This window comes from Streptomyces sp. NRRL F-6676 (genome assembly GCF_000725625.1).
In the GTDB taxonomy this organism is placed as follows: Bacteria; Actinomycetota; Actinomycetes; order Streptomycetales; family Streptomycetaceae; genus Streptomyces.
Genome location: NZ_JOHS01000006.1, coordinates 115,344 through 228,828, shown reverse-complemented (window position 1 = coordinate 228,828; position 113,485 = coordinate 115,344). Strand labels below are relative to the sequence as shown.

Annotated in this window: 106 protein-coding genes, 5 tRNA genes, 1 other RNA gene and 2 pseudogenes (2 of these 114 only partly in view); 65 read left to right on the top strand and 49 right to left on the bottom strand. The window is 72.7% G+C overall.

What is annotated here, in order from left to right:
- The 6 genes from IO29_RS05180 to ffs all read right to left on the bottom strand — a co-directional run.
- Positions 1–735, bottom strand: the 5' portion of a protein-coding gene (locus IO29_RS05180; protein WP_030380694.1) for a phosphoribosylaminoimidazolesuccinocarboxamide synthase. The gene continues 165 nt to the left of window position 1, outside the view; only the first 735 of its 900 coding nucleotides appear in the window; the start codon lies at positions 733–735; the stop codon falls past the left edge of the window.
- Positions 736–861: 126 nt separating this feature from the next.
- Positions 862–2,406 (bottom strand): N,N-dimethylformamidase beta subunit family domain-containing protein, encoded by a 1,545-nt coding sequence (locus tag IO29_RS05175; RefSeq protein ID WP_030380695.1) that lies wholly within the window; start codon positions 2,404–2,406, stop codon positions 862–864.
- 218 nt (positions 2,407–2,624) lie between these two features.
- Positions 2,625–4,658, bottom strand: a complete 2,034-nt coding sequence (locus tag IO29_RS05170) for a membrane protein (protein ID WP_030380696.1) — start codon at positions 4,656–4,658, stop codon at positions 2,625–2,627.
- Positions 4,659–5,098: 440 nt separating this feature from the next.
- Positions 5,099–6,355, bottom strand: coding sequence for a phosphoribosylamine--glycine ligase (gene purD, locus IO29_RS05165; RefSeq protein WP_030380697.1), 1,257 nt, complete (start codon positions 6,353–6,355; stop codon positions 5,099–5,101).
- Positions 6,356–6,625: 270 nt separating this feature from the next.
- Complete coding sequence (locus tag IO29_RS05160) at positions 6,626–9,115, bottom strand: DNA polymerase III subunit gamma and tau (protein WP_030380698.1); 2,490 nt, start codon at positions 9,113–9,115, stop codon at positions 6,626–6,628.
- Between the two features lie 103 nt (positions 9,116–9,218).
- Positions 9,219–9,315: signal recognition particle sRNA small type (gene ffs / locus IO29_RS35880), an RNA gene on the bottom strand.
- Positions 9,316–9,388: 73 nt separating this feature from the next.
- Here ffs and IO29_RS05155 point away from each other — a divergent pair.
- Positions 9,389–9,476, top strand: a tRNA-Ser gene (locus IO29_RS05155).
- 222 nt (positions 9,477–9,698) lie between these two features.
- The gene (locus IO29_RS05150) at positions 9,699–10,430 is read left to right on the top strand and encodes an SDR family oxidoreductase (RefSeq protein WP_030380699.1); all 732 of its coding nucleotides are present in this window, start codon (positions 9,699–9,701) and stop codon (positions 10,428–10,430) included.
- A 59-nt stretch (positions 10,431–10,489) separates the two neighbouring features.
- On the opposite strand, the gene IO29_RS05145 is transcribed toward IO29_RS05150, so the two are convergent.
- A complete protein-coding gene (locus tag IO29_RS05145) occupies positions 10,490–11,164 on the bottom strand; it encodes a DUF4232 domain-containing protein (protein ID WP_030380700.1) in 675 nt (224 codons plus the stop codon).
- A 324-nt stretch (positions 11,165–11,488) separates the two neighbouring features.
- Positions 11,489–11,824: a winged helix-turn-helix transcriptional regulator gene (locus IO29_RS05140; RefSeq protein ID WP_078618349.1), complete on the bottom strand. Its 336-nt coding sequence runs from the start codon at positions 11,822–11,824 to the stop codon at positions 11,489–11,491.
- A gap of 87 nt (positions 11,825–11,911) precedes the next feature.
- Here IO29_RS05140 and IO29_RS05135 point away from each other — a divergent pair, with 87 nt between their 5' ends.
- Positions 11,912–12,283 carry a RidA family protein gene (locus IO29_RS05135; RefSeq protein WP_037840519.1) on the top strand — a complete coding sequence of 124 codons (372 nt, stop codon included), beginning with the start codon at positions 11,912–11,914 and terminating at the stop codon, positions 12,281–12,283.
- A 166-nt stretch (positions 12,284–12,449) separates the two neighbouring features.
- On the opposite strand, the gene IO29_RS05130 is transcribed toward IO29_RS05135, so the two are convergent.
- The 3 genes from IO29_RS05130 to IO29_RS05120 are packed head-to-tail and all read right to left on the bottom strand — an operon-like array spanning position 12,450 to position 16,026.
- Positions 12,450–15,008: an ABC transporter permease gene (locus tag IO29_RS05130; RefSeq protein WP_030383391.1), complete on the bottom strand. Its 2,559-nt coding sequence runs from the start codon at positions 15,006–15,008 to the stop codon at positions 12,450–12,452.
- Positions 15,009–15,010: 2 nt separating this feature from the next.
- Positions 15,011–15,784 (bottom strand): ABC transporter ATP-binding protein, encoded by a 774-nt coding sequence (locus IO29_RS05125; RefSeq protein ID WP_030383390.1) that lies wholly within the window; start codon positions 15,782–15,784, stop codon positions 15,011–15,013.
- Positions 15,781–16,026, bottom strand: a complete 246-nt coding sequence (locus IO29_RS05120; RefSeq protein ID WP_030383389.1) for a hypothetical protein — start codon at positions 16,024–16,026, stop codon at positions 15,781–15,783. Before IO29_RS05120 ends, IO29_RS05125 begins: the two co-directional genes overlap by 4 nt.
- Positions 16,027–16,663: 637 nt before the next feature.
- On the opposite strand from IO29_RS05120, the gene IO29_RS05115 reads away from it, so the two are divergent.
- From IO29_RS05115 to IO29_RS05105, 3 genes are all read left to right on the top strand, one after another.
- Positions 16,664–17,857, top strand: a complete 1,194-nt coding sequence (locus tag IO29_RS05115) for a sensor histidine kinase (RefSeq protein ID WP_051707402.1) — start codon at positions 16,664–16,666, stop codon at positions 17,855–17,857.
- Positions 17,845–18,504 carry a response regulator transcription factor gene (locus tag IO29_RS05110; protein ID WP_030383387.1) on the top strand — a complete coding sequence of 220 codons (660 nt, stop codon included), beginning with the start codon at positions 17,845–17,847 and terminating at the stop codon, positions 18,502–18,504. Before IO29_RS05115 ends, IO29_RS05110 begins: the two co-directional genes overlap by 13 nt.
- Positions 18,505–18,657: 153 nt before the next feature.
- Complete coding sequence (locus IO29_RS05105) at positions 18,658–19,587, top strand: DUF72 domain-containing protein (protein ID WP_078618590.1); 930 nt, start codon at positions 18,658–18,660, stop codon at positions 19,585–19,587.
- 65 nt (positions 19,588–19,652) lie between these two features.
- On the opposite strand, the gene IO29_RS05100 is transcribed toward IO29_RS05105, so the two are convergent.
- Complete coding sequence (locus IO29_RS05100) at positions 19,653–21,593, bottom strand: copper resistance CopC/CopD family protein (protein WP_063738140.1); 1,941 nt, start codon at positions 21,591–21,593, stop codon at positions 19,653–19,655.
- 201 nt (positions 21,594–21,794) lie between these two features.
- Here IO29_RS05100 and IO29_RS05095 point away from each other — a divergent pair, with 201 nt between their 5' ends.
- The 4 genes from IO29_RS05095 to IO29_RS05080 all read left to right on the top strand — a co-directional run bounded on the left by IO29_RS05095 (position 21,795) and on the right by IO29_RS05080 (position 25,048).
- Positions 21,795–23,024 (top strand): MFS transporter, encoded by a 1,230-nt coding sequence (locus tag IO29_RS05095; protein ID WP_030377071.1) that lies wholly within the window; start codon positions 21,795–21,797, stop codon positions 23,022–23,024.
- A gap of 119 nt (positions 23,025–23,143) precedes the next feature.
- Entirely contained in the window at positions 23,144–23,770 is a 627-nt protein-coding gene (locus IO29_RS05090; RefSeq protein ID WP_030377070.1) for an HhH-GPD-type base excision DNA repair protein, read from the top strand.
- A gap of 228 nt (positions 23,771–23,998) precedes the next feature.
- Positions 23,999–24,295, top strand: a complete 297-nt coding sequence (locus IO29_RS05085) for a type II toxin-antitoxin system VapB family antitoxin (RefSeq protein WP_004929488.1) — start codon at positions 23,999–24,001, stop codon at positions 24,293–24,295.
- Positions 24,296–24,397: 102 nt separating this feature from the next.
- On the top strand, positions 24,398–25,048 hold the full coding sequence (locus IO29_RS05080) for a LytR C-terminal domain-containing protein (protein ID WP_234307338.1): 651 nt from the start codon (positions 24,398–24,400) through the stop codon (positions 25,046–25,048).
- Positions 25,049–25,186: 138 nt separating this feature from the next.
- On the opposite strand, the gene upp is transcribed toward IO29_RS05080, so the two are convergent.
- Positions 25,187–25,822, bottom strand: coding sequence for a uracil phosphoribosyltransferase (gene upp / locus IO29_RS05075; RefSeq protein WP_030377068.1), 636 nt, complete (start codon positions 25,820–25,822; stop codon positions 25,187–25,189).
- A gap of 136 nt (positions 25,823–25,958) precedes the next feature.
- Here upp and IO29_RS05070 point away from each other — a divergent pair, with 136 nt between their 5' ends.
- The 7 genes and pseudogenes from IO29_RS05070 to IO29_RS05040 form a co-directional block, all read left to right on the top strand.
- Positions 25,959–26,174 (top strand): hypothetical protein, encoded by a 216-nt coding sequence (locus tag IO29_RS05070; protein ID WP_030377067.1) that lies wholly within the window; start codon positions 25,959–25,961, stop codon positions 26,172–26,174.
- 321 nt (positions 26,175–26,495) lie between these two features.
- Entirely contained in the window at positions 26,496–27,029 is a 534-nt protein-coding gene (locus IO29_RS05065) for a tRNA adenosine deaminase-associated protein (RefSeq protein WP_030377066.1), read from the top strand.
- A gap of 68 nt (positions 27,030–27,097) precedes the next feature.
- On the top strand, positions 27,098–27,550 hold the full coding sequence (gene tadA / locus IO29_RS05060; RefSeq protein ID WP_033224854.1) for a tRNA adenosine(34) deaminase TadA: 453 nt from the start codon (positions 27,098–27,100) through the stop codon (positions 27,548–27,550).
- 31 nt (positions 27,551–27,581) lie between these two features.
- Positions 27,582–27,669 (top strand) — tRNA-Ser (locus IO29_RS05055).
- 165 nt (positions 27,670–27,834) lie between these two features.
- Complete coding sequence (locus IO29_RS05050) at positions 27,835–28,014, top strand: hypothetical protein (protein ID WP_030377064.1); 180 nt, start codon at positions 27,835–27,837, stop codon at positions 28,012–28,014.
- A gap of 195 nt (positions 28,015–28,209) precedes the next feature.
- A complete protein-coding gene (locus IO29_RS05045) occupies positions 28,210–29,142 on the top strand; it encodes an RNA polymerase sigma factor SigF (RefSeq protein WP_030377063.1) in 933 nt (310 codons plus the stop codon).
- A gap of 289 nt (positions 29,143–29,431) precedes the next feature.
- Positions 29,432–30,220 (top strand): annotated as a pseudogene (locus IO29_RS05040) (RNA polymerase sigma factor SigF); the annotation flags it as partial.
- Positions 30,221–30,343: 123 nt separating this feature from the next.
- On the opposite strand, the gene IO29_RS36260 reads toward IO29_RS05040, so the two are convergent.
- Complete coding sequence (locus IO29_RS36260) at positions 30,344–30,541, bottom strand: hypothetical protein (protein WP_030377061.1); 198 nt, start codon at positions 30,539–30,541, stop codon at positions 30,344–30,346.
- A gap of 333 nt (positions 30,542–30,874) precedes the next feature.
- Between IO29_RS36260 and IO29_RS05035 the strand changes: the two genes are divergently transcribed.
- The 3 genes from IO29_RS05035 to IO29_RS05025 all read left to right on the top strand — a co-directional run bounded on the left by IO29_RS05035 (position 30,875) and on the right by IO29_RS05025 (position 34,975).
- On the top strand, positions 30,875–31,372 hold the full coding sequence (locus IO29_RS05035) for a MarR family winged helix-turn-helix transcriptional regulator (protein ID WP_030377060.1): 498 nt from the start codon (positions 30,875–30,877) through the stop codon (positions 31,370–31,372).
- Positions 31,373–31,405: 33 nt separating this feature from the next.
- Positions 31,406–33,979, top strand: coding sequence for an MFS transporter (locus tag IO29_RS05030; RefSeq protein WP_030377059.1), 2,574 nt, complete (start codon positions 31,406–31,408; stop codon positions 33,977–33,979).
- Positions 33,980–34,153: 174 nt separating this feature from the next.
- On the top strand, positions 34,154–34,975 hold the full coding sequence (locus tag IO29_RS05025) for a YceI family protein (RefSeq protein WP_030377058.1): 822 nt from the start codon (positions 34,154–34,156) through the stop codon (positions 34,973–34,975).
- 232 nt (positions 34,976–35,207) lie between these two features.
- Here the strand turns inward: IO29_RS05025 and IO29_RS05020 are convergent, their stop codons facing one another.
- Positions 35,208–35,900 carry a GAF and ANTAR domain-containing protein gene (locus IO29_RS05020; RefSeq protein ID WP_420705347.1) on the bottom strand — a complete coding sequence of 231 codons (693 nt, stop codon included), beginning with the start codon at positions 35,898–35,900 and terminating at the stop codon, positions 35,208–35,210.
- 263 nt (positions 35,901–36,163) lie between these two features.
- Between IO29_RS05020 and IO29_RS40180 the strand changes: the two genes are divergently transcribed.
- Positions 36,164–36,598, top strand: coding sequence for an STAS domain-containing protein (locus tag IO29_RS40180; RefSeq protein WP_106969724.1), 435 nt, complete (start codon positions 36,164–36,166; stop codon positions 36,596–36,598).
- A gap of 100 nt (positions 36,599–36,698) precedes the next feature.
- Positions 36,699–37,178: a PPOX class F420-dependent oxidoreductase gene (locus IO29_RS05010; RefSeq protein ID WP_030377055.1), complete on the top strand. Its 480-nt coding sequence runs from the start codon at positions 36,699–36,701 to the stop codon at positions 37,176–37,178.
- Positions 37,179–37,206: 28 nt separating this feature from the next.
- On the opposite strand, the gene IO29_RS05005 is transcribed toward IO29_RS05010, so the two are convergent.
- From IO29_RS05005 to IO29_RS04980, 6 genes are all read right to left on the bottom strand, one after another.
- Positions 37,207–38,100 carry a TetR/AcrR family transcriptional regulator gene (locus tag IO29_RS05005; protein WP_030377054.1) on the bottom strand — a complete coding sequence of 298 codons (894 nt, stop codon included), beginning with the start codon at positions 38,098–38,100 and terminating at the stop codon, positions 37,207–37,209.
- A 169-nt stretch (positions 38,101–38,269) separates the two neighbouring features.
- On the bottom strand, positions 38,270–40,537 hold the full coding sequence (locus IO29_RS05000) for a mannosyltransferase YkcB-related protein (RefSeq protein WP_030377053.1): 2,268 nt from the start codon (positions 40,535–40,537) through the stop codon (positions 38,270–38,272).
- Complete coding sequence (locus IO29_RS04995) at positions 40,534–42,111, bottom strand: bifunctional glycosyltransferase family 2/GtrA family protein (RefSeq protein WP_030377052.1); 1,578 nt, start codon at positions 42,109–42,111, stop codon at positions 40,534–40,536. The genes IO29_RS05000 and IO29_RS04995 overlap by 4 nt, the downstream gene beginning before the upstream one ends.
- Before the next feature lie 14 nt (positions 42,112–42,125).
- The gene (locus IO29_RS04990; RefSeq protein WP_030377051.1) at positions 42,126–43,895 is read right to left on the bottom strand and encodes an ATP-binding protein; all 1,770 of its coding nucleotides are present in this window, start codon (positions 43,893–43,895) and stop codon (positions 42,126–42,128) included.
- Positions 43,892–44,632 carry a response regulator transcription factor gene (locus tag IO29_RS04985; protein ID WP_030377050.1) on the bottom strand — a complete coding sequence of 247 codons (741 nt, stop codon included), beginning with the start codon at positions 44,630–44,632 and terminating at the stop codon, positions 43,892–43,894. Before IO29_RS04985 ends, IO29_RS04990 begins: the two co-directional genes overlap by 4 nt.
- 156 nt (positions 44,633–44,788) lie before the next feature.
- A complete protein-coding gene (locus IO29_RS04980) occupies positions 44,789–45,550 on the bottom strand; it encodes an aminoglycoside 3'-phosphotransferase (RefSeq protein WP_030377049.1) in 762 nt (253 codons plus the stop codon).
- 188 nt (positions 45,551–45,738) lie between these two features.
- Here IO29_RS04980 and IO29_RS04975 point away from each other — a divergent pair, with 188 nt between their 5' ends.
- The 3 genes from IO29_RS04975 to IO29_RS04965 are packed head-to-tail and all read left to right on the top strand — an operon-like array spanning position 45,739 to position 47,651.
- Positions 45,739–46,005: a hypothetical protein gene (locus tag IO29_RS04975; RefSeq protein ID WP_234307337.1), complete on the top strand. Its 267-nt coding sequence runs from the start codon at positions 45,739–45,741 to the stop codon at positions 46,003–46,005.
- Positions 46,002–47,027 (top strand): DUF2637 domain-containing protein, encoded by a 1,026-nt coding sequence (locus IO29_RS04970; RefSeq protein ID WP_051707394.1) that lies wholly within the window; start codon positions 46,002–46,004, stop codon positions 47,025–47,027. The genes IO29_RS04975 and IO29_RS04970 overlap by 4 nt, the downstream gene beginning before the upstream one ends.
- A gap of 57 nt (positions 47,028–47,084) precedes the next feature.
- Positions 47,085–47,651, top strand: a complete 567-nt coding sequence (locus tag IO29_RS04965; protein ID WP_051707393.1) for an MOSC domain-containing protein — start codon at positions 47,085–47,087, stop codon at positions 47,649–47,651.
- A 162-nt stretch (positions 47,652–47,813) separates the two neighbouring features.
- Here IO29_RS04965 and IO29_RS04960 read toward each other — a convergent pair whose 3' ends face one another.
- Positions 47,814–48,482 (bottom strand): DUF4232 domain-containing protein, encoded by a 669-nt coding sequence (locus tag IO29_RS04960; protein ID WP_030377045.1) that lies wholly within the window; start codon positions 48,480–48,482, stop codon positions 47,814–47,816.
- Between the two features lie 233 nt (positions 48,483–48,715).
- Between IO29_RS04960 and IO29_RS04955 the strand changes: the two genes are divergently transcribed.
- On the top strand, positions 48,716–49,048 hold the full coding sequence (locus IO29_RS04955; RefSeq protein WP_030377044.1) for a DUF952 domain-containing protein: 333 nt from the start codon (positions 48,716–48,718) through the stop codon (positions 49,046–49,048).
- A gap of 101 nt (positions 49,049–49,149) precedes the next feature.
- Here IO29_RS04955 and IO29_RS04950 read toward each other — a convergent pair whose 3' ends face one another.
- Positions 49,150–49,449 (bottom strand): hypothetical protein, encoded by a 300-nt coding sequence (locus IO29_RS04950; RefSeq protein ID WP_030377043.1) that lies wholly within the window; start codon positions 49,447–49,449, stop codon positions 49,150–49,152.
- A 422-nt stretch (positions 49,450–49,871) separates the two neighbouring features.
- Between IO29_RS04950 and IO29_RS36250 the strand changes: the two genes are divergently transcribed.
- From IO29_RS36250 to IO29_RS38390, 20 genes and pseudogenes are all read left to right on the top strand, one after another.
- A complete protein-coding gene (locus IO29_RS36250) occupies positions 49,872–51,056 on the top strand; it encodes a DNA cytosine methyltransferase (protein ID WP_078618017.1) in 1,185 nt (394 codons plus the stop codon).
- Positions 51,057–51,214: 158 nt separating this feature from the next.
- On the top strand, positions 51,215–52,393 hold the full coding sequence (locus IO29_RS36245; RefSeq protein WP_158709296.1) for a Shedu anti-phage system protein SduA domain-containing protein: 1,179 nt from the start codon (positions 51,215–51,217) through the stop codon (positions 52,391–52,393).
- Between the two features lie 96 nt (positions 52,394–52,489).
- On the top strand, positions 52,490–53,359 hold the full coding sequence (locus IO29_RS36240; RefSeq protein ID WP_078618015.1) for a S1 family peptidase: 870 nt from the start codon (positions 52,490–52,492) through the stop codon (positions 53,357–53,359).
- A gap of 36 nt (positions 53,360–53,395) precedes the next feature.
- Positions 53,396–54,225, top strand: a protein-coding gene (locus IO29_RS36235) for an IS5 family transposase (protein ID WP_234307344.1) whose coding sequence is annotated in 2 segments (ribosomal slippage) — positions 53,396–53,708 and positions 53,708–54,225 — 831 coding nt in all. Because the reading frame shifts where the segments join, the coding sequence is not laid out codon by codon here.
- A 71-nt stretch (positions 54,226–54,296) separates the two neighbouring features.
- Positions 54,297–54,554 (top strand): DUF6221 family protein, encoded by a 258-nt coding sequence (locus tag IO29_RS04935; RefSeq protein WP_030377040.1) that lies wholly within the window; start codon positions 54,297–54,299, stop codon positions 54,552–54,554.
- Between the two features lie 483 nt (positions 54,555–55,037).
- The gene (locus IO29_RS04930; RefSeq protein WP_078618014.1) at positions 55,038–55,889 is read left to right on the top strand and encodes a helix-turn-helix domain-containing protein; all 852 of its coding nucleotides are present in this window, start codon (positions 55,038–55,040) and stop codon (positions 55,887–55,889) included.
- A 97-nt stretch (positions 55,890–55,986) separates the two neighbouring features.
- A complete protein-coding gene (locus IO29_RS04925) occupies positions 55,987–56,376 on the top strand; it encodes an ATP-binding protein (protein WP_030377038.1) in 390 nt (129 codons plus the stop codon).
- 175 nt (positions 56,377–56,551) lie between these two features.
- Entirely contained in the window at positions 56,552–57,403 is an 852-nt protein-coding gene (locus IO29_RS04920; protein ID WP_030377037.1) for a sigma factor-like helix-turn-helix DNA-binding protein, read from the top strand.
- Positions 57,400–58,221, top strand: coding sequence for a hypothetical protein (locus IO29_RS04915; RefSeq protein ID WP_030377036.1), 822 nt, complete (start codon positions 57,400–57,402; stop codon positions 58,219–58,221). The genes IO29_RS04920 and IO29_RS04915 overlap by 4 nt, the downstream gene beginning before the upstream one ends.
- A 160-nt stretch (positions 58,222–58,381) precedes the next feature.
- Complete coding sequence (locus tag IO29_RS04910) at positions 58,382–58,729, top strand: SCO3933 family regulatory protein (RefSeq protein ID WP_006138367.1); 348 nt, start codon at positions 58,382–58,384, stop codon at positions 58,727–58,729.
- Between the two features lie 5 nt (positions 58,730–58,734).
- Positions 58,735–60,102: an FtsK/SpoIIIE domain-containing protein gene (locus IO29_RS04905; RefSeq protein WP_030377035.1), complete on the top strand. Its 1,368-nt coding sequence runs from the start codon at positions 58,735–58,737 to the stop codon at positions 60,100–60,102.
- 85 nt (positions 60,103–60,187) lie between these two features.
- Positions 60,188–60,913, top strand: coding sequence for a DUF2637 domain-containing protein (locus IO29_RS04900; RefSeq protein ID WP_030377034.1), 726 nt, complete (start codon positions 60,188–60,190; stop codon positions 60,911–60,913).
- 13 nt (positions 60,914–60,926) lie between these two features.
- A complete protein-coding gene (locus IO29_RS04895) occupies positions 60,927–61,106 on the top strand; it encodes a mobile element transfer protein (RefSeq protein ID WP_006138371.1) in 180 nt (59 codons plus the stop codon).
- A gap of 15 nt (positions 61,107–61,121) precedes the next feature.
- Positions 61,122–61,277 carry a hypothetical protein gene (locus IO29_RS37575; protein WP_106969723.1) on the top strand — a complete coding sequence of 52 codons (156 nt, stop codon included), beginning with the start codon at positions 61,122–61,124 and terminating at the stop codon, positions 61,275–61,277.
- A gap of 19 nt (positions 61,278–61,296) precedes the next feature.
- Positions 61,297–61,608: a hypothetical protein gene (locus tag IO29_RS04890; protein WP_030377033.1), complete on the top strand. Its 312-nt coding sequence runs from the start codon at positions 61,297–61,299 to the stop codon at positions 61,606–61,608.
- A gap of 112 nt (positions 61,609–61,720) precedes the next feature.
- Positions 61,721–62,062: pseudogene (locus IO29_RS40330) on the top strand (replication initiator); the annotation flags it as partial.
- Complete coding sequence (locus IO29_RS04885; RefSeq protein WP_420709706.1) at positions 61,960–62,964, top strand: replication initiator; 1,005 nt, start codon at positions 61,960–61,962, stop codon at positions 62,962–62,964. The pseudogene IO29_RS40330 and the gene IO29_RS04885, both read left to right, overlap by 103 nt.
- Entirely contained in the window at positions 62,961–63,167 is a 207-nt protein-coding gene (locus tag IO29_RS04880) for a helix-turn-helix domain-containing protein (protein WP_030377032.1), read from the top strand. Before IO29_RS04885 ends, IO29_RS04880 begins: the two co-directional genes overlap by 4 nt.
- On the top strand, positions 63,155–64,390 hold the full coding sequence (locus IO29_RS04875) for a site-specific integrase (protein WP_199806827.1): 1,236 nt from the start codon (positions 63,155–63,157) through the stop codon (positions 64,388–64,390). Before IO29_RS04880 ends, IO29_RS04875 begins: the two co-directional genes overlap by 13 nt.
- Positions 64,391–64,622: 232 nt before the next feature.
- Positions 64,623–64,766, top strand: coding sequence for a hypothetical protein (locus tag IO29_RS38390; protein ID WP_158709295.1), 144 nt, complete (start codon positions 64,623–64,625; stop codon positions 64,764–64,766).
- A gap of 109 nt (positions 64,767–64,875) precedes the next feature.
- Here IO29_RS38390 and IO29_RS04870 read toward each other — a convergent pair.
- Both IO29_RS04870 and IO29_RS04865 read right to left on the bottom strand, forming a co-directional pair.
- Positions 64,876–64,948: transfer RNA gene (locus IO29_RS04870), tRNA-Arg, on the bottom strand.
- Positions 64,949–65,153: 205 nt separating this feature from the next.
- A tRNA-Ser gene (locus IO29_RS04865) sits at positions 65,154–65,244 on the bottom strand.
- Between the two features lie 233 nt (positions 65,245–65,477).
- Here IO29_RS04865 and IO29_RS04860 point away from each other — a divergent pair.
- Both IO29_RS04860 and IO29_RS04855 read left to right on the top strand, forming a co-directional pair.
- Positions 65,478–65,933 carry an SSI family serine proteinase inhibitor gene (locus IO29_RS04860; RefSeq protein ID WP_030377030.1) on the top strand — a complete coding sequence of 152 codons (456 nt, stop codon included), beginning with the start codon at positions 65,478–65,480 and terminating at the stop codon, positions 65,931–65,933.
- Between the two features lie 228 nt (positions 65,934–66,161).
- On the top strand, positions 66,162–71,246 hold the full coding sequence (locus IO29_RS04855; RefSeq protein WP_078618013.1) for a PAS domain-containing protein: 5,085 nt from the start codon (positions 66,162–66,164) through the stop codon (positions 71,244–71,246).
- Between the two features lie 84 nt (positions 71,247–71,330).
- Here IO29_RS04855 and IO29_RS04850 read toward each other — a convergent pair whose 3' ends face one another.
- From IO29_RS04850 to IO29_RS04835, 4 genes are all read right to left on the bottom strand, one after another.
- Complete coding sequence (locus tag IO29_RS04850) at positions 71,331–72,974, bottom strand: long-chain fatty acid--CoA ligase (protein ID WP_033224848.1); 1,644 nt, start codon at positions 72,972–72,974, stop codon at positions 71,331–71,333.
- A 468-nt stretch (positions 72,975–73,442) separates the two neighbouring features.
- Positions 73,443–74,006, bottom strand: a complete 564-nt coding sequence (locus tag IO29_RS04845) for a SigE family RNA polymerase sigma factor (protein WP_030377027.1) — start codon at positions 74,004–74,006, stop codon at positions 73,443–73,445.
- 258 nt (positions 74,007–74,264) lie between these two features.
- Positions 74,265–75,032: a DUF1906 domain-containing protein gene (locus IO29_RS04840; RefSeq protein ID WP_234307336.1), complete on the bottom strand. Its 768-nt coding sequence runs from the start codon at positions 75,030–75,032 to the stop codon at positions 74,265–74,267.
- Positions 75,033–75,494: 462 nt separating this feature from the next.
- The gene (locus IO29_RS04835; protein WP_030377025.1) at positions 75,495–75,806 is read right to left on the bottom strand and encodes a hypothetical protein; all 312 of its coding nucleotides are present in this window, start codon (positions 75,804–75,806) and stop codon (positions 75,495–75,497) included.
- Positions 75,807–76,211: 405 nt separating this feature from the next.
- Between IO29_RS04835 and IO29_RS04830 the strand changes: the two genes are divergently transcribed.
- Complete coding sequence (locus tag IO29_RS04830; RefSeq protein WP_030377024.1) at positions 76,212–77,141, top strand: bifunctional DNA primase/polymerase; 930 nt, start codon at positions 76,212–76,214, stop codon at positions 77,139–77,141.
- 105 nt (positions 77,142–77,246) lie between these two features.
- Here the strand turns inward: IO29_RS04830 and IO29_RS04825 are convergent.
- A tRNA-Ser gene (locus IO29_RS04825) sits at positions 77,247–77,333 on the bottom strand.
- Positions 77,334–77,401: 68 nt separating this feature from the next.
- Entirely contained in the window at positions 77,402–78,874 is a 1,473-nt protein-coding gene (locus IO29_RS04820; RefSeq protein ID WP_030377023.1) for a S1C family serine protease, read from the bottom strand.
- A 318-nt stretch (positions 78,875–79,192) separates the two neighbouring features.
- Between IO29_RS04820 and IO29_RS04815 the strand changes: the two genes are divergently transcribed.
- From IO29_RS04815 to IO29_RS04805, 3 genes are all read left to right on the top strand, one after another.
- Positions 79,193–80,023: a glycerophosphodiester phosphodiesterase gene (locus IO29_RS04815; protein ID WP_030377022.1), complete on the top strand. Its 831-nt coding sequence runs from the start codon at positions 79,193–79,195 to the stop codon at positions 80,021–80,023.
- A gap of 132 nt (positions 80,024–80,155) precedes the next feature.
- Entirely contained in the window at positions 80,156–80,749 is a 594-nt protein-coding gene (locus IO29_RS04810; protein ID WP_078618012.1) for an ATP-binding protein, read from the top strand.
- 100 nt (positions 80,750–80,849) lie between these two features.
- Positions 80,850–81,830, top strand: a complete 981-nt coding sequence (locus IO29_RS04805; protein WP_030377020.1) for a DUF5926 family protein — start codon at positions 80,850–80,852, stop codon at positions 81,828–81,830.
- 360 nt (positions 81,831–82,190) lie between these two features.
- Here the strand turns inward: IO29_RS04805 and IO29_RS40175 are convergent, their stop codons facing one another.
- Positions 82,191–83,066 (bottom strand): hypothetical protein, encoded by an 876-nt coding sequence (locus IO29_RS40175; RefSeq protein WP_324608144.1) that lies wholly within the window; start codon positions 83,064–83,066, stop codon positions 82,191–82,193.
- Positions 83,067–83,122: 56 nt separating this feature from the next.
- Positions 83,123–83,788 carry a bifunctional DNA primase/polymerase gene (locus tag IO29_RS04790; RefSeq protein WP_030377017.1) on the bottom strand — a complete coding sequence of 222 codons (666 nt, stop codon included), beginning with the start codon at positions 83,786–83,788 and terminating at the stop codon, positions 83,123–83,125.
- A gap of 588 nt (positions 83,789–84,376) precedes the next feature.
- On the opposite strand from IO29_RS04790, the gene IO29_RS04785 reads away from it, so the two are divergent.
- Both IO29_RS04785 and IO29_RS04780 read left to right on the top strand, forming a co-directional pair.
- Complete coding sequence (locus tag IO29_RS04785; RefSeq protein WP_030377016.1) at positions 84,377–85,912, top strand: PP2C family protein-serine/threonine phosphatase; 1,536 nt, start codon at positions 84,377–84,379, stop codon at positions 85,910–85,912.
- Positions 85,913–86,167: 255 nt separating this feature from the next.
- Positions 86,168–87,658 carry an aminopeptidase P family protein gene (locus IO29_RS04780; RefSeq protein ID WP_030377015.1) on the top strand — a complete coding sequence of 497 codons (1,491 nt, stop codon included), beginning with the start codon at positions 86,168–86,170 and terminating at the stop codon, positions 87,656–87,658.
- An 83-nt stretch (positions 87,659–87,741) separates the two neighbouring features.
- Here the strand turns inward: IO29_RS04780 and IO29_RS04775 are convergent, their stop codons facing one another.
- Entirely contained in the window at positions 87,742–88,197 is a 456-nt protein-coding gene (locus IO29_RS04775; protein ID WP_030377014.1) for an ATP-binding protein, read from the bottom strand.
- Positions 88,198–88,394: 197 nt separating this feature from the next.
- Between IO29_RS04775 and IO29_RS04770 the strand changes: the two genes are divergently transcribed.
- From IO29_RS04770 to IO29_RS04730, 9 genes are all read left to right on the top strand, one after another.
- The gene (locus IO29_RS04770; protein ID WP_030377013.1) at positions 88,395–89,315 is read left to right on the top strand and encodes a TrbL/VirB6 family protein; all 921 of its coding nucleotides are present in this window, start codon (positions 88,395–88,397) and stop codon (positions 89,313–89,315) included.
- 226 nt (positions 89,316–89,541) lie between these two features.
- Positions 89,542–90,333 (top strand): YcnI family copper-binding membrane protein, encoded by a 792-nt coding sequence (locus IO29_RS04765; RefSeq protein ID WP_078618011.1) that lies wholly within the window; start codon positions 89,542–89,544, stop codon positions 90,331–90,333.
- A gap of 96 nt (positions 90,334–90,429) precedes the next feature.
- Positions 90,430–91,086: an SCO family protein gene (locus IO29_RS04760; RefSeq protein WP_030377011.1), complete on the top strand. Its 657-nt coding sequence runs from the start codon at positions 90,430–90,432 to the stop codon at positions 91,084–91,086.
- A 32-nt stretch (positions 91,087–91,118) separates the two neighbouring features.
- The gene (locus tag IO29_RS04755; protein WP_030377010.1) at positions 91,119–91,577 is read left to right on the top strand and encodes a copper chaperone PCu(A)C; all 459 of its coding nucleotides are present in this window, start codon (positions 91,119–91,121) and stop codon (positions 91,575–91,577) included.
- A 165-nt stretch (positions 91,578–91,742) separates the two neighbouring features.
- Positions 91,743–93,824, top strand: coding sequence for a copper resistance CopC/CopD family protein (locus IO29_RS04750; RefSeq protein WP_030377009.1), 2,082 nt, complete (start codon positions 91,743–91,745; stop codon positions 93,822–93,824).
- 8 nt (positions 93,825–93,832) lie between these two features.
- A complete protein-coding gene (gene efeB / locus IO29_RS04745) occupies positions 93,833–95,125 on the top strand; it encodes an iron uptake transporter deferrochelatase/peroxidase subunit (RefSeq protein ID WP_030377008.1) in 1,293 nt (430 codons plus the stop codon).
- A gap of 74 nt (positions 95,126–95,199) precedes the next feature.
- A complete protein-coding gene (gene pheA, locus IO29_RS04740) occupies positions 95,200–96,135 on the top strand; it encodes a prephenate dehydratase (protein ID WP_030377007.1) in 936 nt (311 codons plus the stop codon).
- Between the two features lie 481 nt (positions 96,136–96,616).
- Positions 96,617–97,894, top strand: coding sequence for a serine--tRNA ligase (gene serS, locus IO29_RS04735; RefSeq protein ID WP_030377006.1), 1,278 nt, complete (start codon positions 96,617–96,619; stop codon positions 97,892–97,894).
- Positions 97,891–98,721: an HAD family hydrolase gene (locus tag IO29_RS04730; protein ID WP_030377005.1), complete on the top strand. Its 831-nt coding sequence runs from the start codon at positions 97,891–97,893 to the stop codon at positions 98,719–98,721. Before serS ends, IO29_RS04730 begins: the two co-directional genes overlap by 4 nt.
- A gap of 385 nt (positions 98,722–99,106) precedes the next feature.
- On the opposite strand, the gene IO29_RS04725 is transcribed toward IO29_RS04730, so the two are convergent.
- From IO29_RS04725 to IO29_RS04705, 5 genes are all read right to left on the bottom strand, one after another.
- A complete protein-coding gene (locus IO29_RS04725) occupies positions 99,107–99,343 on the bottom strand; it encodes an SGM_3592 family protein (protein WP_030377004.1) in 237 nt (78 codons plus the stop codon).
- Between the two features lie 93 nt (positions 99,344–99,436).
- Complete coding sequence (locus IO29_RS04720) at positions 99,437–100,156, bottom strand: ABC transporter permease (RefSeq protein ID WP_030377003.1); 720 nt, start codon at positions 100,154–100,156, stop codon at positions 99,437–99,439.
- Positions 100,157–100,166: 10 nt separating this feature from the next.
- Positions 100,167–101,078, bottom strand: a complete 912-nt coding sequence (locus IO29_RS04715; RefSeq protein WP_030377002.1) for an ABC transporter ATP-binding protein — start codon at positions 101,076–101,078, stop codon at positions 100,167–100,169.
- Positions 101,075–101,980 carry an ABC transporter permease gene (locus IO29_RS04710; protein ID WP_030377001.1) on the bottom strand — a complete coding sequence of 302 codons (906 nt, stop codon included), beginning with the start codon at positions 101,978–101,980 and terminating at the stop codon, positions 101,075–101,077. Before IO29_RS04710 ends, IO29_RS04715 begins: the two co-directional genes overlap by 4 nt.
- Positions 101,970–102,995, bottom strand: coding sequence for an ABC transporter ATP-binding protein (locus tag IO29_RS04705; RefSeq protein WP_078618028.1), 1,026 nt, complete (start codon positions 102,993–102,995; stop codon positions 101,970–101,972). The genes IO29_RS04710 and IO29_RS04705 overlap by 11 nt, the downstream gene beginning before the upstream one ends.
- Positions 102,996–103,125: 130 nt before the next feature.
- On the opposite strand from IO29_RS04705, the gene IO29_RS04700 reads away from it, so the two are divergent.
- Both IO29_RS04700 and IO29_RS04695 read left to right on the top strand, forming a co-directional pair.
- Positions 103,126–104,886: an SDR family oxidoreductase gene (locus IO29_RS04700; protein ID WP_030376999.1), complete on the top strand. Its 1,761-nt coding sequence runs from the start codon at positions 103,126–103,128 to the stop codon at positions 104,884–104,886.
- 256 nt (positions 104,887–105,142) lie between these two features.
- Positions 105,143–105,694 carry an RNA 2'-phosphotransferase gene (locus IO29_RS04695; RefSeq protein ID WP_030376998.1) on the top strand — a complete coding sequence of 184 codons (552 nt, stop codon included), beginning with the start codon at positions 105,143–105,145 and terminating at the stop codon, positions 105,692–105,694.
- A 54-nt stretch (positions 105,695–105,748) separates the two neighbouring features.
- On the opposite strand, the gene IO29_RS04690 is transcribed toward IO29_RS04695, so the two are convergent.
- The 10 genes from IO29_RS04690 to IO29_RS04645 form a co-directional block, all read right to left on the bottom strand.
- Complete coding sequence (locus IO29_RS04690; protein WP_030376997.1) at positions 105,749–106,651, bottom strand: LLM class flavin-dependent oxidoreductase; 903 nt, start codon at positions 106,649–106,651, stop codon at positions 105,749–105,751.
- An 80-nt stretch (positions 106,652–106,731) separates the two neighbouring features.
- Complete coding sequence (locus tag IO29_RS04685) at positions 106,732–107,409, bottom strand: response regulator (RefSeq protein WP_030376996.1); 678 nt, start codon at positions 107,407–107,409, stop codon at positions 106,732–106,734.
- A gap of 47 nt (positions 107,410–107,456) precedes the next feature.
- Positions 107,457–108,857, bottom strand: a complete 1,401-nt coding sequence (mslH, locus tag IO29_RS04680) for a lasso peptide C-terminal Trp epimerase (protein WP_051707390.1) — start codon at positions 108,855–108,857, stop codon at positions 107,457–107,459.
- A complete protein-coding gene (locus tag IO29_RS04675) occupies positions 108,854–109,777 on the bottom strand; it encodes a DsbA family protein (RefSeq protein ID WP_051707389.1) in 924 nt (307 codons plus the stop codon). Before IO29_RS04675 ends, mslH begins: the two co-directional genes overlap by 4 nt.
- A 2-nt stretch (positions 109,778–109,779) precedes the next feature.
- A complete protein-coding gene (locus tag IO29_RS04670) occupies positions 109,780–110,313 on the bottom strand; it encodes a MauE/DoxX family redox-associated membrane protein (RefSeq protein WP_078618009.1) in 534 nt (177 codons plus the stop codon).
- Positions 110,310–111,221, bottom strand: a complete 912-nt coding sequence (locus IO29_RS04665; protein WP_030376992.1) for an ABC transporter permease — start codon at positions 111,219–111,221, stop codon at positions 110,310–110,312. The genes IO29_RS04670 and IO29_RS04665 overlap by 4 nt, the downstream gene beginning before the upstream one ends.
- Positions 111,218–112,183 (bottom strand): ATP-binding cassette domain-containing protein, encoded by a 966-nt coding sequence (locus IO29_RS04660; RefSeq protein ID WP_033224782.1) that lies wholly within the window; start codon positions 112,181–112,183, stop codon positions 111,218–111,220. Before IO29_RS04660 ends, IO29_RS04665 begins: the two co-directional genes overlap by 4 nt.
- On the bottom strand, positions 112,180–112,791 hold the full coding sequence (locus tag IO29_RS39270; protein WP_063738050.1) for a lasso peptide biosynthesis B2 protein: 612 nt from the start codon (positions 112,789–112,791) through the stop codon (positions 112,180–112,182). The genes IO29_RS04660 and IO29_RS39270 overlap by 4 nt, the downstream gene beginning before the upstream one ends.
- Complete coding sequence (locus tag IO29_RS04650) at positions 112,788–113,051, bottom strand: lasso peptide biosynthesis PqqD family chaperone (protein WP_030376989.1); 264 nt, start codon at positions 113,049–113,051, stop codon at positions 112,788–112,790. Before IO29_RS04650 ends, IO29_RS39270 begins: the two co-directional genes overlap by 4 nt.
- Positions 113,048–113,485, bottom strand: partial view of a lasso peptide isopeptide bond-forming cyclase gene (locus IO29_RS04645; RefSeq protein WP_030376988.1) — the 3' end only. Its footprint extends 1,404 nt past the window's final position; the window shows 438 of its 1,842 coding nt (coding positions 1,405–1,842); its start codon lies beyond the right edge, outside the window — the gene reads right to left on this strand; the stop codon is at positions 113,048–113,050. The genes IO29_RS04650 and IO29_RS04645 overlap by 4 nt, the downstream gene beginning before the upstream one ends.

Below are 113,485 nucleotides of genomic sequence, written 5' to 3'. Positions count from 1 at the left end.
GGGCTGGGCACGGCCCGGCTGCCACTCGTCGGCGGGCCAGAAGCGGGAGGAGTCCGGGGTGAGGACCTCGTCGGCGAGGACGAGCTCGTCGCCGTCGAAGCCGAACTCGAACTTGGTGTCGGCCAGCAGAATGCCGCGGTCGCGGGCGATGTCGCGGCCCCGGGAGTACACGGCGAGGGTGGCCTGCCGCAGCTGGGCGGCGGTGTCGGCGCCGACCTGGCGGGCGACCTCCTCGTAGGAGACGTTCTCGTCGTGGTCGCCGACCTCGGCCTTGGTGGCCGGGGTGAAGATCGGCGCGGGCAGTTCGGAGCCGTCGACCAGGCCTTCGGGGAGGGCGAGGCCGCAGACGGTGCGGGAGTCGTCGTACTCGACCAGGCCGGAACCGGTCAGATAGCCGCGGGCCACGCATTCCACCGGCACCATGCGCAGCGACTTGCAGACCAGGGTGCGGCCGCGCCAGTCGGCGGGAGCGCCGGCCGGCAGTTCGGTGCTCAGGACATGGCCCGGGACCAGGTCGGCGAGCTGGTCGAACCACCACAGGGAGAGCTGGGTGAGGATGCGGCCCTTGTCGGGGATCTCCGTGGGCAGCACCCAGTCGTACGCGGAGATGCGGTCGCTGGCGACCATCACCAGGTCGCCCGCCTCGTTCTGGTACAGCTCGCGCACCTTGCCGGTGTGCAGGTGCACCAGACCCGGCACCTGGACGGGCTCGGGCTTTTCCACGAATCCGGACACGGTTCCTCCCCGGTTCTGTCCTATGGCTCGATTCTCCCGTATGCGGAACGCGGGCTTCGGCCAGGGTGGACCGGCGGGGGCCGGCGCGCGACCCGTGCCCGGCGCGCGGCACGGCCCGCGAAACGTTCACTCACGTTTGCAGATGCGGTCCAGGAGGTTGGCGGTGGCGCGCTGGATGCGGGCGTCGACATGGCCGGGGCGGTCCAGGGCCGGGGACCAGGCGAAGGTTCCGGAAGCGAACACCAGCGCGCCGGAGGGGTCCCGGTACAGGGAGGTCTCCTGGTGACGCAGGACACCCTCGGCGTCCCGGTAGGGGGAGTGGGCGAGCAGGATGCGGTCCTGGTGGTCGGGGAGCGGGGTGCGCGGGAAGTAGCGGTCGGCCTCGCCCGCGACCATGCCCGCCAGTTCCTCGCCCTCCCGGGCCCCGGCGCCCTCCCACAGCCAGTGGCCCGCGTTGCGCACGACCAGCGGGCTCGGTTCGGGGACGCGGCCCTGGTACTGGATGCCCAGCAGTTGCTGCTCGGGCCGGTCGATCTCCCGCCACAGCACCGGCCGGCCGGGGCCCTGGCGTTTGCGGCAGGTCAGCAGCCGGTCGGGGGTGCCGGACGGCGACGGGCCGAGCTCGACCTGCCAGTACATGGTGTTGGAGGAGAGGAAGACCAGCGAGGTGCCGCATTCCCGGGCCAGCTCGACGGCCCGGCGCATGTTGGCCGACCAGTACTCGTCGTGCCCGGGGAAGACCAGGCCCCGGTAGCGGGTGACGTCGACGCGTCCGGCGTGCAGGTCGCGGGCGTCGGCGTAGGCGAGGTCGTAGCCGTAGCGCTCGGCCCAGCGGATCACGTCGTAGGCGTGGCCGACGTGCAGCGGGAGGCCCGCGCCCGCGTAGGGGCGGTCGAAGGAGACGGTGGTGGCGGCCTCGGACTCGCCGAGCAGCCGGCCCCGCTCGTCCCAGGCGTGGTAGAGGCTGGCGCCGGTGCGGCCGTCCTCCGGGTAGAGGTTGTACGCCTGCCAGGTGATGTCGGGCAGCAGGAGCAGCAGATCGGCCGGGCGGGTGTCGCGCACGGTGAACGGCACGTGGGAGCGGTGACCGTCGGCGGTGGTCAGGACGGCCACGTAGGCGCCGGTGGTCCAGTCCCCGGGGATCTGAAGCCGCCAGGACAGCCACCAGTGGTGGCAGGAGACGGTGCGTTCGGCGGTGAGCGGCGGGGGCTGGACTATGCCGGACAGGCGGGGGCTGCTCGTCATCTTGTGGGCGCCCTCGCCGCCGTAGTGGCCGATCCGGTAGATGTCGACGCCGAACTCCTGGGGCGGGTCGACGCTGATGTGGAAGTCGACGGCCTCGCCGGGCGAGACCGCGCCGGTGGAGGCGAAGCCCTTGATCTGCCCGCGCACGTCGTCCGCCGACCGCGGACCGGAGGTGCGGGTGCGGCGGCCGGAGGGGTGGCGGGGGGCGGGGACGGCCGCCGTCCGGGTGGAGCCGTGCGGCCCGCCGGCGGCCCGGAACTCCGCCTCCTCGGCGGCAGGGTCGACGTACCAGGGGACGACCTGGCCCGTGTCGCCGAAGTAGTACTCCTCGCCCCGGAGCCAGGGCAGAGGGCCCTGGCCGAAAGGGTCCGTGACGGCGTGCGCGAGGGCGCCCGACTCCCAGCGACGGATCCGCTCCGAGTCCATACGCCGCCCCTCCCCTATGCCCTTGTTGCCTCTGCCGGCGGTCCCGGCGTTGTTATGCCAGTGTCAGCTGACGCGTGCCCATGCCGCCCACGCGTTCGGAGCCAGCACATCACAATATGCACGCACACCGTCACCGTTCGTCGTGAATTGACGTGAAGCGAAGGAGAGGTGTCCGACGGGAACGGGTCGGCCGCGGCGGGCCCCGCGATCCGTGCGGATCAGACCAGCCGTACCGGCTTCTCCGCGCGTACCCCCGACCGGCCGAGCCAGTCCCGCAGGGGGCCCGGGTCCCCGGTGTCCACCAGCGTCCGCACCCGCGGCGGCAGATCCGCCGCCCGCTCCCCCCGGAGGAGCAGTGCGGGACCGTCGAGCCAGTCGAGCCCCGGGACGGCGCCGGCGGTGTCCATGGCCGCGCAGCACACCATGGCGATGACGTGGTCGGCGAGGAGTTCACGCCCGGTGCGCGGGGGCTGGAGCGGGAAGAGCGGGAGCATGCCGTCGTCCAGCAGGCCGCGGTCGGGGCCCGCCTGCTGTCCCGCCGCCGGTGCCAGACCGGGCCCGGCGGCCGCCTCCTCCCGCGCCACCTCGGCGGTGAGCACGGCGGCGAGCGCGGCGGCGGGCCCACTGCCGCCGTCGGTTTCGTCCTCCTCGTCCAGGAGGCCCGTGACGTCCGTGTCCGCGTCCGTGACGTCCGTGTCCGCGTCCGTGACGTCCGTGTCCGTGTCCGTGACGTCGGCGTCCCTGGTGTCGGCGTCCGTGACCTCGGCGTCCCTGGTGTCGGCGTCCGCGCCGGGGGAGCCGTCCCCCGTGTGTTCGGCGCCCGGCACCGTCAGGTGGTCCAGGACCCGGGCCAGTGTCGGCCCCTGGGCGCCCGGGCGGGAGGCATCGGGGCAGTGCCGCACGCCGAGCGTGTCCAGGACGCGGTGCAGCCGGGCCGCGTCCGTCCGCCACTTGCGGTCGACGATCTCCTCCGGGTACTCGTGCCAGCCGACCGGCGCCCAGTCGGGACCGGACTCCGCGGGGCCGCCGTGGAAGAGACGGGCGGCGAGGAGCGAGGCCGCCTCGTCCACCGTGCCCGGCTCCTCCAGCAGATCGCAGGCGGGCCGCTCGCCCAGCCGGGAGGTGAACCCCTCGGCCAGCCGGTCCCGGCGCGACAGTTCGGTGAGCGCCGCGACGACGCCCGCGTCCAGCCGTGACGGCCAGCGGCCCATCCGCCAGGCGGGCAGCGCCACCCGGGTCAGCAGCCGGTCCCAGCCCGCGTACGCCAGCCCCACCTGCTCCTGGGCGACGATCCGCAGCCCGTAGTCCACGGCCTGCGCCCGCTCGGCCGCCGCGGCGGCCACCCCGCGCTCCATCTCCGCCGCGTGCCCCCGGCAGCCGCGCAGCAGCAGCCGGGCGACCCAGCCGGCCCCGGCCCCCGCCGTCCGCACCAGCGGACCGCGCCCAGGGTCGGAGGTCGCGGCCACGGCCGCGTCCAGCCCTCGTACGAAGCGCCGGGCCGCCGCTATGTCCGGGTGCGCGGAGGGGCCCGTACCGGCGACGACCGGGGCGAGGACCGCCCGCAGCTCGCCGACCCGCATCCACCACAGGAAAGGCGAGCCGATCACGAGCACCGGCGCGGCCTGCCCGCGATGGAGTCCGCCGCCCGGACCTCCCGTGCCGGACCCGCCGGACCCGCCGGATCCGCCGGGCGAGCCGGGTATGCCGAGGCGGGTACGCAGGCGGTCGCGTATGCCCCGTCCCCGCGGGCCGCGTATCGCCTCGCCGGTGCTGGCGTCGGCGTCGGCGTCGGCGTCGGCGTCGGCGTCGGTCGAGCCGGGGGGTGTGCCGTCGGCGCGGTGGGTGCGCTGGGCGCGGTGGGTGCGGTCCTCCAGCCAGCTGTCGCAGTCCGGGGTGAGGGCTATCGCCGAGGGCACGGGTACGTCCAGGCGGTCGGCGAGGTCGCGCACCATCCGGTACAGGTCGGGGGCCGCCTTCTCGCCGACCGGGACCGTGGGGCTCACGGCCGGGCGGGCGCGGGCGACGAGCAGCGCGATGCCCGCGCCGCACAGCAGGACGACGACGGCGACGGCCGTCACCACACCGCGCGCCGCGGACCAGCCGGCGCCGCTGAGACGGCCGGTGGCGCCGCCCACAAGAAGGACGACGGCGACGGCGGCGGGCAGCAGGGCGACGGCCACCGCCCGGCTGCGGATCCGCAGCACGGCCAGTGCCCTGGAGCGCGCGGCGTGCGCGCCCGCCTCCATACCCATACCGGTCACGACCGGACGTCACCCCCTGCCTGTCGGCGTGCGTTGCTCACTCCCCCACTGTGGCACCCGCCACTGACATCGCAATGCCGGTGGGCCAAGTGCCGGAACGCTTGCGCGGCACCCTAGTTGGGGCCTCCGGCCCCGTCATCCGGATGGGGGACCGGTCACTCGATGGAATGGCTTTGGGGAGAGGTGGGTGACCTGAGCGTGCATCGCGACGCGGTTTCCGGTAAAGGGCTTCCCGTCGTGGCGGGACGGGCCGCCGGGCATGGGCATGGGCAGGGCCCCGGTCCTGGGCAGGAACCGGGGCCCTGGAAGTCCGACCGGTCTCACCGGTCACCGTCCGACCGATCTCACGGGTCATCGTCCGACCGGTCTCGCCGGTCACCGTCCGACCGGTCTCGCCAGCCTCCGTTCGACCGGTCTCGCCGGCCTTCTCGTCACCGCTCGCCCGTGGCCGCCTTCAGCGCGATGTCGGTGCGGTGGTGGGCGCCGTCGAGCTGGATGCGGGCGACGGCGGTGTAGGCGCGGTCGCGGGCCTGGGTGAGGTCCTCGCCCGTGGCCGTCACGGACAGCACCCGGCCACCGGCGCTCACGACCGTGTCCCCGTCGCGGCGGGTGCCGGCGTGCAGGACGTAGGCGTGCGGGGCGTCCTGGGCCTCGACGTCGTCGAGACCGGTGATGGGGTCGCCGGTGCGCGGGGTGCCGGGGTAGTTGTGCGAGGCGAGGACGACGGTGACGGCCGCGTCGTCGCTCCAGCGCAGCGGCTCGAGGTCGGCGAGCGTGCCGTTGGCCGACGCCAGCAGCACCCCGGCGAGCGGGGTCTTGAGCCGGGCGAGGACCACCTGGGTCTCGGGGTCGCCGAAGCGCGCGTTGAATTCGATCACGCGTACGCCCCGGGAGGTGATCGCCAGGCCGGCGTAGAGCAGGCCGGAGAACGGGGTGCCGCGGCGGCGCATCTCGTCCACGGTCGGTTGCAGCACCGTCGTCAGCACCTCCTCGACCAGCTTGGGCTCGGCCCACGGCAGCGGCGAGTACGCCCCCATGCCGCCGGTGTTCGGGCCCTCGTCGCCGTTCAGGGCACGCTTGAAGTCCTGGGCGGGCTGGAGCGGGAGGACGGTCTCGCCGTCGGTGATCGCGAACAGCGACACCTCGGGTCCGTCGAGGAACTCCTCGACGACCACGCGCTCGCAGGCGGCAGCGTGCGCCTTGGCGGCGTCGAGGTCGTCGGTGACGACGACGCCCTTGCCGGCCGCGAGCCCGTCGTCCTTGACGACGTACGGCGCTCCGAAGGCGTCGAGGGCGGTCTCGGCCTCCTCGGCGGTCGTGCACACGTACGAACGGGCGGTGGGGACCCCGGCGGCGGCCATCACGTCCTTGGCGAACGCCTTGGAACCCTCCAGCCGCGCGGCCTGTCCGGAGGGGCCGAAGCAGGGGATGCCGGCCTCGCGCACGGCGTCGGCGACGCCCGCGACGAGCGGGGCCTCCGGGCCGACGACGACCAGCCCGGCCCCGAGCTCCTCGGCGAGCGCGGCCACGGCCTTGCCGTCGAGCGCGTCGACCGGGTGCAGCTCGGCCACTTCGGCGATGCCGGCGTTGCCGGGGGCGCAGTACAGCGCCGTGACGTGGGGGTCGAGGGACAGAGCACGGCACAGGGCGTGTTCGCGGGCACCGCTACCGATGACGAGGACCTTCACGGGGTCAGCCTAACGGGCGCGGGCCGCCGGCCTTGTGGCGGGCGACGACGGGCGGGAGGGCCGGGGTTCGTACGTTCATCCGAACCGGGGCGACGCCGGGTGCGGCGCGACCGGCACCGGGTACGGGGCAGCCGGCGCCGGGTGCAGCGCGACCGGCGCCGGGGGCCGGGCGGCCCCTCTCTCGCTCACCTCACTCGACGCACCGGTCCCGGCGGTAACCCGGCTCACCGGTCCCGCTCGTCCCCCTTCCCTCCCCACTCGTCCACTCGTTCACTCGTTCGAGAACTCCTCCATCACCGTCGCGCCCAGTTCGCGGACGATCAGTTCGTGGCCGGAGAGGGCGGACTCGTCGAGGTCGGGGTCGTCCTCCTCCGCCATGTCGTCCTCGGGGGCGACGGGGGGCCGGCGCGGGGCGGTGTCGGCGGCCGGTGCCGGACCTGCCGACGGGGCCGGTCGCGAGGCGGGCGCGGACGCGGTGGCCGGTCCGGCGGACGGCCGTGGTGCGGGGGGCGCGGCCTGTGCGGGGGCGGGGCGCGCGGTGGCGAGGGCGCCGCCCTGGCCACCCGCGCCGCCGGAGCCGTACCCGTCCGAGCCGTAGCCGCCGGACTGGGCCGACGGAGCGCCGGGGGCCGCCGGGAAACCGGACCCGCCGCCGCTGCCTCCGCTTCCCCCACCGTTGTACCCGGACCCGCCGCCGAACCCGGAGCCGCCTCCGGTGGCAGCTGCCGCGCCGCCCGGGCCGCTCCCCGGTCCGAAGCCCGGCCCACCGCCGCCCGGTCCCCCGGGACCACCGGAACCGCCCGGGCCGTCGACCACCGCGTCGATCTTCCACTGCACGTTGAACTGCTCGGACAACGCCTGCCGCAGCACGTCCTCGCTGCCGCTGCCGGCGAAGTTGTCGCGCGCGCCCGCGTTGACGAAGCCGATCTGCAAGGTGGTGCCGTCGAACGCCGTGACCTGGGCGTTCTGGCTCAGCAGGATCCAGGTGAAGCGGCGACGGTTCTTGACCGCCTCCAGGATGTTGGGCCAGAGCACCCGGGGGTCGAGCCCGCCGGGGCCGGGGGCCGAGGGCGCCGGTGCGGCCGGGGCCGCCGTCGGCGTGCGCGGGGCGGGGGCCGCCGCGGGGCCGCCCGTCTGCTGTCCGCCGCCACCCGTGGGCGCGGCGGTGGGCCAGCCGCCGGGGCGCCGGCCGCCGCCGGTGGGCGCGGCCGTGGGCCAGGCGCCGGGCGCGGCACCGCCGCCGGGACCGTCCTGCGCCACGGGGGCCGGCCCGGGCTGCGATGGCGCGCCGGCACCCACGGGCGGAGCCTCACCGACGGGACCGGGACCATTTGCGGAACCCGGGCCGGGGGCGCCCTGCGGCCCCGTACCTCCGTTCCGTGCCGCCGCCCGGGTCGCCTCGGCACCGCCGCCGGGCGGGACCGGTGCGGCACCCGGGCCCCCTTGCGGCGGACCGCCCTGCTGCACCATCCCCGGACCACTCGCACCGCCCTGGCCACCCGCGCCGTACCCCGCCTGCGCGCCGTCGGCCGTCGCTCCGCCGTGGGTTCCGGGCCCCGGGACGTACCCCATGGCGGGTCCGGCACCGGCCGCGGCGAAGCCGACGCCGCGCTCCAGCCGGTCCATGCGGGCCATGACGGACCGCTCGTCGCCGTAGGCGGCGGGCAGCAGGACGCGTGCGCAGATGAGTTCGAGCTGGAGCCGGGGCGAGGTCGCCCCGCGCATCTCGGTCAACCCCTGGTTGACGAGGTCGGCGGCGCGGCTCAGCTCGGCGGCGCCGAACACGCCCGCCTGGGCCTGCATGCGTTCCACGACGTCGGCGGGGGCGTCGATGAGCCCCTTCTCGGCGGCGTCGGGGACGGCCGCGAGGATGACGAGGTCACGCAGCCGCTCCAGCAGGTCGGTGACGAACCGCCGAGGGTCGTTGCCGCCCTCGATGACACGGTCGACGACCTCGAACGCCGCCGCCCCGTCTCCGGAGGCGAACGCCTCCACCACGGAGTCGAGCAGCGACCTGTCCGTGTAACCGAGCAGCGCGGTGGCCATGGCGTACGTCACGCCGTCGTCCCCGGCACCGGCGAGGAGCTGGTCCATCACGGACATGGAGTCACGCACGGACCCCGCGCCCGCGCGCACGACGAGCGGCAGCACGCCCTCCTCGACCGGGATGTCCTCCTTGGCGCACACCTCGCCCAGGTAGTCCCGCAGCGTGCCCGGCGGCACGAGCCGGAACGGGTAGTGGTGGGTACGGGAGCGGATCGTCCCGATGACCTTCTCGGGCTCGGTGGTGGCGAAGACGAACTTCAGGTGCTCCGGAGGCTCCTCGACGACCTTGAGCAACGCGTTGAAGCCGGCCGGCGTGACCATGTGGGCCTCGTCGATGATGTAGATCTTGTACCGGCTGCTCGCGGGCCCGAAGAAGGCCTTCTCCCGCAGGTCACGGGCGTCGTCCACACCACCGTGCGAGGCGGCGTCGATCTCGATGACGTCGAGCGAGCCGGGGCCGTTGCGCGCGAGGTCGCGGCAGGACTGGCACTCGCCGCACGGCGTCGGCGTGGGCCCCTGCTCGCAGTTCAGACAGCGGGCCAGGATCCGGGCGCTGGTGGTCTTCCCGCAGCCGCGCGGACCGCTGAACAGGTACGCGTGATTGACCCGGTTGTTCCGCAGCGCCTGCTGCAGCGGGTCGGTGACGTGTTCCTGCCCGATGACCTCGGCGAACGACTCCGGGCGGTAACGGCGGTACAGCGCGAGAGAGGACACGCATACGAGGTTATAGGCGCCCACCGACAACGGACCCCGCCGCCGAGGAGACCCCGGCCACGCCGGGACCCACGCGAACCAGGGCCCGCAAAGAAAGGGGGAGAACAAAGACCCCCCACGCACCCGCCAGAGCCAACCTACCCTTGCTGCCTTCCGGCCCTGGGGGAGTTCAGTCAGATAGCGCCGCGTGAGGGGCTGAGCCCCAGCCTACCCGATCGCCCACCCCCCGATCGAGTTCGCAACCACTCCCCACCGTCATGTAATGTTCCCGGCGGAGGATTCGCCTAGAGGCCTAGGGCGCACGCTTGGAAAGCGTGTTGGGGGCAACCCCTCACGAGTTCGAATCTCGTATCCTCCGCCAGTGCCTCACCGGGCACGATGTCGAAGGGCCCCACCGTTCGCGGTGGGGCCCTTCGTCGTTGTCCGTTTCAGGTTTTGTCTTCCGGTTTCGTCTCCGGGACAGTCCTGCTGGGCAACGCGCGCGCTGCCCCCGCGGGTGCGGTGAATTCCCCGATGGGCACCGTGTTCTCCCGATCCATCCGGACTTGAACCTCACGCCCGCGTGAAGTTCTAGCCTGCGTCCATGGACATCAACGGAGCCACAGCGCTCGTCACCGGAGCCAATCGCGGTATCGGCCGTCAGCTCGCGGCCCAGCTCGTCGAGCGGGGTGCGAAGGTCTACGCGACCGCGCGTCGGCCGGAGTCCGTCGACCTCGACGGTGTGGAGGTTCTCGCTCTCGACGTCACCGATTCCGGTTCCGTGGCGGCGGCTGCCGAGGCGGCCGGCGACGTGGATCTGCTCGTCAACAATGCGGATATAACCGGCGGCCTCCTGCTCGGCGATCTCGATGCCGTGCGCGACACGATGGAGGTCAACTTCTTCGGGACGCTGTCCATGGTCCGCGCCTTCGCCCCGGTCCTGGCGAGGAACGGCGGTGGCGCCATCCTGAACATGGTCTCCTCGGCCTCCTGGTTCGTCTTCCCCGGCAGCAGCGCCTACGCGGTGTCCAAGGCCGCCCTGTGGAGCATGGGCAACGCGCTGCGCCAGGAGCTGGCCGGGCAGGGAACCCTTATCACCTCGGTGCATCTCGGGGCGGCCGACACCGACATGATGAAGGGCTTCGACGTGCCCAAGTCGCCCCCGGCCGACGTCGCGCGGGCCGCCCTCGACGGTGTCGAGTCCGGTGCGTACGAGGTCGTCGTCGACGAGTTCACCGCGATGGTCAAGGCCTCGCTGAGCAGGGACCCCAGCGAGTTCGAGAGCCGGTTCCGGGAGCTGGGCCGCACCTCGCGCACGGACGGCACACCTTCCTGACCGGCCGAAGGGCCCCACCGTTCACGGTGGGGCCCTTCCGGTAGTGCCGAAAAGTCGGGTCAGCCGCCCTGGCCGGCGCTGCCGATGGGGCCGACCTTGACCGGGGCGGCGTCGTCGGAGGCGGGGAGGGAGCCGGCGCCCGGCCAGGTGAGGGTGACCGACTTGGTCTCGTTGGGCGGGGTCACCACGAGCCCGGTGATGCGGACGCCGGAGCCGCCCGTGTCGTTGGCCGGGTAGGAGATGTAGAAGGACACCGACTTGCCGTTCTTGAGGACGGTCGCGTCGGCCGGATCGCCCTCGCGCTGCGCGGAGATCGTCCCCGCGTTGGTCTTCAGGTCCACACCCGCGAAACCGCTGAGCGAGCAGTCGTGGCCGCCGACGTTCATGAACGTCACCGCGACGGTCCTCGGGTCTTCGCCGGTGATGGTGGTGTCCTGCGCGGTGATGTCCAGGTTGCCGGTGCGGCACTTCTCGGTGCCGTTGTTCGTGTCGGAGCCGGTTCCCTCGCTGCCGCCCTGCCCGTCCGCCTTCGTGCCGCCGGATCCCTTGGCGGAACCCTGGGCCGCCTTGTCGCCCGAGCCCGAACCCGAACCCGAGCCGCCGGTCGAGGAGGACGAGGAGGACCCGGTGGCCGACGTGTCCTGCCCCATGGCGGCGTCGTCGTTCTGGCAGGCCGTGAGCGCGAGGCCCGCGGCGAGGGCCAGGGCGGCAATGGTGAGCTTCTGAGCGCGCATGGTGTCTTCCTCGGTGTCGGTCGGGGTGCCTGCCCGTCGGTACGAGCGAGCGTTTCTGATCACCTAGAGCGGCTCCGGCCGCCGCGCCGTTCCTCCGGGCCACCCGCTACTACGTCCCTGTTACAGGAGACATCGAGGAGGAATCGCCGAACCACGCGGGCCGGCGCCGGGCGCACCCCGCCGGCCCTGGCGGAACGCGGCTCGGACAGGGGTTCCCGTCGCCGTTCCGCCTCCGTGCGCGGCCGGCGTCCGGCCGGGACAGTTCCGTGACCCGGGCGGCACTCGACCGCGATCGTGCCCCGTCCCCACCGGTCCGTATGCGCTTCAGGCCGGGCGGGCCGCGTCGAAGCGGTGGGGGGCCGTCTCGATGGCGCGCAGATGGCGCCGGGTCCAGTCGCACATGGCGTCGACCGTCGCGCGCAGGGCCTGGCCCGGCTCCGTGAGCGTGTACTCGACGCGCGGCGGCACGGTGGGGTACACCGTGCGCTCGACCAGGCCGTCGCGCTCCAGCAGGCGCAGGTTCTGGGTCAGCATCTTGTGACTGATGCCGTCGACCTCGCTGTGCAGTTCGGTGAAGCCCTCGCCGTCGCGCCCCTCACCGTCTCGTTCTTCACCGTCGCGTCCGTGACCTGCTTGCTCACCATGAGGTTCCCCAGTCACCGAAAAGTGCGTTCTTCCACGTCAGCGGTCACTTTCCTATGGTTCCTGAGTAACCACAGGAGAGCACGCATCAGGAGGCGTACCACCATGGCCATCACCCTGCTGAACCCCGACGGGCTGCCCGAGATCGACGTCTACCGGCAGGTGGCGGTCGCCTCCGGCGCCCGGACCGTCTTCGTCGCCGGGCAGGTTTCCTGGGACGCCGCCGGGGTCACCGTCGGCGTGGGCGATCTGGCCGCGCAGGTGGAGCAGTGCTACCGCAACGTCGCCACCGCGCTGGCCGCGGCCGGTGCCTCGTTCGACGACGTCGCGAAGCTGACCGTCCATGTGGCGGGGTCCCCCGGGGCGCCCGCTGGGCGGGGGCCGCCCCCCGCCGCGCCCGCCACGCTGCTCGGCGTGGCCGCGCTGGACGTGCCCGAGCATCTGGTCGAGGTGGAGGCCGTCGCCGTACTCGACTGACCGGAAAGCCCAGCCGCCCAACCGCCCAACCGCCCAGCCGCCCGGCCGGCCGCCCCCGCCGCGCCCCGCACACCCCGCCGTCGGCCGACCGCTCTACCCCCGCGCCCCGCACACCCCGCCGTCGCCCCCCCCGATCTACCCCCGCACACCCCGCCATCGCCCCGCTCTACCCCCGCGCCCCCAGCGTCGCCGCCGGCGGTGTGCGCAGGGCGTGGCGAGTGGGGAGTTGGAGGGAGAGGTAGGCCACCGTCGCGATCGTCACCGCCGTGGCGGGGACGAGCCAGATGGGCCCCGACGGCCAGGGGTGGTGCAGGAAGGCCGTGCCCAGCAGGGCCAGCGGGACCACCGTCAGGGCCATGCCCGCGACCAGCGCGCCCGCGGTGATCAGGACCGCCTCGCGGCGCATCATCGCCCGGATCTGGGCGGGAGTCGTGCCGTTCAGGCGGAGCGTGGCCAGCTCCTCGCGGCGCTGGGAGGTGGTCGCCACCAGCTTGTTGGCGATGCTCAGCAGCAGGTAGGCGAGGAGGACGGCGATGGTGGCCAGGTTGATCCAGACCTCCGCCGGCGCGTCCGACAGGCCGCCGTCGCTCTCGTCGGCGGTGTCGCCCACGCTCACGCCGGGCGTCTTCGCTGCCAGGGCCGCGAGGGCGTGCGCCGCCGCGGGGGTGCCGTCGGTGCGGACGAGGGCGCTCTGGTCGAGGCCGGTCGTGGTGTGCGGGACCGCGAGGTCGTGGGAGAGGGCGAACGGGCCGAAGCCGAGGCCGCGGGTGTAGACGGCGACGACGCGGGGACGGACTTCGGTGCCGTCGCCCAGGGTCAGTTCGATCCGGTCGCCGACCTCCGCGTCCAGCGAGCGGGCCGTCTCCTCGCTGAGCGCGACCGTGGCGCCGCGGAGCCGGGTCAGGCTGCCGGAGCGGACGCCGAGGTCCAGGACGCGCGGCGCGTCGGGGGTGAGGATCAGCGCGGAGGCCGACTCGGTCGTGACGTCACCCAGCTCACGGTAGGAGTAGACGACGTCGGTGGAGCCGACGGGTGCCACCGCCTTCACGCCCGGGGTGCGTCGTACGTCCTCGAGCAGGCCGGTGGGCAGTCCGCCCAGACCCGGCGCGGTGATCCGGTGCTCGGCGAGGGTGCCGGTGCGGGTGTCCTGCGCGGTGGCCTCGGCCACGGTGGTCAGGGTGAGGGTGTACGTCAGGACGAACGCGACCGCCATGGCGAGGGTGCTGACCACCCCCGCGACGCGCAGCGCGTAGCCGCGGACGTTGGCCACCGCGAGCCAGGTCGGGGCCGCGGTGCCGGGGCGCAGCCGCCGGCCGAGTGCGCCGCCCGCCCAGCGGGTCAGCGCCGGGCCCGCCATGGCGAGGCCGATCGCGCCGACGATGCCGGCCATCTGGGTCGCCGCCGCGCCGATCGGCGTGCGCGACAGCAGCGGGGCGACGGACAGCGTCGTCGCGGCGACGATCACCAGCAGGCCGCCGTACGTCCGCATCCGGGCGGGCTCGCGGGGTTCGGTGCGGGACTCCGCGACCGCCTCGGTGGCCGGCCGCGTCGAGGTGCGCCAGGCCGCGCCCCGCGCCGCGAGCTGTACGGCTCCGGCCAGCAGCAGGGCGGTGGCGAGCGCGGGCAGCGGGCTGACGGTGAGCGGCAGCGCGGCCGGGACCGCGCCGCGGTCCACCAGCAACTGCCGCAGTTGACCGGCGAGTACGTAGCCGAGGGCCGCGCCCGGTACGTACGCCACCGCGGCGACGACCATGGCCTGCGCGGCGGCGAGCCGGCGGATCTGCTTCGGGGTGGCGCCGACGGCCCGCATCAGGGCCAGGTCGCGCCGCTGCCCGTTGACCGCGACGGTGAGCGCGCCCGCCACCACGAAGCCGGTGATGAGGACGACCACGCCGGCGAGGGAGGAGGAGAGGAGCACCAGCAGCGAGCGGGCGGCGCCGTCGCCGGGCGAGACGGCGTCGCCGCGGTCGCTGCCGGTGAGGACCTTGAGGTGCCGCGCGGTGGCGCCGGAGTGCGCGAGCCGGTCGCGGACGGCGGCGGCGACCTCGTCGGTGTGCCCGGGGGCGGCCCGCAGCCCGATCAGGTCGACGGTGCCGGCGCGCGGGCCGCTCGTCCGGCCGGCCAGTCCGGTGGCGGCGGAGTCGGCGAAGAGGAGCCCGGCGCCGGGGGCGTCGACGATCGCGGAGACGCGGTAGTCGACGGCGGGGCGGCCGGCGGCGACGATCCGGACCCGGTCGCCGACGGCGGCCCGGGCGGCGGTGGCCGTGGCGCGGTCCAGGGCGACCTCGTGGTGGCCGGCCGGGGCCTCGCCGGTGATGTGCGGGTGTGCCAGCAGCCGGACCGAGGACCAGCCGTGTCCCGCGGTGGCCGGGTCGGCGGCGGTGGCGAAGCCGCCGTCGGTGGTCACGGCGGCGGCGGGAAAGCTGAGGTCGGTGGCGGCCCCCTTCACTCCGGGGAGCCCGGCCAGCCGGTCCACGAGGGTGGCCGGGACCGTGCCGCGTTCGGTCAGCGCGAGGGTCATGTCACCCGGCGCCCGCACGCTCTGGTCGGCGGCGACGAGCACGTCGGCGCCGGCCAGCCGCCCGGCGGGCAGGGAGGAGCGCAGTCCGGTCTCGGCGAGCACGCCGGTGCCGGTGAGCAGGGCGGCGGCGCCGAGGATCGCGCAGGCCACGGCGAGCAGGGCGGCGATCCGGTGGCGGGCGGAGCGCAGGGCGAGGTGCAGCATGGTCAGCGTCCTCCCAGTGCGACGAGGCGGTCGGCCAGGACGGGCGCGGTGGGGGCGTCGAGGGTCTCGACGACGCGGCCGTCGGCCATCACCAGCGCGCGGTGTGCCTGGGCGGCGGCGGCCGGGTCGTGGGTGACCATCACCACGGTCTGGCCCAGCTCGTCGACGAGTTCACGCAGCAGCCGCAGGACCTCGTGGGCGCTGCGCAGGTCCAGCGCGCCGGTCGGTTCGTCGGCGAAGACGACGGCCGGCCGGGCCACCAGCGCGCGCACGATCGCCGCGCGCTGCTGCTGGCCGCCGGAGAGTTCGGTGGGCCGGTGGGTGAGCCGGCCGGCCAGCCCGACCCGCTCCACCAGCATCCCCAGCCACTCGCGGTCGGGCGCGCGGCCCGCCAGGCGCAGCGGCAGGGTGATGTTGTCGGCGAGGTCCAGGGACGGGACCAGGTTGTACGACTGGAAGACGAAGCCGATGCGTTCGCGGCGCAGTTCGGTGCGCCGGGTCTCGTTCAGGCCCGCGATCTCCTGGCCGTCGATGCGGATGCTGCCGGTGGTCGGGGTGTCCAGCCCTGCGGCGCAGTGCATCAGCGTGCTCTTGCCGGAGCCGGAGGGGCCCATCACGGCGAGGAACGTGCCGCGCGCGACCGTCAGCGAGACGTCGTCGAGGGCGCGGACGCCGCCGGAATAGGTCTTGCCGACCCGGTCCAGGGCGATGGCGGGGGCGGGGGCGGCGTACGCGGCGGATGGCCGGCCGGAGGCCGCGGCGAAGGGCCAGGTCATCGCCGGCCCCGCAGCCGCTGCACGACGAGCACGGTGGCGCAGGCGGCGGTGACGACGCCGAAGGCGAGGTGCACCGCGGTGGAGGCGTCGCCGTAGGAGGCGACGCTGTTGGCGAGCACGCTGATCACCAGGACCGTCCAGAGCAGGGCGCGCAGGACGTCGGAGCGGCTGACCCCGGAGCGGGCCGGCTGCCCGTGGTCGTCGGCGGGGCCGGTGAAGCGGTACGGGTCGGGGTGCGACATGGGGACTCCTTCAAGGACGCGGGGACGCTGCCGGACTGCCGGACTGCCGGGCTGCCGGCCCGTCGTTTCGGCGTGTCTACGACGCTAGGCATCCGCCCGTGCGCGGCCGAGCCCGCCAGCCGCCCGGTCCGGGGTACAGCAGGCTGTACTCCTCGGCTCCCGGGCTGACGGCGAACGGTCCGGCCCCCTAGGGTCGTTGCGAGAGGAGGCCACCATGCCGACGCACGACACACCCCGGGGGACGCCGACCGGCGCCGCCGGCGGTACGCAGGACCGCGCCGCAGGGCCGGCCGGCGCCGCCGGCACCGAGCGCCATGACGCCGCCGCGGACTCCGTGGTGAGCGCCGGTGGCCGGGGCTCCACCCGTTTCCCCGGCGGCCCGGGCGGCCCGGGCGGCCCCGGCGCCCACCGCGCCACGGGCCCCCAGCCCTCCGCCGCCCCTGAGCACCCCGCCCCGGAGCATCCCGTCCCGGAGCACCCCGTCCCGGGCCTCGCAGCCCCGAAGCACGACGCCCCGAAGCACGACGCTCCGAAGCACGACGCCCCGGACCCCTCCGACCCCCAGGGCCGCCCCGCGGAGGCCGACGCGTCCGAGCGCAGCCTCCGCGCCGTCGTCTCGCGGGCCGGGAAGGACGCGGTGCACGGGCTCGAACAGCTCACCGGCGGGTTCGGTACCGCCATGATCGCGTTCGTGGTCATGTTCGTCACCGGGCTCACGGCCGTCGCCTGCCTGGTCGGCGTCGGGCTGCTGTTCGCCCCCGGTGCGCTGCGCCTGCTGCACGCCCTGGCCGGGCGCGAACGCGACCGGCTCAGCCGGTGGGGGCCGGAGATCATCGCCCCGGAGCCGCCTCCCACCCGGCTCCGGCTCGCCGTCACCGACCCCACCACCCGGCGCGAACTGGCCTGGCTGTTCCGGCACGCCACCCTCGGCCTGCTGCTCGGCTTCGCCAGTGTGCTGCTGCTCCTCTTCGCCGTCCGCGACGCCACCTTCCCGCTCTGGTGGCGCCTCGCCCCGAAGGGCAGCTCCAGTACGTCCCTCGGCTTCGGCGTCGCCCACTCGTGGGCGGACGCGCTCTCCGTGACGCTGCTCGCCATCGGCTGGATCGCGATCATCCTCGGTCTCGTCCCCGGCATGGCCCGGCTCCAGGGCAAGCCGGGCAGGCAGCTGCTCTCGGCCGGTCCCGACGCCGACCTGTCCCTGCGCATCGCCCAGCTCACCGCCACCCGGGCCGCCGCCCTCGACGCCCACGCCACCGAGCTGCGCCGCATCGAGCGCTCCCTGCACGACGGCACGCAGAACCGCATCGTCACCGTCACCGTGCTGCTCGGCGCCGCCCGCCGGATGGTCGCCCGCGACCCGGCCGGCGCCGAGGAACTGCTCGAGCGCGCCCAGAGCGCCGCCGAACAGGCACTGGCCGAACTGCGCACGGTCGCCCGCGGCATCCTGCCCCCCGTACTCGCCGACCGCGGACTGGCCGGCGCGCTCAACGGACTGGCCGCCTCCTGCCCCGTCCCGTGCCGGATCGACGTCGAGGCGCCCCAGCGCTGTGCCGCCTCCGTGGAGGCGACCGCCTACTTCGTGGTCGCCGAGGCGCTCACCAACATCGCCAAGCACAGCGGCGCCCACCACGCCGCGGTCACCGTGCGCACGCAGGACGGCCGGCTGCGGCTGCGCATCACCGACGACGGCCACGGCGGCGCCGACGAGAACGGCGGCTCCGGACTGGTCGGCATCCGCCGCCGGATCGCGGCACACGACGGAACGCTCGCCCTGGCCAGCCCCCGTGGCGGCCCGACAACACTCGAAGTGGAACTTCCATGCGGATTGTGATCGCCGAGGACGACCCCCTGCTGCGCGAGGGCCTCGCCCTGCTGCTGCGCGCCGAGGCCCTCGACGTGGTGGCCACCGCCGGCACCCCCGACGACGCCCTGAAGGCCATCGACGAGCACCGGCCGGACGTCGCCATCCTCGACGTACGGATGCCGCCGACCCACACCGACGAGGGCATCGTCGCCGCCGTCGAGGCCCGGCGCCGCCACCCCGGCCTCGCGGTCCTCGTCCTGTCGGCGTACGTCGAGCAGACCTTCGCCACCGAGCTGCTCACCGGCGGCGTCGGCCGGCTCGGCTATCTGCTCAAGGAGCGGGTGGGCCGGGTCGAGGAGTTCCTGGACGCGCTGCGCCGGGTCGCGGACGGCGGCACCGCCATCGACCCCGAGGTGGTCGCCCAGCTCTTCACCCGCAGCCGCGAGGACAGCCGGCTGGAACGGCTCAGCCCGCGCGAGCGCGAGGTGCTCGCGCTGATGGCCGAGGGCCTCGGCAACACCGCCATCGCCGAACGGCTCGTCGTCACGGACGGCGCCGTGCACAAGCACATCCGCAGCATCTTCGCCAAGCTGGACCTGTCCCCCGCCGACCAGGTCGACCGCCGGGTCGCCGCGGTCCTGCGCTACCTGGACGACGTACGCCGACGGACCTGATCCGCGCCCCGAGCCGCCCCTGATGGCGTCCGACGGTCCGTCACCCCGCGTGCCCCGCACGGCACTCGGTGTTTTTCCGCGCCCGTCCGGGTTAAGCGGAATCCCATGGGCCGGCCGCAGGGGCACGGCGCGGGCAAGGGCGGCGGCATGGACGTGGGCGGCGTACGGGTCGGTGCGTGTTCGTGGACGGACCGGGCGCTGGTCACCAGCGGCTGGTACCCCGAGGGCTCGCGGGACGCGGAGGGGCGGCTGCGGCACTACGCCTCACGGTTCCCCCTGGTGGAGGTCGACTCCAGCTACTACGCACTGCCCAGCGCCCGCAACAGCGAGCTGTGGGTGGAGCGCACGCCGGACGGCTTCCGGTTCGACGTGAAGGCCTTCTCCGCGCTCACCGGACACCCCACCCGGCAGGGCGTGCTCCCCGCCGAGCTCCGTGGCCTGCCCCAGGGACCGGAGCTGCGCGACGAGGTGTGGCGGCGCTTCGCCGACGCCATCGGCCCGCTGCGGGCGGCCGGCCGGCTCGGCACCGTGCTGTTCCAGTTCCCGCCGTGGTTCGCGCCCGGTTCGCGGTCGGTGACCGCCCTCCGGGAGTGCGCGGAGCGGACGGCGGGCTGGCCCGTCGCGGTGGAGTTCCGGCATCCGGAGTGGTGGCGGGGGCGGCAGTACGACGCCACGTGCGCGCTCCTCGCCGAACTCGGGCTGGCGGCCGTCGCCGTGGACATGGTGCAGACCCTGTCCACCTCCATACCGCCCGTCGCCCCCGTCACCTCCCTCCGCCTGGCCGTCGTCCGCTTCCACGGGCGCAGCCCGGCGTGGGGGACGGGCAGCAAGGAGGAGCGGTTCCGGTACGACTACATGGTGGACGAGCTGCGGGAGTGGGTGCCACGGCTGCGGACGATGGCCGACCGGGCCGAGGAGCTGCACGTCCTGTTCAACAACTGCTGCGCGGAGGCCGCCGTACGGGCGGCGGGGCGGATGGAGGCGTTGCTGCGGGAGGAGTGGGGGGAGCGGGTGACGTGGGTGGCGTGGGGCGATCGGGTGGATGTTTCACGTGAAACGGGCGACACGGCTCGTTTCACGTGAAACAGAGGACAGTGCTTGTTTCACGTGAAACATCCGGCGGGGTCATTCGCCGGTCGTGCCGCTCGTCAGCCGATGCGGATGTCCTGCTTCACCGTCACCTGGTCGACGTCCGTCGTCCGCACCGTCACCGCCATCGTCCAGACGCCCGGGAGCGGCAGATTGAGGGTGTCGGAACCCCAATAACCGCCCTTGTCCTCGAGTCTGGCGTCGAGCGGGCCGAGCTTCCGGTCCGCCAGGGTGAAGGTGAGGCGGACCTCGGGGACCGTCACGATGCCGTTGTCGGGCCCGTACGTCACGACCTGGACCGTGTTCTCGCCCGACCGCCCGGGGGTCAGGTCGATCTGCGCCTTGCCCCGGCCGCCGGTCGGACCCAGATCGAAGGGGACGGTGGCCGAGGCGCCCAGGATCGGCTGGGCCGCCTCCTGCGCGGCCACCGCCTCCGTCTCGGCCCGGCCCGGCTGCGTACCGGTCAGCAGGGTGGTCACGACGAGCACCATGACGCCGACGGTGACCTCGGTGAGGACGGAGGTGCGCAACCGGTGGCGGTCGGGGGGCGGTGAGGTGTCGGCGGGGATGTCCGTGGGGGTATCTGTGGGGGGCTCGGTCGTGGGGGTGTGCGGGGGCGTCGGGGCGCCCACCGGTTGTGCCACACGGGTGCGGGTCCCGGTGGCGGCCGTCTGCCGGGGCGCGGCCAGCCGGGCCGTGAAGCGACGGGAGTACGCGGCCGCCGCCAGCAGCACCACCACGGCCAGCAGCTTGGCCGTCAGCAGCCTGCCGTACGTCGTGGCCGTGAGGGTGTCCAGGGACCCGAGGCCGCGCCAGGACTGGTAGACGCCGGTGACCACCAGGACGACGACCGAGGTGAACGCGAGCCGCGAGAAGCGGGTCACCGCGCGGGCCGGGAGCTCCTCGGGCGACCGGTACAGCGCGGTCAGCAGGACCACCAGACCGCCGAGCCAGGCGGCCATCGCCAGCAGGTGCAGCACCGCGGACGTGACCGCCACCGGAACCTGGATGCCGGCGGAGGCGTGCTCGGACATGGCCCAGGTGAGGGCGAACGCGAGCGCCAGCAGCACGCCGCCCGCGAGACGCAGCCGCTCCCTGCGCGGGGGGTCCGTCTTGGGCGGTACCCCTGTCTCGTCCTTGGGCGGTATCCCTGTCTCGTGCGGAGCGCCCGTCGCCGCCTTGCCCGGCGGAGCGCCCGTCGCCGCCTTGCCCGGCGGGGAGAACACCGCGGCCTTGCCCAGCGGACAGCAGGCCGCCGCCGCGAGGAGCGCGAGCCGGGCGAGGAGGGCGAGACCGGGGCGGGTGGCGGCCGTGTCGTCGAGCAGCGTCGGGTCGAGGGCGGAGGCGGGGCCGGTGCCGCGTTCGTACGGGCCGCGCAACAGAAACAGGGCCACGGTGGCGGCCAGCAGGGTCCACCAGCCCAGGCGGGCCGGGCCCCGCGCCGGCGCCAGGCCGGTGGCGGCCGCGAAGGCGAAGGCGCCGATCAGAAGGGCGATGCCGCCGTAGGCGAAGTAGCGGGCGAGGTCGTAGAGGGTGGTGGAGGCGCCGTTCGAGGACGGCTCGGCGGGGAGGGCGGCGGCGGTGGGGGACGGTTCGCCGACGGAGAAGGTGAACGCGCCGGAGACGGGATGACTGTCGGCGGAGACGACGCGCCAGCCGACGGTGTAGGTGCCGTCGCCCATACGGGCGGGGAGGGCGATGCGGGCGGTGTCGCCCTCACCGTTCACGCGGGTGGGTCCGCCGGTGTGGAGGCGGCGGTTGGTGTGGTCGAGGACACGGAAGGAGTCGTCGAGCAGGCCGACGGACTCGCTGAAGGTGAGGGTGACGGTTCCGGGGGCGGTCTTTACGACGGCGCCGTCCTGGGGGGTGGAAGAGGTGAGGACGGCGTGGGCGGAGGCGGGGGTGAGGGCGGTGAGCAGGAACAGGAGGGCGGCGGTCAGGAGGGTCAGGGCGCGGGTGAGGTGGAGGTGGGGGGAGAGGCGGTCCCGCTGTACGTCCACGTCCGTCGGGTCTCCGTAGGTTGCGGGGTCGGGGTTCGGGTTCGGGGGTCGAGGGAGCGGGGTTCGCGGTTCGGGGGTTTTGGTTACGTACGGATGGTGGGGGTGGGGTGTTCAGGGTGGGTGGGGGCGCTGGGTGGGTTCTCCGCCGCTGCTGTCCCTGCCCTCGCGTACGGTGGGCCGCCGGAATGAGGGGAGCTGTACATGGGGGCCGGTGGCGGGTTGCTGTGGGTGGCCTATGGGGTCAGTGCGCTGGGGACCTGGCTGGCGTTCGATGCCTTTCCCCTCATCGCCGTGCTCGTGCTGCACTCCGGGCCCGTCGCCGTCTCCGCGCTCGCCGCCGCCGGGCTGGCGGTCGGGGCCGTCGTGGCGGTGCCGCTCGGGCCCTGGCTGGAGTTCCGGCGCAAGCGGCCCGTCATGGTCGTCACGGATCTCGTCCGTTGCGCCGCCCTGCTGACGATCCCCGCCGCCTACCTCCTCGGCGCCCTGACCTTCGTCCAGCTCCTGACCGTCTCGGTGGTCGTCGCCGCCGCCGACATCACCTTCCGGGCGGCGAGCGGGGCCTACATCAAGACCCTGCTGCCGCCCGAGGAACTGCTCGTCGTCAACGCCCGCTTCGAGTCGACGAGCTGGACCGCCACCGTGCTCGGCCCGCCGCTCGGCGGGGCCATGGTCGGGCTGTTCGGGCCGGTGGTGACCGTACTCGCCGACGCGGCCAGCTATCTCGTCTCCGCCGCCGGCCTCCGGGCGATCCGCACGCACGAACCCCGCCCGGTCCGCCCCGTCCGCGCCCAGGAAGCCGGTGCGCCGCCCCGTCCCCGGGCCGGCGAGCTGCTCGACGGCTGGCGGTTCATCCTCAGCGACCCGGCGCTGCGCCCGCTGTTCTGGAACACCGTCTTCTTCAACGGGCTGCTCATGGCCGTCTCCCCGCTGCTCGCCGTGCTGATGCTCGGCCCCCTGGGTTTCGCCCCTTGGCAGTACGGCCTCGCCTTCGCGCTGCCCTCCGTGGGCGGTCTGATCGGCTCCCGGCTGGCCCGCCGGCTGGCCACGCGGTTCGGGCAGCACCGGATCCTGCTCACCACGGGCGTCCTGCGTGCCTGCTGGCCCGTCGGCCTGGCCTTCGTCCGGCCCGGCGTCCCCGGTCTCGTCCTGGTCGTCCTCGTGGAGTTCGGGGTGATCACCTGCTGCGGCGTGTTCAACCCCGTGTACGCCACCTACCGGCTGGAGCAGACGCCGGCCGACCGCGTCGTGCGCACGCTGTCCGCGTGGTCCGTCTCCACCAAGCTCAGCATCGCGGCGCTGACGGCCCTGTGGGGTGTGCTGGCCGGTCTCGCCGGCACCCGTACGGCGATCGGCGCGGCGGGGGTGCTCCTGCTGGGGACGCCGCTGCTGCTGCCCCGTCGCGCACCGCGCCCGCTGGCGTTCGCGGAGTGACGGCTCCGTTTTCCCCGCGTGTTCTCTCCGGCCCGGTCCGACGGCTTGGGGACGGCGTCTCCGGGGGGGGTGGTTCGGCCGGAATGGTACGTCGGCGGTGGGCGCGGGATCATCGGGGCATGGACGTCACCCTTCACCTCGCCCAGCAGCCGGATGCCGACGCGCTGCTCGGCCGCAGCCCGCTGGCGGCGCTGGTCGGCATGCTGCTCGACCAGCAGGTGCCGATGGAGTGGGCCTTCGCGGGGCCGTACACGATCGCCCGGCGCATGAACGCGGACGATCTCGACGCGCACGCGATCGCGGCGTACGAGCCGGAGGCGTTCGCGGCACTGCTGTCGGCCAAGCCGGCCGTGCACCGGTATCCGGGGGCGATGGCCGGACGGATTCAGCAGTTGTGCGCGTTTCTCGTGGAGCGGTACGGCGGGGACGCGGAGGCGGTGTGGGCGGGGGCGCGGGACGGCGCGGAGCTGTTGGCGCGGCTGAAGGAGCTGCCGGGGTTCGGGGTGCAGAAGGCGCAGATCTTCGTGGCGTTGCTGGGGAAGCAGCTGGGGGTGCGGCCCGTGGGGTGGCGGGAGGCGGCGGGGGTGTACGGGGAGCCGGATGCGTTCCGGTCGGTGGCGGACATCACGGGGGCGGAGTCGTTGGGGCGGGTGCGGGCGCACAAGCAGGAGATGAAGGCGGCGGCGAAGGCGGCCAAGGCCGCGAAGGCCGCGAAGGCCGGGGAATCCGGTCCGGCGGGGCGGTGACGGGGGGTCCCCGGAGTTTTTCCCGCGCCCGCACGGCGGAGCCGCACAGCGATACAGTCCCGCGCCCCCTGCGAGGGCGCCCCTGCGCGCTCACCCTCTCGCAACCGGTGGGTAACTGGCACGCAACCCGGGGGTTTACCCCTTTGGCCGGGTGTGGGTGGGGTTTTCCGGTGGGGCACTCGGGCGCCATGGCTGCGCCCGGAACGTCGGGACCGGTAGGCTTTCCGTGTGATCTTCAAGCGCATCGGAAACGGCCGGCCGTACCCCGACCACGGCCGGGAAAGCACCCGGCAGTGGGCGGACGTCGCACCGCGCCCGGTCCGCCTCGATCAACTGGTGACGACCAAGCAGCAGCTCGACCTGGAAACGCTGCTCGCCGAGGACTCCACGTTCTACGGCGACCTCTTCGCGCATGTCGTCAAGTGGCGGGGCGATCTGTACCTCGAGGACGGACTCCACCGCGCGGTGCGTGCCGCGCTCCAGCAGCGGCAGGTACTGCACGCGCGGGTGCTCGAACTCGACTGAGCCGGGCGGAACCGGACCCCGGTTGACCCTTTCGGGTCGTACTCGGCCCGATCGAATGATCATCTGGTAGGCACGGCCGCTCCGGCGCACTACGCTGCGCTCATGAGCATGCTGACTCCTCCCGGCATGGGCGGCCAGTACCGGATCACGGGTGACAAGTACCCGCGGATGCGCCCCCCGCGGAGGCGCCGCAGGCTCGTCGTCGGGGCCGTCGCCTCCGTCGCCGCGCTCGGGCTGATCGGCTGGGGGACCTTGCAGCTCATCGACGTCTTCACCGGCGGTGGCGACAAGGCCTCCGCGTCCGTCGGCACCAAGGCCGCCGCGTGCCCGGCGAAGGCGAGCCCCTCGCCGGGCGTCCGTGCGGCCGCGCTGCCCGCGCCCGGGAAGATCACCGTCAACGTCCTGAACGCCACCACGCACGGCGGGCTGGCCAAGGACACCGCGGCGGAGCTGAAGAAGCGCGGTTTCAAGGTCGGAACCGTCGGCAACGCGACGAAGCAGTACGACAAGAAGGTCAAGGGCGTCGGTGTCGTCCTCGGCCCGGCCGCGGCCAAGGACACCTCGCTGCCGGTGCTGGCGACCCAGCTGACCGGCGCGGAGCAGAAGACCGAGGCCGGACGCAAGGGCGCCGACGTCGATCTGATCCTGGGCGACGGCTTCCAGCGGCTGACGGCCGCGAAATCGGCCGACCAGGCACTGACCGCGCTCCGGCACCCCGCACCCACGACACCCGCGGCGGGCAAGGGCTGCTGACCCACCCGCCGCCAGGCAGCCTGCCCCGGCGCCCGGCAGCCCCGGCAAGGAGCCCGGACCGCCTGCCCCGCCGCCCGGCAAGGGACCCGGAGCGTCTACTCCGCCGCCCGGCAGCCCCGGCAAGGGACCCGGAGGTGCCTACTCCGCCGCCCCGTACAGCCGGTCCCCCGCGTCGCCCAGGCCCGGGATGATGTAGCCGTGCTCGTTGAGGTGGTCGTCGACCGCCGCGGTCACCACGGTGACCGGCGTCCCCGCCAGCTCGCGCTCCATGATCTCCACGCCCTCCGGCGCGGCCAGCAGCACCACGGCCGTCACGTCGTCCGCGCCGCGCCGGATCAGCTCGCGGATCGCCGCGACCAGCGTGCCGCCGGTGGCGAGCATCGGGTCGAGGACGTAGACCTGCCGCCCGGAGAGGTCCTCCGGCATCCGCGTGGCGTACGTCGAGGCTTGCAGCGTCTCCTCGTTGCGGATCATGCCGAGGAAGCCCACCTCGGCGGTCGGCAGCAGCCGCACCATGCCGTCGAGCATCCCGAGGCCGGCCCGCAGGATCGGCACCACCAGGGGCCGCGGGTGGGAGAGCTTGACGCCGGTGGTCGAGGCGACCGGGGTCTGGATGTCGACGGCCTCGGTGCGCACGTCCCGGGTGGCCTCGTAGGCGAGCAGGGTGACGAGTTCGTCGGCGAGCCGGCGGAAGGTCGCGGAGTCGGTGCGGCGGTCGCGCAGCGTGGTGAGCTTGTGGGCGACCAGCGGATGGTCGACGACGTGGAGACGCATGACCCCACAGTAACCGGGCGCCGCGGGTCCGGCGGCGCCGCGCCCGGCAAGCACCGGCACCGCGATTCACCCGCCCGCCTGCATCAAACCCCCCGTCGGAGGGAAGGTGGGAGGGACCGACCGGAGTGATGTGACGATGTCCGACCAGCAGTCCCACGGGGACACACCGCAGCACGGGGACACACCGCGCCAGGAGCAGGAGCAGGACGGCGAGGCCGCGCGCCGGCGCCGCCGGGCCCAGTTCCTGCGCGAGCGCGCGGAGGCCCGCGCACTGCGCGAGCGCGTCCAGCCGCGCCGCGCGAAGGTCGCCCGGCTCCGCCGCGCGATGCGCATGCGCACGTTCCGCTGGTGAGCCGGACGACGAACACCCCGCGGTCGTGGACCGGATGACGAGACTCCCGCGGTCGCGGACCGGACGACGGCCGCCCCTTCACCCGTGAGCCGCGCCGCGTACGATCACGTCGGCAGCGGCAGGCACCTCGCGGCCCGAGCCCGGCCCCCGGACTCCCGCCCCGGACAAGAGGGTGCAACACAGCGTCGTGAAGACATCCCCTGAACGCCTTGTTTCTGCCACGATTCCGAGTGGGCGGGGGACACAGCACAGCTCTCCCCGCCCGCGACTTGGCCGGGGGGACCCCCAACCGGCATGCCTATGACCAGTGGGAGAGTCACGGTGTACTTCGCCGCACTGCTCGCGCGCACCGAAGACGGGTGGGAAGCGAGCGACACAGAGCTCGACGATGTGGAGACCCTGTCGGATCTGGCCGACCTGGCCCGGGAAGCCACGGCCGACGAGGACACGGTGCTCGTCCTGATCGAGCAGGAGGACGCGTGGTTCGGCGTCGTCCGCGTGGACGGCGAGGAGGATCCTCGTATCTACGTGTCGGACGCCGCCGCGGCCACCCGCAGCTCGTACGGCGAGATCCTGCTCACCGACGAACTGCTCGGCAGAGAGCCCGGCGACGACGGCGCCGACCTGGACTCCCTGGACCTCGACGGCACGGAGGACGGTGAGTCCGGCAAGGGCGACGACGAGGACGACGGCACGGGCGCCGACGCCGTGCCGCACGGCCCCGTCGGCGACGCGGAGATCCTCGACGACCTCGGCGTCGGGGAGAAGGAACTGCGTTCCCTGGACGCCGAGGAGGCACTGACCGCGATCGCCGAGGCCCTGGGCGCCTCGGAGGTCCTGGAAACCGTGCGCTAGGCCCGCGCGTGACGACGGACGACGCTCCGCCGGTCCCCGATCCGGTACGGGACCGGTGGCACGCCCCCATGCGGCTCGCGCTGCGGGAGGCCGTGCGCGCCGCCGAGGGCGGGGACGTGCCGGTGGGCGCCCTCGTGCTCTTGGCGGACGGCACCCCGCTGGCCACCGGGCACAACGAGCGGGAGGCGACGGGCGACCCGACCGCGCACGCGGAGGTGCTCGCACTGCGCCGGGCGGCCGCCGCGGCCGGCGAGTGGCGGCTGACCGGCTGCACGCTCGTCGTCACGCTGGAGCCGTGCACGATGTGCGCGGGCGCCCTCCAGCAGTCCCGGGTGGACCGGGTCGTCTACGGCGCCCGCGACGACAAGGCCGGCGCGGCCGGTTCCCTCTGGGACCTGGTCCGCGACCGGCGGCTCAACCACCGCCCCGAGGTGATCGGCGGCGTCCTCGCGGACGACTGCGCCCGCCTCCTCACCGACTTCTTCCGCACCGGCGGCCGGGAGCGGGAAACGGATTTCTGACCGGGGCGCACCTTGGGGTAATGTCTCCCTCGGTAGCGTGTCCGAGCGGCCGAAGGAGCTCGCCTCGAAAGCGAGTGTGGCGCAAGTCACCGAGGGTTCAAATCCCTCCGCTACCGCCATGAAGAGGCTCCGTCGCAGGACGGGGCCTCTTTTGCATGCGCGTGCTCGCCCCCGGGCCGGCCACCGGACGCGCGTGATCCTTTCCAAGGCGCCGAACACGTGCGCGGGTTACACTCACCGGCGGTGTACGGGGTTCATGGGGCGCAGGAGACGGGGGAGGCCGCGTGGCGGTGCAGGGAAAGAAGATCGCGCTGTACGCGCTCGTCGTCTTCGCGCTGTACGTGATCATCACCGACCCGGCGAAGGCCGCCGACTACGTCCAGATCGGGTTCGAAGGCATTTCGAACGCCGCGCAGTCGGTCGGCGACTTCATGACCTGGCTCGCCAACGGCGCCAAGGACTGACACCCGCTCACCGCCCCGTCCGGGCTCACCTTCCGCTCCACGTCAACTCGCGGCGATTCGCGGCAACTGGACGATTCCACCCCTCAACACGGCGTTATGCGGTGCTTGCACACAGTGCACATGTCTTGTGATGCTATGACCGCTTTTGAGGGATGAATTGACGATGCGTTGACGAGTGAAGAGGTGGCGTTGACCGTGTCGGCCAGTACTGCGCCGCCCCAGGACGAGCTTCCGGCCCCCGCTCCCGCCCCCACGTCCGCCCCCGCCCCCACGTCCGCACCCGCATCCGTCCAGGCCGCTCCCGTGCCCGGCCCCGCGCCGGAGGCCGCCCAGGGCCCGCAGGCCCCACAGGTCCCGCCGAAGCGGCGCGGTGCCGACACCCGGGCGCTGACCCAGGTGCTCTTCACCCAGCTCAAGGACCTCGAGCCGGGCTCCTGTGAACACGACCGCGTACGCGGGGCGCTCATCGAGGCGAACCTCCCGCTCGTGCGCTACGCGGCCGCCCGCTTCCGCTCCCGCAACGAGCCGATGGAGGACGTCGTCCAGGTCGGCACCATCGGGCTGATCAACGCGATCGACCGGTTCGACCCCGACCGGGGGGTGCAGTTCCCGACCTTCGCGATGCCGACCGTCGTCGGCGAGATCAAGCGCTACTTCCGGGACAACGTCCGCACCGTGCACGTCCCGCGCCGGCTGCACGAGCTGTGGGTGCAGGTCAACAGTGCGACCGAGGACCTCACCACCGCGTTCGGGCGCTCCCCGACCACCGCCGAGATCGCCGAGCGGCTGCGGATCGGCGAGGAGGAGGTGCTCTCCTGCATCGAGGCCGGCCGCTCGTACCACGCGACCTCGCTCGAGGCGGCCCAGGAGGGCGACGGACTGCCCGGCCTACTCGACCGGCTCGGCTACGAGGACCCCGCCCTCGACGGCGTCGAACACCGCGACCTCGTACGGCATCTGCTCGTCCAGCTGCCCGAGCGGGAGCAGCGGATCCTGCTGCTGCGGTACTACAGCAACCTCACGCAGTCGCAGATCAGTGCGGAGCTGGGCGTCTCCCAGATGCACGTCTCGCGGCTGCTCGCGCGCAGCTTCGCGCGGCTGCGCTCCGCCAACCGCATCGAGGCGTGAGCGTCCAGCCCCCTCACGGGTGACGTACACGCGTCCGGCCGGTCACCTGGGGGAGGGAATCGGGGGCGGGGCGATTTTGCGCCCTTCCGGGCCCGAAAGCCCGTCAGACCCCTCTCTTGCAGCGGGAATTGCCGTCCCACATGTCGACATGTCTCTACAGAGCGTTGCCGACATGTGACATTCTTCCGGCAGCGCGTTTGCCGCAGCGTTCCAGCCGGTATTCAGGTGGAGGCTGCGTTCCTCCGACGGGAGCGTCCGCCGCGACCGTCCGCGACCCAAAGGGGGTGGCATGTCCGCAGACCAGGGCAGCTCGAAGGTGCTCACGCTCACGAAGAGCGACACGACGCCCGACGTGCTCCAGGACCCTCAGGACCTTCCCGCCGCCGAGGCCGTCCAGGCCCCGGAGGCCCCGGCCTTCCCGTCCTCGGCAGCCATCGACACCCGCACCCTGTCCCGCTCCCTCTTCCTGCGGCTCGCCGCACTCGACGAGCACAGCCCCGAACGCGCGTACGTCCGGGACACCCTCATCGAGCTCAACCTCCCCCTCGTCCGCTACGCGGCGGCCCGCTTCCGCAGCCGCAACGAGCCGATGGAGGACATCGTCCAGGTCGGCACGATCGGGCTGATCAAGGCGATCGACCGGTTCGACCCGGACCGCGGCGTGGAGTTCCCGACCTTCGCGATGCCGACGGTCGTGGGCGAGATCAAGCGGTTCTTCCGCGACACGTCCTGGTCGGTGCGGGTGCCGCGCCGGCTCCAGGAGCTGCGGCTCGCCCTGACGAAGGCCAGCGACGAGCTGTCGCAGAAGCTGGACCGGTCGCCGACGGTGGCCGAGCTGGCGGCGGTGCTCGGGGTCTCCGAGGAGGACGTCGTCGACGGGCTCGCGGTGGGCAACGCCTACACCGCGTCCTCGCTGGACTCCCCCGCCCCGGAGGACGACGGCGGCGAGGGCTCGCTCGCGGACCGGCTCGGCTACGAGGACACGGCCCTGGAGGGCGTGGAGTACCGGGAGTCGCTGAAGCCGCTGCTGGCGAAGCTGCCGCCGAGGGAGCGGCAGATCATCATGCTGCGCTTCTGGGGGGGGGGCCCTTCCCGGGGGGGGGGGGCCCGCCCCGGGCGGGGGGGGGGGGGGGGGGGGGGCCCCCCCCCCCCCCCCCCCCCCCCGCCGCGTTTCGCTGTCCGAGCCGCTCGGCCGGCCGTCCTACTTCAGGGCGAGCCAGGCGACGGCGGCCACGACCGCCACGGCGACGACGATGCCGACGATCAGGCCGATGCGGGGGCCGGCCGCCGCCGCGGGCTCCTGGCGGCGGCCCTGCGGGGCCTCGTCGACGAAGGCGCGGAACATCTGGGTGCTGCCGGCGGGGTCGTGGTTGCCCTGCGGGCCCTGGGTGTTAGCCATGCCCCGAGACCCTACCGGGCCCAAGTACGGGGTCCAAGGCCCCCCTTGGCCCGATGCGTGGGGGCCTGCCGCCTGCGTGAAGGGGCTGCCGCCCCCGGCCCGGCTTTTCAGGGGGCGCGGGGCCGTGTCGAACCGCGACCTCCGCCGCGTGGGCGCGATCGGCCTCCGCCGGCCCGCAGCCGAAGAGAACTTTCCCGCCACCCACCTGCATCTTTACCATCCCAACACTTGCCTTTGCCAATATTTTGTGCTGCGCACCCCCTCTTTGTTTGCCTGTAGCAACCAACCTCCGGTTATGGTTGCCTAGAGCAACAAAGCGGGAGGTGTCGAGGCATGGCAGAGCAGGCGCAGTTCGAGGAGCTGGCGCGTCAGCTCAGTGCCGTGGGAGCCGTCAAGAGGGACATGGCACGGGTCATGCCCCCGGACTGCCCCGCCGGCTCCGCCGCCGTACTCCTCCTCCTCGACCGGCACGGTGCCATGCGCATGAGCAGACTCGCCGAGCTGCTCGCCGTGGACATGTCGGTCACCAGCCGCCACGTCGCCCATGTCGCAGACCGCGGCTGGATCGAACGCTCCGCGGATCCGGCGGACAGACGTTCCCGGATCCTCCACCTCACTCCGCCCGGCCGGGACCGGCTCGAAGACCTCTCCCGACGGACCACCGAGCTGCTGGCCGACCGGCTCAGCGACTGGAGCGACGACGAGGTCGTCCAGCTCATCCGGCTCATGACGCGCCTGCGGGCCAGCTTCGGGGACTGCCGTTCGACGGCGTCCGCCCGGCTGCCCCAGCCCGCGCAGGGTGCGGAACAGACCACCCGTACACCCGCATAGAACCGCAAAGAACCCCGAGAAAAAAGGAAGCCCATGGCAACGACCACACCAGCCGGTGTGCGGGCTCACGCCAAGCACGGGGGAGGCACCCCGGACGGCGTCCAGATGACGCACCGGCAGATCATGGAGGCGCTCTCCGGGCTGCTGCTCGGCATGTTCGTGGCGATCCTGTCGTCCACGATCGTGACCAACGCGCTGCCCGAGATCGTCGGCGATCTGGGCGGTGGGCAGTCGGCCTACACCTGGGTCGTCACCGCCTCCCTGCTGGCCATGACGGCGACCACCCCCCTGTGGGGCAAGCTCGCCGACCTGTTCAGCAAGAAAGCGCTCGTCCAGATAGCGCTCGTCATCTACGTCCTCGCGTCGGCCGCCGCAGGTCTGTCGCAGAACCCCGGCATGCTGATCGTCTGCCGTGTGGTGCAGGGCATAGGCGTCGGCGGTCTGTCCGCCCTCGCCCAGATCGTCATGGCCGCGATGATCTCCCCCCGTGAGCGCGGCCGCTACTCCGGCTACCTCGGCGCGACCTTCGCCGTCGCGACCGTCGGCGGCCCGCTGCTCGGCGGTGTCATCACCGACACCTCGTGGCTGGGCTGGCGCTGGTGCTTCTACGTCGGCGTGCCGTTCGCGGTCATCGCGCTGATCGTGTTGCAGAAGACCCTGCACCTGCCCACCCTGAAGCGGGACGTCAAGGTCGACTGGGCCGGCGCGACCTTCGTCGCCGCCGCGGTCTCGCTGCTGCTGATCTGGGTCACCTTCGCCGGTGACAAGTACGACTGGGTCTCGTGGCAGACGTATGTGATGGTCGGCGGTGCGATCATCCTCGGTGCGATCTTCGTACTGGTCGAGGCGAAGGCCAGCGAGCCGATCATCCCGCTGCGGCTGTTCCGCAACCGCACCATCACGCTGGCGTCCCTCGCCTCGCTCTTCGTGGGTGTCGCGATGTTCACCGGCACCGTCTTCTTCAGCCAGTACTTCCAGCTCGCCCGGGACAAGTCCCCGACCATGTCGGGCGTCATGACCATCCCGATGATCGGCGGCCTGTTCATCGCCTCCACCGTCTCCGGGCAGTTCATCACCCGCACCGGACGCTGGAAGGCGTGGCTGGTCAGCGGTGGCGTGCTGGTGACCGCGGGCCTCGGCCTGCTGGGCACCATCCGGTACGACACGGACTACTGGAAGATGGCCATCTTCATGGCCATGCTGGGCCTCGGCATCGGCATGATGATGCAGAACCTGGTGCTGTGCACGCAGAACCAGGTCAGCCCGGCCGATCTCGGTTCGGCCAGCTCCACGGTCACCTTCTTCCGCTCCCTCGGTGGTGCGATCGGCGTCTCCGCGCTCGGCGCGGTGATGGCCCACCGGATCACCGACTACGTCATGGACGGCCTGGCCGGCCTCGACCCGAAGTACGCGGCCGCCGCGTCGGGCTCGGGCTCCGGTGCCATCCCCGACATGGACAAGCTGCCGGCCCCGCTGCGCACGGTCATGGAGAGCGCCTACGGCCACGGCATCGCCGACGTCTTCCTGATCGCCGGGGGCGTCGCCGCCCTCGCCTTCCTGATCACGCTCTTCATCAAGGAGGTCCCGCTGCGGACCAAGGGCGCCCTCGCCCAGGCCGCCGAAGGCGAGAACCCCCCGCTGGACCCCGCCGCGGCCCCGGCCGTCGCGGAGGCCCAGGAGACGGCCGCCGCGGAGTCCGCCCCCGCGGGTGACACCGACGGCGGACAGCGGGTGCCCAGCTGGGCCGCCGCCGCTCCCGCCGGGGCGGGCCCCGAGGGCACCCAGCGGCTCGCCGCCGTCGCCACCGCCGCCTCCCCCGAGGAGCCGGCCGCGGGCCCCGTCTCCGGCGGCATCCCGGTACGCGGCCACGTCCGCGGCACCGAGAACGCGCCCGTCCCGCGGGCCGCCGTCACGCTGATCTCGCTCGGCGGCCGCCAGCTCGGCCGCTCGGTCGCGGGGGCCGACGGCGCCTACGCCGTGGACGCGCCCGGCGCCGGGTCCTACGTGCTGATCGCCGCCGCCGACGGGTTCCAGCCGCAGGCGTCCACCGTCGTGGTGGGCGGCGAGCCGGTGGCGTACGACATCCTGCTCAGCGGCACCAGCGGGCTGAGCGGTGTGGTCCGCACGGCCGACGGGGCGCTGCCGGTCAAGGACGCGATGGTCATCGTGACCGACGTGCGCGGCGACCTGCTGGCCACCGGGTCCACCGGTGAGCAGGGCGACTTCGCCTTCACCGAGCTGGTGCCGGGCGCGGTGACCGTCGCGGTCAACGCCGCCGGGTTCCGGCCGCGGGCGCTGCCCGTCGAGGTCGGCGGCACCGGGGTCACCCGGATCGAGGTCGAACTGGAGGCCGGTGCGCAGCTCCAGGGCGTCGTACGGGCGCCGCACGGTCCGCTCGCCGACGCCCGCGTGACGCTGGTGGACGCCGCCGGCAACGTGGTCGGCACCGCCACCACCGGGGCGGACGGGGCGTACGCCTTCGCCGACCTGGACGGCGGCGAGTACACCGTCATCGCGACGGGTTACCCGCCGGTGGCCACCTCGCTGACGGTCTCCGGGCCCGGCGTCGACGGCCACGACATCGAACTGGCCCACCCGGGCGAGTAGCCGGACCCCGGCCCGCCGGGGGCGCGCGCTTGAGCGGCAGTGCGCCCCCTGCGGGCCGGTTTTTTCGGCCGTCACGGAGACATTCAAGTCTTTGGACGCATTTACCCGGCCGGACGCACGCACCCGGCCCCAGCACTTCGCTGTTCACTGATTCGCCGAGAGGGAGACCGCCCGATGGGACTGACCGCACGGATCCGTACGCGGGACGGATGGGCCGTGTCGCACGCGGTCGTCACCGTGACCGACATGACCGGAACGCAGGTGGTGCGGGCCGGGGCCGACGCGGAGGGCGCCGTCCGGGACACCACCGCGCTCGCCCCGGGCGCCTACACCGTCATCGTCACCGCGGTCGGCTACGCGCCCACCGCGTCCAGCGCGCTCGTCACCGCGAGCGGACGGGCCGAGCTCGGCACCGTCACACTGGCCCGCCAGGGCGGTACGGAGCTGCCGCCGCCGGGGCCCTGGACCATCGACCCCGCGCACTCCTCCGTCGCCGCGATCGCCCAGCACCTGGGGATCTCCAGCGTGCGGGGGCGGTTCACGGAGTTCGCCGGGCGCATCGAGATCGCGCCCGACGAGATCGAGAAGTCGCGCGTGGAGGCGGTCATCCGCGCGGCCTCCATCGACACGGGCAACGGCATGCGCGACGGACACCTGCGCTCGCCGGACTTCCTGGACGTCGAGACGTACCCGGAGATCACCTACGCCTCGACGGGCCTGACCCCGGCGGGCCCCGACCGGTGGACCGTGCACGGGGAACTGTCCCTGCACGGTGTCGTGCGCCCGGTCGACCTGGACCTCGCCTACCTCGGCACCGGCTCGGACCCGTGGGGCGGCACGCGGGCGGCCTTCCGCGCGACGACGGAACTGCGCCGGGAGGACTTCGCGATGAACTACAACCAGGTCGTCCAGGCGGGCATCGCAGCGGTGGGGACGACGCTGCGGGTCGAACTGGACGTTCAGGTGGTCCAGGGCGAGGAGTTGCCGGCGGTGTAGTCCGGCGCCCCCTGGCTCGGGGGCTTGGGCGGTTCGGCGACTGCGGGCGCGTGGGGACTTCTCGCGCAGGGCACGGCGGGTGGCCGCGCCCCCGCGGCCGAGCCGCGCGGCGGACACGGCCCCGCGCCCCGGTCAGGGGCGCGGGGAACGCGCGTCTTCTTGGGGTTCCGGGGCTTGACCCCGGGGACAGGAAGGGCAGAGGCGGCGGCCTGGGCGGAGAGACTCCCCGCGGTCACTCCGGCGTGCGCGCCGCCACGAGCCGCTGCGCCAGCTCCCGCAGCTTCACGTTCTCCTGCTGCGACGCCCGCACGAGGCTGTCGAACGCCTCCGCCGCGTCGATGTCCAGCCGCTCCATCAGAATCCCCGTGGCCTGCCCGATCAGGTCCCGCGTCCGCATCGCCTCGGTCAGCTGCTCCCGCACGGTCACCGCGTCCAGCGCCATCCCCACGTGCGCGGTGAACAACCGCGCCACCCGCGTCGCCGCCTCGTCGAACGCCCCCGGCTTGCGCGCGTACGCCGTCAGCACCGTCATCCGCCGCCGCTCCGTCCGCAGCCGCAACGACAGCACCGACCGCAGCCCGAGCCCCGACAGCACGTCCGCGTCGCCGGACGTCTCGGTGTCACGGATGACGACGACCGGCTCGTTCCACAGGCCCTGCCAGTACGCGCCCTCCTCGTGTGCCGCGCTCAGCGCGTCCGCGGTGCGGACGACCTCGTCGGTCCACGCCACCGTCCGCCCCCGCGTCTTCCGGTCGATGACGGAGACACCGGCGTACTCGGCCCCGGGCAGGAGATGCACCGCGAGCCGTACCGCCGTGTGCAGCGTGCCGTGCGGACTGGAGGTCCCGTGCAGCTGTTGCGAGGCGACCGTCATGGCCTCGGCGAGCTCGAAGGCCGGGGCGGATCCAGGCGCAAATTCAGGCAATTCAGAAAAGTCGGACGCGACCACCACGAACCTCTCGGCATGACACGACCGGACGGCCGTGCCCAGGAGAGCTCCGCAGCACATTCCCGACTGCGAGCACAGGACGGACAGCACTTTATCTGCTTCGATGCGCTGTTCGGGACGCACGGTGCCACAGCCGCGGAAGAGACCTTCCACCATCCGGCGGCACGTGGTGGAATGGCCGTGCGGGTCAGGAAACGGCTCGGAACGGAACCCTGACACCGGTTTGGCAGGTGAGTACCGTGACCGCCCCCGACAACCCCCACGAGCTGCGCCCCGAGGACCTTCCGGGCGGCACCCTGCTCACCCTTCCCCGCGACCTCGACCTGGGCAACTGCGCCGATCTGCTGCGCGCGGTGACCCGTGTCGTCGCGGACCGGGCCGGCTCGCTGCACACCCTCGTACTGGACCTGACGGGCACCGCCTTCATGGACTCCCGGGGCGTCCGGCTCATCGACGACGTACGCGCCCTGCTCCCGCCCGGCACCGAGCTGCGGCTGGTCGCCGCCCCGGACGGCCTGGTGCTGCGGGTGCTAACCCTGACCGGGCTGCGGCGGGACGTGCCCGTCTACGACGACCTCACCGAGGCCGTCACCGGCACGTGCGCCCTGCTGGGGGAACGCGCGCCGGGCCCGGACCGCCCGGCGGACCCGGACGCGGACCCGGGCGCCGCGTAGTCCCGCCCCGGTCTGGCCCGCCCCGGTCTGGCCCGCGCCGCTCGGGCCGGCCCGACTCGGGCCCGCGCCGGTCGGGCCGGCGCCGCTTAGGCTTGCGCTCATGGCACCCAACATCGCGACGAACACGTCCGTGTCCCTCGAGGAGTTGCTGGACTTCGTACGCCCCCGGCACCGGGCGATCCTGCTCACCCGGCGTGCCGACGGCGGCCCCCAGGGCTCCCCGCTGACCTGCGGGGTGGACGACTCCGGGCGGATCGTCGTCTCCACGTACCCCGAACGCGCCAAGACCCGGAACGCCCGGCGGGACGAGCGGGTCAGCCTGCTCGTGCTCAGCGACGAGTGGAACGGCCCGTGGGTGCAGATCGACGGCACCGCCGAGGTGCTCGACAGCCCCGACTCCGTCGAGCCGCTCGTGGAGTACTACCGCAACATCGCCGGTGAGCACCCCGACTGGGACGAGTACCGCGCGGCCATGCTCAAGCAGGGGAAGTCCCTCATCCGGGTGACGCCGGTGCGCTGGGGTCCGGTCGCCACCGGCGGCTTCCCGGCGCGGCTGGTGGAGGGCGACGACCAGGGCTGACGACGCCGTACGTCCGGGTCCGGCGCCGTCACGCCCCGCGCCGGACCATCGTCTCGATGCCCGCGATCAGGAGGTCGAGGGCGAAGGCGAAGTCGCGGTCCCTGATCTCCTCCACCGTGCCGTCGCCGCGGGCCCGGCGGAGCTCCGCGGAGTCGTCCACGGCCTCGCGCAGCTCCGGCTCGCGCGTGACGGCGCGCATCGCCCGGCGGTAGTAGTCGTCCTGGCTCATCCCCGCGGAGGCGCAACGCTGCACGAAGTGGCCCTCGACGGTGCCGAAGCCGTAGACGAACTGGAACACCGCGGACAGCGCCCCCGCCTGCCCACCGGCCGACAGCCCGGTACGCCGGACCAGCCGCTGCACGGCGAGCTGGAACTCCACGGCGTGCGGCCCGATGTTGAGGAACGTCCCGGCGAGCGAGGACAGCCAGGGGTGGCGCACCAGCAGTGCCCGATACGCACCGGCCAGCGCCCGCAGTTCCTCCCGCCAGTCGGCGGGCCCGACCCCCGGGCCGGCCGCCACGGGGCCGGCCGCCGTCGGGTCGGCCGCTGCCGGATCGGCCGCCACGGAGTCGGCCGCCGTCGGGTCCGTCGCTGCCGGGGCGGGCCCCGTCGGAGCCGGAGCCGCGGGGCTGATCTCGGCGAAGGCCGCGTCCAGGGCCAGTTCCAGGAGGTCGTCCTTGGTGTCGACGTACCAGTAGACGGACATCGCGGTGACGTTGAGGTCTGCGGCAAGCCGGCGCATGGAGAACCTCGCGAGGCCCTCGGCGTCGAGGAGTCGTACCGTCGCCGCGGTGATCCGGGCGCGGTCCAGGCCGGAGGGGCGGCTTCCGCCGCCGCGTCCGCCGCCGGCCGGGGACGCTCCGCCCTCCAGCCAGACGCTGGTCCGCGGCGGACGCCCGTCCCGCTCGGCTGCCCTCACCATGGCGCACCTTCCTCGCACTCCAGGACCGGCCGCGCTGCGGGGCGACCGCTGTCTCCGACTCTTCCCGCTCGGCCCGCCGCCGCAACACGGCCGAACGGCCCCGGGTGTGGACGGGCGGTGGCCCGGGGCGCACCTCGCGCCCCGGGCCACCGTCCCCGTCCGTCCCTCCTCAGCCGGCGTCGCTGCCGCCCGTCGGCTGCGTCAGGTCGTAGAACGTGGCCGAACCGACCGTCACCTTCGTGAAGTTGCTCTCCACCCACGAGCTGATCTTCGACGAGGTACCGGAGTTCCCGCCCATGCCGCCGCCCATGCCGCCGCCCATGCCACCGGCGATGAAGTAGTGGATCCTTCCGTCCGCCACGTACTTCTTGAACTGGGCCAGAGTCGGGGAGGGGTCCGTGCCGTTGAAGCCGCCGATCGCCATGACCGGTTCCTCGGTGGCCAGCTGGTAGCTCGCCGCGTTCTGCGAGCCGATGGCCGCGGCGGCCCATGTGTAGTCGTCCGCGTTCTTCTCCAGCAGCTTCTTGGCCTCGTCGGTCACGCTCGCGCCGTTGAGCAGGCCGCCCATGCCGCCACCGCCGCCGCCCGTGCCACCGGCCTCGCCGGTCGCGCCGCCGGGCATGCCACCGGGCGTCCCGCCCTGCTGGTTCTGCCCCTGGCCCTGCCCCTGGCCCTGGTTGTTCCCGCCGGGGAAGCCGCCGGTGCCGCCACCAGGCATGCCACCCGTGCCGCCCTGCTGGTTCTGGTTCTGGCCCTGGCCGCCCGGGAAGCCGCCGCCGCCCGTCCGGCCACCACCGCCGCCCGGGCCGCCACCCCCGCCGAAGCCCATCCCCGCACCGGCCGGCCCCGCCGTCGGGATGGACCCCGTGTGCGCGGAGTTCACCGTGCTCAGCGTGTACGCCGTCGGCCCCGCCAGCGCCGCCGCGAAGCTCACCGCGACCGCCGCGAGCGCCAACCGCCGCCCCAGCCGGGAGACGAACACCAGGCCGAGCGCGCCGGCGAGGCCGCCGATCAGCACCAGCCACTTCAGCCAGGGCAGATAGTCCGGGGTGCGGTTGAGCAGCGCGTATCCCCACACCGCGCTCGCCGTGACCGCGCCCGCCAGGGTCAGCCCGGCCCACACCCGCTCGCGGCGCTCCCACAGCAGGGCGAGCCCGATGCCGGTGACGGCGGCGATGTAGGGGGCCAGCGCGACCGTGTAGTACTGGTGGAAGATGCCCGCCATGTAGCTGAAGACGGCCAGCGTCATCACCAGCGAGCCGCCCCACGCCAGCAGCGCCCCGCGCGCGGCGTCCGTGCGCCGGGCCCGACGGGTGGCCACGAGCCCCGCGACGAGCAGGATCAGCGCGGCCGGGAGCAGCCAGGAGATCTGCGCGCCGATCTCGGAGTTGAACATCCGGTCCCAGCCGGTCTCGCCCCACTGCCCGCCGCCGTTGCCGCCGCCCGGCCCGCCACCGCCGCCGACGCTGCCGGTCTCGTCGCCGCTGATCCGGCCGAGCCCGTTGTAGCCGAACGTCAGCTCCAGGAAGCTGTTGTTCTGCGAGCCGCCGATGTACGGACGGGACGACGCCGGCCACAGCTCGACGACCGCCACCCACCAGCCGCCCGCGACCACCATGGCCACGGTCGCGAGCGCCAGCTGGCCGAGCCGCCTGCGCAGCCGCACCGGGGCGCAGACGCCGTAGACGAGGGCGAGCGCGGGAAGGATCAGGAAGGCCTGGAGCGTCTTGGCGAGGAAGGCGAAGCCGATCGCCGCGCCCGCCCACAGCAGCCACTTGGTCCGGCCGTCCTCCAGGGCGCGGCTGACGAAGTAGACGGCCAGGGCCATCAGCAGCGCCAGCATGGCGTCCGGGTTGTTGAACCGGAACATCAGCGCGGCGACGGGCGTGAGCGCCAGCACGACGCCCGAGATCAGCCCCGCGCCCGCGCCGAACCGGCGGCGGACCGCCGCGTACACGACGGCGACCGTGCCGACGCCCATGAGCACCTCGGGCACGAGGATCGCCCACGAGTTCAGGCCGAAGATCCGCACGGAGAGCTCCATCGGCCACAGGAAGGCCGAGGGCTTGTCCACCGTGATCGCGTTGCCCGCGTCCAGCGAGCCGAAGAAGAACGCCTTCCAGCTCTTCGAACCGGCCTGCACGGCCGCCGAGTAGAAGGAGTTGGCCCAGCCGGAGGCGCTCAGGTTGTAGAGGTACAGCAGCGCGGTGGCGAGGAGGAGGCCGAGGAGGGCCGGGCGCGCCCAGCGCGGGTCCTCGGGGCGGCCGCGCCACAGCCGGTGCGGCAGCGGTGGCCGGGGTTCGCCGGACGCGGGGGCGGCCGGGGCCCCGTCCGGAGCCGGGGCCCCGTCCGGAGCCGGGGGCGCGGTGGGCGGTCCCCAGGAGGAGGGGCCCGCCGTGCCCGGCCCGCCGGCCGGCCGGTCGTAGTCGGTCGTCATCGTGAGTTCCTCGGATCGGTGTTGTGCGGGCGCACCGGCCGCAGCCGCGCGGTGCCGTCGTCGTCGTACGTGTCGCCGTAGCGCGTGCCCTCGGAGGCCGTACCGCCGTACGTGACCTCGGGGGCCGTACCGCCGTACGGCGTCTCGCCGTGCCCCGCACGGGGGCCGGCCGCGGTCCGCTGCGGAAGTGGGGCGTAGGCACCCGGCTGCCGGGGCACCCCCGGGGTGACCGACGTCGGCGTGATCACCGTCGAGTACGTCGGCGAGGAGGCCACCGGGCCGGAAGCGGAGGTCCGGAGGAACCCGGCGCCCGCCCCGTCCCCCGGCCCCGCGTCCCGCCGCTCGGGGAACACCCAGGCGCGGAAGAGCAGGAACCGCAGCACGGTCGCCGCGAGGTTGGCGGCGACGAGCACCACCAGCTCGGTGGAGTGCGCGGGCCTGTCCGTGGCCGCGTCGAGCGCGGCCAGCGAGCCGCTGGTCAGCGCGAGGCCGATGCCGAACACCACCAGGCCCTGCGCCTGGTGGCGGACCGCGCCGCCCCGGCCGCGCACCCCGAAGGTGAGCCGGCGGTTGGCGGCCGTGTTGGCGACCGCCGAGACCAGCAGGGCCGGCGCGTTGGCGATCTGGGAGCCGGCGAACTGCCGGAACAGGCTGTACAGCAGCAGATAGAAGAGAGTGGACAGGACGCCGACCACGCAGAACCCGACGAGCTGCCGGGCCAGTCCGCGCGGCACGTCCTCCAGGTCGCGGTCGCGCGGATCGTCGCCGAAGGGGCGGGTGAGCCGGTCCAGCGGCAGCGAGCCGGTGGCCAGCGCACGGCCGATCCGCCACACGCCCTTGAGGTCGTCGGTCGCCGTGCTCACGAGGTGCACCGTGGAGTCCGGGTCGTCCACCCAGTCGACCGGCACTTCATGGATGCGCAGTCCGGCGCGCTCGGCGAGAACCAGCATCTCGGTGTCGAAGAACCAGCCGGTGTCCTCCACCAGCGGCAGCAGCACCTGGGCGACGTCACGCCGGATCGCCTTGAAGCCGCACTGCGCGTCGGAGAAGCGGGCCTGGAGCGAGCCGCGCAGGATCAGGTTGTACGTCCGGCTGATGAACTCCCGCTTCGCGCCGCGCACGACGCGCGAGCTGCGGCTGAGCCGGGAGCCGATGGCCAGGTCGGAGTGGCCGGAGATGAGCGGGGCCACCAGCGGCAGCAGCGCGTTGAGGTCGGTGGACAGGTCCACGTCCATATAGGCGAGGACCGGGGCGTCCGAGGACGACCAGACGGCCCGCAGCGCCCGGCCGCGGCCCTTCTGCTCCAGCCGGAAGGAGCGCACCCCGGCGAGCTCCGCCTCCAGCCGCGTCGCCACCTCGGGCGTGGTGTCCGTGGACGCGTTGTCCGCGATCGTGATGCGGAACGCGTACGGGAACGTGCGTGCGAGGTGCTCGTGCAGTCTGCGCACACATGGCCGGAGGTCCTTCTCCTCGTTGTAGACGGGGATCACTACGTCCAGGACAGGCGTACCGGCTCCTGCGGCCGGGAGGTGCTCCCGCGCCGGCAGGGTGCCGGGAGAAGAGTCGGTTCGCATGGAACCGACTCAACTCAAGCGCCCTGTCGCGCCCATGTGGCGGCACTGTGGTGCGCCTGTGAGTGCGGTCGCCGGTCCGTTCCGGCCTCGGGAACGGCCGGTGCGGAGGGGGACGAGAGCGCCGGGAGGTGCACGGTGAAGACCGTGCGGCCGGGCACGCTGTCCACGGTCACGGCGCCGTCGTGCGCGCCCGCCACGGCCTGCACGATGGCCAGGCCGAGGCCGGTGGAGCCGGTGGCGCGGGAGCGCGCGGAGTCCCCGCGCGCGAACCGTTCGAACACGTGCGGCAGCAGCTCGGCCGGGATGCCCTGCCCGTTGTCCTCGACGTCCACGCACAGCCAGGGTCCCCGGTGCCGCACGCGCGCGGTGACGGTCGTGCCCGGCGGGGTGTGGGTGCGGGCGTTGGCCAGCAGGTTGACCAGGACCTGTTGCAGCCGGGCGGCGTCGGCGGAGACCAGCGCGGGTTCGTCGGGCAGCTCCAGGCGCCACACGTGGTCGCGGCCGGCGGCCCGGGCGTCGCTGACCGTGTCGACGACCAGGGGGACGAGGTCGGTCTGTTCGAACCGCAGCGGCCGGCCCGCGTCCAGCCGGGCGAGCAGCAGCAGGTCCTCCACGAGCAGGGTCATCCGCCCCGCCTCGGACTCGATGCGGCCGAGCGCGTGCCGGGTGTCGGGGCCCACCTGCTCCCGGCCGCGCCGGGTCAGCTCGGCGTAGCCGCGGATGGAGGCGAGCGGGGTGCGCAGCTCGTGGCTGGCGTCGGCGACGAACTGCCGTACCCGCGTCTCGCTCTGTTGGCGGGCGTGCAGGGCGCCGTGCACGTGGTCGAGCATCCGGTTGAGCGCGGCACCGACCCGGCCGACCTCGGTGTGCGGATCGGTCTCGGCCTCCGGGACGCGCTCCTCCAGGGTCACCTCGCCGCTGTGCAGCGGGAGTTCGGAGACGCGGGTGGCGGTCGCGGCGACCTTGCGCAGCGGGCGGGTGGCGACGCTGACGAGGACCCAGCCGGCGATGCCCGCGGCGACGAGACCGGCGGCCGTGATGCTGACCTCGACGAGGATCAGCGTCCTGATCGTGCTGTCGGCGTCCGCGGTCGGGATGGCGACGTAGTAACTGCCGTTGGGGCCGCCGGCGTACCGGACGCGGTAGTCGCCGAGGCCCGGGATCTCCACGGAGTGTTCGCCGCCGTCCCGCGAGACGGTCGCGAGCGCGGTGCGCTGGGCGGCGCTGAGCGACTTGACCTCCATCTGCGGGATGTTGTTGTCGTCCTTGGCCTTGTAGCCGACCTTGGCGTCGGTGACGGTGCCGTCCGTGAGCGAGGCGGCGATGGTGCCGGGCGGCTGGGGGCCGCGGGTGACGAACTCGGTGAGGTCGGTGCCGCGGCCCTGGCGCCCGTCGCCGTTCTGGCCGTCGGCGTTCTGGCCGTCGCCGTTCTGCCGGGCGCCGGTGTTCTGGCCGCCGGTGTTCTGGCCGCCGGTGTTCTGAGCGCCGGTGTTCTGAGCGCCGGTGTTCTGAGCGCCGGTGTTCTGGCCGCCGCCCGGCGCGCCGGTGCTGTTCTTGAGGCCGTCGGGCGGGATGAACGCCCCGGACGCCCGTGCCGCGATCTCCTTGAGCTGGCCGTCGAGCTGGTCGTAGAGATGCGAGTGCAGTGCCACGGTCGTCACGGTCCCGATCACCGTGCAGACCACGGCGATCAGCGCGAGCGAGGCGACGACGAGCCGCGTCCGCAGGGTGCGCGGCTTACCCGCCAGTCGTTTCTGCGTACGCGGCCGCCGTCGCCGGCTCATGACACGGCGGGCTTGATCAGATAACCGGCCCCGCGCCGGGTGTGGATCATCGGCTCGCGCCCGGCGTCGATCTTGCGCCGCAGATACGAGATGTACAGCTCGACCACGTTGGCCTGGCCGCCGAAGTCGTAGGACCACACCCGGTCCAGGATCTGCGCCTTGCTGAGCACCCGGCGCGGGTTGCGCATCAGGAACCGCAGCAGTTCGAACTCGGTGGCGGTGAGGTGGATGTTGTCCCCGCCCCGGGCGACCTCGTGGCTGTCCTCGTCCAGGGTGAGGTCCCCGACGACCAGGACGGACTCCGCACGGCGGTCGGCGGCACCGGAGCGGCGGATCAGCCCGCGCAGCCGCGCCACGACCTCTTCGAGGCTGAACGGCTTGGTCACGTAGTCGTCCCCGCCCGCGGTGAGCCCGGCGATACGGTCCTCGACCGCGTCCTTCGCGGTGAGGAAGAGGACGGGGACGTCCGGGAGTTCCCGGCGGAGCCGCCCGAGCACGGTGAGTCCGTCCATGTCCGGCAGCATCATGTCCAGGACGACAGCGTCGGGACGGAACTCGCGGGCGGTCTGTATCGCCCCCTGCCCGTCACCCGCGCTGCGGATCTGCCAGCCTTCGTAGCGGAGGGCCATGGACAGCAGTTCGGTGATCGACAGTTCGTCGTCGACCACCAGCACTCGGACGGGGCTCCCGTCCGGCCTCAGCAGTTCGGTGCGCCCCTGGGGCGAGGTCGTGGTCATGGTGCACACCATGTCGGGCGCCTCTGAGAACACGCTTGCGGAAACCTGTGATTTCCCTGAGAAACGCACAGGCGTCTCTCAGGGAACTCCTGGGTGGCCGCTGGAAGTGCCGGGAGACGTGGGCGAGTTGGACCTCCCCTTTGCGACCGGTACGGATCAGGTCGCGTCCCACAGCCGCCGGTAGAAGTCCGTCCGGACGGGGTCGGGGGCGATGCCGTACGCGTCCAGGAGGATGCCCTCCCAGCCGGGGCCGTAGTTCCAGTCGATGTTCCGCGTCACGACCGCGAGGTCGGCCCAGCGGTCGGCGACGCCGAGGGCGCCGAGGTCGACGTGGGCGGCCCAGGAGCCGTCCTCGTGCAGGAGGGTGTTGGGCGCGCAGGGGTCGCCGTGGCAGACGACGAGGAGGTCGGGCGGGGGCGGGGCCGGGAGGTCCGCGGGGACCGCGATGCCTGCCCGCCGGGCGACGTCGAGGCGGTGCTCGACGGACCAGGAGAACGGGCAGTCGGCGACGGGCAGCCGGTCGTGCAGCGCCCGGAGTCCGGCACCGAGGGCGCGTACGGCGGTCGCGGGCTCCGCCTTCCAGCGGGGGGCGACGGCGCTCTCGCCGGTCAGCGCGCGGGTGGCCAGCCAGGCCCCGTCGTCACCGGCGCCGTACTCCACCACCTCGGGTACGGGGGTGAAACGCGCCGCCCAGCGCAGCCGTTCGGCCTCGGCGGCGAGGGGGAGCGGGCTGCCGGGCGGAGCCCACTTGACGTAGCCGGTCTCGTCGCCGTTCCCCTCCGCGTCGCGGCCGTCCATGCGGAAGGTCAGACCGCCGAGTTCGTTCCGCCAGACGGGCTCCAGGCGCCGCCCCCGGGCGAACGCGGCGACCGACGGGGGCACGGACACGGGCTCGGTCGGCGGACCGGAGAGCTTCATGCTGTCAACTCCCTTTACTTCAAGCTGTGTTCACACATTGACGATAGTGCCGATATTCGCGAAAATTACCTCGGGATAAAATACTTATCGAGGAAATCCTTCACCCATTCGCCGCGCATCCGTCGCACAAAGGCGGCGTTATCCGAGACATGAATAGGGCAATCAAAGGAAGGTCCGGCGGCCTGTTCGTGCCCTCCGAAGGCCGGGCGGGCACGGCCCCCGCCCGCTCGGTGGCCATGGGCCCGTACACCTACACCCCCGCCCCGCCGCACGCCCCGACCAGCCTCAACGGCACGCTCACCAGAGGCGGACTGCCCGTCGCCCTGCGGGTCACCGAGCCATTGCTGAGGAGCTTCCTGGACACGATGGGCCGCCTGGAGGCGGACCTCGAGCCGCGCTGGATCGGCGCGGGAACCCGGTCCGCCTTTCCCCGGGCCCACCGGGCCCTGTCATGACGGACGGACACACCGACCACTACACCCGGCGGACCACCGGCCATTCGAACGCCTTTCCCGCGGCGGGCTCGGGCCGCCACCGCGCCCCGGCGGACGTGTACACGGCACCGGCGGACGCGTTTTCCGCCCCCCTCGTCCCGCCGGACGCGAGCTGGGACCCGGCCGAGGAACTGGCCTACCTGCTCCGCGACGCGCGGGCGGAGGAATTCGAGGCAGCGCCGGAGTACGGGCAGCGGGCGCAGCAACCACCCTACGAACCGTACGGCCCGTACAACCCGTACACGCCGCCGTCTCCCCCGCCCGCATACCCGTCGTCGTACACGTCGTACGCCCCACCGGCACCTGCCGCACCTTCCGTTCCCTCTCCCCGGGACGAGGCGTCGGTCAAGACCCCGCACCCCGGCACCCCGATGGGCAAGCTGCAAGAGATCACGGTGGAGCTCCCACCGCTGCGGGAGGTCCCCCGGAAGCACCGGAAGATCCGGGAGCGCAAGCAACTGAGCGCGATCGGCAGGATCGGCCGGCTGATCGCGGCGCTGGCGGCGGTCGTCGCGTCGATGGTGAGCGTCTTCAGCGGCATGGTCACCTACGAGCCGCTGCGCTTCGTCGCCCTCACGCACACGCGGAGCGGCTTCGTCTCGTGGTGGCCACTGCTGGTCTACGGCCCCTGGACGGTGGCCTCGCTGTCGGTGCTGCGAGCCGCGCTGCACCGGCGCCGGGCGGTGCACGCCTGGTCGGTGGTGCTGCTGTTCTCGTGCGTGGCGGTACTGATGTGCGTGGTGCAGGCACCGCGTACGGTGATCGACACCTCGGCGGCGGCGCTGCCGGGGATCGCGTCGCTGGCGTGCTTTCAGCAACTGGTCCGGCAGATCACCCTGACCCGCCCCCCGCGCCGGGCGACCCCGCGCCACCGCACGCGCCCGACGGCGCAGGTGCCGCCGTCGCCGTCTCCGTCTCCGTCCTCACCGTCTCCGTCTGCGTCGCCGTCGCGGAAGCCCGCCCCGGCGGGGAAGCGGAGTTAGGCTCGCACTCGATCAAACTGTCGAGTATCGAGTGTCGAGCAGGGGGAACCGGCGATCATGGACGCAACTGCCGCAACTGCGGTGAACGGTACGGTGACGGCCGTCAGCAGCAACGGCGTGTACTCCTTCACGAAGCCGAACCGCGAGAGCATCAGGCTGCTCGCCGGGCTCGGGGTGGAGGGGGACGTCCACGCGGGCGTCACGGTCAAGCACCGCTCACGGATGGCGCAGGACCCGACGCAGCCGAACCTGCGCCAGGTGCACCTGATCCACGAGGAACTCTTCGAGGAGGTCGCCGAGGACGGCTTCCGGGTGGCCCCGGGCGACCTCGGCGAGAACGTCACGACCCGCGGCATCGACCTCCTCGCCCTCCCGGTCGGCACGCTGCTGCACCTGGGCGACGAGGCGATCGTCGAGGTCACGGGCCTGCGCAACCCGTGCGTACAGATCGACAACTTCCAGGACGGCCTGCTCAAGCGGGTGGTGGGCCGCGACGAGTCCGGCGCGCTGATCCGCAAGGCGGGCATCATGAGCGTCGTCCGCCAGGGCGGCACGGTCCATCCCGGCGCGCTCATCAAGGCCGAACTCCCGACGGGCCCGCACCGCGCGCTGGACCGGGTCTGACGCTCAGCCCCTTCTCGCGCAGGGCGCGCAGGACCTTGGGCGCCGTGGCATTGGCGATCCCGAACTCCTCGGTGAGCCGGACACACGGGAAAGGCCCCCGGCGACTACCGGGGGCCTTGGGCGCCGTCGATCCGTCCGAACCGTCCGCACCGTCCGAACCATTCAGTTGAAGGGAACGGCGTCGGTCGGAGCGGTGTGCCAGTTGGTGACGATCGGCTTGTCGACGGTGATGGTGTCGACCGGGAGGGAGGCGGGGTTGGGGTCGCTGTCGCCGACGGCGACGATGATGTTGTCGAACTGCACCCCGCCGTTGCCGTTGGTGGTCTTGGTCTGCACGCCGGCGTAGGCGGCGGTGCTGCCGCTCAGCTTGATCTGGTCACCGACGGACTGCTCCGCGGGACCGGCCTGGGTGCCGTCGGAGCCGAACGCGACGGTCGGGAGGGCGGCGGGCAGCCAGCAGGTGATGCCGGACTTGGCCTTGGCGGTGATGAGGATGTAGCCACCGGCCTGGGTCTCGGCCTTGGTGCTCCAGGAGATGTCGTTGGCGCCGCAGGTCTGCTCGACCTTCGACCGCTTGCCGTTCCCGGTGTCGACACCGGAACCGTCCGCGCTCTGGTCGCTCTTGCCGGCGCTCTGACCGCTGCCGGTGGCCGCCTCGCCGGAGCCGGCGGTCTTGCCGGCGGTCTTGCCGGACGCCCCGGTGGACGAAGAGGCCTGCGAGGCGGCGCCCGTGTCCGAGGTCGCGTCCCCGTCCTGGCAGGCGGTCATCAGCATGGCGCCACCCACGATGGCCACAGAGACGAGCAGGGCCTTGCGACGGTTGCCGGACATGGGGTTCCCCTTTGTTGATCAGGTGGTCGGGACCGGATCCGTTCCGGCCCCTCGGTGGTTACTCGACAACTATGAGGGGTCCATGAGCCCCACCGTTGCCGCTGAGCCGTTCCAGGACAACGCCGTCACAGACCAGTGACGTAGTCACGAACACGCATACGAACCATCCCCGCCCCAACCCCGCCGACCTGCGACGTCGCAGAAAACCGGGGAGCCCCGCATAACGTGACCGCATGCCGACCCCTCAGCACATCGTCCACATCACCGAGCGCTCGCTATGGGAGAAGGCCCGCGAGTCCGGCACCTACGAGACATCCACCCGCAACCGCACCCTCAAGGAGGAAGGCTTCATCCACTTCTCCACCCGCGCCCAACTCCCCCGCGTCGCGGCGTTCCTCTACGGCGACTACGAGGGCCCCGACGACCTGGTGATCCTGGTCGTGGACCCGGCCCGGCTCGACGTCCCACTGAAATACGAGGCCATGCCCCCGCACGGCGAGAAGTTCCCGCACGTGTACGGGCCGGTACCCATCGAGGCCGTGGTGGCCGTCGAGCCCTGGGAGTGAGCACGATCCGCGGACGCACGCGAGAGTCATCGGACCGCTCCGCCGGATTCCCACACCATGTGTTGGAGACGCCTCGGACAGCCGAGGGACGGCCCAACGACTCAGTACCGGAAACGTGCGGTATCGCCGTTGATCCTCAGCAGGAAGTCTCTGATGACCTCACCCTCGCCTTCGGGCACCAACTCGAGGCCAAGAGCAGAGATGGCCTCGTCAGCCGCGATGGCCGCGTCCTGGTCCTTCCGCTCCCATGCGGCCCGCGATGCGTCAATGCACGGCTTGAGGGCCGGCCAGCCGGTTGAGGGCTCGAACCGGCAGTCGGTCCAGAACATGTCGACGGCTTCGAGTGTGAGTACGCCGATGACCTCATGCCCTCGACGCAACTGCCAGACCTGATCTTCCATCACAGCCCCCTTCATGGAGATCGCGCGGTATCCCGGCCGCGGCGTCAGTGGTCGTCGCCGAGGCCGACGGAGCGGCTGCGCCGCTTGGTCGGTGCCCGCTGCTGTAGTTCGTTGCTGTACATCCACGCAACGCGAGAGGCCCCGGATTGCTCCGGGGCCTCTCGTCTGTGTGCACTCGGCAGGATTCGAACCTGCAACCTTCTGATCCGTAGCTCTGGAGAGAACGGTCATCGGAGGTCATACACGCTGTGGGGAAGGGCTTGGCGGCCGGTGGTGGTCCATGCCGGTTCCTGGGGTTGCTGTACCTCGTTGCTGTAGCTCTGGCCCATCCAGTCCGTGGCAAGACGCTGGCTGTCGAGACCTGCGGGTGAGATGGGTCGCTTCCGCATGCCCGGAGCTGCCAGCATGGGATCATTGGAAGTATGGCAACACCTCACGTCACCAAGCCACCCCCCTCAGTAGCTGGCCTTTTTGCCGGTATTGGTGGTCTTGAACTCGGTTTGCACCGGGCTGGCTTCACAACGAAACTCCTTTGCGAGTGGGCTGCTCCAGCTAAGTCTGTCTTGCTGCACCAGTTCCCGGGTGTTGAGTTTCACGATGACGTTCGGGACCTGCCGTCGCTTCCTGACGTTGACGTGGTGACGGCAGGATTCCCTTGCACTGATCTCTCCCAAGCAGGCCGTACAGCCGGGATTCATGGCGAGCAGTCTGGATTGGTGAAGCATCTATTCAAACTCCTTGCAGATGCGTCGCCCAAGTGGGTCGTGATCGAAAATGTGCGCAATATGCTGTCACTAGATCGCGGCCAAGCCATGGCATACCTCGTCCGTGAATTTGAGCGACTTGGCTACCGCTGGGCATACAGGCTGGTTGATTCGCGTTTCACCGGTGTGCCGCAACGCCGACAGCGAGTAATCGTCGTGGCGTCCCAGACCGAGGATCCGCGGAGAGTTCTCTTCGCAGACGACGCCACAGAAATGCCAGATAGCGAATACGCAGACGACGCTTTCGGATTCTATTGGACAGAAGGGAATACGGGACTCGGTTGGGCGAAAGACGCTTTGCCAACACTTAAAGGTGGCTCTGGCCTCGGGATTCCATCTCCTCCTGCTCTTTGGATTAGGGACGCACCAACCGGTCAGGCGATTGTCACTCCTTCGATCACAGATGCCGAGGCGTTGCAAGGGTTTCCAAGGGAGTGGACTGCGGCAGCACGCCAAGAGAAAGGCCGCCAAGGACACCGTTGGAAACTGGTAGGAAACGCCGTAACGGTCGGCGTAGCTGAATGGGTTGGCCGGCGCTTGCAGAGCCCTGGTCAGTTTGATGAGACCGGTCAGATCATGCTCCCTACTGGCATGCGGTGGCCAACCGCCGCTTGGGGCGAGCGGGGTGAGCGATGGGAAGTGCCCTACGGATTGTGGCCGGAAAGGCACCCGTACCAGCATCTGTTGGACCTCACCGAGAGGGACTCACTTCAGCCGCTGAGTTTGCGAGCCACTGCTGGGTTCTATGGGCGCCTCCAGAAGAGCAGGCTGCGTTTCGAGGAGGACTTCAGTACAGCACTCAAGGAACACATCGAGCATATGACACCTTTTGTCAGTACATAACCGAGATAAGAAGATAAAGGCCCTTTTAGGCAAATGTAGGCTTATGTGTGCGATTGAAGTTGCTGTACGAGCCGAGCTGATCGCTCCCTACCAGGCCACGAGTGAGCATCTCCTCAAAAGGCCTGCGAAGATCCACGGTGCTTGTCTAACGTCGGCACGTGAGCGTTCAAGAGAACCTGGCAAAGCTGGCTGACCTGCTGCACGGCATCGACCCCAGCACTACAGCGAACAGCAAATATAAGTACGGATCGGTGATGCGGTTCATTGCGGACTTGACGGGCCTGCCCCCAGCCAGCGTATACGTCAGTCAAATCAGCAAACCGGATAACCTCGATGTTCGCTTCGGCCAGTCGAAAGATGCCCGAAAGGCCAAACTTGCCATCGGCATAATCCTAGAGGAAAAGTATCGACAATATGGCGAGTCATTCGCCGATGCCGCTTACCATTTCTCCGAGGAATACGGAAGAACGCTACTACTTCTCGTTCAGGCTAAACATGACGAGACAGAGTCGTGGGAGTTTACTCACGGCTTCACTTCCGCTGGGGACGAGAAGTCTCTGTCGATCCTGAAGGATCTCCAACCTCACCTCGGCAGTTTTCGTATTCAGGAAACACAGGGCCAACTATTCTCCGTACTTGGTTTCAGCCCTGACGCAATGGGGCACGCCCTTAGCGGCGACGAGGCTCTCCGCGAAGTCCTCTCAGCAGTCACTGAGACTGGGCACGGTCTCGATGAAGTAGAAACTGCCGTAGTCCGTCGGCGTCGCGAATCAGTACGCCATCTCCAGGAATTGGCTAAAACCCCTGGAACAACTGAGACAGATATGCAGCACGCAATCGGCGATAAATACTGGCTCTTCGGCGGTCGATACGTTGGCATTATTTCTCGCCGGAAGTTTACGTTTCTCGACGAATATGACATTCCCTTGCTCTGCGCGGATGGCTCCTTGCATATTGTGGAATTGAAGGGTCCTTGCATCAATGACCTCGTCAAGACGCACCGTCGGCATTTGATTGTCGGCAAGGATGTCCACGAGGCGGTGGGACAGACCGTCAACTACCTGCGCGCTCTAGACGATCAGAGAACCTCGTTGCAGGCAGAGCTGAGCGAAGAGCTGGGCGTTGCACTCGACCTTCGGCGAGTCCGTTCTTCGGTCATCATTGGTCACCCAGCTCACGTGGCCATTCGTGATCGCGAAGTGACCCAAATGCAGATCGATCAAACCATCCGCTCCTATAACTCTCATTTGTCGCGCATCGAGGTTATGACCTACAACGAGCTGCTCGACAGTGCCGAACGTGCTCTGCAGTTTGAAGAGGAGCATTCCGCCGACTGAGCGCGTGGCCGGTCGCTCCGTTCTTGTAAACCGTGCCATCCGTACGAGAGAGGGGAGTGGTCCCTACGGCAGCCGAGCCAAGTGCGAAAATCTGGCATGGCCAAGGATGTTGATCCTCAAATCCTCTACTCAGCAGTCCGCGTCACGCCTCGCTTCGTGGATCGCCACGCTGTTGCTCGGGAACCTACAGGTACGGGCTTCTTCGTCGACGACATGGCAAGAGGTGGTCGCAAGTACCTCGTGACGAACCGGCATATACTCGACCCGAACTTCAAGGAGTACCGCGGTTGGGCCCTGGAGACTGTTCGAATGGATGGGCACTACCAGTCGGACCGCCACGGTGGCGTGCTGGACGCAACACCGCAGGCAGTCAGGTTGGAGAGCCCCGCGCCCGTGTTTCCGTCGGATCCATCCATAGATCTTGCGCTCCTGCCATTGGATGCTGACAGTGAGATCACGGTGCTGGAAGGGATCGGCGGGTTCAACAGCTCGCCTTCCAGTTTGATCGCTACCAGCGGTCACTTCTCATCGAGACGGGTGACCGTAGGACGTCAAGTCTTGATGCCGGGATACCCAGGCATCGGAGGCGAAGTTGCGGCTCGCCCGATCCTGGTCGCCGGCGTTATAGCGTCGGACCCTCGGTATCCCGCTGCGATTGGTCCGAGAACGTTCCCCAACGAAGTTCTCTGCCATGCATTCAGCTGGGAGGGCATGTCCGGCTCACCCGTGCTGTGTCGGATTCCAAAGGAGTCGCTGACGTGGGAAGACGTTCAAAACCTGGGCGGGGAGGAAGTTGTGCTCGCTGGCATCAACGCTGGCCACATCGCAACCAGCGGAGGCACGGCAGGAGTTCTGTCGCGGATCGTTCGGGCAGATGCACTCGCATCCATGCTCAAGCAGGCACGTGAATCCGCAATGTCTGAGGGCGCTACTAGAGCGTGTCTCTTTGATGGGTTGGTCAGTTGATCGGATGTGTCTGTCCGGTTAGTGATCACTGACGCGATGTGGGGCCGGATCGAGCCGTTGATGCCGTCCGATCCGGTCCGTGGGCGACGGTGGGCCGACCACCGCCGCACGCTGGAGGCCATTGCGTGGAAGTACCGCACCTGCTCGCCCTGGCGCGACCTGCCGGAGGAGCTCGGCTCCTTCAAGACCGCTCACAAACGGTTGATCAGGTGGGCCGTGGACGGCACCTGGGCACGGATCCTGGCCGCAGTCCTGGCAGCGGCCGATGAAAGCGACGACATTGGCTGGACCGTGTCGGTGGACTCCACCGTCTGCCGGGCCCATCAACATGCCGCTGGAGCCAGGAAAAAGGGGCTTCCGATCGCGCTGAACCAGACGATCACGGCCTCGGACGCTCCCGCGGCGGCCTGAGCACGAAAGTTCATCTCGCAAGCGACAGCCATGCACGACCACTGGCCCTCCACGTCACCGCAGGCCAGGCGGGCGACGCACCGGCCTTCGAGGCCGTCATGGCCGACATCCGTGTTCCGAGAAGCGGACGTGGTAGACCGAGGACCCGCCCAGAGGCCGTCCTGGCAGATCGCGCGTATTCGTCCCGCGCGATCCGTGGGCACCTGCGCCACCGAGGGATTCGTGCCGTCATTCCGCAACCGTCCGATCAGGTTGGTCACCGTCTGCGGCGAGGTCGCGCCGGCGGCCGCCCGCCGACCTTCGACGCCGAGGCATACAAGCAGCGCAACGCGGTCGAGCGATGCATCAACCGGTTCAAGCAGTGGCGCGGCCTGGCACTGCGGACAGACAAGCTCGCCATCGCTTATCAGGCCGCACTCCACCTCGCCGCCATCCTCATCTGGGCCCGCAGGTGAGCCAGCTCCGTAGCTGAACTGATAGCCGTGAGCCCACCCGATGGCTCTCGCCCCTGCGCGAAGATCAGCCCATGGACGACCTCGTACAGTTCCTTCGGGACCGCAACATGGAGGACAATCACGCCTACGCTGAGGTGGCCCACCGCTTCGGCGCCGACGCCCTCCTCGATAGCCACCTGCCGATGCTGGACCTGGTCGACATGCTGACCAGGGACTACCAGGCAATGGACCCGGCGGATGCACGTCGCGCAGGGCTCACGTACGCGCTCAAAGTGCTGGCACAGTCGTACGCCGAGCACTCCAAGTACCGCCAGGAGTGGCGTCCGTAGGGCGATCAAAGAGACACGCTCTAGTTCAGAACCTACCCCGTAAACCACCTCCTGCTCCCATCCCGTCCGCCGTCGACCCACACACCGTGGAGCGGGCGTGGTCCATGGCGTCCAGGTGGAGCGCGCCACTGTACGAACGACCTGGACGCCATGGGCCGCGTCTGCTCGGCTTCGCCTGGGTCGACGGTGGACGGGATGGGAGCACCCCACGCACGCCACATACGAACCCGCAGTCGGCGACGGCGCCCCTCCATCCCGGTGCCGGCTGATCCCCCGCCGGAGGCATCCTCTTTGACCGCAGGCCGCTCTATGCGGTGATCAACCCATGGCTTCCGGCCCTATCCACACCTGGGCGTGCGTCGGCGCAGCGCGGGCGGAGCGGGCCGAAGGCAGGAGCGGCGCCCGCAGCGGAGCCGGGTGCCTTGAACCAGTAGAGAAAGTTTGAATCATGGTCCGACTGGCTGGTGGTGTAGAACCCTGGGCATGGGGAGTGAGCGGCGGGAACTGATGCGGGCGCTTGGTGGGCGTCTTCGTCTGCTTCGGGCAGAGGCCGGCCTGACAGGTGCTGTGTTGGCGCAGCGTGCTGGTGTCGGGCAGCCGACCGTGTCCAAGGTCGAGACCGGGCGCATGGTTCCGAGTTTCGATGTGCTCGGCCGGCTCTTGGATGCCCTCGGCCTTGATGAGTTGTCGGCTCGTGAATTGCGTGACCTCCTGGCTGCCGTGGTTGCTGCCGCGAGTTCTGAGCAACCGGCAGGCGACTTGGCTCCTGCCGCTGCGAGCGTTGACGAAGAGGTGCGGTCCGCTCAGTTGGTGCGGTCGTTCCAGTGCGTCATCTTGCCCGCCATGCTCCAAAGCGCGGAGTACGCCCGTCATGTCTTCGGGAGTGCGCTGGGCTCGACTCCTGAGGCGGTCGGTCGTGCTGTCGCTGCTCGTGTTGACCGGCAGAGTGTGCTGTATGAGCCGGGGCGGGAGTCGGTGTTCGTGCTGACGGAAGCGGTGTTGCGGACGTGGCCGGGGTCGCCGGCGCTGATGCTCGCTCAGCTCGACCGGCTGCTGGCTGTCGAGAGTCTGAGCACGGTACGGCTCGGCGTGGTGCCCTGGCGGGCGCCGGTGCCGGTGTTGCCCCGGCATGGGTTCACGTTGTGCGACCGGCGGGCGGTCGTGGTGGAGACGTTCGACCGTGAGCGGGTGTCGGTCGACTCGACCGAGGTGGCCGCGTACGAGGAGACGTTCGGCCGGTTCGAGGGGGCGGCGGTCTTCGGTGATGAGGTGCGGGAGCTGCTGTTGCGGGTGATGAAGCAGTTCCGGGAGTTGGGAGACACCGTCACCCCTTAGGGGAATAATTCCTCTCCATGCCTAGCTCATTGAGTAGGTGTAGGAATACTCTGCCGTCACGCTGTCTAGTCCCCTAGACGAACAGAGGTGTCCTCCCATGCTCTCCAAGTGGTGCCGTGCTTTCCCCGGTCTCGCCGAGGAGGTGACCCACGCCCGTCACTTCGTCGCTTCCCTGCTCGCCGAGCGGGGCCCCGTCGACCATGCCGCCCTGATCGTGAGTGAGCTGGCGACCAACGCTGTGCGGCACTCGCTGAGCGGTTCGGCCGGCGGCTGGTTCCTCGTGATCGTCGGCTTCGGTCACGACCTGGTCCGCCTGGAGGTGGTCGACCAGGGCGGGCCCCAGGCGCCGCATCTGTGCGATGTGACCAATCAGGAAGAGGGCGGGCGTGGGCTGCTGCTCATTGCCGCCTGCGCGAAGGACTGGGGCGTCAAGGAATGGCCCGACGGCCGTACGGTGTGGGCCGAATTGGCGCGGGAGGATGCGTGAGCGTGCTCCGCGTGGTGATACTCCGGAGTCGCACTGTGGGCGGTGGCGGGTGAGCCCTCGGGGTGTGCCCCGGCGGCGGTCCCGGTTCTTCGTGGTCGGCGTTCGTACGGGTCGGCGTCTCCCGCCCATTCCGTCTAGGGCCCTAGACTCCTGGGTATTCCTAGGAGGTGTGGTCATGTCGGACGAGCTGCAACGGATCATGGCGATTGATGATCCGTACCTGCTCCTGCGTGAGGTCACGACCCGGCTGGCCGACGCGCAGCAGGAGGTGACAGAGCTGGCCCGCCTCCGCCGACGGGTGGTGCAGGATCTGCACGCACAAGGGCTGTCGTACGCGCAGATCGCCGAGAAGGCCGGCCTGAGCCGCGGGCGCATTCATCAGATCCGGCACACCGGTCCGGCGCCGGAAGGGGCCTTCCTCGGCGCGGGTGCCGTGACGGTGGTGACTCCGCTGCGGTGGGACGACGTGAAGAAGCGGCCGGTCGTCGCCATGGCTGATGTGAACTCGGGGAAGCGCCTGGAGGAGCTGGCGAAGTCGTACGGGCTCGATGTCAGCTCCGGTCACGTGCTCGTGAGCGGTGAGGTCGACCTCAACCGGAACGGCCTGGTCGTCGTCTGCGGGCCGGGAATGTCGCGGGCGATGAGCGATCTCTATGCCCAAGATCCTGTGCTCGGCTGGGAACACCCGGAGAGCGAACCGTGGGCGCTGGTGGACCGGCGTACCGGCACGGCGTATCACGCGGGGGCGGACGCCGAACCGTACCGCCCGCATGACGTTGGGTACCTCGGCCGGCTGCCGCGCCCCGACGGCAACGGCTCGGTGCTCGCCATCGCGGGCATCCACACCGCGGGCTCCCTCGGCGTAGTGCACCTGCTCGCCTCCGACCTCAGCGCACTGTGGGGGCAGGTGGGAGAACGCCACTTCTCGACCCTGGTGAGCGTCGAGTACGACCCTGAGACCGACGAACCGCAGTCCGTCGAACTGCTCTGCCCCCTTTACCTGCACGATGAGGAGGCAACGGCGTGAGGGTTGCCCTCGGCTCGCTGCCTGCCGAACACGCACTGGAGAACGAGGACTTCGCGGCCGTTGCTCCTGGCGCGGCCGTCCTCCTCGACGGCGCCGGCGTCGCCGGGGCGGAGACCGGATGCACGCACGGCATCGCGTGGTTCTCCTCGACGCTGGGCGGCCTGCTGCTGAGCAGCCTCACGGCGCGCCCCGACCGGCCGCTGACCGTCTGCCTCGCCGACTCGATCCAACTTGTCCGGTCCCTGCACGAGGACAGCTGCGACCTGACCTATCGGGCCAGTCCGACCAGCACGGTCGTCGCGGTCCGAGCTGGCGCGGGAGCTCTGGAATACCTCGTCCTCGGTGACTCGACCCTCCTCCTCGCCGACAAGGAGGGGAAGGCCACAGCGCTCACCGACCGGCGCCTGGACGAGGTCGGCAAGCGGCTGCGCGGGCCGGTCGACGCACTGCCTACCGGTTCGCCCGAACACGCTGCCGCGCTCGCCGAGTACCGCGATGCGCTGACCGGGCTCCGGAACCGGCCGGGTGGTTTCTGGATCGCCGGCCCCGATCCGCGGGCGGCCGAACACGCCCTGACCGGGACGATCCCGCTGGAGTCGTTGGCGTCCGTGACGTTGCTGAGCGACGGGGCTACGCGGCTCGTCGACCGCTTCGAACTCGCCGGCTGGGAGAAGGCGTTGGTGGTCCTCGGCTCCTCCGGGCCGGATGAGCTGATCCAGCGCGTGCGCGACGCCGAGGACGGGGACCCCGACGGCCGACGCTGGCCGCGCGGTAAGACGCACGATGACGCGACGGTCCTTCACTGGGTGCTGTCGTAGCGCGCACGGGCGCGATCTGACACGCGCTCGTATACCCCCCTAGACAGTTGATGGGGCGTCGGTTACCTTGAATGTCGCCCCCCCTAGACAGTTAGGGCGGGCCCCTCTTTGCACTGTCTAGGGGGGTACGCAGGTCCATCGACTCAGTGAGGTACAGACAATGCGTGTGATCCCCGTGGACACCTCGGCCGCCACCCTCCTCGTGACCAAGCTGCCTGAGGTGAAGGTGCGGGACCGGCAGACCGGTGAGGTCGCCGTGGACCCGGTGACCAACCAGCGGCTGATGGTGCTGGAGCTGGTGTTCATCGCCGCCGGCGGTTCGGACATGATCAAGGTGACCGTTCCTGAGCCGGGCATCGGTGAGGGCCTGGTGATGGGGGCGCCGGTCGTCCTGTCGGGTCTGGTGGCCCGGCCGTGGGAGAGCGAGTTCGGCGGGCGGGCCCGGCACGGCATCGCCTACCGAGCGGATGCGGTCATGGTCAATGCCCCGGCTTCGGTGCAGGGTTGATCGCCGTGGCCGACGCTGTGCGGGTGCTGCTCCCGGTGCTGCTGGTCCTGGTCGTGCTGCTGGTGGTGCGCCGTCGGATGCCGGTGGTGTTCTGGTGGCTGGTCGGGTATCCGGCCGTCGCGCTGCGGGTCCTGGTCTCATACCGGGCGACGATGGATGCTTGCGGCCTGACGGTTCCGGCCTCGGCCGTCCGCCGGGCTACCGCTCGGATGGTGGGGAGGCAGGCGGCGCCTGTGCCTCCTCGCCACTCCTTCCCCCGGCCGACCGGGTCCGGGCTCGTGATGCGGCTGCGCATGGCGGCCGGGCAGGCGCCCGAGGACTTCGCGGCCTCGGCCGACCGGCTGCGGCACGCCTGGGGCGCCCATGCCGTGCACGTCCGTCCCACGAAACCGGGGCGGCTGGAACTGCGGCTGGTCGGCTGGGACGTGCTCTCCGAGGTGCGGCCCGCCCGGCACCGGCTGGGGGACGGTCCCCTGTGCCTGCCGCTGGCGCTGCGGGAGGACGGCGTATGGCACGTGCGGGACTTCCGCACCGTGCCGCACGAACTGATCCTCGGCGCGACGCAGTCCGGCAAGTCCGTCTACCTGCGCAACCTGCTGTGCGGCCTGGCCCGTCAGCCGGTCGTCCTGGTCGGCATCGACTGCAAATGGGGTGTCGAACTGGCGCCGTTCGCGCCCCGGTTGTCCGCGCTCGCCGACACTCCGGACCGGGCGAACGAACTCCTCGCCGTGCTGCTGGAGGAGATGGAGGCGCGGTTCCGCCTCATCGGACTGCGGAGCGGGGCCGGTCCGGACGCCGTGCTCACCTCGGACGTGTGGGGGCTGCCGGAAGCGGTGCGGCCGGTGCCGGTCGTGGTCGTCGTCGACGAGGTCGCCGAACTCTTCCTGGCCGCGAGCAAGGACGACGAGAAGCGCAGGGACGCGATGGTCACCAAGCTCATCCGCCTCGCCCAGCTCGGCCGCGCGGCCGGCATCTTCCTGGAGGTGTGCGGGCAGCGCTTCGGCGCCGAACTGGGCAAGGGCGCCACGATGCTGCGCGCTCAGTTGTCCGGCCGCATCTGCCACCGCGTCAATGACGAAGCGTCGGCGAACATGGCGCTTGCCGACATCTCCCCTGAGGCTGCGCTGGCCGCGACTGCCATCCCGGCCGAGCGTCCCGGCGTCGCCGTCGTCGGGGACTCCTCCGGCGGCTGGTCCCGCGTCCGTTCGCCGCATCTCACGCTCGACGATGCGGCGGCCGTCTGCCGGGACACGGCCACCCTGGTGCCGGATCTGCCCCGGCTCGACGCCTTCCGGCCCGCCGTCGCCGTCGAAACGGCCGGGCCGTCCTCCTCGACCGCTGCCGTGCCCACAGCGCGCCCGGTGACCGAGTAGCCGCTCCCCTCGTCACGGTCGGCGTGACCGCCTCGCGCCGCGTCCCTACCCCTCCCATGCCTGAAACAGGAAGGAACCGGAGCTGATGTGTGCCCACCTGGTCCGCGTGGATGCCGTGATCGTTCAGGCCGTCATCGCCGGCGCCCTGTCGTTTTCCCATCTGCACGATCTCGCCTCGGCGGCCGGACAGGGCGGGTGGAAGGCGTGGGCCTACCCGGTCAGCGTCGACCTGCTGCTGGTCGCCGCCTGGCGCCGGATGCGGCAGACACAGCGGGCAGGGCGGGCAGCCGGGGGACCGCGCCTGTGGTTCCTCGTGGCACTGGCCGCATCGCTGGGCGCCAACGTCGCCACCGCCGGACTCCTCGACCTCGACCACGTCCCCGCCTCGCTCCGCGTCGTCGTCGCGGGCTGGCCCGCCGTCGCCTTCTTCGGCGGCACGCTCCTGGCCCACATCCCGCACGGCGACACGGCAGCGCCGGCCGTGTCGGACTCCTCGGCCTCGTCGACCGACGCGCGCGAGGAACGGGCCCCCGTCCCGGCCGCCGTCGATACGACCGACCGGGACGCGCTCTCGGCACCGTTCACCGATCCCGAGCCCGCTCCCGAGATTGCCGCCGAACCGGTCGACGCCCCTGCCCCGGTTCCGGCGCCCGTTCCCGCCGTTGCCCTGCCGCCAGCCCTCGTCGACCGCGTCCGGGCCCTGGCCGACGAACACCACTCCGCCACCGGCCGCCCCGCCGACCCCGACGCCGTTCGCGCCCGGCTCGGCCTGCCTCGGTCCATGACCGCATCCGTCGCCGCTCACCTCTGAGAGGAGCACCGCCATGCACCGCCGCTTCCGCAACGTCCGCCGTATCGGCCCCGTGAACGTCGCCTCCTACCTCGACCGCGGCAAGCACCGCCACCTCGCCGCCTGCACCGCGCCCCGCTGCGACTTCTCCGCCGAGTACGACAGCCGCGCCGCCGCCGAACTTGCCGCCCGCACCCACCGCTGCTCCGCCTGACAGGAGACCCACCGCATGGACGTCCCGCTCTGGCTCGCCCTGCTCTGCATCGGAGTCCTCGGCGTCAAGCTCATCCGCCCGCCCTGGTGGCTCATCGCCGCCCTCCTCCTCGGCGGCTACCTCCTCGCCGACAGCCTGCTGGCCCCCGTGATCGACAACTTCGTCAAGTAACCGCGAAAGGAGATCCGCCATGTTCCGTCCGAAGATCCCGACCATGCCCCAGCCCACCGGCCTGGTCACCCCGCCCGCCGTCGTCGTGGAGCCGACCAGCATCACCCCGGCCGCCGCTCCGGTCGCACCGCTGACGCCTATCGCCCCGGTTCCGCCCCGCCCGGCCGTACAGCTCACCCCCGGCAGCGCGCTCGCCCTCGTCGGCGGCGGGACCGCCGTGGTCCTGGTCGTCGGCGCCGTCCTGGTCTCCATGCTCCTGGCCGTCGCCGTCACCGCCGCTTCCGTGACCGTGTGCGCCGTCGTCGTCCGCTCTCTGCTCACCCGCCGCTGACTCCTCGGCCTCGCCCGGCTTCGCCTGCCCACACTGTCTAGTCCCCTCGACAAGGTAGGCAGACCGGGCGGACGCCGCGAACACCCGCCGCCCCGCAAGGAGGAACCCGCACATGCACGCCCCGGCTCCCCTCGGAGCCATCCGCCACCTGACCGCCCTCGCCCGGCACGGTGACCTCAGCTCCTACGCCCGGCAGATCCAGCGCCTGGGCGGCTGCGAGCGGCCCGTACGGATGGAGGGCCACCGCCTCGACGTCCACGCCGCAACCGGCGAGATCGTCCGGGAAGTCGTCGACCGCGACCTTCCCGCCGGACAGCTCCTCATCCGCTGCAACAACCGCCGCGCCACCCGGTGCGCCGCCTGTGCCGAGGTCTACCGGAAAGACACCTTCCACCTCGTCACCGCCGGACTGAGCGGCGGCAAAGACGCACCCACCCCGACGACGACCCCGCGCTCGGCACCCCGCTCGACCCGGACCGCTACGACTACCGCGCGGCCGTCCTGTGGAACGCGCACGCCGGTGCCCTCTGGGCCCGCTTCACCACCTACCTGCGCCAACAGCTCGCCTCCCGCGCGGGCATCACCCGCTCCGCGCTGCGCGACTGCCTCAAGGTCTCCTACGCCAAGGTCGCCGAGTACCAGCGGCGCGGCGCCGTCCACTTCCACGCCGTGATCCGCCTCGACGGTCCCGAGGGCGCCGAGGACACCCCGCCCGCCTGGGCCACGACCGAACTGCTCACCGACGCCATCCGCACGGCGGCCCGCCTCGCCGAAACCCCCGGCCCCGTCCTTGACGGCCACGCGTATGCCTTCCGCTTCGGCACACAGCTCGACGTCCGCCCGATCCGCTCCGCCGACTTCGCCGGAACTTCGGAGCTCTCCAGCCGCGCCGTCGCCGCCTACATCGCCAAGTACGCCACCAAGGGCGCCGAAACCGCCGGCACCCTCGACCGCCCCGTCCGCAACCCGATCACGGACCTGATCGGCTCCGGCGTCACCGACCACGCCCGGCAGATGATCCTCACCTGCTGGCACCTCGGCGCACTCCCCGAACTGGAAGACCTCCGCCTACGCAAGTGGGCCCACATGCTCGGCTTCCGCGGCCACTTCTCCACCAAGTCCCGCGCCTACTCCGTCACCCTCGGCGCCCTCCGCCAGGAACGCGCCGACCACAACGAAGCCGTCACCCGCGAACGCGCCGCCGAAGCGGGCCACCCGCTCCCCGACCCGGGCACCGTGCTCGTCCTCTCGCACTGGCGCTTCGCCGGGACCGGCCTGACCACGGCAGAAAGCTGGCTAGCGGCCTCGCACCAACTCGACCCCGACACCGACCCCGAAGGAGGGCCCACCAAGTGACCACGGCGACGATTCAGCGGAAGTGGCACACGACGGCCGAGGTCGCCGAGATGCTCGGCTTCGGCCTGTCCAAGACCAAAGCGCTCGTGCTGGGCGGTGAGATCCGCTCCGTGAAGGTCGGCCGCAACCGGCGCATCCTCCCGGCCTGGGTCGACGAGTACGTGAACCGCTGCGCGACCGAGGCCGAGGAGTGGGCGGCATGAGCGGCAAGCGCGCCAACGGCGAGGGGTCCATCTACCCGTACAAGAACGGCTTCGCCGCGTACGTCTGGGTGACCACTCCGGACGGCAGCCGGAAGCGGAAGTACGTCTACGGCAAGACCCGTGAGGAGACTCACGAGAAGTGGATCAAGCTGCACGGTGAGGCGAGCAAGGGGCCCGTACGCACCCGGCACCGCACGGTTGAGGCGTTCCTCTGTTACTGGCTGGAGTCGATCGTCAAACCGAACCTCGCTCCGCTGTCGTACGTGTCGTACGAGGGATCGGTGCGGCTCTACATCGCCCCGCATCTGGGCTCGAAGCGGCTCGACAAGCTGACCGTCCGGGACGTGCGCGAGTGGCTGACCAAGCTCGCCGGCATCTGCCAGTGCTGCGCCCAGGGCAAGGACGCGAAGCGGGCTCCGGCTCGGCGCCGGTGCTGCGCAGTCGGCGAGTGCTGTGAGGCGTACCCGTCCCGCCGGGTGATTCAGGCGGCGCGCGATGCCCTCCGGGCCGCTCTGAGCCACGCCGTGACCGAAGAGGAGATCGGCAAGAATGTGGCCTCCCTGGTCAAGGTCCCCAAGCCTCGTCGGCGCCGGATCAAGCCGTGGTCCGTCGTCGAGGCCGGCCGTTTCCTGGACGACGTGCTCAACCGCGACGATCCGCTGTTCGCCGCCTGGGTCCTGGTCCTCTGCCTCGGCCTCCGCCGGGGTGAAGTCCTCGGGCTCACCTGGCAGTCGATCGACTTCGAGACGGGTGAGCTGTACGTGGATCACCAGATCCAGCGGGCGGGCCGTCAGATCCTCCACCGTGAGACCAAGACCGAGGAGTCGGACGACTTCCTTCCCCTGCCCGCGTTCTGCCTCAAAGCGCTCCGCATGCGCCGCGCCCAGCAGACCGGGGACCGGAAGGCGGCCGGGGAACTCTGGCAGGACACCCGCGGCCTGGTCTTCACCACCAAGTACGGGACGCCCATCGAGCCGGGGAACCTGACCCGTATGTTCGCCCTGCGCGCTCGCCGCGCCGGCCTCCGCGTGATCCCGCTGCGGAACACCCGGCACACGTGCAGCTCGCTCCTGGTCGCCCTGAAGGTGCACCCGAAGGTGGCCCAACGCATCCTGCGACACTCGCAGATCGCCATGACGATGGAGGTGTACGCCGAAGCGAGCGAGGAGGAGGTGCGGGCCGCGCTCGGGAAGCTGTCCGAAGCGATGGGCGGCAAGGACTAAAACCCGCAGATGCAATCTCCTGTACAAGCCGTAACTCCTTGCTGCCGATCTCGTTGCACACGAGCCGACCACACCGGCTTCCTTTGAGGGACAGGTGTGTCCGCAGTCGAGGCGTCGAAGGCCCCTCGTCCCGCAAAGGGGTGAGGGGCCTTCCACATGCCGTGGTGGGCCAGAAGACGGGCCCACCCGCAGCTGCCAGGCGTCCGGGCGGACCCATGTCGAAAGGCCAGGAGTGACCGTCGACCGATTCATCATCGCTCTACTCTGCGCCGCCTTCGTGGCGTACGTCGCCAAGGAGCATCCGTCGGCAGTGCCGGCGCTGACCCTCGCGGCAGCCGCGGCAGCCGTCATGGTGGCGGTGATGCAGACGCAGTAGCAGCCGATCGTCAGCAACGGGCTCGCCCTCGGGCCCGTTGCTGTACTTCGCTGCTGTACGCCTCCGCAACGACAAAGACCCCGGATCACTCCGGGGCCTTCGACCTGTGTGCACTCGGCAGGATTCGAACCTGCAACCTTCTGATCCGTAGTCAGATGCTCTATCCGTTAAGCTACGAGTGCTTGTGTGTTCTGTTGTGGTGCTCTTCCTTCCGGGCTTTTCGGCCTGGTCGGCGTTGCGGGAACAACATTACATGACAGGCGGCGGGACGCGAAATCCGTTTGCCGCACCCGGGCTGAGCTGGGGAAACGTCGTTCAGCGACGGCTCCCGGGACCCCTACGACCGAAGCCCCGGTCCTGGGGACCGGGGCTTCGGTGTGGTGGGAGCGGAGGCGGAGGGATTTGAACCCTCGATGGGCTTTAAGACCCAAACCGCATTAGCAGTGCGGCGCCATAGACCGGACTAGGCGACGCCTCCCGCACAGCCGCCCGCGCGAGCGCGAGTGGTGCGTGCAGATGATGACACAGACGAGCGGGGTGTCACCAATCGGCACCCACGGTACTAGGCAGGCGGGGCGCAGGGCAAAGTCCTTTGCCCTGCCCCCGACGGGGCTGTGGGCTGCGTCTCCGTCCCTCTCCGTACTCGCGCCCGGGCCCGCGCCCGGCGGGGCCTCCGCGCAACCGTCCGCGCTCCGCCGCGTTGAGCACGGCATGGTTCATCACGTCGCCTTCTCCCCTCGTCGCTCCCTGTTCGTTGCCGCCGCCGTCGGGCTGCTCGGCGTCGCCGCGGGGGTCGGGCCCGCGGACGCGTCCGGCGTCGGCAGCGGCGGGGACCGGCTCGTCGTCACCGTCCGGCACGCGGGGCGCGCCGACGGGTCGTATCTGCTGCGCTGCCACCCCGGCGGCGGCACCCACCCCGACCCCGCCGGGGCCTGCGCGGTGCTGGAGCGCCGGACCACCTGGGGGCGGGACCCGTTCGCGCCGGTGCCGCCCGACGCCCTGTGCACCATGCGGTACGGCGGTCCCGCCACCGCCCGCGTCACCGGGACCTGGGCCGGGCGGCCCGTCGACGCGTCCTACGACCGCCGTGACGGGTGCGAGATCGCCCGTTGGGACGCGCTCGTCCCCCTGCTGCCCGCCCAGGAAAGCCGGCTCCGGAAGCGGTAGAGGCAGGGGAGCAGGACGTGCGGAGGAGTCGTGAGGGTCCTGCGCCCGGCGCGCGGGACCACCCCGTGCGCCCGGCCGCGCCCCGTCCCGCCCATGTGCGACCTCCGCCTCATCCCGCGCCGTCGGGACAGCCTCTGCCCTTAGACTCCCTCGCGTGACACGTTGCGGGGCGGTTGGCAAGATGGCCCCCGCGGTCGGCAAGGTGCGGTGACAGGGAGGACGCGACTCGTGAGCAGCAGGCCATCCCGAGGCGCTGCTCGCCTCGCAGCCATACTGGACGCACTGCCCGACGCGTTGGTGCTGGTCAACGCCAACGGGACGGTCGTCAACGCCAACACCATCGCCCTGGAGGCCTTCGAGACGCCGGGCACCGCCCTGGTCGGCCGGGGGCTGCTCGATCTGCTGCCGGAGTTCGACTCCCGGCTCATCCCGGGCTCCATGCGCCGCCCCGACCACATCGACCCGCGCGCCCGGACCAAGCCGACCCGGATGACGGCCCGCCGCACCGACGGCTCCGAGTTCCCCGTCGAGGTCACCAGCGCCAACCTCGAGGACGCGCGCCAGGCCTACGACGGATACGGCTACACCGGCGACGAACTGCTGATGCTCGTCGTACGCGATCTGTCCGGCACCGTCGACACCGAGGCCGAACTCGCCCGGTCGCAGCGGCAGACGGAGATGATCCTGCGGGCCGCCTCCGAGGGCGTCGTCGGCACGGACACCGACGGCCGGATCGTCCTCGTCAACCCGGCCGCCGCGCAGATCCTGGGCTACCGGGCCAACGAACTGGGCGGCAAGGAGCTCCACACCCTGGTGCTCCACTCCCGCGAGGACGAGTCGCCGTTCCCGTACGCGGAGTCCCCGCTGGCCGACACCCTGCGCTCCGGGCGCAAGCACCGGGTGCGCGGCCAGGTGCTGTGGTCCAAGGCCGGGGACAAGGTGCCCGTCGATCTGACCACCGCCCCGGTGCGCGACGGCGACCAGCTCGTCGGCGCGGTCATGACCTTCACCGACCGGCGCCCGTTCGACACGCTCAGCGCCGAGAAGGACCAGTCGGAGGAGCAGCACCAGCGGGAGCTGGCCCGGCTCGCCGAGGAGCACGCGGCCGAGCTGGCGCGGGTGCGCGAGGAGCACGCCGCCGAGCTGGACGCGCTGCGGGAGCGGCACGCGGAGGAGCTCGCGGCGGGCGACGAGCGCTACGCCGCGCTCGGTGAGCGCGAGAAGGACCGCTACGAGGCCCTGTCCGCCCGCTACGACCAGCTCTTCGCCGTCCTCGGGCAGTCCCTGCGCGGCCCGCTGGACCAGTTGCGCGCCGAGCTGTCCGCGCTCGCCGCAGACGACGCCGGCCAGCTGTGGCCCGAGGCCAACCAGGTCCTGCACTACCTCGCCGCCGGGTACTCCCGCATCACCACGCTGCTCGACAACGTCCTCGGCTTCCAGCGCCTGGACGCCGGGGAGGACGGGCTCGCGCGGACGGCCGCCATGCTCGACGCGGTCGTCGCCGCCGGTGTCGACGGTGCCGTCGAGCTGATCGGCCCCGGGCGCGTGCAGTTCGCGGTGCACGCCCCGCCGATCGAGGCCGAGGTCGACGCGCACCGGCTCGCCCAGGCGCTCGCGCACCTCGTCGCGGACGTGGCCGGGGTCGACGCCACCGGGAACTCGCCCGTCTCGACGGGCGGCTACATGGACAACACGGTCGTCGTGGCCGCCGCCCAGCGCGGCGAGGTGGTCCGCATCGAGGTGCGCGGCCCGTACCCCGGCGGCGACCCGGTGCACCAGCCGATCGTGCGGGGCATCGTCCGCGCGCACGGCGGGGTGTTGCAGACGCACGAGGTGCCGGGGATGAGCGGCAGCGCGTACGTCCTCGAGGTGCCGATCGGTGCCGGGGCGGGCGTCGTGCCCGCGACGGCCGCGAGCGGTGCGGCGGCCAGTGCCACCGGAGGGTCCCCGGTCGGTGGGTCCCCGGTGGGTGCCGAGGTCGCGGTCGTGGGCGACGCGGGTACGGCGCGTGACGACGCCGATGGCGCAGGCGGTACAGCCGCGGGTGCGGCCGGTGCCGAGGGTGCGGCCGGTGCCGAGGGTGCGCGGCCGCAGCAGGGGGGCGGGCGGCGGCGGGCCCGGCGGGCCTCCACCGACGCCTTCCTGGACGCCGGAACCGCGGATCCGGCCCCGCAGGGGGAGGCCCCCGCGCCCACCGGCCGGCGTCGGCGCCGGGCCGCGGAGGCGGCCGAGGGTGCGTCGGTGCCCGCGCAGGGCGGAGCCGCCGCGTCGGGTGTGCCGGGCGCGGCGGGCGCCTCCGGCGAGGAGGGGCCCGGTTCCGGCGGCTCCGGGCGCAGGCACGGGCGGCACGGCCCGGCCGCCGGTGCGAACGTGCCGGACGAGGACGCCGAGGGGGCCGACGTCTCCGAGGGCGCCGTCGTCACCGCCGCCGAGCACGCGGCGGGTACGGCGGCCACCGGGCTGGGCGCGACCGTGCCGCCGCAGGGTGTGCCCGCGCCCACGGGCCGGCGTGCCCGGCGGGACGGTGAGCAGCAGGCGCTTCCACCGGCGCTCCCCGCGGGGCCCGCGACGCCGTCGGGCGCCACGGAGTCCGGGGAGGGCGCCGGTGCCGTCGGCCCGCCGACGGGCCGTCGCCGGCGTGCCCTCGCGGGCGACCGGGCCGGCGCCGCCCCCGCCGAGCAGGGGCCGCGGCCCGTCTTCGCACTGCCGCCGGCCGAGGCCGACCGCGGGCCGGAGTACGCGGCGGCAGCAGCGGCCGCAGCCGCGGGCGTGGACGACGGCCGCCATGACGCCGCCGCACACGAGCCGGACGGCGACCACACTCCGCCGCAGCCGCATCCGGTGCAGGCGCCCACGGGGCGTCGCCGGGCGGCGGTCACGCCGGGCGGTTCCACCGGCCAGGGGCAGACGTCCGGGGCGCCGGGGCAGGGACAGGGGCAGGGGCTCGCGGTTCCTGGTGCTCCGGGGCAGGCCGTGGCGGTACCGGCGGCGGGAGCGGCTGGTACCGCACCTGTTCCGGCCGCCGGGGTGCAGGCCGTGCCAGGGCACACAGCCGTACCAGGGCAGACGGCCGTACCAGGACAGACGGCCGTACCGGGGCACGCAGCCGTACCAGGACAGATGGCCGTACCGGGACAGGGTCTTCCGGGGCAGGCCGGTTCGGAGCAGGACCTGCACGGGCAGGCCGGTTCGGGGCAGGGCGTGCCGCGGCAAGGGCTTCTGGCCCTGGGCGGTCCGGCGCAGGGCGCCCAGGTGCCGGGAGCGCCCGGAGCGCCGGGAGCGCCTGGCGCCACGCCGGTTCCGGTCGTCGCCTCCGGTACGCAGGCCGTGCCGGGTCAGCCTGTCCCCGGCCGGCCCGTGCCAGGTCAGGCGGTACCGGGCCAGGCCGTCCTCGGGCAGGTAGCGCCCGGGCAGCCCGTCCCCGGCCAGGTGGCTCCCGGCGGGCAGGTGCTTCCCGGGCAGTCGGCCGTTCCCGGTGCGACGAGTACGCCCGGCACCCCCGGTGTGCCCGGTACCCCCGGCGCTCCCGTCGCCGTGCCCGCGCAGGGTGGGCCCGTTCCGTTGCCGGGGCAGTACCAGCCCGCGCCCGTCCCGGTCATGGGGCAGGGCGCGCCGATGCCCGGTGCGCCCGTACCGTCCCTCCCCGGTCAGGCGGCCCCCGCCGCCGCACCGGGAGCCGCCCGCCCGGGGCCGGCCGTACCCGGTACGTCCGGGCAGCCGGTGCGGCCGGGCGGCGCCCAGCCCGTTCCGGCAGCCCACGGTGCCGGCGCCGATCAGACCGGTGCCGTACCGCCGCAGCCGCAGCCGGGTCCCGCCGTACAGCCGCCGGTCCCGGCGCCCGGTCAGCCCGCGCAGCCGGGTCACCCCGCGCAGCCCGCGCAGGCGCTCCCCGGCGCCGTGCCCCAAGGACCGAGCCCCGCACCGGGCGCACTCCCCGGAGCCGCCGGCCCCGGCACCCCCGTACCCCCGCAGGCCACCCCCGCGCAGCCCGCCACCGCGCAGGCCCCGGCAGCCTCCCAGCCGCCGGGCCCCTGGCCCACCGGCGGCGGCACCGCCACGCCCCCCGCGGCCACACCCACGCCCACCCCGCCCGGCACCCCGCTGCCCGCCGAGCGTCCCGCCACGCCGAGGGCCGCGCAGCCGTTGCCCGCCGAGGCCGCCGCGCCCGTCGACCCGAACTCGACGCAGGGCCGGGCGATCAGCGTCCGGACGCTGGGCCAGGGGGTGCCGTTTGCGCGCCAGGGCCAGGCCACCGGCGCCGTGCCCCCCGTACCCGCCGCCCCGCAGGCGGGGCTCCGGCCGCAGACGCAGACGCCTCCGCCGCACCACCCCGGCGGTGCGGGCCGCCGTCGCAAGCTCGGTACGCCGCCCGAGCCCGCCGCCGAGCGCCCGGAGACCGGCGGCCGCCCGCACCCGTCCACGGGTCCGGCACCGCAGGCCCGCCCGGCCGGGGCCACCGAGGGCGCCGGACGGTCGTACGCCATAGGAGCCCCGGATGTGAACGCCGACGAGGGCCCCGAGCCGCTCGACGGTCCCGGCGGCGCCGTCGAGGTCGCCGACCAGCCGCATCCGCGGCCGCTCGACGACGAACTGCCCCCCGAGCCGCTGGACAACCCGCGCCGGCTGCTCGTCTGGCCCGCGCCCGACGTCCTCACCCAGCAGGCGCTCAGCGACCGCGGCTACCGGCCCGTCATCGTCAACTCCCGTGAGGAGGTCGACGCGCAGATCGCCGCCTTCCCCGCGGCCCTCTTCGTCGACCCGCTCACCGGTCCGATCACACGGACGGCGCTACAGGCGCTGCGCCAGGCCGCCGTCGCCGCCGAGGTGCCGGTGATGGTGACGGCGGGGCTCGGACAGGCCTCGCGCGAGGCGGCGTACGGCGCTGATCCGGCCGTACTGCTGAAGGCGCTGGCGCCCCGGGACTCCGAGCAGCATCCGCCGCGCGTCCTGCTCGTCGAGGAGCACGCGGAGATCGCGCTCGCGCTGACGGCGACGCTGGAGCGGCGCGGGATGCAGGTCGCGCGGGCCGCCTCCGACGCGGACGCCGTGGCGCTGGCGTCGCAGATGCGGCCGAACCTGGTGGTGATGGACCTGATGCAGGTGCACCGCCGCCAGGCCGGTGTCGTGGACTGGCTGCGCGCCAACAACCTGCTCAACCGCACGCCGCTGGTCATCTACACCGCCGCCGTCGACCAGGCCGAGCTGCCGCGGCTCGTCTCCGGGGAGACGGTGCTGTTCCTCGCGGAGCGGTCGACCAGCCCGGAGGTGCAGGACCGGATCGTGGACCTGCTGGCGCGGATCGGGACCAACTGAGACGGGCGTCGGGCTCCTCGCAGACACCGAGGGCGTTGTTTCACGTGAAACAACGCCCTCGCGCGCACGATCCCCGGCCGGTCCTCAGAGCCGCTGGACGTCCAGCTTCCCCTCCGCGTACTGCCTGCGCAGCACCTTCTTGTCGAACTTGCCGACGCTGGTCTTCGGGACCGACTCGATGATCGTCCAGCGCTCCGGGAGCTGCCACTTGGCGATCTTCCCCTCCTCCGCGAGGAAGGAGCGCAAGGAGGCGAAGTCGGCGGTGGCGCCCTCCTTGAGGACGACCGTGGCGAGCGGGCGCTCGCCCCACTTGTCGTCCGGGACGGCGACCACGGCGGCCTCGGCGACGTCCGGGTGGGACATCAGCGCGTTCTCCAGGTCGACGGAGGAGATCCACTCGCCGCCGGACTTGATGACGTCCTTGGCCCGGTCGGTGAGGGTGAGGAAGCCGTCGGGGCTGATGGTGCCGACATCGCCGGTCTTGAGCCAGCCGTCCTCGCTGAACTTGTCGGCGGGGCGCAGCGGCTCGGCGCCCGGGCCGTTGTAGTACGCGCCCGCGATCCAGGTGCCGCGCACCTCCAGCTCGCCCGCGGACTCGCCGTCCCAGGGCAGCCGCTCGCCGCCGGGACCGGTCAGCCGGGCCTCGACGCCGGTGGGGAAACGGCCCTGGGTGAGGCGGTAGCCGAACTCCTCGTCGGTGCCGACGGCGTGGGCCGGCGGCCGGGCGACCGTGCCCAGCGGGGAGGTCTCGGTCATGCCCCAGGCGTGGCAGACCCGCATGCCGAGCGCGTCGAACGCCTCCATGAGCGAGGGCGGACAGGCGGAGCCGCCGATGGTCACCTGGTGGAGCGAGGAGACGTCCCGGGGGCGTGCGGTCAGCTCGGCGAGCAGGCCCTGCCAGATGGTGGGGACGGCGGCCGCGTGCGTGGGCCGCTCGCGCTCGATCATCTCGGCGAGGGGCGCGGGCTGGAGGAAGCGGTCCGGCATCAGCATGCTGACGCCGGTCATGAAGGTGGCGTGCGGCAGCCCCCAGGCGTTCACATGGAACTGGGGGACGACGACGAGGGAGGTGTCCTGGTCGGTGAGGCCCATCGACTCCGTCATGTTCACCTGCATGGAGTGCAGATAGACCGAGCGGTGGGAGTAGACGACGCCCTTGGGGTCGCCGGTGGTACCGGAGGTGTAGCACATGGCGGCCGCCCGGCGTTCGTCCAGCTCGGGCCAGTCGTACGTGGCCGGCTTCCCGGCGATCAGCTCCTCGTACTCGTGCACGCGGGGCCGTACGCCGTCCAGGGGCGTCCGGTCGCCGGGGCCGGTGACGACGATGTGCTCGACGGTCGGGAGGTGCGGGAGGAGCGGGGCGAGCAGCGGGAGCAGGGAGCCGTTGGCGATGACGACGCGGTCGGCGGCGTGGTTGACGATCCAGGCGAGCTGCTCGGCGGGCAGCCGCAGGTTGAGCGTGTGCAGCACCGCGCCCATGGAGGGGATGGCGAAGTAGGCCTCGACGTGCTCGGCGTTGTTCCAGGCGAGGGTCGCCACGCGGTCGTCGTCGCGGACGCCGAGGTCCTCGCGGAGTGCGTGCGCGAGCTGGGCGGAGCGGGTGCCGATCTCGGCGAAGGAACGGCGGTGCGGTTCGTCCTCGCCCGTCCAGGTGATCACCTGGGAGCTGCCGTGGATGGTCGACCCGTGGGTCAGGATCCTCGAGATCAGCAGCGGTACGTCCTGCATCGTGCTCAGCACGGCGTCCTCCCGGGGCGGCGACGTTGCCTACGCGGATGACCGCGCGGTGCCGCGCGGCGGTAGGGGTTGGGCTGATTCTGCTCACATACCACGCGGTATGTCACTAGCAGCAGGAATGATCGATCAGCCGCGCCGGGGGTCCGGGGAGGGCGGATGAGGAGGTGACGGGGGCCCGGCCCGTTCTGTGCGACGGGAGCCGGTGCGGTACGGCGGTAGTCAGGTCCGTACGGCGGGAGCCGGTTCCGTACGGCGGAAGCCAGGACCGTGCGACGAGAGGGGCCCGTACGGCGGAAGGCAGGACCGTACGGCGGAAGCCGGTTCGGTACGGCGGAAGCCAGGTCCGCACGGCGGGAACCAGGTCCGTACGACGGAAGCCGGTGCGGTACGGCGGTAGTCAGGCCCGCACGGCCGGACCAGGTTCCGTGGCCGGGTGCGAGGGCGTTCCGACGGCGGCCGTCAGCGGACCGGGGCCAGCTCCGGGTCCTCGCGGAGCTTGCCGAGCGCGCGCGACACCGCCGACTTCACCGTGCCGATGGAGACGCCGAGCACCTCCGCCGTCTGGGCCTCGCTCAGATCCTCGTAGTACCTGAGGACCACCATCGCCCGCTGCCGCGCCGGCAGCTTCAGGATCGCCCGCCACATCGCGTCGTGCAGCGCCTGCTGCTCGGCCGGGTCCGTGGCCGGCGGGGTCTGCGGCTCGGGCAGTTCCTCGCAGGTGAACTCGTCGACCTTGCGCTTGCGCCACTGGGAGGTACGGGTGTTGACCAGCGCCCGGCGGACGTACCCGTCCAGCGCGCGGTGGTCCTCGATGCGCTCCCAGGCGACGTACGTCTTGGTCAGCGCCGTCTGCAACAGGTCCTCCGCGTCGCTCGGGTTCGCGGTCAGCGACCGGGCGGTGCGCAGCAGCAGCGGCTGTCGGGCCGCCACGTACGCCGAGAACGACGGGTACGACGGTTGCGGCAGGGTCTGCCGGGCCGGCGTCGCGGCGGTCGAAGCGCTGGTGCAGACGGGTGTGGTCATGGCTCAACGCTAGGAGCGGGGCCCACCCCGGCGGATCGGCCGCAGGTCCCGAAGCGGTGTCCCCCTCAGGTTGTAGGAGGGGGGAGGACCCCACCTCCTGTAGGTGGAGGAGGGGTACTGCGGTATCGGGGGTCGACCCTGAGAAACGACCCCTGGCCGGGGCGGGGGCCCTCGTTCCGCGTCGGTTCGGCGCCGGTCACCGGGGCGTCGGTTCCCCGTCAGCTGACGCGGGCCACCATGGCGTCGGTTCCCCCCCCGTCAGCCGACGCGGGCCACCGGGGCGTCGATCAGGTCACGGTCGATGAGCAGGGTGCGGCCGCCGTGCCGCTCCCGTACGTTGCCCGCGTACTGGTGGATCCGCCGCCCGCGCCACGCGCTCCGGCGCAGCGTCGGTTCCCCGTACAGCCGGGGCGTGCCGCGCCAGCGGGCGAACCACATCACGGCGGGCAGGTCGCTCACCCCGGCCCGGCGGGCGCTCTCGAAGTGCCGTACGCCCGTGTCGGCGCTGCTGTAGAAGCCCGGCAGGTAACCGCTGCGGCCCACTTCCCGGTCCCAGGCGCGGACGAAGGAGAGCACGCGCCGGGCGCAGGACGTCCTGCGGTGGTCGTACGACTCCATGTCCAGATAGAGCGCGCTGCCGGGGAGCAGTCCGAGGGCGTGCGCCCGGCGCGCGGCGTCGCGGCCCTCGCGCGTGCCCTGCCGCTTCGGGTGCCGTCCGATCGCCACGTGCCGTTTGACGCCGCTGGTCGCGCAGGGCGCCTGCGAGCCGGCGTACACCGGCAGCAGGCGCCAGCCCATGCGGTCCACCGTGCGCACCCAGCCGGGGGTGAGCCGGGGCTGGGCGCAGGCGCGGCCCCGGCCGCCGAAGTAGATGCCGAGGGCGCGGTAGCGGGAGGTGCGCCAGCGCTTCAGGGTGCCGGTGGAGGGGGCGCGGCAGGTGTCCATGCCCCAGCCCCGGAAGGGGACGACGCCGGAGGATGGGGGCTCCGGCGGAACGGCGGGCCGGCGGACCACCGAGCGCGCCACGGTGCCCGTCTCCGCTTCCGCGCCCGCCCCCGGCACCCCGGCCCCGCACACCAGTGCCCATACGACGCAGATCCCGACGAACCCGGTCCACCCCCTGTGCCAACGCCTGCGAGACTTCGCCGGAACACGAACCCGTTCCCGGCCCCGACCCTGACCCCGGCCACCACACCCATGTGCACGCATGGCCCGAGTGAACGTTTCCGCCCGGCTCCCGGCGGCCCGCCACACCCGGCGTTCAGCCGTCCGCCGTCACAATCGGCCCCGATGTGGGGACCCGCCCGCGTGCCGACGTGAGGGGAGAGGGGAGAGGGGAGAGGGGACAGCGGACGGGGCAGGGGCGAGGACGGGAAAACGCCTGCGCGGCGGCACCGGATGGCACCGCCGCGCAGACGTGTCACAACCCATGAAGCGCGTCCCACACGGACGTCCGGGGCCGGCCGGCGACCGTCGGCCCCGAACCGCTCACCACAGACGGGTGAAGTGGACGGCCACGTTCTCGTTGCCCTGGTTGATGGTGGTGAACGCGGAGCCGTTCACCTGGGCGGTGTTGCTCTGGTTGCTGGCGCCGGAGCCGAGCGCCTGCTGCTGCGTGGTCGCCGAGTTGCCGTCGTTGTCGAGGCCGGTCCCGCTGCCGCTGACGGTCGCCACGGCCGCGTTCGATCCGTCGTCCGCGGCGGCGCCATTGTCCGCGGTGGCGACGCCCGTGAAGAGGGCGGCGGCCAGCGGCAGGGCCGCGACGGCGGCGAGGACGCGGGCGGTACGGATGCTTGCCATGTTCTTCCTCCAGAAGCGGGAGTACGCACCGGCGCGGGGCCGGACGCACATGAAGTACGGCTTGTTTCCGGGCAGTTGGCCGACCGCCTCGGAGCTCTGCACGACGTCGCGCCTCCAAGCTGCCCGACCGGACCCCGCCGAACCACCCCGGACGGCGCGATTCCCCCTGAAGCGTGAGGACAAGTCGATAAACCCCTTTCGGGACTTCCGCCGTACGACAAACGCCGGACGGAAGGGGACGGCGCGGCCCCCGCCACCAAGCCCCCCAAGGGCCGAAAGGTTCCGCCACACGGCCTCACAACGGCCCCCGCACACGACCGGGCATCCCCCGAACGGCCGCACACGAGCCGCGCGTCACCCGGAAATCCCCTTCCCCTTCTCGAACGCATGTACGAAAATCAATCCATGGCCACCATCGACCGGCAGGCCACCACCATGGCCCTGGCCCACGCACTGTCCGCCGCCGAGCGCGGCCTGGCGGTGATCCCGCTGTCGCGCACGAAGCTGCCGGCGCTGCGCTCCCCGCACCGCGACCCCACTGCTCCCGCTGCCCCCACGGCTCCCACCGGCCCGCCCTGCCACGGCGAGTGCGGCCGCTTCGGCCACGGGGTCTACGACGCCTCGACCGACCCGCGGCGCATCCGGGCGCTGTTCGCCGCCGCCCCCTGGGCCACCGGCTACGGCATCGCCTGCGGACTGCCCCCGCACCATCTGATCGGCGTCGACCTGGACACCAAGTCCGGCACCGACTCCTCCACCGCGCTGCGCGAACTGGCGCTGCGTCATCTGTTCACGATCCCGCCGACGGTGGTGGTCGTCACCCCGAGCGGGGGCCGCCACCTGTGGCTGACCGGACCGCCGGACGTGGTGGTCCCCAACTCCGCGAGCCGGCTGGCCCCCGGTATCGACATCCGGGGCGCCGGCGGCTACCTCGTCGGCCCCGGCTCCCGCACCGACCACGGCGTCTACGAGACGGCACCGGGCGCGGCCCACCTGCCGCCCGCGCCCTGCCCGGCCCCGCTGCTGCGCCTGCTGCTGCCACCTCCGCGCCCCGACCGGGCGGCCCACTCCGGCTCCGGCTCCGGCGTCTGGCCGGACGACGCCCAGGCCCGCGCCCACCAGGGCGACGGCCTCATCCAGTTCGTCCTGGCCGCCCACACCGGCCAGCGCAACACCCGCCTGTTCTGGGCCGCCTGCCGCGCCTACGAGAACGGCCTGGGCCCCACCCTGACCCGCGCCCTCGTCGACGCCGCCGTCCACACCGGCCTCCCCCTCGCCGAGGCCCGCTCCACCGTCGCCTCGGCAGCCCGCATGACCCCACGCCGGCCGGCCTGACGCCCCCGGCCACCACACGGCCGACCGGGCCCGGCCCACAGCAGCCCACGCGAAGGGCCCCCGACCGGAACACCGGTTCGGGGGCCCTTCTCACTGCTCAGCGCGCGGAGGCGGTGGGATTTGAACCCACGGTCGTGTTGCCACGACGACGGTTTTCAAGACCGTTCCCTTCGGCCGCTCGGGCACGCCTCCTCCGCGTTGTCGCGGGGGCGACAGCGCGGGTACAGGTTACCGGCCCGCCGCGGGGTGCGTGGGGGCGGTCAGCTGTCGCCGACGCGCTTGCCCAGGGTGAGTCCGACCGTGTGGGTCTTGCCGTCGCGCTTGTAGGTCACGTCGACCTTGTCGCCGGGACGGTGGGTCCAGATCGCGCCGATCAGGGTCGGGCCGCTGTCGATCACCGTGTCGTCGAGCTTGGTGATGACGTCGCCGGACTTGAGGCCGGCCTTGTCCGCGGGGCCGCCCGCCGTGACCGCGTCCGAGCCGTTGGCGCCCTGGTCCGTGATCTTCGCGCCGCCCGAGCCGTCCTCCAGGGAGACCGACGCGCCGATCACCGGGTACACCGGCTTGCCGGTCTTGATCAGCTGCTGGGCGACGTACTTCGCCTGGTTGATCGGGATGGCGAAGCCCAGGCCGATCGAGCCCGACTGGCCCGAGCCGCCGCCCAGGCCGCCGCTGCTCGACGACTGGATCGCGGAGTTGATGCCGATGACCGAGCCCTGCGCGTCCAGCAGCGGGCCACCGGAGTTGCCCGGATTGATCGAGGCGTCCGTCTGGAGCGCGCTCATGTACGAGGTGCTGCTGCCCGACTGGCCGTCGCTCGAGGCCACCGGGCGGTTCTTGGCGCTGATGATGCCCGTCGTCACCGTGTTCGACAGGCCGAAGGGCGCGCCGATCGCGATCGTCGAGTCGCCGACGGCCACCTTGTCGGAGTCGCCGAGCGGGAGCGGCTTGAGGTCCGACGGGGCGTTCTTGAGCTTGATGACGGCGACGTCGTAGCCCTGCGCGTGGCCGACGACCTCGGCCTCGTACTTCTTGCCGTCGGGGAACGTGGCCGAGAGCTTGCCGCCGTCGACCGCGTCGGCCACCACATGGTTGTTGGTGACGATGTGGCCTTCCTTGTCGAAGACGAAGCCCGTGCCCGTGCCGCCCTCGCCGTTGCTGCCCTCCGCCTCGATGGTCACCGTGCTGGGCAGCGCGCGGGACGCCACCCCGGCCACCGAGCCGGCGGCGCGCTTGACGTCGCCGCCGCTCTGGGAGGCGGAGACGGTGGTGGAGCCGGAGGAGTCGTTGTCCTTGGCGAGCGTGTAGCCGAGCCCGCCGCCGAGGCCGCCCGCGACCAGCGCGGCGACCAGGACCGCGGCGACCAGACCGCCGCGGCCGGACTTCGGCTTCGGGGCCGGCTGCTGCCCGGGGGCGCTCCAGCCGCCCGGGCCGTCACCGCCGCCGTAGCCCGGCGTGCCGGGGGGCGGGGGCGGCCAGCCGGCGTCCACGGGGGACGAGGTGGCGGTCTGCGCGGAGACGGTGGGGTCGGCGGGGCCGACGGGGGAGTGGCCGCCGTAGGCCGGTCCGGCGTGGGCCGGCTGTCCGGGGGCCTGCGGCGGCTCCCCGTAGCCGTGGCCGGAAGGTGCCCCGCCGGGCTGCGTGCCCGATGCGGAGGCAGCGGGAGCGTCCACCGGCACGGGAGGTGCGGACGGGGCCGGGGGTACCGACGTGCCCTCGTTCTCGGTGCTCACAGCTTCTCTCCTCGATCCACGGCTGTTGTTCTCGTTCGCACGCGGCCACGTCCGTCCCACGCTCACCGAACGGTCCGGCGCGATGCAGCTGTGCATGTGCTTTTGTATGCCGTCAGCTTTTCCCATGGACCGTCAGGGCACCATAAGCGGTCCCTGTGGGTCCTGCCCACGACCAAACCTTATATATACATATAGGACCTGTAGGACTTACCTATTGGTCTTACGCAGGTCTACGAGGCCGAACGGACGCCCGGCCCGCGCCGTCCGTATACGGTGCGCGGTCCGACACGTACCCCGTCCCGGTGGCACCATGACGCGGTGACCCACGCACGACAGCATCCGCCCCGGCCGATCCAGGTCGTCGCCCACCGCGGAGCCTCCGAGGAGGCACCCGAACATACGCTCGCGGCCTACCGCAAGGCGATCGAGGACGGCGCCGACGCCCTCGAGTGCGATGTGCGGCTGACCGCCGACGGTCACCTCGTCTGCGTCCACGACCGCCGCGTCAACCGTACGTCCAACGGGCGCGGTGCCGTCTCCGCGCTGGAGCTCGCCGAACTCACCGCCCTGGACTTCGGCTCCTGGCACCACCAGGACGAGCCCCCCGACGAGGCGCCCGACTGGGAGCACCGGCCCGAGGACCGGGGTGACACCTCCGTCCTCACCCTGGAGCGGCTGCTCGAGCTGGTCGCGGACGCCGGGCGCCGGGTGGAGCTCGCCGTCGAGACCAAGCACCCGACCCGCTGGGCCGGCCAGGTCGAGGAGCGGCTGCTGCTCCTGCTGAAGCGGTTCGGGCTGGACGCGCCGGCCTCGCCCGAGGAGTCCACGGTGCGGGTGATGAGCTTCTCGGCCCGGTCCCTGCACCGGGTACGGGCCGCCTCGCCGACGCTGCCGACGGTGTACCTCACGCAGTTCGTGACGCCCCGGATGCGCGACGGCCGGCTGCCCGAGGGGGTCCACATCGCGGGGCCCTCGATCCGGATCGTGCGCAATCAGCCCGCGTACGTCCAGCGCCTGAAGGCGGCCGGGCACCGGGTGCACGTGTGGACGGTGAACACGCCGGAGGACGTCGGCCGCTGCGTCGATCTGGGCGTCGACGCGATCATCACCAACCGGCCACGGGCCGTACGGGAGCTGCTGGGCCGTTGAGGGCGTGATCGCCGAGCGGGCCCGCTCGGCGATCACGCCCCTCCGGCCGCGTCCTGTCGTTTTTGGTGGCGAGCGCCCCGGTTTCTCACGGGGTGTGCACCGGCGCGTTCGGTCCGTGTGCGGCCACGAAGAGTGACCCGTCGCACGTGGGCCGGTCGGTTTCCGGCCGGTTGCGGTGGGGCATCCACTCCGTGGCGTGGGGCGAAGGAGGTCTCGGGGGTGGCGTTGGTGGTGGCACAGGAGGTGCCCGCGTCGTCGAGCATGGCCGTACCCCATGGCCCTGCGGGCGTGGGGCAGGCAAGGCACCGGATGCGGACGCAGTTGCGCGGCGGCGGTGTGCCGGAAGCGGTCATCGACGACGCCGTACTGATCCTTTCCGAACTTCTCAGCAACGCCTGCCGGCACGGCAGGCCCCTCGGCGACGCCCTCGCCGGGGACGGTGACGTGCGGGCCGCGTGGCGCGTCGACCCCTCGGGGCGGCTCACGGTCGAGGTGACGGACGGCGGCGGTCCGACCCGTCCGGTTCCCGCCACACCGTCGGTCACCGCGCGTGGCGGCCGCGGTCTGAACATCATCACGGCGCTGGCGGAGGACTGGGGCGTACGGGACGGGGTGCACGGCGAGGTCACCGTCTGGGTCGTCGTGCATGACGACGCCGAGGCCGCGCGCCGGCGGGAGGACTTCGCCGCACGGGTCACGGCACCGCCGGTCTCACGGGCGTCGTAGCCCACGGCTTCCCCCGTTGTCCACAGGTTCCCGTCGCCGTCCGTACGAGCGGATAGGCTCGCGCCCGTACGAGACGAGCCGTGACCGGGAGACACCGACGATGGCCAAGAAGCGACCCCAGACCAAGGCCAACAGGCCCCGGACCGGTGGCGGGGTGAACGCCGGGGCGGACATTCCGGTCGTCGGCGCCCGGGAGCCCTGCCCCTGCGGCAGCGGCCGCCGCTACAAGGCCTGCCACGGCCGGGCCGCGTCGCACGCGGCGACGGAGCTGGTGCAACGCCCGTTCGAAGGACTGGCCGGCGAGGGCGACTGGGTCGCGCTGCGCGAGCTGGTCCCCGCGGCCACGGCCGAGCTGACGCTGAAGGAGGGCCTGCCCGAGGGCGTCCCCTCGGTCACCCTCGCCACCGTGCTGCCGATGGCCTGGCCCGCGCTGCGCCGGGACGACGGTTCGGTCCTGCTCGGCCTCCAGAACGACACGGCGTCCGGCGACATCAGCCGCGACCTCGCCGACACGCTGAGCCGCGCGCTGACGGCGGAGCCCGGCACCTCGGTGCAGAGCCGGCGCGCCCCGGCCGACGGCCCCCGGCTACAGGACCTGCTGGACGCGGACGCCGCGTTCGCGCCGGTGGTGCACACCGGCTTCGAGTTCTGGGTCCCGGACGCGGAGAACGCCTCCCCCGAGGTGACCGCGTCCCTGGAGCGGGCCAACGCCGCGGCCATCCCCACCGTACGGCTGGAGGGCGTGGACGCCGCCTACTGGTGCCGTACGCCGGAGAAGAACCATCTGCGGTGGGTCATGCCGCACCCGGAGGAGCGGCTCCTGGACGCGCTCGCGCGGCTGCACGCCGCCGGGCGGTCCGCGCTGGGCGAGGGCACCCGGTTGGTGGGCTCGTTCCGGGCGCACGGCCTGGTGGTCCCGGTGTGGGACCTGCCGAGCGAGATGACGGCACAGGACCTGGAGAAACCGGCCACGGAGTTCGCCGAGCACCTCGCGGAAGCGCTCGCGTCGACGGACCCGCTCACCCCCGAGGAGCGCCGGGCCCGCGGCGGCCTGACGAACCGCCAGGTCACCCTGAGCTGAACGGAACGGCGGCGGCACGGGGCGGGGGGACCTGGAGAGGGGGGACCGCGGGCACCGGGTTCCCCCTCCCCCTCCGCCCCACCAGGTGACTCGCGTCACAACTGCCGCTTCCGACAAGCACATCCGTGTCCGAATAGGCGAGATCGAATTTGCGAACGGGCGATCTCTTGTTACCGTTCCAATAGCCCGGTTGCTGGTGCATCCCCCGTCGCCAGCAACCGGGTCTTTCCATGCGTCCGGTGAACCGCCCCGGAACCGCCCCCTCCGCCAACTCCCGTAATCCGTCCCGCCGTTGCCCCGGCGGGCCGTACGGCATGGCACAGGCTTCAGGACCGTGGGGCCTCAGCACCGGGCAGGCCCTCAGGACCGTGCGGAGCCGCTCCCCGCGCGCAGCAGCAGCGCCGCGCCGTCGGCCGCCGCGTCCTCCGCCTCGCGGGCGAACTCCGCGACCGCCTCGTACCCGCCGGGCTCGCCGTCCGTGCGCTGCCGGGGGGTCTCGCAGGTGCCCGGCTCGTCCTCCGCGCCGATCGCGCAGTCGATGCGCACCGCGCCCCCGCCCGGCTTCAGCAGGCTCAGCGCGCTGGTCAGCGCGTGACCGGTCGTGTTGCGGTAGTAGGTGCGCGCCCAGGTCTCGGCGCCCTGTGTGAGCACGCAGGTCTGCGCCTCGACGCCGTCGGGCGAAGTGAGCGAGGGGCCGCAGCGGGTGGCGGTGGCGAGTCCGAGCCCCAGCAGATGCGGCGAGCGGGAGGTCGAGGGCGCCGGTTCCTTGGCGTCCCGGTGCGGGGCGGCGGCCCGGTCGGCCGTCTCCCGGGCGCCGTCGCCGACGGGCCCGGCCGCGGCCACGGCCAGCGGCAGCAGCACCGCCGCCACCATCGCCACCACCAGCGCGGCCAGCCGTACCCGCGGATCGAGCCCGGGGGCCCGCTCGGCACCGTGCCGGCCACGAAGGCCGCCGGCACGGCCGGCGAGGCCGTCGGCACGACCAGAGAGACCGTCGGCACCGCCGGCGAGACCGTCGGCACGACCAGAGAGACCGTCGGCACCGCCGGCGAGACCGTCGGCACCACTGCGGAGGCCGCCGACATCGTCACGGACGCCGTCGGCACCACTGAGACCTCCGGCATCGTCACGGACGCCGTCGGCACCGCGCGGCTCCACCGCCGCCCGTTCCCGTTCCCGCTGCCGTTCCCGTCCCCCGGACCGACGCGTTCCGTGTCCCCCGGAAGTGCGCTTCATGGGGGCGAACATAACGAGCGCGCGGGGCCCTCCGGCCCGCCGCGCGCCCGACACCCCTAGAACTCGGGCGCGCTCACACCCGTACGAGTGAGGGCCTCGACCGTGGCGTCCACCACGGCCTCCACGTCCGGCACCCAGGGCGCGGCCGAACCGGGCAGCGGCGCGCGCTCCCAGCGGACCTGCCCGTGCCCGGTCGCGGAGGGCGGCAGCGCGAGGTAGCCGCCCTCGCCGTGGAAGCGGAGCGAGCCGGGGACGAAGTCCTGGGCGTGGAGCAGCTCGCCGAGCTGCTCCAGGGAGTACGGGGCGACGAGGATCGCCCAGCGGTGCGGCGCGGCGACGACCGGGCCGACCCGGATGCCCTCGCGGTCCAGCACGGCCAGGGCACGGGCCGCCGCGGGGGCGGGCAGGCTCACCGCGCAGGGCGCGCGGCCCCCGGTGGCGAGCACGATCGGCGCCGTCGGCCGGTTGGTCCACCACCAGCGCACCATGCGCGGATCGGTGGTGGCCGCGAGCAGCCCCGGGTCGAACGGGTGCGCGCCCGGCACCGTGCACTCCGGGTCGGGGCACCCGCAGCGGGCGCGCCCCTGGGGGTCCGGTGCCACACCCGGGAGAACGGGCCACTGCCACTGCGTGGCGAAGGTCAGGGCCGCGCCGAACACCTCAGGCTCCCCGTCGTTCCGCCGGGACAGGAACCTGCGTAGCCTTCCGGGAATCCCGCGCATGAGCGCTCGTTCCTTTCCGTTGCACGCCGGCAACACCGAGGGCTGCATTCACCACATGCGGAGAGCACCGCATGTGTCGATCACTGCGCTGTGCGTACCTGCTGGTGCCTCACGCCCCTGTCAGGAACAGGAAGCCCCTGTCACGAACAGGAAGAACCCGCTGGGGGCCGAGCTCGGGCCGGTCCGCGGATCATGTGCACGCATCCGCGAGGGCCGCAGTGTCCATACTGCGTCTGTCAAAAGCACGGGCATGACGTGGGGGTGGCGACGCCTGGCGAATTGCCGTCGCGCTGTTGCTCGCCGCCTCCGCCACGGGAGGATGGGGCTCGGTCGTCGGTGGATAGGACGCCCGGTTCGGCCGCCAGGTTCCGGGCGGCTCTTCGCCGCTCCCTGGGCCTCACCGAGTACGTACCCACCCCGACCGCTGTGACGCTCCGTCGAACGAGGCCAGTCGACCGCAATACGCCGTTACCCGAGTCAGTTTCAAGCCAACTTCGTCTTCCCGCAAGCGACTCCGCGGATCGCTTGGACAATGCCGAGGCCAGTCGCCACGCCAGCCCCACGGACACCAGGAATCCCAGCAGGACAATGCTGGACATCCCCTTACGAGTGCGTGTACATGTGGAGACACTGCCGGCGACGCAGAATGACATGGGGGTTTGCGATGCTTTCGTGCAGTACGCACCGGTCGGAAAGCCGGACACCATGACCGCCCCTCACCTCCCGAAAGTGGCCGGAATCGACTCCACGGTTCCCGCTCCCGCTCACACTGTCGCGCCGGCCGCCCCGCCCACGGGCCCCACGCCGAACACCACGGGTACCTCTTCGGCCACCTCCCACACCACCGGTCCGGGCATCCTCCTCCAGGACCGGCTCGCCGGCTGGGTCTCCGACCTCACCACCCTGCACGAACTCACCGAACGCCTGGTCCGCACCGACTCGCTCGCCACCGCCCTGGAGGAGCTGCTGCGCGCCGGGTCCGCACTCGTCGGCGCCCGCCGCGGCCTGGTCGTCCTGGAGCCGCGCGACGGCCTGGGCCCGGACACCACCCTCGGCCTCGGTCTCGGCCGCGGGGACCTCGGCCACATCGAGACCGTGCCGCGCAGCGCCATGGCGTACGGGAAGATCCTGGACGAGCTGCCGGGCGGCGAGGGCGAGATCGCCCAGCCCGACCTGTTCGCCGAGGACGGGCTCGACCCCCGCCACCGCGAGGTGGCCGCCCGCCTCGGCTACGCCGCCAGCTACGCCCTGCCGCTGGCCGGCGAGGCCGCGGGCCGCCTCGGCGCCGCCGTCTGGCTCTACGACGAGCCCGCCGAGCCGACCGCCCGCATGCGCCACCTCGCCGGGCTGTACGTCCGCTGCGCCGCCGAGCACCTCGCGCGGCTCGTCGAGACCGAACGCACGCGTACGTGCATGGCGACGCTCGCCGAGGAGCTGCTGCCCTCCCGGCTCCCCCGCATCCCGGGCGTCCAGCTCGCCGTCCGCCGCCGCACCGGGCCGCGCGGCGGCGGCGACTGGTTCGACGCGCTGCCGCTGCCGGACGCGGCGCTCGGCCTCGCGGTCGGCTCCGTCACCGGCTCGGGGCCGAGCGCGGTCGCGGCCATGGGCCGGCTGCGGGCCGGCATGCGGGCGTACGCCGTGATGGAGGGCGAGGACCCGGTCGCCGTCCTGTCCGATCTGGAGCTGCTGCTGCGGCTGACCGAGCCGGCCCGCTCGGCCACCGCGCTGTTCGCCTACTGCGAGCCCGCGCTGCGCCGGGTCACCCTGGCGGGGGCCGGGCACAGCCCCCCGCTGCTCGTCGGCGAGCGGCGCACGGAGTACGTCGAGACCTCCCTGTCGGCGCCGCTGAACATGCTGGCGTGCTGGGAGGCGCCGAGCGTCGAACTGACGGCCGAGCCCGGAGAGACGGTTCTGCTGTACACCGACGGGCTGCTTCAGCGCACCGGCGACCCCATGGACCGCGCCTTCGCCCGGCTGCACGCGGCGGCCGCGAGTGTGCCGCGCGGGATGCGCGCCGACGCGGGGGCCGTCGCGGACCACGTGCTGCGCACGGTGCTGCCGGACGGTCTGGACGCGGCGGGCGGCGCGGAGGACGTGGTGCTGCTGGCGGCGCGCTTCGACTAGCGGGGCGACGCTGCCGTCGAGGCGGTACCGCCGGCGGCGCGCTTCGGGCAACGGGGCGGCGCTGCCCTCGGAGCCGTACGGCCGGCGGCGCGCTTCGGACGGCGGGGCGGCCGCGGACGAGGTGCCCCGTGCCCGGCCGTGTCCGTGCGCGGCCGGGTACGCCCCCGCTCGTGCCGTCCGTACGCCCGCACGCCCCGGAGCGGTCGGACAATCCGACCGTACGATGGACGCGGCCCAGTGCCGTACCTAGGAGGAGTGACCGTGGCGGACGAGCTTCCGGCGACCCCGGAGACCGTGGCGGACGAGGCTGAGGCAGCCGAGTCCGAGAAGCCCATCAAGCAGCGCAAGAACAGCCTGTACCCGGGCGTGTCCGACGAACTCGCCGAGAACATGAAGTCCGGCTGGGCCGACACCGAACTGCGCGACCTCGCGCCGATCCCGCAGGCCGCCGAGACCGCCGCCCGCCGCGCCGCGCTCTCCGCGCGCTTCCCGGGCGAGCGCCTGGTGATCCCCGCCGGCAACCTGAGGACGCGGTCGAACGACACGGAGTACCCCTTCCGTGCCTCGGTCGAGTACGCGTACCTCACCGGCAACCAGACCGAGGACGGCGTCCTGGTCCTGGAGCCCACGGCCGACGGCCACAAGGGGACGCTCTATCTGCTGCCGCGCTCGGACCGCGAGAACGGCGAGTTCTGGCTCTCCGGCCAGGGCGAGCTGTGGGTCGGCCGCCGCCACTCCCTCACCGAGGCCGAACGGCTGTACGGCATCCCCGCCTCCGACGTCCGCGAACTGGCCGGGAAGCTCCGCGAGGCGCGCGGCCCGGTCCGCGTCGTGCGCGGCTACGACGCCGGCATCGAGGCCGCGCTCACCGACAAGGTCACCGCCGAGCGGGACGAGGAGCTGAAGGTCTTCCTCTCCGAGGCCCGGCTGGTCAAGGACGACTTCGAGATCGGCGAGCTCCAGAAGGCCGTCGACTCCACCGTGCGCGGCTTCGAGGACGTGGTGAAGGTCCTCGACAAGGCGCGGGCCACCAGCGAGCGCTACATCGAGGGAACCTTCTTCCTCCGCGCCCGCGTGGAGGGCAACGACGTCGGCTACGGCACCATCGCGGCCGCCGGACCGCACGCCTGCACCCTGCACTGGGTGCGCAACGACGGCCCGGTCAACGCGGGCGACCTGCTGCTGCTCGACGCGGGCGTCGAGACGCACACGTACTACACCGCCGACGTCACCCGCACCCTGCCGGTCGACGGCCGGTTCAGCGACATCCAGCGGAAGATCTACGACGCGGTGTACGACGCCCAGCAGGCCGGCATCGAGGCGGTCCGTCCGGGCGGCAAGCACCGCGACTTCCACGACGCCGCCCAGCGCGTGCTCACCGAGCGGCTGGTGGAGTGGGGCCTGGTCGAGGGGCCCGTCGAGCGCGTGCTCGAACTCGGGTTGCAGCGCCGCTGGACCCTGCACGGCACCGGGCACATGCTCGGCATGGACGTCCACGACTGCGCGTCGGCGCGGGTGGAGACGTACGTGGACGGCGTGCTGGAGCCCGGGATGGTCCTCACCGTCGAGCCGGGGCTGTACTTCCAGGCCGACGACCTGACCGTGCCGGAGGAGTACCGCGGCATCGGCGTGCGGATCGAGGACGACATCCTGGTGACCGCCGACGGCAACCGGAACCTGTCGGCGGGGCTGCCGCGCCGGTCCGACGAGGTCGAGGCGTGGATGGAGTCGCTCAAGAGCGCCTGACGCGGAATTCCGGACGCCCGCCGTGGGCGTTCCGGACGCCCGGTGCGCATGTCGGCGCGGGGGCGCGGCCCGGTGCGGTGGTCTCAGACCGCGGCCAGCGGCGCGTCCTCGCGCCACTTGAGGATCTTGTCGAAGCTCACCACGGCGCCGCTGTGCCCCGGCTTGTTGCCGATGTGGACGTGGTCGGCGAGCTGTTGGATGAGGCCGAGGCCCCGGCCGCTCTCCGCGTCCGGGTGGGCGACGCGCACCGGCGGGCGCGCCCGGCCCGCGGGGAACCCCGGGCCCGAGTCGGCCACCTCGATGCGGCACTTCTCGCCGTCCAGGTAGGCCGTCACTCGGTACTCGCCGGAGGTGCGGCCCCGTCCCAGGTCGCCGCCGTGTTCGACGGCGTTCGCACATGCCTCGCTCAGGGCCACGGAGAGGTCGTAGGAGACATCGGGGTCGACGCCCGCGGTCTCCATCGTGCCGATCAGCAGCCGCCGGGCCAGCGGCACGCTCGCGGCCTCGCGCCGCAGATGCAGTGACCACCAGATGCTCATGCTCCAGCCTCCCGGCCGCGGCTCGACATACCGTTACGTATTGCCACGACTACCCGGATGCAATCGCGGGATCACGCGTCGGTCGCCCACCCGGCGGATGCGCGCCCGGGTCCGCCGGTGTATGCCGGGCGGCACAAACCCGACCTTGTGGACCTGCCGCGTGGGGCCTGTGGGCGCAGTGCGATGATGAGGCCGCCATGACTGCCCCCTCTCGGCGCACGACGCGCTCCGGAGCGGACCTCCGGATCCTGCGGGCCGCGGTGTTCACCGCGGTCTGTGTCGTGCTGGCCGCCGCGGGGCACGGGCTCGCCTCCTCCGCCGCCGTTCCGTCGTGGACGCTGGGCGTCGGGTTCCTGGCCGTCTTCGCCGTCGCCCTGCCGCTGGCCGGGCGCGAGCGCTCGCTGCCCGGCATCGCCGCGGTCCTCGCGGTCGGCCAGACCGCGCTGCACACCCTGTTCGGGCTGGGCCAGCACGGCGCCGGCCCGGCCATGGCGCGCATGAGCGGCATGAGCGGGATGACCGGCATGGCGGGGCTGTGGGGCTCCGCGGACTCGGCCGGTACGGCGCACGGCGCGGTGTCCGGCAGCCTGGCGCACGGCACCTCCGCCGCCGACGCCGAACTGGTGGCGCGCGCCGCCCGGCTGCTGTGCGGCGGCAGCACGGCGTCGCTCAGCCCGGCGCGGGCCCACCGCATCCTCACCGAGGCGCGGATCGACACCGGGACGACGGCCCCGGCGCACCACGCGGCCGACGCGCTCCCCACCGGGACCGGGTGTTCCTCGGCCCTGTTCGGCATCCTGCCCTCGCTGCCCATGCTGCTCGGCCACGTCCTCGCGGCCGTCGTCGCCGGCTGGGTGCTGCGCCGGGGCGACCTCGCGCTGCTGCGGCTGATGCGGCTCTCGGCGTACGGATTCGCCGAGGGGACGCCGGGACGTGCGCTGCGCACCGCCCTGGCGTACGTGCGCGCGCTCCTCGTGGGGCTGCCCGGCGCGCCCGGGCGGGGGCCGGCCGTGCCGTGCGGCGATCTGACCGTCCCGGCGCCGCCGGGCACGGCGCTGCTCCAGCACTCGGTGATCCGGCGCGGTCCGCCGGCCGCTGACGTCGTCCTCGCCGCCTGACACGACGCGCGCCCACGCCTCCCGTTCCGAGCCTCCCACGCTACGAGACTCCCGCGTTCCGGGACTCCCGCGTTCCGAGCCTTCTCGGGGACGGACGAACGGGGAGGGGCCGGCCGCCGTCGTGCGGCCCGCGCGCGTGCCCGTCACCGGCGCACGCCCGCCCCCCCTCGTTTCCCGTTCCGGATTCCGCGTCGGTGGGATCCGTCCACAGTGGAGTGCTGCTGTCATGAAGCTCACCAAGGCCACCCCGGCCGCCACGACCACCCCGGCCGCCCGCACGTCGTCGAAGCTGCCCCGGGTCGCCGCCGCGGGTGCCGCCGCCGCGGTGGTCGTCCTCGCCGTGTCGACGCCCGCGTTCGCGCACGTCACCGTGCAGCCCGAGGGCGAGGCCGCCAAGGGCGGATACGCCGTCGTGGACTTCAAGGTCCCCAACGAGCGCGACAACGCCTCGACCACGAAGCTCGAGGTCAGCCTGGACACCGACCACCCGCTCGCCTCGGTCATGCCGCAGCCGGTCGACGGCTGGGACGTCAAGGTCACCACGTCCAAGCTCGACAAGCCGATCACCTCGCACGGCCAGAAGATCAGCGAGGCGGTCTCCAAGGTCACCTGGACCGCCACCGGCAAGGGCATCCGGCCGGGCTACTTCCAGAAGTTCCCGCTCTCCGTCGGTGCCCTCCCGGACAACACCGACCAGCTCGTCTTCAAGGCGCTCCAGACGTACTCCGACAAGGAGGTCGTCCGCTGGATCGAGATCCCGCAGAAGGGGCAGGAGGAGCCCGAGAACCCGGCTCCGACGCTCACCCTGTCCGACGCCTCCGACGAGAGCGGCGGCTCGACCGCGAAGGGCGCCTCGGCCACCTCCGACGCCTCGGCCGCCAAGGACACGGCGGCACCGTCCGCCGACAGCAGTGACACCACCGCACGCGTGCTCGGGATCGTCGGCATCGTCGTCGGCGCCGCGGGCGTCGCGTACGGGGTGCTGGCCGACCGCCGCCGACGCGGCGCCGGGGCCTGACCCCCACGAGCACATCCACCATCGGTGCGGCGCCGGGGTCGTACGACCGTGCCACCCCGGCGCCGCGCCGGAGCCCTCACCCTGGGAACACCTGTCATGCGCACCAAGCACACCGTCACCGCGGCGGCCCTCCTCGCCGCCGCCACCCTCACCCTGACCGCCTGCGGCTCCGGTGACAGCGGGAGCGATCCCGTCGCCGTCGTCTCGCAGGACGCCTCCTCGCAGGGCGCCGTCACCGTCCTCGACCAGCCCTTCGAGAAGCCGGACCTCGTCCTCACCGACACCCACGGCAAGAAGTACGACCTGCGCGCCGAGACCAAGGACCGGCCGACGCTCGTCTACTTCGGCTACACGCACTGCCCGGACGTCTGCCCGCTGACGATGAACAACATCGCGGTGGCCAAGAAGCAGCTGCCCAAAGCGGAGCAGGACAAGCTCCGCGTCGTCTTCGTGACGACCGACCCGAAGCGGGACACCCCGGCCGAGCTGGGCAAGTGGCTCAAGGGCATCGACCCCGACATCGTGGGCCTGACCGGCGACTTCTCCACCATCCAGGCCGGCGCCCGCAGCCTCGGCATCAGCATCGAGCCGACGACGAAGGACAAGAACGGCAAGATCGTCTCCACGCACGGCACCCAGGTCATCGCCTTCTCCCCCAAGACCGACGGCGGCTACCTGCTCTACAGCCAGGACGCGACGGTCGACACCTACACGAAGGACCTTCCGAAGATCATCGACGGACAGAAGCCGTGACCGGCCGGTTCCGTCTCTCCAACGGCTCCCTCATGGCGGTGGCCGGCGCCGCCGCCGTGACGGCGCTGGTACTGACCTCCTGCGGCGGGTCCGACGACTCCGGCGGCTCGGCCTCCGGCAAGCCCGCGCTGAAGGTCAGCGGCGCCTACATGCCCGCGCCCACCACCGGCGACATGGCGGCGGGTTTCTTCACCGTCACCAACTCCGGGGGCGCCGACACGCTCACCTCCGTCTCCAGCGACGCGGCGGCGGACGTCACCATGCACGCCACCAAGGCCGGCGCCATGGTCGAGAAGGACTCCTTCCCGGTCCCCGCGGACGGCTCGCTCGCCTTCACCAGCGGCGGGAACCATCTCATGTTCGAAAAACTCGACCACAGGCCGAAGGAGGGCGAGAAGGTGGCGGTGGACCTCCACTTCGCCAGGTCCGGCACGGTCGAGGTGGAGATTCCGGTGAAGTCGGCGACGTACATCCCGAAGACCGGGCACTGAGGGGAGACCAGCACCGTGACACAGACCACCGCCTCCGGCGCGGGACAAGGGTCGGGGCCAGGGCCGCAGCCGAGGCGCCGGCTCCGGCTGCGACCGCGCTCCGGTCCGCGGCCGACGGCAGGGGCCGGCGCCCGGACGGGGACCCGGGCCGGGGTTCTCCGGGCGCTGCTGCCGCTGTTCGCGCTGCTGCTCGCCGCGGGCGGGCTGCTGCTCGGCGGCGCGGCCCCCGCGTCCGCGCACGCCGCGCTCACCGGCAGCGCCCCCGGTCAGGGGGCGGTGGTCGACAAGGCGCCCACCGAGGTCACGCTCACCTTCTCCGAGAAGGTCTCCCTGTCCTCCGGCGACCTGCGGGTGCTGAATCCGGCCGGCAAGCAGGTCGACACCGGCAAGCCGTCCAACCTCAGCGGCACCACGTACGGCGTCTCGCTGCGCAGCGGGCTGCCGGACGGCACGTACACCGTGACCTACCAGGTGATCTCGGCGGACAGTCATCCCGTCGCGGGCGGGTTCACCTTCTCCATCGGCGCCCCCTCCGCGACCAGCGTCTCCGTCTCGGACCAGACCGTGGGCGGCGGGGTCGTGGGCGCGCTCTACGGGTTCGCGCGGTACGTGTCGTACGCCGGGTACATCGTGCTGGTCGGCGGCGCCGTCTTCGTGCTCGCCTGCTGGCAGCGCGGGGCCGGCGAGCGGACGATGCAGCGGTTCGTGGTCTCGGGGTGGATCGCCCTGACCGCGGCGACGCTGGCGCTGCTGATGCTGCGCGGTTCCTACACCGGCACCGGGAAGATCGCCGACGTCTTCGACCTGTCCCTGGTCGGACAGGTGCTCCAGACCAAGACGGGCGCGGCCCTCGTCTCCCGGCTGCTGCTGCTCGCCGCCGCCGCGCTGTTCGTCGCGGTGCTCTTCGGGGCGTACGCGCGGCAGGACGCCGAGGCCGCCGCGGACACCGCGGATGCCGGGGACGGCCAGGGGACCCGGGGCGCCGAGGCCGCCGGGGATGCCGCCGACGCCGATCTCGCCGCCGAGCGGCGGGACCTCACCTTCGGGCTGGCCGTCGGCGGCGCCGTCATCGCGGCCGGGCTCGCGGCGACCTGGGCCATGGCCGAGCACGCCTCGACGGGCCTCCAGGCGGGCATCGCCATGCCTGTCGATGTGCTCCATCTGCTGGCCGTCGCGACCTGGCTCGGCGGGCTCGCGGCCCTGCTGACCGCGCTGTACCGGGCCCCGTCCATCGAGTCCACGGCCGTGCGGCGGTTCTCCCAGGTCGCGTTCGGCAGCGTGGCCGTCCTGGCCGCGACGGGGCTCTACCAGTCGTGGCGCCAGGTCGGCTCCTGGTCCGCGCTGACCGGCACCACGTACGGGCAGCTGCTCCTGGCGAAGGTCGCCCTGGTGGCCGTCCTCATCGGCATCGCCCGGGTCTCCCGTCGCTGGACGGCCCACCTGGCGGACGTACCGACGGCCACGGTGAAGAAGAAGACGGTGGCGGCGACGGCTTCGGCCTCTTCGGTCTCTTCGGCTTCTTCGGCCGAGGGCGCGTCGGACACCGAGGTGGCGGCCGAGGCGGGCGCCGGTGGGGCGAAGACGTCCAGGACGCCCAAGGCAGCCAAGGCGGCGAAGGCGGCCAAGGGTTCCGCCGGTTCCGGTGATCCCCGGCGTGCCGCCCAGCTGGCCCGGCAGCGTGCCGCGACGGTCGCGGCGCGGGCCAAGCGGGTCCGGGACGCCGACCCTTTCCGCTCCGGGCTGCGCCGCTCCGTCCTCGCCGAGGCGGGGGTCGCCGTGGTGCTCCTCGCCGTCACCACCGTACTGACCACGACCGAGCCGGGGCGCACGGAGGAGGAGGCCCAGGCGGCGAAGGCGGCTTCGTCGTCCTCGTCGTCCTCCTCGTCGTCCGACACCCAGACCTCCGAGTCGCTCTCGCTGGAGCTCCCCTTCGACACCGGCGGCGAGGACGGCAAGGGCACCGCCCGGGTGACCCTCGACCCCGCCCGCGTGGGCGGCAACGTCATGCACGTCTATGTCACCCGGCCCAACGGCAAGACGTTCGACGTCCCCGAGGTGAAGGTCTCCTTCACCCTGGCCGCGAAGGACATCGGTCCGCTGCCGGTGGCCCCGGACCGCGTCGCCACCGGGCACTGGTCGGCGAGCGGTGTACAGATCCCCATGGCGGGCGACTGGAAGATCTCCGTGACCGTGCGGACCTCCGACATCGACCAGGTGACCGTCGACAAGAACGCGAAGATCGGCTGAGCACCACCATGACCGACCAGCAGACCGGCCCCGACACGACCGCTGCCGCCTCCCCTGCCCCCGCCACGGATTCCCGTTCCGCCTCCGGCCCCGCCCTCTCCCGCCGTCGGCTGCTCGGCACCGCCGGGGCGACCGGACTGGTGCTCGGCGGGGCCGGGGCCGCCGCCGGATACGCCGCGGCCCCCGCCGCCGCCACGCCCCTGACCTCGCTCGGCGCCGACCGCGCGATGTTTCACGTGAAACACCAGTCGGGGATCACCACCCCGCTCCAGGCCCGCGGCCATCTCCTCGCCTTCGACCTCGCGGCGGGCGCCGGCCGCAAGGAGGCCGCCGCACTGCTGCGCCGCTGGTCGGACACGGCCCAACGGCTCATGGCGGGCGAGCCGGCCGCGCACGACGACACCGATGTGGCACGGGACGCCGGCCCTTCGTCCCTGACCGTCACCTTCGGCTTCGGCCACAGCTTCTTCGCCCGTACGGGGCTGGAGAAGCAGCGCCCGGTCGCCCTGGACCCGCTGCCCGACTTCTCCTCCGACCACCTCGACAAGAACCGCAGCAACGGCGACCTGTGGGTGCAGATCGGTGCCAATGACGCGCTCGTCGCCTTCCACGCCCTGCGGGCGCTTCAGAAGGAGGCCGGCTCCACCGCGCGCGTCCGCTGGCAGATGAACGGCTTCAACCGCACCCCCGGCGCCACCTCCCACCCCACGACGGCACGCAACCTCATGGGGCAGGTCGACGGCACACGCAATCCGAAGCCGTCCGACGACGACTTCGACAAGCGGATCTTCGTGCCCGCCTCCGGCGAGCCCGCCTGGATGGCGAACGGCTCGTATGCCGTCGTCCGCCGGATCCGGATGCTGCTCGACGACTGGGAGAAGCTCTCCACCCACGCCCAGGAGCACGTCATCGGCCGCCGCAAGGCCGACGGGGCGCCGCTGACCGGCGGCGGTGAGACCACCGCGATGGACCTGGAGAAGACGGACGCCGACGGCAACCTCGTCGTCCCCCTCAACGCGCACGCCCGGATCACGCGGCCCGACCAGAACGGGGGCGCGGCCATGCTGCGCCGCCCGTTCTCCTTCCACGACGGCTTCGACGCCGACGGCGTGCCCGACGCCGGGCTGCTGTTCATCGCCTGGCAGGCCGATCCGCTGCGCGGCTTCGTCCCCGTGCAGCGCAAGCTCGACCGGGGGGACGCGCTGTCGCAGTACATCCGCCACGAGGCCAGCGGCCTGTTCGCCGTGCCGGGCGGCGCGGCGAAGGGGGAGTACGTGGGGCAGCGGCTCCTGGAGGCGTAGGCCCGGCTTCCCCCCGGCCCCCGCGCCCTCCGTGGGCGGCACATGAGCCTTCGCGGGCGGACTAGGGTGAGCCCATGTCAGCCAGCTATGCCTATCTCGGTCCCGAGGGCACCTTCACCGAGGTCGCCCTGCGTACGCTGCCGGAGTCGGCGACCCGGGAACTCGTGCCCATGGTCTCGGTCCCGGCCGCGCTCGACGCCGTCCGCAGCGGCGAAACCGAGGCGGCCTTCGTCCCGATCGAGAACTCGGTGGAGGGCGGCATCACGACCACCCTCGACGAGCTGGTCGCGGGCGAGCCGCTGATGATCTACCGCGAGGTGCTGCTGTCGATCACCTTCGCCCTGCTGGTCCGGCCCGGTACCGCGCTGTCCGACATCAAGACGGTCACCGCGCACCCCGCCGCCCAGCCGCAGGTGCGCAACTGGATGAAGACCCACCTCCCGGAGGGTGTCGTCTGGGAGTCCTCGGCGTCGAACGCGGACGGGGCGCGCCTGGTCCAGGAGGGGCGGTACGACGCGGCCTTCGCGGGCGAGTTCGCGGCGGCGCGCTACGGCCTGGAGGCGCTGGAGACCGACATCCACGACGCGGAGAACGCGCAGACCCGGTTCGTGCTGGTGGGCCGCCCGGCCCGGCCGGCGGCGCCGACCGGCGCGGACAAGACGTCGGTGGTGGTCTGGCAGCGCGACGACCACCCCGGCACGCTGCGGGATCTGCTGGGGGAGTTCGCCGTCCGGGGCGTCAACCTGATGCTGCTGCAATCCCGGCCCACCGGCGAGGGCATCGGCAACTACTGCTTCGCGATCGACGCCGAGGGGCACATCTCCGACCGGCGGGTGGCCGAGACGCTGATGGGTCTGCGGCGGTCGTGTCTGAAGGTCCGCTATCTGGGGTCGTACCCGAAGGCGGAGGCGCGGACGCAGGACATCCGGCCGCTCCCGCCGGGGACGTCGGACGCGGAGTTCGTGGCGGCCGCGGACTGGGTGGCGCGCTGCCAGGACGGCCGGTTCTGACCGCACGGTCCGGTGCTACCTGCGGATTTTCACCATCCACAGAAGTTATCCACAGGCGGCCGCCGCAGCCTGGGGACAAGTCGACAGCGAACCGATTCCGAGTCGACAAATCACTGTAGTGATCTTCGATACGTCCATTCGGCCGCCACGTCCCGTTCGTCCACTCGTTTCTCACGATCAACACTTCGGAGCGACCCGGGACGACCGACCGTGACCCTTTTCCACTCGAAAGGGCGGCTCGGGCGAGTTTGGGAAGGGAATTCTTTCCTTCGGCCCGCTCTCGCGGAATGATCACGTTCTATATCCACAGATCTCCCGCACAGCCTGTGGATAACTCCGCCCGCCGTGTGGATGCCTGTGGACAACCGAAACCCAAATCCCCGTCCCCACAAGGGAGTCGGGTCAACGCCCCGCCCGCCGACTGCCCCTTTCCAGGGAATCGGAGTCGTGAGGCGCAACCCGGCACCGGTAGCCTTGCAGGGTGATTGACCTTCGCCAGCTCCGTGAGGACCCCGACCGTGTTCGCGCCTCCCAGCGCGCCCGTGGTGAGGACGTCGGCCTTGTCGACGCTCTTCTCTCCGCCGACGAACGGCGCAGGTCGTCGGGCGTCCGCTTCGACGAGCTCCGGTCCGAGCAGAAGTCGCTCGGCAAGCTGATCCCCAAGGCCTCCCCCGACGAGAAGGCCGAGCTGCTGAAGAAGGCCGAGCAGCTGAAGGCCGACGTCAGGGCGGCCGACGCCGAGCAGCACGAGGCCGACGAGGAGACCCGCCGCCTGCTGCTCCAGCTCGGCAACGTGGTCCACCCCGACGTGCCCGTGGGCGGCGAGGAGGACTTCGTCGTCCTGGAGACGCACGGCACGATCCGCGACTTCGGCGCGGAGGGCTTCGAGCCCAAGGACCACCTGGAACTCGGCCAGGCGCTCGGCGCGATCGACGTGGAGCGCGCCGCGAAGGTCTCCGGCTCGCGCTTCTACTACCTGACGGGCGTCGGCGCCCTGCTGGAGCTCGCCCTGGTCAACGCGGCGATCGCGCAGGCCACCGAGGCCGGCTTCACCCCGATGCTGACGCCCGCGCTGGTCCGCCCGCAGGCCATGGAGGGCACCGGCTTCCTCGGCCAGGCCGCCGAGAACGTGTACCACCTGGAGAAGGACGACTTCTACCTGGTCGGCACCTCCGAGGTACCCCTCGCGGCGTACCACATGGACGAGATCATCGACGCCGAGAAGCTGCCGCTGCGCTACGCCGGCTTCTCCCCCTGCTTCCGCCGTGAGGCCGGCACGTACGGCAAGGACACCCGGGGCATCTTCCGCGTCCACCAGTTCGACAAGGTCGAGATGTTCACCTTCGTCGACCCCGCCGAGGCCGAGAACGAGCACCGTCGGCTGCTGGACTGGGAGAAGCAGTGGCTGACCTCCCTGGAGCTGCCCTTCCAGGTGATCGACGTGGCCACCGGCGACCTGGGCTCCTCCGCCTCCCGCAAGTTCGACTGTGAGGCGTGGATCCCCACCCAGGGCAAGTACCGCGAGCTGACCTCCGCCTCCAACTGCGACGGCTTCCAGGCGCGCCGGCTCTCGGTGCGCATGCGGGACGGCAAGAAGGTGCAGCCGCTGGCGACGCTGAACGGCACGCTGTGCGCCGTGCCGCGCACCATCGTGGCCCTGCTGGAGAACCACCAGCTGGCCGACGGTTCGGTGCGCGTGCCCGAGGTGCTGCGGCCCTACCTGGGCGGACGCGAGGTCCTGGAGCCGGTGGCCAAGTGACGACGCCCGGCTCCGCTCCCGGGCAGACGTTCCCGTACCGGCTGATCGCGACCGACCTCGACGGCACGCTGCTGCGCTCCGACGACACCGTCTCCGAGCGCACCCGGGACGCGCTCGCCGCCGCGACGGCGGCGGGCGCGGCGCACCTCATCGTCACCGGCCGCGCGGTCCCGTGGACCCGGCACATACTCGACGAGCTCGGCTACGACGGCCTCGCCGTCTGCGGCCAGGGCGCCCAGGTGTACGACGCCGGGGCGCACCGGCTGCTCACCTCGGTGACCCTCGACCGCCAGCTGGCCGGGGTGGCGCTCGCCAAGATCGAGGCGGAGGTCGGCCCGCTGCACCTGGCGGCGAGCCGGGACGGCCTCGAGGGCGAGGTGCTGACCGGGCCGGGCTACGCGCTCCAGGGCCGGCTGCCCGCCGTGCCGTTCACGGACGCCGGCGATCTGTGGGCGGCTCCGCTGAACAAGATCTACATCCAGCACCCGACGCTGTCCGACGACGAGCTCGCCGAGGCCGCCACGCGTGCCGCCGGCGGGTTCGTCACCGTCACCATGGCGGGCGCGGGCATCGTCGAACTGCTCCCCCTCGGTCTGACCAAGGCCACGGGGCTCTCGCTGGCGGCCCGCCGGCTCGGGGTGAAGGCGGCGGAGACGATCGCCTTCGGCGACATGCCGAACGACCTCCCCATGTTCGCCTGGTCGGCCCGGGGCGTGGCCATGGCGGGCGCCCATGCCGAACTCAAGGCCGTCGCCGACGAGGTGACCGCGTCGAACGACGAGGACGGCATCGCACTCGTCGTGGAACGCCTGCTGGCGAACCCGTGACCGGGTCCGCCCGTCCGCATCGCCGAGGCGATGCGGACGGGCGGGATCAGTCCTCCGGGTGGGCGGCCCGCGCGGGAACGCCCGCGCGCTCGAAGCGGCCGCCCCGGGCGGTCCGGCGCGGGGACTCGACGGAGTAGTGGCTGCTCCGGAGCCTCCCGCGTGCCGCCCTCACGGAAGCGCGACGTCCCTGACAGGTCGTCGCCGCGCTCCGTTCCCGGACCGGGGCGCCGGTTTCACCGGCGTCGTACCTCACTGTGCCGGGCCCCGGTGGCGTACGCCACCGAATAAATCGACCCGAACCACCCCCGCCGACCGCCACTCTCCGGCGGAGGACAGTGGGTCGGGCCGAGGAACCTTCCTCGGCCGGGACCCCCGTCCGGTGCGGCTAGCGACGCGGCCACTTCCGGCGGCGCCGGCTGAAGAACCAGCCGGCCGGCGGCTCGTCCGAGCGCCAGGGCTGCGGGTCGGGCGCCTGGCCGCGCCACTTGGCGGCCAGCATCCGCGCCCGCGCGGACGGCTCCTTGGCGTCGGCCGACCGTACGAACTCCTCGTCGAGGACCAGTTTGTCCCAGGGGTCCCCGGGCTCCCCGGCCCCTCCGCCCCGCGGTGCGTGCGCTGTCATCGCCGTCCCTTCTCCCGCGTGCCCTCCCGCCGCCATGGTGCCCGCGGCGGGGTGAAGCCTCCGTCAAGAGGCGCGTCGGTCCCGGTGGCGGCCCTACTCCTCCCCGGCCAGCGTCAGGGTGCGCAGCTTCTGCCCCGCGTACCAAGTGGCCGCCACCGTCACCACGACCAGCAGCACCGTCGCCGTGGTGAGCCCCACCTCGGAGGTGACCAGATCGCTGTCGGTGACCTTCTGGGCGACGGCCAGCGCCCACTGCTGGACGCTCAGGGTGCGCGCGCCGGACACCAGGGAGCCGAACAGGGCCTCCCAGATCAGCGCGTAGACCAGTCCGAAGATCACCGCGTGCCGGCTGACCGTGCCCAGGAGCAGGAACATCGCGGCGTACGCGATGGAGGCGACGAGCGCGGCCACGGTGTAGGCGACGGCGACCTGCTGCCCGTTGCCGTTGAGGATGAGTCCCGCGATCAGCGTCGGCAGCGCGGAGAACGCCATCGTGACGGCGATCGCCACGAACAGCTTGGTGAGGATGATCGTCGGCCGCTTGACCGGCTTGGCGAGCAGGTACACCACCGAGCCGTCATCGATCTCGGGGCCGATCGCGCCGGTGCCCGCGATGACGCCGATGATCGGCACCATGGTGGCGAGCGCGAAGCCGCCGAGCAGGTCGGAGGCGGTCTGGTCGTCGGCGCCGGCCAGTGCGCGCACCAGGACCGAGATGACGATCAGGAGGGCGGGCAGGGCGCCCAGGATGAGGGCCCGGCGGCGGCCGAGCAGGGCCCGGTAGGTGAGCCGGGCGACTGTGGGGTCGTACATCTTCGGCCTCCTACGCCGCGACAAGATACGAGAAGACGGACTCGAGGGATTCGTCGGACGGCGAGACCGTGAGCAGCCGGATGCCGTGGTCCTTGGCGACCCGCGGCAGCAGGGTGGTGAAGCGCGTGAAGTCGACGGCCTGGATGCGCAGCGCGCCCTCGGCGTGGTCGACCTCGATGCCGGACGTCGACGGGTCGGCGATCAGCGCGGCGGCGAGCGCCCGGTCGTCGCTGGAGCGCACCAGGTAGCGGTGCGGCCGGTCGGTCATCAGCCGGCGGATCCTGCGGAAGTCGCCGCTGGCGGCGTGCCGTCCGGCGACGATGACCTCGATGTGCCAGGCGAGCTGCTCGACCTCCTCCAGGATGTGCGAGGAGAACAGCACCGTGCGGCCCTCGTCGCCCATGCGGCGCAGCAGTTCCATCAGCTGCATGCGCTGACGCGGGTCCATGCCGTTGAACGGCTCGTCGAGCAGCAGCAGGGACGGTTCGTGGACCAGCGCGGAGGCCATCTTCACGCGCTGGCGCATGCCCTTGGAGTACGTGGAGATCTTGCGGTCCTGGGCGTGCTCCATCTCGACGGTGGCCAGCGCCCGCTGGGCCTCCTTCGCGCCCAGTCCGTGCAGTTCGGCGTTGGCGACGACGAACTCCCGGCCGGTGAGGAAGTCGTACATCCCCTCCCGCTCGGGGACGATGCCGATGTGCCGGTAGATCCGCTCGTTGCGCCAGACCTGCTCGCCGTCGAGGGTGACCGAGCCGGTGGAGGGGGCGAGGAAGCCGCCCATCATGCCGATGAGGGTGGACTTCCCGGCGCCGTTGGGGCCGAGCAGTCCGGTGACGCCGGGGCCGATCGTCATGGTGACGTCGTTGACGGCCACCACGTTGCCGAACCAGCGCGAGACGTGGTCGATGTTCAGCGTGGTCACAGTGCGGCCTTTCGGTAACGGCGGATCAGCAGGCCGTAGCTGCCGGCGATGAGCCCCAGGGTGACGAGGAGGAAGGCGACTCCCTGCGCGGCCGAGGGCCCCTGGGCGCCGGGGAAGGAGCTGCTCGCCCCGAGGAAGGCGGTCTGCACCCCGTCGATCAGCGTGACGGGTGAGAACAGCCCGAACCAGAGGCCGACCGAGTCGCTGTCCTGCACCTCGGCGATGGCCTGCAATGTGGAGACGGCGCCGTAGCTGATGACGAGGACGGCGATGACGGCGGCGATGCCGAAGCCCCGGCGCGGGGTCACGGCGGCTATCACCAGGCCGATGCCGGCGAAGAGCAGGGAGAGCAGTGCCACGGAGACCAGCCCCTGGGCGAATCCCTTCGTCTGGTCGGTGAAGTCCAGCTTGGCCAGCAGCGCGCCCACGTAGAGGACGAGCAGGGGCACGGCGGTCAGTACGAACAGCGCCGAGGCCATCGCGGCGTACTTGGCGCGCACGTAGTCGGCGGTCTCCAGGGGCCGTGAGAAGTACAGCGGCACCGTCTTGAAGCGCAGGTCGCGGGAGACGGACTGGGGCGCCTGGGCGGCGACGAACAGGCTGATGACGGCCTGCATGATGATCGCGTAGCGCGTGTAGTCGACGGGCAGTTCCTTCATCTTGGTGGCGACCGCGACCGCCACCATGATCAGCGCGGGAACGCACATCACGATGAAGAGCAGCATCGGCAGCACCTTGGACTTCGCCGACCGGCCGAGGCCGTAGGCGCCGCGCAGGGACTGCGAGAACAGGGAGCGGCGGATGTAGGCGCGGCCCAGACGGGGCCCGTCGTAGCCGCGGTAGCCGATGTTGTGGATCCGGCTCTCTTCGCCGTGCGGGGCGAGGGGATGCTCAACCGCCATGGCCGACCGCCTCCTTCCACTGGTCGCCGGCCGGCCGGTCGGCGCCGGCCGCGTGTTCGTCGTCCTTGAAGACCTCCGCGATCTGGTGCCGCCGCTGTTCCATGCGGACCAGGCCGAGGCCGAGGTCGGCGACGACGTCACGCACCAGGTCGTAGGTCTCCTCGCCGGCCGCGGTCAGCAGCAGCACATGTCCGGCGCCGGGCAGCGCGCTGCCGTCGTGCACGCTCACGCCGCGCTCGTCCAGCGCCTCGCGCAGGGCGCGGGTGCCGTCCGGGTGGGTGTCGCTGTCGGTGACCTCGACGGCCAGGGTCGTGGTGGTGCGGGTGAAGTCGGTGGTGGAGCTGGAGCGCAGCAGCGTGCCGCCGTCGACGACGACCACGTGGTCGCAGGTGCGCTCGAGTTCGCCGAGCAGGTGCGAGGTGACCAGGACCGAGATGCCGAAGTCCGTGTAGACGCGGCGGATCAGGCCGAGCATCTCGTCCCGGCCGACCGGGTCGAGGCCGTTGGTCGGCTCGTCCAGGAAGACCAGCTTGGGGTCGTGGACGAGGGCCTGCGCGAGCTTCACCCGCTGCTTCATGCCGGTCGAGTAGCCGCCTATCGGGCGGTAGCGCTCCTCGTACAGGCCGACGTGGCGCAGGGTGTCCGCGGTGCGCTCCCTGGCGGCGGTCGGCGGCAGCCCCGACATGCGCGCCATGTGCACGACGAGCTCGGTGGCCGAGACGTCGGGCGGCAGGCAGTCGTGCTCGGGCATGTACCCGACCTGCTCACGGATGGCGGCGCCCCGGGTGGCGACATCGAGCCCCAGTACCTCGGCGCGGCCCTCCGTGGCGGGGGAGAGACCCAGCAGGATCTTGATCAGGGTGGACTTGCCGGCCCCGTTGGCGCCGACCAGTCCCGTCACACCGGGTCCGATGTCCACGGAGAGCCGGTCAAGCGCGGTCACCCGGGGGTACCGCTTGCTCAGGCTTTCGGTCGCGATCACAGTCACGTCTTCGACCCTAGTGACGCACGCCACGGCGGTCGTCACCCTCCAGAGCTGTCTGTGGGTCAGCCTTGAGTATTACGGGACCCTAGGGGGACGCTACTCGGGGGTAGGGACGCTCGGGGCCGAGGGGTCCAGGGCTCCGGTCGACGAGGAGGCACGCATGGCGGTGGCGGGTGCGCGGGAGCGCCGGGTGCGCAGCGGCGGGGTCGAGCTGTGCGTCGCCGAACTGGGGGACCCGGACCGGCCGACGGTGGTCCTGGTGCACGGCTACCCGGACAGCAAGGAGGTGTGGTCCAAGGTGGCCGCCCGCCTCGCCGGCCACCACCGCTTCCACGTCGTGCTGTACGACGTCCGCGGCCACGGCGGGTCCACCGCCCCGCGCCCGCTGCGCGGCGGCTTCACCCTGGAGAGGCTGACGGACGACTTCCTCGCGGTCGCGGACGCGGTCAGCCCCGGCCGGCCGGTCCATCTGGTGGGCCACGACTGGGGTTCCGTGCAGGGCTGGGAGTTCGTGACCGTCCGGCGCACCGCCGGCCGGATCGCCTCCTTCACCTCGATCTCCGGGCCCTCGCTCGACCACTTCGGGCACTGGATCAAGGGGCGGCTGCGGCGGCCCACCCCGCGCCGGGCCGGCCAGCTCCTCGGCCAGGGCGCCAAGTCCTGGTACGTCTACCTGCTGCACACCCCCGCACTGCCCGAGCTCGCCTGGCGCGGCCCGCTCGGCCGTGCCTGGCCCGGCATCCTGCGGCGCGCGGAGCGGGTCCCCGCCGACGGCTACCCGACCGCCTCGCTGCCCCGGGACGCCGCCCACGGTGCCTGGCTGTACCGGGACAACGTGCGCCCCCGGCTGCGCCGTCCGCGCCCCGACGCATACGCGCACGCCCCCGTGCAGCTCGTGACGCCGCTGGGGGACGCGTTCCTGTCCGAGCGGCTCTACGACGACCTGGAGCAGTGGGTGCCGCGGCTGGTCCGCCGTGCCCTGCCGGCCCGGCACTGGGTGCCGCGCACCCGCCCCGGCCAGGTCGCCGACTGGATCGCCGAGTTCGCCACCGCGACCGGGGCGGGCCGCCCCGTCCCGCAGGGCCGCGGCCCGTACGCCGCGCGCTTCGGCGGCCGGCTGGTGCTGGTCACCGGGGCCGCCGCGGGCATCGGCCGGGCCACCGCGCTGGCCTTCGCCGAGGCAGGCGCCCGCGTCGTCGCCGTCGACCGGAACGCGGAGGGCGCCGCCCGCACCGCCGAGCTGGCCCGGCGCGCCGGGGCGCCCGAGGCCCGGGCCGAGGTGGTGGACGTCGGGGACGAGCAGGCGATGGAGCAGCTCGCCGCGCGCGTCGCCGCCACGGACGGCGTGGTGGACGTGCTGGTCAACAACGCCGGCATCGGTTTCGCCGGCTCCTTCCTGGACACCACGGCGGAGGACTGGCGGACCGTCCTCGACGTCAATCTGTGGGGTGTCCTGCACGGCTGCCGACTCTTCGGACGGCAGATGGCGGAGCGGGGCGAGGGCGGTCACCTCGTCAACGTGGCCTCGGCCGCCGCGTATCTGCCCTCGCGGGCGCTGCCCGCCTACGGCACGTCGAAGGCGGCGGTGCTGATGCTCAGCGAGTCCCTGCGGGCCGAGCTGGCCGGCCGGGGCATCGGGGTGTCCGCCGTCTGCCCCGGGTTCGTGCACACGGACATCACCGCCACCGCGCGGTTCGCCGGGGTCGACGCCCCGGAGGAGCGGCGGCGCCGTGAGCGCGCCCGGCGGCTGTACGGGCTGCGGGGATACCCGCCGGAGAAGGTCGCCGCCGCGGTGCTGCGCGCGGTGGCGGAGAACCGGGCCGTCGTCCCGGTCACCCCGGAGGCGCGCGCCGGCCGGCTGCTGTCCCGCGTGGCTCCCGGACTGCTGCGGGCGCTGGCCCGCGTGGAGCCGCGGCTGTGACCCACGGCCCCACGTCCCTGCCGGGCTGTGACCCACGGCCCAACGTCCCTGCCGGGCTGTGACCCACGGCCCAACGCCCCAGCCGGGCTGTGACCCATGCCCTGCCGCTCCCGCCCGGCTGTGAACTTCCGGCGGGAAGCGCGGAGTTGTCCACAGAAACGCGCGATCCGCTGTGGATAACCGTCTCTCGTTGTGGATCAAACCTGCCCGGGAAAACAAAGTGCGTGATCCACGTCTCACACGGCACGCTGGACGGATGAACGCACAGGACCCCGCCGCACGCACGGTCAAGGTGTCGAAGTACCTGTCGAAACACCTCCGGCACCGGCCGGAGAGGATCGGGCTGACGCTCGACGAGGGCGGCTGGGTGGAGATCGCGACGCTCCTCTCGGCGTGCGCCGCACACGGTTTCCGGGTCACCCGCGAGGAGCTGGACCACGTCGTCGCGACCAACGACAAACAGCGGTTCGCCGTCGAGGGCACCCGGATACGCGCCAGTCAGGGCCACAGCGTCCCGGTCGACCTGGGACTGCCGCCCGCCGTCCCGCCCGAGCACCTGTACCACGGCACCGTCGCCCGCCATCTGGACGCCATCCGCGCCGAGGGCCTGCGGCCCATGAACCGGCACGACGTGCATCTCTCGCCCGACCGCGAGACCGCCACCCGGGTCGGGGCGCGCCGCGGCCGGCCCGTCGTCCTCACCGTGGACTCCGGTGCCATGCACCGCGACGGCCACGTCTTCCGCGTCAGCGCCAACGGGGTGTGGCTGACCGAGTCCGTGCCGCCGCGCCATCTGCGCCTGCCCTGACCCCGGTGACCCGGTCCGGCCGCGGGAACCGTCGCGCGCGGGCGCGGAGTTGTTTCAGCGCAGCTGCGCGAGCGCCTCCGTGGCGATCTTCTCGAAGACGGCCCGGTCCGCGGCGAAGTCCGAGTCGGGGATGGGCCAGTGGAGCACGATCTCGGTGATGCCCAGCTCCCGGTGGCGCCCGGCGAAGTCCACGAAGGCGTCGAGGCTCTCCAGCGGACGGCCGCGGTCCGGCGTGAACCCGGTGAGCAGGAGCTTGTCGAGCTCCGCCACGTCCCGGCCGAGCTCCGCGCAGGCCGTGCCGAGCCTGCTGATCTGACCCCGGATCGCCGCCACCGACTGCTGCGGGGTGCCCTCCTCGAACAGCTTCGGGTCACCGGTCGTCACCCACCCCTGTCCGTACCGCGCGGCCAGCGCCAGGCCGCGCGGTCCCGTCGCCGCCACCGCGAACGGCAGCCGGGGCCGTTGCACGCAGCCGGGGAGGTTGCGGGCCTCGACGGCGGAGTAGTGGGTGCCGTGGTGGGTGACGGCGTCGTCGGTGAGCAGCCGGTCGAGCAGCGGGACGAACTCCCCGAACCGGTCCGCCCGCTCCCTCGGCGTCCACGCCCGCTGCCCCAGCGCGGTCGCGTCGAAGCCGTTGCCGCCGGCCCCGATGCCCAGGGTGACGCGGCCGCCCGAGATGTCGTCCAGCGACATGAGTTCCTTGGCGAGCGTGACGGGGTGCCGGAAGTTGGGCGAGGTCACCAGCGTGCCCAGCCGGAGGCGCGAGGTGGCCGTCGCGGCGGCGGTGAGCGTGGGCAGGGCGCCGAACCAGGGGCCGTCGCGGAAGGTGCGCCAGGTCAGGTGGTCGTAGGTGTAGGCGGCGTGGAAACCGAGCTCCTCGGCCCGCCGCCAGGTGGCACCGCCCCCTTCGTGCCAGCGGTCGACGGGGAGGATCACGGTGCTCAGACGCAGGCTCATGCCCCGACCCTACGTGTCACCCCCGGTCGCCCCCGGCCGCCCCGGTGCGGGCCGATGCGGGCCGGTGCGGGCCGGCCGGCTCAGGCCGGCATTCCGCGTTCGGCGAGGCCGCTCTCGTAGGCGATGATCACCAGCTGGGCGCGGTCCCGGGCACCGAGCTTGGCCAGCAGGCTGCTCACATGCGACTTCACGGTCGGCAGGCTGATCACCAGACGCGCGGCGATCTCCGCGTTCGACAGCCCGTTCGCGATCAGGACGAGCACCTCCCGCTCCCGCCCGGTGAGGCCCACCAGCCGCGGCGCGGGCCGGCGCGCGTCCTCGGAAGGGCGGGCGTAGTTCTCGACGAGGCGGCGGGTGACCGCGGGCGCCAGCACGCTCTCGCCCGCGGCGACGACGCGCACACCGGCGACGAGGTCCGCGGGCGAGGCGTCCTTCAGCATGAAGCCGCTCGCTCCGGCCCGCAGGGCGGGGTAGACGTACTCGTCCATGTCGAACATGGTGAGCGCGAGCACCCGGACGCCGGCCAGGCGCGCGTCGGAGCAGATCTCCCGGGTGGCCGCGATGCCGTCCAGGACGGGCATGCGCAGATCCATCAGGACGACGTCCGGGAGGAGTTCCCGGGCGAGTGCGACCGCCTGCGCGCCGTCGCCCGCCTCGGCGACCGTCACCATGCCGGGGGTGGAGTCGATCAGCACCCGGAAGCTGCCGCGCAGAAGTGCCTGATCGTCCGCGATCAGTACCCGGATCGCCTCGGCCATCCCGCATCCCCCGCCCACCGCTCGTCGGGCCCTCAGGAGGGGCCAGTCTATCGACGGGCGGCCTCCCGGTCCCCGGACCCGGGGAGCACGGCCCCCCGCGGTACGGCCCGACGGAGCTCCGCCCCCCGGTCGATCACCACCCGGCCCACCCCGCCGTCCGCGCCCGTGAGCCTCGTACCGTACGGCTCACCGAGACGGGCGAAGTCGGTGAGGATCTCCTCGGCCTCGGCCCCGGCGGCCAGCCGAGGACGGCCCCGGCGGTGCGGCGGGCGACCGAAGCCCAGGTCCACCGGGTGCAGGGCGACGCCGTCGAGCCGGCCGTCCTCGAACGTGAGGACGGGCACCAGCGACCGCCAGTACCGGCGGTGCGGGGCGAAGAAGCGGTGCCCGTGGCCGCTGAGCGCGTCGAAGTACCGTCCCGGAGTGAACGGGTGCCCAGCGGGCGCGGGCACCTGGGCGTAGTCCTCGGCGCCGACCCGCTCGGCCAGTTCGATCTGGCTGACGATGTTCCCCAGGCTGTGGAAGACCGGCCGCCCCCGGTACATCTCCAGTCCCCTGAGGTGGTGCGGGCCGTGCCCGACCACCACGTCGGCGCCCTCGTCGATCACCCGGTGGGCGAACGCGCGCAGGAACTCGCCCGGCTGCTCGGGCGTGGGGCCCGGCTCGTGCGAGTGGACGCTGACGACGACGAGGTCGGCGCGGTGCCGGGCCTCGCCCACCCACCGGCAGATCCCGTCGAGGTCGTCCGGGTCGCACTCGGTCGTCAGGCCCGGCTCGTCCGCCACCCGGAAGCGGCCGCCGAACAGGGTGAGCCGCCCGGGTCCGGGCACCGCCGGGTCCATGCCGAGCAGCGTGCGCGCCTCGGCCCGGCGGTCGCGCAGCCCCGTCCCGCCGTCGATCTCCCGCAACACCTCCAGCTGGGCGGGGGTCACGGACAGCGTCGCGCCGTGCCGCAGCGGGCTCAGCCCCGGCCGTCCCGGCAGCTCCGGCGACGGCTCGGCCGCCTGCTGTCCGGGCAGGAACGTCGCACTGCACGAGAGCAGGGCGAGGCTTCCGCCGGGCCGGTCGACGTAGACGGGCCGCCGCGCGGCGGTCAGGTCGGCGCCGATCCCGGCGTACGGCAGGCCCTTCGCGCGCAGCAGCTCCATGGTGCCGAGCAGCCCCTCCACGCCCAGGTCGAGCGCGTGGTTGTTGGCGCAGCCGAGCACCGTGAAACCGGCGTCCGCCACCTCGTCGAGCACCCGGGGCTCCCCGATCAGACAGCCGCCGCCCGCCGCGTTGTGCACCGGGTGGCCGCGCCCGTGGCCGGGCACGACCTCCAGGTTGGTGAAGGCGAAGTCCGCGGCGCGCAGCAGGTCCCGGAGCGCCTCGGCGGCGGGGTCATCGGTGATCACCGCGCCCCGGGTGGCCATGAAGTCGCCGGAGAGCGCGAGCGTCAGCCGCGTCATCGTGCCGCCTCCGCGATCGCCCGGTCGAGCGTGCCGGACGGGTCGGAGCCGGTGACGTCGACGCGTTCGCCGTCGACCATGACCGTCGGCGTCAATGACACCTTGTGCGCGGCGGCCGTGTCCGACACGTACGCCACCCAGGGGCCGTACGTGTCCGCGCGCAGGCAGGACGCGAAGGAGTCGGCGGCGGCGCCGGTGAGCCCCGCCTCCCGGCCGAGCGCCGTCAGCCGGGCCCGGCTCAGTCCCGGACCGCGCTCGGGCGGCTGCTTGTCGAACAGCAGCGCGGTGTACTGCGCGAACCGGCCCTCCTGGGCGGCGCAGGCGGCGGCGGAGGCCGCGCGGGTCGAGTAGCCGCCGGGGCTGCTGTAGTCGTCCAGGAAGGTGACGGGGTGGTAGACGAGGCCGATCTCGTGGTTCTCGGTCAGCTTCCCCAGGTCCGTGGTCAGCCGGCGTTCGAGGGTGCGGCACTCGGGGCAGAGGTAGTCGACGTAGAGGTCGACCCGTACCGGCCCGGTGGAGACCGCCAGGCCCGCCTTGTCCTCCGTGACCCCGGCGGGCACGTCGTCCGGCGCCTTCTCGGGCGGCGAGTTGCTCGCCCGGACGAGTCCGGCACCGACCACCGCCGCGCCCACGACGACCACCGCGGCCACCAGGGAGACCAGCAGCGTGCGGCGCCGGCGGGTGCGCCGGTGCACCATCGCGCGCACCTGGGCGTCCCGCGACGGGGAGGCGGACGGGAAGCCGCCCACCGGCCGCTCGTCCACCGACCGCTCGTCCAGCGGCCGACCGTCCGCCGCCTGTCCGTTTACCGCCTGTCCGTCCGCCGGCTCGCTGTCCGCCGGCCTGTCCGTCGGTTCGCTGTCCGTCGGTTCGCTGTCCGCCGACCTGCTGTCCGTCGGCTTGCTGTCCGCTGACCGCACCTCTACTCCTCCTTCGCGTCCAGGACCCAGCCGTCCAGCGCGTACCGCGTCCGCGGCGCGCGGACCAGGAAGGCGGCCACGCCGAGGAGGAGCACGTCACGGACGATGTCGACGGCGTAACCGCGCGCGGCCCCGCTCGTGAGGGTGCCGCCGCCGCCGAAACAGCCGCAGTCGATGGACAGTCCACGTGCCCACACCGACACGATCGCGGCGGTGTAGGCCGCCATCAGGACGGCCGCGGCGACGGCCACCGCCCTCGTCGCCAGCCCGGCGGCCAGCAGCAGCGCGAGCGCCACCTCGACGAACGGCAGCACGCCGCCGACCGTCTGGGCGGCGTCCTGCGGCACGATCCGGTAGAGGGCCATGGTCCGGCCGGCCTCCGCCAGGTCGCCGATCTTCACCAGGCCCGCGTAGCCCAGGACCGCCGCGAGCACCGCCCGCGCCGCGGTCCCCCACCATCCGGCGCCGCCCACGCGGACCGCGGGCGTCTCCCGGATCCCCGGCTCCGTCCGGTCCCTCGTCCCGGCCCCGTTCATCGGCTGCGGGAGAACCGGTAGGTGGCCAGGGCGAGTGCCACGGCGGTGAGCGCCGCCAGCAGTCCGAGTTCCGCGACGACGGGCGGATGCCAGCCCCCCACCACCAGCCGGGTCTGCTCCGAGGTGAGCGACTGGGGCCCCGGCAGGGTCCGGCGGACGGCGTCGATGCCGTACGTCAGCGGATTCAGCTTCACCACGGTGGCGAGCCAGCCGGGCAGGCCGTTCGGCGGGAACATCGCGCCGGAGAAGAACATCATCGGCATCAGGCTGAGGCTCACCACCACCTGGAACGTCTCGACCTGCCGGATGGTGACCGCGGCGAGCAGGCCGAGCGCCGTGAACAGCAGCGAGACGAGCAGCACCTCCAGCAGTACGGCCAGCAGCATCGGCGAGTACCGGATGCTCGCGATGCCCCCCACCGACAGCACCAGCAGGCCGTAGAGCGCGCCCGTGGTGGCGCCGCCGAGCGCGAGACCCAGGACGATGCTGGAGCGCGGGAACGGCGAGACGAGCATCTGCCGGAGCACGCCGAGCCGGCGGTCCCACACCAGCGAGATGCCCACCGCGATCGCCGGGGCCTGTACGGACATGATCAGCGTGCCGGGGAACAGATAGGCCCGGTAGTCGTCGAGCTGCGCCCGGCCGAGGCTGTCGGACGCCGCGTCCAGGCCGGTGCCGAGGACGACGAGGAACAGCAGGGGTGTCACCAGGCCCATGGCCAGGCGCACCGGGTTGTGCCGCAGCCGGGTCATCTCGCGCCGCCACAGCAGTACGTACGGCTTGACGGCGCGCCAGGACCGGTCGGCGAGCGTGGCCGGCGGCCGGGCGGGCGCGGCCCGGTCCGCGCCGCCGGGGGGTGCCGCGCGGCCGGTGCCGGAGGCGGGCGGCATGGTCTCGGTCCGGCTCATCGCACTCCCTCCCCGAGGGCGTCCAGCGTGTGCGCGCCGCCGCCGGTCTCCCGTACGGCGGCCCCGGTGTGGTGCAGGAAGACGTCGTCGAGCGTGGGCGGGGCCACGGACACCTCGCGCACCGTCACCCCGAGGCCGGTGCAGAGCCGGGGCACGAGCGCGGTGCCGTGCGCGACCCGCAGCAGCAGTCCGTCGGGGGTGGGCTCCGCCGTCGTGCCGAACCGCTCGGCCAGGGCCTCGGCGGCCCGTGCGTCGTCGTCGGTGCGCAGCATGACGACGTCGGCGCCGATGACGGACTTGAGCTGGGCGGGCGACCCCTCGGTGACCAGCTTGCCCCGGTCGAAGATCGCGATCCGGTCGCAGTGCTCGGCCTCCTCCAGCTGGTGCGTGGTGAAGAAGAGGGTGATCCCCTCCTCCTCGCGCAGCCTGTCGAGGTGGTTCCAGACGGCCGCCCGGGTCTGGGTGTCCAGGCCGGTCGTCGGCTCGTCGAGGAAGAGGACGCGGGGCCTGCCGATGAGGCCGCGGGCGATCTCCAGCCGACGGCGCAGTCCGGTGGAGAACTGGCGTACGGGGACGCCCTCGCGCCCGGTCAGTTCCATCAGGTCGAGCATCGCGGCGATCGCGGTGCGGGCCTCGCGGCGGCGCAGTCCGCACAGGTCGGCCTGGAACCGCAGGTTCTCGGCGGCCGTGAGGTCCTGGTCAAGCGTGGACTCCTGGAAGACGATGCCGATGCGGCGGCGCACTTCAGCGGGGTGGGTCACGACGTCGAAGCCGGCGACCTCGGCCCGGCCCGAGGTGGGCGGGAGCAGGGTGGTCAGCAGGGAGAGGGTGGTGGTCTTGCCGGCGCCGTTCGGCCCGAGGAAGCCGAACGTGGTGCCCTCGGCAACGGTCAGGTCCAGGCCGTTCACGGCCGGGGTGGTGCCGTAGTAGGCGTAGAGCCCCTCGGCGCGGATCGCGGTCACGGACGGCTCCCCTCGGGGTCGTGGAGGTCCCGGGCGAGACGGTCGGCGCCCGGCCCGGCACGGCGCGGGTCCGGCTGGGGCTGTGGGTCCGGCTGCGACTGCGGGTCCGACTGCGGCTGCGGCTGCGGCTGCGGCTGCGGCTGCGGCTGCGGTGCGACGGGGTCCGGGCCGGTCCCGGCTCCGCGCGGGTCGCTTCCCGGTGCGCGCACCGCCAGGACCGTGCGGAACGCGCTCAGCTCGCCCGGTTCGTCCACGGGCCGGCCGTCGACCTCGACCCAGGCGTGCGCCCCGAAGGGCCGCACGCGGAACCCGGTGCACCAGTCGGCCCAGCGGCCGTGCGCCCGGCACAGCAGGGCGGTGGCCACCGACCGCTGGAGGCAGCCGAGTCCGGCGCAGCGCACGCTGACCGCGACGACCGACTGCCGGGCGCGCGCGGTCCCGGCGTACCCGGCGGGCCGGGCGCCCCGGCTGAGCACCCGGAGCACGCGCGCCAGCCGGGCGGGCGGCAGCCGGACGAGGAGGCGGGCGGCGCCGGCTGCGCAGCGGGGTGCGAGCTGCCGGTGCAGGGGGAGGCGGGGCGCCCGTTCGGCGACGGCGGGCGTGGTCACCGTGACACCTCCACGAGCTTGGCGGCGCTCAGCGCGTCGATGAGGGCGAGGACGTCCCGTTTCGCCCGGGCGTCGTCGACCGGTGCGGCGGCGGTGAGGCTCGCGGCGGCCGCGTTGGGCGCGTCCCCGTCGAGCAGGCTGCGCAGGATGGCGGAACCGGACTCGTTCAACTGCCAGTAGCGGCCGTGGCGGCCGTCGAGCAGGACGGCTCCGGTCTCCAGGGGGGTGAGGGTGACGTCGCGGGCAAGGCTCAGCTTCATGTGCGGTCTCCCGGGTCCGGGGTGTGCGTGCGCAGCCAGCTCTCGCACGCGACGGTGGTCGCGATCGGCTGAAGGTGGTGGGACAGGGGCCCGGGGTCGAGCACCGCGGCGCGGAACGCCGCCGGGTCGATCAGGCCGAGCCGGGCCAGCCGCGAGTCCTCGGCGAGTTCCAGGAGCCGGTCCCGGTTGCGTTCCAGCCCCCGGTAGGCCTCGGCGCTGAACTCGCCCTTGTCGCGCCGGCCGAGGATGTCGGCGGGGACGACGCCGTGGGCCGCGTCGGCCAGCAGGGGCTTGAACCGGCCGCTCGCCAGGCGCTGGTCGACCCGGGTGGCGAGCGCCGCAGCGAGGACCCGGTCGTCGAGGAAGGGCGCCTCCCAGCGGATGCCGGCCCGGCCGTGACCGGTCCCGGCGGCCCCGGTCTCCGCGAGCGCCGT

Excerpts from the sequence above, each read along its gene's own strand:
- tadA (WP_033224854.1), top strand. The coding sequence starts at position 27,098 with ATGCGGCTCGCGCTGCGGGAGGCCGTGCGCGCCGCCGAGGGCGGGGAC.
- IO29_RS04685 (WP_030376996.1), bottom strand. The coding sequence starts at position 107,409 with ATGGCCGAGGCGATCCGGGTACTGATCGCGGACGATCAGGCACTTCTG.
- IO29_RS04895 (WP_006138371.1), top strand. The coding sequence starts at position 60,927 with ATGCACCGCCGCTTCCGCAACGTCCGCCGTATCGGCCCCGTGAACGTC.
- IO29_RS05150 (WP_030380699.1), top strand. The coding sequence starts at position 9,699 with ATGGACATCAACGGAGCCACAGCGCTCGTCACCGGAGCCAATCGCGGT.
- IO29_RS04845 (WP_030377027.1), bottom strand. The coding sequence starts at position 74,006 with ATGACCACACCCGTCTGCACCAGCGCTTCGACCGCCGCGACGCCGGCC.
- IO29_RS04835 (WP_030377025.1), bottom strand. The coding sequence starts at position 75,806 with ATGGCAAGCATCCGTACCGCCCGCGTCCTCGCCGCCGTCGCGGCCCTG.
- IO29_RS05095 (WP_030377071.1), top strand. The coding sequence starts at position 21,795 with ATGGGGGCCGGTGGCGGGTTGCTGTGGGTGGCCTATGGGGTCAGTGCG.
- upp (WP_030377068.1), bottom strand. The coding sequence starts at position 25,822 with ATGCGTCTCCACGTCGTCGACCATCCGCTGGTCGCCCACAAGCTCACC.
- IO29_RS04805 (WP_030377020.1), top strand. The coding sequence starts at position 80,850 with ATGGCCAAGAAGCGACCCCAGACCAAGGCCAACAGGCCCCGGACCGGT.
- IO29_RS05170 (WP_030380696.1), bottom strand. The coding sequence starts at position 4,658 with ATGGGTATGGAGGCGGGCGCGCACGCCGCGCGCTCCAGGGCACTGGCC.
- IO29_RS04910 (WP_006138367.1), top strand. The coding sequence starts at position 58,382 with ATGCGTGTGATCCCCGTGGACACCTCGGCCGCCACCCTCCTCGTGACC.
- IO29_RS05120 (WP_030383389.1), bottom strand. The coding sequence starts at position 16,026 with ATGTCGCACCCCGACCCGTACCGCTTCACCGGCCCCGCCGACGACCAC.
- IO29_RS04765 (WP_078618011.1), top strand. The coding sequence starts at position 89,542 with ATGAAGCTCACCAAGGCCACCCCGGCCGCCACGACCACCCCGGCCGCC.
- IO29_RS04920 (WP_030377037.1), top strand. The coding sequence starts at position 56,552 with ATGTCGGACGAGCTGCAACGGATCATGGCGATTGATGATCCGTACCTG.
- IO29_RS04965 (WP_051707393.1), top strand. The coding sequence starts at position 47,085 with ATGGACGCAACTGCCGCAACTGCGGTGAACGGTACGGTGACGGCCGTC.
- IO29_RS04955 (WP_030377044.1), top strand. The coding sequence starts at position 48,716 with ATGCCGACCCCTCAGCACATCGTCCACATCACCGAGCGCTCGCTATGG.
- IO29_RS04785 (WP_030377016.1), top strand. The coding sequence starts at position 84,377 with ATGCTGGACATCCCCTTACGAGTGCGTGTACATGTGGAGACACTGCCG.
- IO29_RS04690 (WP_030376997.1), bottom strand. The coding sequence starts at position 106,651 with ATGAGCCTGCGTCTGAGCACCGTGATCCTCCCCGTCGACCGCTGGCAC.
- IO29_RS04970 (WP_051707394.1), top strand. The coding sequence starts at position 46,002 with ATGACGGACGGACACACCGACCACTACACCCGGCGGACCACCGGCCAT.
- IO29_RS04650 (WP_030376989.1), bottom strand. The coding sequence starts at position 113,051 with ATGAAGCTGAGCCTTGCCCGCGACGTCACCCTCACCCCCCTGGAGACC.
- IO29_RS04700 (WP_030376999.1), top strand. The coding sequence starts at position 103,126 with ATGGCGGTGGCGGGTGCGCGGGAGCGCCGGGTGCGCAGCGGCGGGGTC.
- IO29_RS04775 (WP_030377014.1), bottom strand. The coding sequence starts at position 88,197 with ATGAGCATCTGGTGGTCACTGCATCTGCGGCGCGAGGCCGCGAGCGTG.
- IO29_RS36260 (WP_030377061.1), bottom strand. The coding sequence starts at position 30,541 with ATGGCTAACACCCAGGGCCCGCAGGGCAACCACGACCCCGCCGGCAGC.
- IO29_RS05005 (WP_030377054.1), bottom strand. The coding sequence starts at position 38,100 with ATGGTGAGGGCAGCCGAGCGGGACGGGCGTCCGCCGCGGACCAGCGTC.
- IO29_RS04990 (WP_030377051.1), bottom strand. The coding sequence starts at position 43,895 with ATGAGCCGGCGACGGCGGCCGCGTACGCAGAAACGACTGGCGGGTAAG.
- IO29_RS04935 (WP_030377040.1), top strand. The coding sequence starts at position 54,297 with ATGGACGACCTCGTACAGTTCCTTCGGGACCGCAACATGGAGGACAAT.
- IO29_RS04760 (WP_030377011.1), top strand. The coding sequence starts at position 90,430 with ATGCGCACCAAGCACACCGTCACCGCGGCGGCCCTCCTCGCCGCCGCC.
- IO29_RS05130 (WP_030383391.1), bottom strand. The coding sequence starts at position 15,008 with ATGCTGCACCTCGCCCTGCGCTCCGCCCGCCACCGGATCGCCGCCCTG.
- IO29_RS05110 (WP_030383387.1), top strand. The coding sequence starts at position 17,845 with ATGCGGATTGTGATCGCCGAGGACGACCCCCTGCTGCGCGAGGGCCTC.
- IO29_RS04930 (WP_078618014.1), top strand. The coding sequence starts at position 55,038 with ATGGGGAGTGAGCGGCGGGAACTGATGCGGGCGCTTGGTGGGCGTCTT.
- IO29_RS04790 (WP_030377017.1), bottom strand. The coding sequence starts at position 83,788 with ATGCGCGGGATTCCCGGAAGGCTACGCAGGTTCCTGTCCCGGCGGAAC.
- IO29_RS04995 (WP_030377052.1), bottom strand. The coding sequence starts at position 42,111 with ATGCGAACCGACTCTTCTCCCGGCACCCTGCCGGCGCGGGAGCACCTC.
- IO29_RS05080 (WP_234307338.1), top strand. The coding sequence starts at position 24,398 with ATGAGCATGCTGACTCCTCCCGGCATGGGCGGCCAGTACCGGATCACG.
- IO29_RS04720 (WP_030377003.1), bottom strand. The coding sequence starts at position 100,156 with ATGTACGACCCCACAGTCGCCCGGCTCACCTACCGGGCCCTGCTCGGC.
- IO29_RS04710 (WP_030377001.1), bottom strand. The coding sequence starts at position 101,980 with ATGGCGGTTGAGCATCCCCTCGCCCCGCACGGCGAAGAGAGCCGGATC.
- IO29_RS04925 (WP_030377038.1), top strand. The coding sequence starts at position 55,987 with ATGCTCTCCAAGTGGTGCCGTGCTTTCCCCGGTCTCGCCGAGGAGGTG.
- IO29_RS04890 (WP_030377033.1), top strand. The coding sequence starts at position 61,297 with ATGTTCCGTCCGAAGATCCCGACCATGCCCCAGCCCACCGGCCTGGTC.
- IO29_RS05035 (WP_030377060.1), top strand. The coding sequence starts at position 30,875 with ATGGCAGAGCAGGCGCAGTTCGAGGAGCTGGCGCGTCAGCTCAGTGCC.
- IO29_RS36240 (WP_078618015.1), top strand. The coding sequence starts at position 52,490 with ATGGCCAAGGATGTTGATCCTCAAATCCTCTACTCAGCAGTCCGCGTC.
- IO29_RS04695 (WP_030376998.1), top strand. The coding sequence starts at position 105,143 with ATGAACGCACAGGACCCCGCCGCACGCACGGTCAAGGTGTCGAAGTAC.
- IO29_RS04900 (WP_030377034.1), top strand. The coding sequence starts at position 60,188 with ATGTGTGCCCACCTGGTCCGCGTGGATGCCGTGATCGTTCAGGCCGTC.
- IO29_RS04770 (WP_030377013.1), top strand. The coding sequence starts at position 88,395 with ATGACTGCCCCCTCTCGGCGCACGACGCGCTCCGGAGCGGACCTCCGG.
- IO29_RS05090 (WP_030377070.1), top strand. The coding sequence starts at position 23,144 with ATGGACGTCACCCTTCACCTCGCCCAGCAGCCGGATGCCGACGCGCTG.
- IO29_RS05135 (WP_037840519.1), top strand. The coding sequence starts at position 11,912 with ATGGCCATCACCCTGCTGAACCCCGACGGGCTGCCCGAGATCGACGTC.
- IO29_RS05070 (WP_030377067.1), top strand. The coding sequence starts at position 25,959 with ATGTCCGACCAGCAGTCCCACGGGGACACACCGCAGCACGGGGACACA.
- IO29_RS04960 (WP_030377045.1), bottom strand. The coding sequence starts at position 48,482 with ATGTCCGGCAACCGTCGCAAGGCCCTGCTCGTCTCTGTGGCCATCGTG.
- IO29_RS04950 (WP_030377043.1), bottom strand. The coding sequence starts at position 49,449 with ATGGAAGATCAGGTCTGGCAGTTGCGTCGAGGGCATGAGGTCATCGGC.
- efeB (WP_030377008.1), top strand. The coding sequence starts at position 93,833 with ATGACCGACCAGCAGACCGGCCCCGACACGACCGCTGCCGCCTCCCCT.
- IO29_RS05000 (WP_030377053.1), bottom strand. The coding sequence starts at position 40,537 with ATGACGACCGACTACGACCGGCCGGCCGGCGGGCCGGGCACGGCGGGC.
- IO29_RS04860 (WP_030377030.1), top strand. The coding sequence starts at position 65,478 with ATGGTTCATCACGTCGCCTTCTCCCCTCGTCGCTCCCTGTTCGTTGCC.
- pheA (WP_030377007.1), top strand. The coding sequence starts at position 95,200 with ATGTCAGCCAGCTATGCCTATCTCGGTCCCGAGGGCACCTTCACCGAG.
- IO29_RS04725 (WP_030377004.1), bottom strand. The coding sequence starts at position 99,343 with ATGACAGCGCACGCACCGCGGGGCGGAGGGGCCGGGGAGCCCGGGGAC.
- IO29_RS37575 (WP_106969723.1), top strand. The coding sequence starts at position 61,122 with ATGGACGTCCCGCTCTGGCTCGCCCTGCTCTGCATCGGAGTCCTCGGC.
- IO29_RS05025 (WP_030377058.1), top strand. The coding sequence starts at position 34,154 with ATGGGACTGACCGCACGGATCCGTACGCGGGACGGATGGGCCGTGTCG.
- IO29_RS05145 (WP_030380700.1), bottom strand. The coding sequence starts at position 11,164 with ATGCGCGCTCAGAAGCTCACCATTGCCGCCCTGGCCCTCGCCGCGGGC.
- IO29_RS05010 (WP_030377055.1), top strand. The coding sequence starts at position 36,699 with ATGGCACCCAACATCGCGACGAACACGTCCGTGTCCCTCGAGGAGTTG.
- IO29_RS04850 (WP_033224848.1), bottom strand. The coding sequence starts at position 72,974 with ATGCAGGACGTACCGCTGCTGATCTCGAGGATCCTGACCCACGGGTCG.
- IO29_RS05030 (WP_030377059.1), top strand. The coding sequence starts at position 31,406 with ATGGCAACGACCACACCAGCCGGTGTGCGGGCTCACGCCAAGCACGGG.
- IO29_RS05125 (WP_030383390.1), bottom strand. The coding sequence starts at position 15,784 with ATGACCTGGCCCTTCGCCGCGGCCTCCGGCCGGCCATCCGCCGCGTAC.
- IO29_RS04755 (WP_030377010.1), top strand. The coding sequence starts at position 91,119 with ATGGCGGTGGCCGGCGCCGCCGCCGTGACGGCGCTGGTACTGACCTCC.
- IO29_RS05175 (WP_030380695.1), bottom strand. The coding sequence starts at position 2,406 with ATGGACTCGGAGCGGATCCGTCGCTGGGAGTCGGGCGCCCTCGCGCAC.
- IO29_RS36250 (WP_078618017.1), top strand. The coding sequence starts at position 49,872 with ATGGCAACACCTCACGTCACCAAGCCACCCCCCTCAGTAGCTGGCCTT.
- IO29_RS04980 (WP_030377049.1), bottom strand. The coding sequence starts at position 45,550 with ATGAAGCTCTCCGGTCCGCCGACCGAGCCCGTGTCCGTGCCCCCGTCG.
- IO29_RS04830 (WP_030377024.1), top strand. The coding sequence starts at position 76,212 with ATGGCCACCATCGACCGGCAGGCCACCACCATGGCCCTGGCCCACGCA.
- IO29_RS04985 (WP_030377050.1), bottom strand. The coding sequence starts at position 44,632 with ATGACCACGACCTCGCCCCAGGGGCGCACCGAACTGCTGAGGCCGGAC.
- IO29_RS40175 (WP_324608144.1), bottom strand. The coding sequence starts at position 83,066 with ATGAAGCGCACTTCCGGGGGACACGGAACGCGTCGGTCCGGGGGACGG.
- IO29_RS04670 (WP_078618009.1), bottom strand. The coding sequence starts at position 110,313 with ATGAACGGGGCCGGGACGAGGGACCGGACGGAGCCGGGGATCCGGGAG.
- mslH (WP_051707390.1), bottom strand. The coding sequence starts at position 108,857 with ATGACGCGGCTGACGCTCGCGCTCTCCGGCGACTTCATGGCCACCCGG.
- IO29_RS04665 (WP_030376992.1), bottom strand. The coding sequence starts at position 111,221 with ATGAGCCGGACCGAGACCATGCCGCCCGCCTCCGGCACCGGCCGCGCG.